This window comes from Brachybacterium sp. JB7 (assembly GCF_003335205.1).
Taxonomy (GTDB): domain Bacteria; phylum Actinomycetota; class Actinomycetes; order Actinomycetales; family Dermabacteraceae; genus Brachybacterium; species Brachybacterium alimentarium.
In genome coordinates this window covers 1-113,979 of record NZ_QPGN01000008.1, presented here as the reverse complement: position 1 = coordinate 113,979, position 113,979 = coordinate 1, and the positions used below count along the sequence as shown (strand labels likewise).

Annotated in this window: 101 protein-coding genes, 3 tRNA genes and 1 riboswitch; of the genes, 56 read left to right on the top strand and 48 right to left on the bottom strand. The window is 68.5% G+C overall.

Annotated features, from left to right (window positions below; translation table 11 throughout):
- Positions 1 to 206: 206 nt before the first annotated feature.
- Complete coding sequence (locus tag CIK81_RS11465) at positions 207 to 665, top strand: ImmA/IrrE family metallo-endopeptidase (protein ID WP_096166902.1); 459 nt, start codon at positions 207 to 209, stop codon at positions 663 to 665.
- A 143-nt stretch (positions 666 to 808) separates the two neighbouring features.
- Positions 809 to 1,588, top strand: coding sequence for a hypothetical protein (locus tag CIK81_RS11460; protein WP_096166903.1), 780 nt, complete (start codon positions 809 to 811; stop codon positions 1,586 to 1,588).
- Positions 1,589 to 2,300: 712 nt separating this feature from the next.
- Here CIK81_RS11460 and CIK81_RS11455 read toward each other — a convergent pair.
- Together CIK81_RS11455 and CIK81_RS11450 are read right to left on the bottom strand one after the other, a co-directional pair.
- Positions 2,301 to 3,665, bottom strand: coding sequence for a PepSY domain-containing protein (locus CIK81_RS11455; protein WP_114312390.1), 1,365 nt, complete (start codon positions 3,663 to 3,665; stop codon positions 2,301 to 2,303).
- Between the two features lie 45 nt (positions 3,666 to 3,710).
- Positions 3,711 to 4,415 carry a DUF5134 domain-containing protein gene (locus CIK81_RS11450; protein ID WP_158542009.1) on the bottom strand — a complete coding sequence of 235 codons (705 nt, stop codon included), beginning with the start codon at positions 4,413 to 4,415 and terminating at the stop codon, positions 3,711 to 3,713.
- On the opposite strand from CIK81_RS11450, the gene CIK81_RS11445 reads away from it, so the two are divergent.
- The 11 genes from CIK81_RS11445 to CIK81_RS11395 all read left to right on the top strand — a co-directional run bounded on the left by CIK81_RS11445 (position 4,380) and on the right by CIK81_RS11395 (position 16,566).
- Positions 4,380 to 4,835 carry a BlaI/MecI/CopY family transcriptional regulator gene (locus tag CIK81_RS11445; protein ID WP_346218057.1) on the top strand — a complete coding sequence of 152 codons (456 nt, stop codon included), beginning with the start codon at positions 4,380 to 4,382 and terminating at the stop codon, positions 4,833 to 4,835. The two genes, CIK81_RS11450 and CIK81_RS11445, sit on opposite strands and share 36 nt — an antisense overlap.
- Positions 4,835 to 5,680 carry a M48 family metalloprotease gene (locus CIK81_RS11440; protein WP_158542008.1) on the top strand — a complete coding sequence of 282 codons (846 nt, stop codon included), beginning with the start codon at positions 4,835 to 4,837 and terminating at the stop codon, positions 5,678 to 5,680. The genes CIK81_RS11445 and CIK81_RS11440 overlap by 1 nt, the downstream gene beginning before the upstream one ends.
- 78 nt (positions 5,681 to 5,758) lie before the next feature.
- Positions 5,759 to 7,687, top strand: a complete 1,929-nt coding sequence (locus tag CIK81_RS11435; protein WP_241964119.1) for a cytochrome c oxidase assembly protein — start codon at positions 5,759 to 5,761, stop codon at positions 7,685 to 7,687.
- Positions 7,684 to 10,023 (top strand): cation-translocating P-type ATPase, encoded by a 2,340-nt coding sequence (locus CIK81_RS11430; RefSeq protein ID WP_241964118.1) that lies wholly within the window; start codon positions 7,684 to 7,686, stop codon positions 10,021 to 10,023. Before CIK81_RS11435 ends, CIK81_RS11430 begins: the two co-directional genes overlap by 4 nt.
- A gap of 45 nt (positions 10,024 to 10,068) precedes the next feature.
- Positions 10,069 to 11,169, top strand: a complete 1,101-nt coding sequence (locus CIK81_RS11425; RefSeq protein WP_241964117.1) for a tyrosine-type recombinase/integrase — start codon at positions 10,069 to 10,071, stop codon at positions 11,167 to 11,169.
- Positions 11,147 to 11,497: a helix-turn-helix transcriptional regulator gene (locus CIK81_RS11420; protein ID WP_096166878.1), complete on the top strand. Its 351-nt coding sequence runs from the start codon at positions 11,147 to 11,149 to the stop codon at positions 11,495 to 11,497. Before CIK81_RS11425 ends, CIK81_RS11420 begins: the two co-directional genes overlap by 23 nt.
- A gap of 368 nt (positions 11,498 to 11,865) precedes the next feature.
- Complete coding sequence (locus CIK81_RS11415; RefSeq protein WP_147271634.1) at positions 11,866 to 12,960, top strand: hypothetical protein; 1,095 nt, start codon at positions 11,866 to 11,868, stop codon at positions 12,958 to 12,960.
- Positions 12,961 to 12,971: 11 nt separating this feature from the next.
- Entirely contained in the window at positions 12,972 to 13,676 is a 705-nt protein-coding gene (locus CIK81_RS11410; RefSeq protein ID WP_114355727.1) for an SOS response-associated peptidase, read from the top strand.
- A gap of 365 nt (positions 13,677 to 14,041) precedes the next feature.
- A complete protein-coding gene (locus tag CIK81_RS11405; protein ID WP_096197866.1) occupies positions 14,042 to 14,239 on the top strand; it encodes a hypothetical protein in 198 nt (65 codons plus the stop codon).
- Positions 14,240 to 14,483: 244 nt separating this feature from the next.
- The gene (locus tag CIK81_RS11400; RefSeq protein WP_096197865.1) at positions 14,484 to 14,969 is read left to right on the top strand and encodes a Fur family transcriptional regulator; all 486 of its coding nucleotides are present in this window, start codon (positions 14,484 to 14,486) and stop codon (positions 14,967 to 14,969) included.
- Positions 14,970 to 15,072: 103 nt separating this feature from the next.
- A complete protein-coding gene (locus CIK81_RS11395) occupies positions 15,073 to 16,566 on the top strand; it encodes a catalase (RefSeq protein ID WP_114355726.1) in 1,494 nt (497 codons plus the stop codon).
- A 293-nt stretch (positions 16,567 to 16,859) separates the two neighbouring features.
- Here the strand turns inward: CIK81_RS11395 and CIK81_RS11390 are convergent, their stop codons facing one another.
- On the bottom strand, positions 16,860 to 17,243 hold the full coding sequence (locus tag CIK81_RS11390) for a universal stress protein (protein ID WP_096166608.1): 384 nt from the start codon (positions 17,241 to 17,243) through the stop codon (positions 16,860 to 16,862).
- 107 nt (positions 17,244 to 17,350) lie between these two features.
- Entirely contained in the window at positions 17,351 to 18,025 is a 675-nt protein-coding gene (locus tag CIK81_RS11385; RefSeq protein WP_096166607.1) for a 1-acyl-sn-glycerol-3-phosphate acyltransferase, read from the bottom strand.
- 257 nt (positions 18,026 to 18,282) lie between these two features.
- On the opposite strand from CIK81_RS11385, the gene CIK81_RS11380 reads away from it, so the two are divergent.
- From CIK81_RS11380 to CIK81_RS11350, 7 genes are all read left to right on the top strand, one after another.
- Positions 18,283 to 19,740, top strand: coding sequence for a Gfo/Idh/MocA family protein (locus tag CIK81_RS11380; protein ID WP_114355725.1), 1,458 nt, complete (start codon positions 18,283 to 18,285; stop codon positions 19,738 to 19,740).
- A gap of 738 nt (positions 19,741 to 20,478) precedes the next feature.
- Entirely contained in the window at positions 20,479 to 20,736 is a 258-nt protein-coding gene (nrdH, locus tag CIK81_RS11375) for a glutaredoxin-like protein NrdH (protein ID WP_158542007.1), read from the top strand.
- Between the two features lie 31 nt (positions 20,737 to 20,767).
- Positions 20,768 to 21,166 (top strand): class Ib ribonucleoside-diphosphate reductase assembly flavoprotein NrdI, encoded by a 399-nt coding sequence (gene nrdI, locus CIK81_RS11370; RefSeq protein WP_096166605.1) that lies wholly within the window; start codon positions 20,768 to 20,770, stop codon positions 21,164 to 21,166.
- Between the two features lie 5 nt (positions 21,167 to 21,171).
- Entirely contained in the window at positions 21,172 to 23,304 is a 2,133-nt protein-coding gene (gene nrdE / locus CIK81_RS11365) for a class 1b ribonucleoside-diphosphate reductase subunit alpha (protein WP_096197868.1), read from the top strand.
- 241 nt (positions 23,305 to 23,545) lie between these two features.
- Positions 23,546 to 24,661: a D-2-hydroxyacid dehydrogenase gene (locus tag CIK81_RS11360; RefSeq protein WP_096197862.1), complete on the top strand. Its 1,116-nt coding sequence runs from the start codon at positions 23,546 to 23,548 to the stop codon at positions 24,659 to 24,661.
- A 225-nt stretch (positions 24,662 to 24,886) separates the two neighbouring features.
- On the top strand, positions 24,887 to 25,660 hold the full coding sequence (locus CIK81_RS11355) for an IclR family transcriptional regulator (protein ID WP_241964131.1): 774 nt from the start codon (positions 24,887 to 24,889) through the stop codon (positions 25,658 to 25,660).
- A 239-nt stretch (positions 25,661 to 25,899) separates the two neighbouring features.
- The gene (locus tag CIK81_RS11350) at positions 25,900 to 27,375 is read left to right on the top strand and encodes an MFS transporter (RefSeq protein WP_096166602.1); all 1,476 of its coding nucleotides are present in this window, start codon (positions 25,900 to 25,902) and stop codon (positions 27,373 to 27,375) included.
- 80 nt (positions 27,376 to 27,455) lie between these two features.
- On the opposite strand, the gene CIK81_RS11345 is transcribed toward CIK81_RS11350, so the two are convergent.
- Together CIK81_RS11345 and CIK81_RS11340 are read right to left on the bottom strand one after the other, a co-directional pair.
- Positions 27,456 to 28,907, bottom strand: coding sequence for a DUF418 domain-containing protein (locus CIK81_RS11345; protein WP_241964130.1), 1,452 nt, complete (start codon positions 28,905 to 28,907; stop codon positions 27,456 to 27,458).
- A gap of 91 nt (positions 28,908 to 28,998) precedes the next feature.
- A protein-coding gene (locus CIK81_RS11340) for an IS5 family transposase (RefSeq protein ID WP_241963980.1) occupies positions 28,999 to 29,887 on the bottom strand; the annotation gives its coding sequence in 2 pieces (ribosomal slippage) (positions 28,999 to 29,523 and positions 29,525 to 29,887; 888 coding nt in all).
- A gap of 372 nt (positions 29,888 to 30,259) precedes the next feature.
- Here CIK81_RS11340 and nrdF point away from each other — a divergent pair.
- Positions 30,260 to 31,228: a class 1b ribonucleoside-diphosphate reductase subunit beta gene (nrdF, locus tag CIK81_RS11335; RefSeq protein ID WP_096166601.1), complete on the top strand. Its 969-nt coding sequence runs from the start codon at positions 30,260 to 30,262 to the stop codon at positions 31,226 to 31,228.
- A 289-nt stretch (positions 31,229 to 31,517) separates the two neighbouring features.
- Positions 31,518 to 31,802, top strand: coding sequence for a GlsB/YeaQ/YmgE family stress response membrane protein (locus CIK81_RS11330; protein ID WP_096166600.1), 285 nt, complete (start codon positions 31,518 to 31,520; stop codon positions 31,800 to 31,802).
- A 91-nt stretch (positions 31,803 to 31,893) separates the two neighbouring features.
- Here the strand turns inward: CIK81_RS11330 and CIK81_RS11325 are convergent, their stop codons facing one another.
- A complete protein-coding gene (locus tag CIK81_RS11325; protein ID WP_096166599.1) occupies positions 31,894 to 32,547 on the bottom strand; it encodes a YigZ family protein in 654 nt (217 codons plus the stop codon).
- Between the two features lie 316 nt (positions 32,548 to 32,863).
- Here CIK81_RS11325 and CIK81_RS11320 point away from each other — a divergent pair, with 316 nt between their 5' ends.
- Positions 32,864 to 33,352 (top strand): hypothetical protein, encoded by a 489-nt coding sequence (locus tag CIK81_RS11320; RefSeq protein ID WP_096166598.1) that lies wholly within the window; start codon positions 32,864 to 32,866, stop codon positions 33,350 to 33,352.
- A gap of 310 nt (positions 33,353 to 33,662) precedes the next feature.
- Here the strand turns inward: CIK81_RS11320 and CIK81_RS11315 are convergent, their stop codons facing one another.
- The 3 genes from CIK81_RS11315 to ectA form a co-directional block, all read right to left on the bottom strand.
- Positions 33,663 to 34,055, bottom strand: a complete 393-nt coding sequence (locus CIK81_RS11315) for an ectoine synthase (RefSeq protein ID WP_114355724.1) — start codon at positions 34,053 to 34,055, stop codon at positions 33,663 to 33,665.
- Positions 34,056 to 34,160: 105 nt separating this feature from the next.
- On the bottom strand, positions 34,161 to 35,432 hold the full coding sequence (gene ectB / locus CIK81_RS11310) for a diaminobutyrate--2-oxoglutarate transaminase (RefSeq protein ID WP_096166596.1): 1,272 nt from the start codon (positions 35,430 to 35,432) through the stop codon (positions 34,161 to 34,163).
- An 88-nt stretch (positions 35,433 to 35,520) separates the two neighbouring features.
- Complete coding sequence (gene ectA / locus CIK81_RS11305; protein ID WP_096166595.1) at positions 35,521 to 36,078, bottom strand: diaminobutyrate acetyltransferase; 558 nt, start codon at positions 36,076 to 36,078, stop codon at positions 35,521 to 35,523.
- A 331-nt stretch (positions 36,079 to 36,409) separates the two neighbouring features.
- Here ectA and CIK81_RS11300 point away from each other — a divergent pair, with 331 nt between their 5' ends.
- From CIK81_RS11300 to CIK81_RS11285, 4 genes are all read left to right on the top strand, one after another.
- Positions 36,410 to 37,933: a sodium:alanine symporter family protein gene (locus tag CIK81_RS11300; protein ID WP_096166614.1), complete on the top strand. Its 1,524-nt coding sequence runs from the start codon at positions 36,410 to 36,412 to the stop codon at positions 37,931 to 37,933.
- A 61-nt stretch (positions 37,934 to 37,994) separates the two neighbouring features.
- Positions 37,995 to 39,029, top strand: a complete 1,035-nt coding sequence (locus CIK81_RS11295) for an acyltransferase (RefSeq protein WP_096166594.1) — start codon at positions 37,995 to 37,997, stop codon at positions 39,027 to 39,029.
- Between the two features lie 21 nt (positions 39,030 to 39,050).
- Positions 39,051 to 39,123: transfer RNA gene (locus tag CIK81_RS11290), tRNA-Lys, on the top strand.
- A 351-nt stretch (positions 39,124 to 39,474) separates the two neighbouring features.
- The gene (locus CIK81_RS11285) at positions 39,475 to 40,377 is read left to right on the top strand and encodes an FRG domain-containing protein (protein WP_158542006.1); all 903 of its coding nucleotides are present in this window, start codon (positions 39,475 to 39,477) and stop codon (positions 40,375 to 40,377) included.
- 61 nt (positions 40,378 to 40,438) lie between these two features.
- On the opposite strand, the gene CIK81_RS11280 is transcribed toward CIK81_RS11285, so the two are convergent.
- From CIK81_RS11280 to CIK81_RS11260, 5 genes are all read right to left on the bottom strand, one after another.
- Positions 40,439 to 41,116, bottom strand: a complete 678-nt coding sequence (locus CIK81_RS11280; RefSeq protein ID WP_114355722.1) for a metallophosphoesterase family protein — start codon at positions 41,114 to 41,116, stop codon at positions 40,439 to 40,441.
- The gene (locus CIK81_RS11275; RefSeq protein WP_114355721.1) at positions 41,106 to 41,858 is read right to left on the bottom strand and encodes a hypothetical protein; all 753 of its coding nucleotides are present in this window, start codon (positions 41,856 to 41,858) and stop codon (positions 41,106 to 41,108) included. Before CIK81_RS11275 ends, CIK81_RS11280 begins: the two co-directional genes overlap by 11 nt.
- A gap of 2 nt (positions 41,859 to 41,860) precedes the next feature.
- Complete coding sequence (locus CIK81_RS11270; RefSeq protein WP_114355720.1) at positions 41,861 to 42,310, bottom strand: HD domain-containing protein; 450 nt, start codon at positions 42,308 to 42,310, stop codon at positions 41,861 to 41,863.
- Positions 42,311 to 42,328: 18 nt separating this feature from the next.
- Positions 42,329 to 42,826, bottom strand: a complete 498-nt coding sequence (locus tag CIK81_RS11265) for a hypothetical protein (RefSeq protein ID WP_114355719.1) — start codon at positions 42,824 to 42,826, stop codon at positions 42,329 to 42,331.
- A gap of 95 nt (positions 42,827 to 42,921) precedes the next feature.
- The gene (locus CIK81_RS11260; protein ID WP_241964136.1) at positions 42,922 to 43,596 is read right to left on the bottom strand and encodes a site-specific integrase; all 675 of its coding nucleotides are present in this window, start codon (positions 43,594 to 43,596) and stop codon (positions 42,922 to 42,924) included.
- Between CIK81_RS11260 and CIK81_RS11255 the strand changes: the two genes are divergently transcribed.
- Positions 43,591 to 44,592 (top strand): IS481 family transposase, encoded by a 1,002-nt coding sequence (locus CIK81_RS11255; RefSeq protein ID WP_114355717.1) that lies wholly within the window; start codon positions 43,591 to 43,593, stop codon positions 44,590 to 44,592. The two genes, CIK81_RS11260 and CIK81_RS11255, sit on opposite strands and share 6 nt — an antisense overlap.
- Here the strand turns inward: CIK81_RS11255 and xerC are convergent.
- The 5 genes from xerC to CIK81_RS11235 form a co-directional block, all read right to left on the bottom strand.
- Positions 44,545 to 45,189, bottom strand: coding sequence for a tyrosine recombinase XerC (xerC, locus tag CIK81_RS11250; protein WP_114355716.1), 645 nt, complete (start codon positions 45,187 to 45,189; stop codon positions 44,545 to 44,547). The two genes, CIK81_RS11255 and xerC, sit on opposite strands and share 48 nt — an antisense overlap.
- A complete protein-coding gene (locus CIK81_RS18205) occupies positions 45,186 to 45,371 on the bottom strand; it encodes a helix-turn-helix domain-containing protein (protein ID WP_053917083.1) in 186 nt (61 codons plus the stop codon). The genes xerC and CIK81_RS18205 overlap by 4 nt, the downstream gene beginning before the upstream one ends.
- Complete coding sequence (locus tag CIK81_RS18200) at positions 45,346 to 46,821, bottom strand: replication initiator (RefSeq protein ID WP_158542004.1); 1,476 nt, start codon at positions 46,819 to 46,821, stop codon at positions 45,346 to 45,348. Before CIK81_RS18200 ends, CIK81_RS18205 begins: the two co-directional genes overlap by 26 nt.
- Positions 46,818 to 48,257: a hypothetical protein gene (locus CIK81_RS11240; protein ID WP_114355715.1), complete on the bottom strand. Its 1,440-nt coding sequence runs from the start codon at positions 48,255 to 48,257 to the stop codon at positions 46,818 to 46,820. Before CIK81_RS11240 ends, CIK81_RS18200 begins: the two co-directional genes overlap by 4 nt.
- Positions 48,258 to 48,364: 107 nt before the next feature.
- The gene (locus CIK81_RS11235) at positions 48,365 to 48,784 is read right to left on the bottom strand and encodes a plasmid replication, integration and excision activator (protein ID WP_114355714.1); all 420 of its coding nucleotides are present in this window, start codon (positions 48,782 to 48,784) and stop codon (positions 48,365 to 48,367) included.
- 67 nt (positions 48,785 to 48,851) lie between these two features.
- On the opposite strand from CIK81_RS11235, the gene CIK81_RS11230 reads away from it, so the two are divergent.
- Together CIK81_RS11230 and CIK81_RS11225 are read left to right on the top strand one after the other, a co-directional pair.
- Positions 48,852 to 49,685 (top strand): GntR family transcriptional regulator, encoded by an 834-nt coding sequence (locus tag CIK81_RS11230; RefSeq protein WP_114355713.1) that lies wholly within the window; start codon positions 48,852 to 48,854, stop codon positions 49,683 to 49,685.
- A 211-nt stretch (positions 49,686 to 49,896) separates the two neighbouring features.
- Positions 49,897 to 51,588, top strand: a complete 1,692-nt coding sequence (locus tag CIK81_RS11225) for a DNA methyltransferase (RefSeq protein ID WP_147272355.1) — start codon at positions 49,897 to 49,899, stop codon at positions 51,586 to 51,588.
- Positions 51,589 to 51,822: 234 nt separating this feature from the next.
- Here CIK81_RS11225 and CIK81_RS11220 read toward each other — a convergent pair whose 3' ends face one another.
- Positions 51,823 to 53,721 carry an ATP-dependent endonuclease gene (locus tag CIK81_RS11220; RefSeq protein ID WP_114355711.1) on the bottom strand — a complete coding sequence of 633 codons (1,899 nt, stop codon included), beginning with the start codon at positions 53,719 to 53,721 and terminating at the stop codon, positions 51,823 to 51,825.
- 163 nt (positions 53,722 to 53,884) lie between these two features.
- Between CIK81_RS11220 and CIK81_RS18195 the strand changes: the two genes are divergently transcribed.
- Positions 53,885 to 53,994: transfer RNA gene (locus CIK81_RS18195), tRNA-OTHER, on the top strand.
- A 145-nt stretch (positions 53,995 to 54,139) separates the two neighbouring features.
- On the opposite strand, the gene CIK81_RS11215 is transcribed toward CIK81_RS18195, so the two are convergent.
- The 3 genes from CIK81_RS11215 to CIK81_RS11205 are packed head-to-tail and all read right to left on the bottom strand — an operon-like array spanning position 54,140 to position 57,112.
- Positions 54,140 to 55,123, bottom strand: a complete 984-nt coding sequence (locus CIK81_RS11215; protein ID WP_096166593.1) for a GlxA family transcriptional regulator — start codon at positions 55,121 to 55,123, stop codon at positions 54,140 to 54,142.
- Positions 55,124 to 55,133: 10 nt separating this feature from the next.
- Positions 55,134 to 56,285 (bottom strand): MFS transporter, encoded by a 1,152-nt coding sequence (locus CIK81_RS11210; protein ID WP_158542002.1) that lies wholly within the window; start codon positions 56,283 to 56,285, stop codon positions 55,134 to 55,136.
- A 29-nt stretch (positions 56,286 to 56,314) separates the two neighbouring features.
- Positions 56,315 to 57,112: a class I SAM-dependent methyltransferase gene (locus CIK81_RS11205; protein WP_096166613.1), complete on the bottom strand. Its 798-nt coding sequence runs from the start codon at positions 57,110 to 57,112 to the stop codon at positions 56,315 to 56,317.
- A 236-nt stretch (positions 57,113 to 57,348) separates the two neighbouring features.
- Between CIK81_RS11205 and CIK81_RS11200 the strand changes: the two genes are divergently transcribed.
- Together CIK81_RS11200 and CIK81_RS11195 are read left to right on the top strand one after the other, a co-directional pair.
- Positions 57,349 to 59,334, top strand: a complete 1,986-nt coding sequence (locus tag CIK81_RS11200; RefSeq protein WP_114355709.1) for a glycosyltransferase — start codon at positions 57,349 to 57,351, stop codon at positions 59,332 to 59,334.
- 661 nt (positions 59,335 to 59,995) lie between these two features.
- Positions 59,996 to 60,874: a hydrolase gene (locus tag CIK81_RS11195; protein WP_241964129.1), complete on the top strand. Its 879-nt coding sequence runs from the start codon at positions 59,996 to 59,998 to the stop codon at positions 60,872 to 60,874.
- 87 nt (positions 60,875 to 60,961) lie between these two features.
- Here CIK81_RS11195 and CIK81_RS11190 read toward each other — a convergent pair whose 3' ends face one another.
- The gene (locus CIK81_RS11190; protein WP_096163375.1) at positions 60,962 to 62,026 is read right to left on the bottom strand and encodes a hypothetical protein; all 1,065 of its coding nucleotides are present in this window, start codon (positions 62,024 to 62,026) and stop codon (positions 60,962 to 60,964) included.
- Positions 62,027 to 62,399: 373 nt separating this feature from the next.
- On the opposite strand from CIK81_RS11190, the gene CIK81_RS11185 reads away from it, so the two are divergent.
- Positions 62,400 to 62,621 (top strand): hypothetical protein, encoded by a 222-nt coding sequence (locus tag CIK81_RS11185; protein ID WP_096163374.1) that lies wholly within the window; start codon positions 62,400 to 62,402, stop codon positions 62,619 to 62,621.
- A gap of 198 nt (positions 62,622 to 62,819) precedes the next feature.
- On the opposite strand, the gene CIK81_RS11180 is transcribed toward CIK81_RS11185, so the two are convergent.
- Entirely contained in the window at positions 62,820 to 63,443 is a 624-nt protein-coding gene (locus CIK81_RS11180) for a TetR/AcrR family transcriptional regulator (protein WP_096163373.1), read from the bottom strand.
- A 177-nt stretch (positions 63,444 to 63,620) separates the two neighbouring features.
- On the opposite strand from CIK81_RS11180, the gene CIK81_RS11175 reads away from it, so the two are divergent.
- Positions 63,621 to 63,986: an MmcQ/YjbR family DNA-binding protein gene (locus CIK81_RS11175; protein ID WP_096163372.1), complete on the top strand. Its 366-nt coding sequence runs from the start codon at positions 63,621 to 63,623 to the stop codon at positions 63,984 to 63,986.
- A gap of 54 nt (positions 63,987 to 64,040) precedes the next feature.
- Positions 64,041 to 65,366: a replication-associated recombination protein A gene (locus tag CIK81_RS11170; protein ID WP_114355708.1), complete on the top strand. Its 1,326-nt coding sequence runs from the start codon at positions 64,041 to 64,043 to the stop codon at positions 65,364 to 65,366.
- 144 nt (positions 65,367 to 65,510) lie between these two features.
- Here CIK81_RS11170 and CIK81_RS11165 read toward each other — a convergent pair whose 3' ends face one another.
- Positions 65,511 to 65,777 carry a GNAT family N-acetyltransferase gene (locus CIK81_RS11165; RefSeq protein WP_147272354.1) on the bottom strand — a complete coding sequence of 89 codons (267 nt, stop codon included), beginning with the start codon at positions 65,775 to 65,777 and terminating at the stop codon, positions 65,511 to 65,513.
- 49 nt (positions 65,778 to 65,826) lie between these two features.
- Here CIK81_RS11165 and CIK81_RS11160 point away from each other — a divergent pair, with 49 nt between their 5' ends.
- Positions 65,827 to 67,275: an acyltransferase gene (locus tag CIK81_RS11160; RefSeq protein ID WP_114355706.1), complete on the top strand. Its 1,449-nt coding sequence runs from the start codon at positions 65,827 to 65,829 to the stop codon at positions 67,273 to 67,275.
- 75 nt (positions 67,276 to 67,350) lie between these two features.
- Here the strand turns inward: CIK81_RS11160 and CIK81_RS18190 are convergent, their stop codons facing one another.
- From CIK81_RS18190 to CIK81_RS11150, 3 genes are all read right to left on the bottom strand, one after another.
- The gene (locus CIK81_RS18190; protein ID WP_158542001.1) at positions 67,351 to 67,488 is read right to left on the bottom strand and encodes a hypothetical protein; all 138 of its coding nucleotides are present in this window, start codon (positions 67,486 to 67,488) and stop codon (positions 67,351 to 67,353) included.
- 117 nt (positions 67,489 to 67,605) lie between these two features.
- Positions 67,606 to 68,028 carry a hypothetical protein gene (locus tag CIK81_RS11155; RefSeq protein WP_096163368.1) on the bottom strand — a complete coding sequence of 141 codons (423 nt, stop codon included), beginning with the start codon at positions 68,026 to 68,028 and terminating at the stop codon, positions 67,606 to 67,608.
- A 65-nt stretch (positions 68,029 to 68,093) separates the two neighbouring features.
- Positions 68,094 to 68,555 carry a VOC family protein gene (locus CIK81_RS11150; protein ID WP_096163367.1) on the bottom strand — a complete coding sequence of 154 codons (462 nt, stop codon included), beginning with the start codon at positions 68,553 to 68,555 and terminating at the stop codon, positions 68,094 to 68,096.
- A 136-nt stretch (positions 68,556 to 68,691) separates the two neighbouring features.
- Between CIK81_RS11150 and CIK81_RS11145 the strand changes: the two genes are divergently transcribed.
- Positions 68,692 to 70,392: an FGGY family carbohydrate kinase gene (locus CIK81_RS11145; protein WP_114311115.1), complete on the top strand. Its 1,701-nt coding sequence runs from the start codon at positions 68,692 to 68,694 to the stop codon at positions 70,390 to 70,392.
- 181 nt (positions 70,393 to 70,573) lie between these two features.
- On the opposite strand, the gene CIK81_RS11140 is transcribed toward CIK81_RS11145, so the two are convergent.
- A complete protein-coding gene (locus CIK81_RS11140; RefSeq protein ID WP_241964128.1) occupies positions 70,574 to 71,302 on the bottom strand; it encodes a ubiquinone/menaquinone biosynthesis methyltransferase in 729 nt (242 codons plus the stop codon).
- 376 nt (positions 71,303 to 71,678) lie between these two features.
- Between CIK81_RS11140 and CIK81_RS11135 the strand changes: the two genes are divergently transcribed.
- Both CIK81_RS11135 and CIK81_RS11130 read left to right on the top strand, forming a co-directional pair.
- Complete coding sequence (locus CIK81_RS11135) at positions 71,679 to 73,421, top strand: HNH endonuclease (protein WP_241964127.1); 1,743 nt, start codon at positions 71,679 to 71,681, stop codon at positions 73,419 to 73,421.
- A gap of 70 nt (positions 73,422 to 73,491) precedes the next feature.
- Positions 73,492 to 73,788 carry a Dabb family protein gene (locus CIK81_RS11130; protein WP_114305739.1) on the top strand — a complete coding sequence of 99 codons (297 nt, stop codon included), beginning with the start codon at positions 73,492 to 73,494 and terminating at the stop codon, positions 73,786 to 73,788.
- A 257-nt stretch (positions 73,789 to 74,045) separates the two neighbouring features.
- Here CIK81_RS11130 and CIK81_RS11125 read toward each other — a convergent pair whose 3' ends face one another.
- From CIK81_RS11125 to CIK81_RS11115, 3 genes are read right to left on the bottom strand one after another with little or no spacing between them, the layout of a single operon-like run.
- On the bottom strand, positions 74,046 to 74,957 hold the full coding sequence (locus CIK81_RS11125) for a carbohydrate ABC transporter permease (protein WP_114305738.1): 912 nt from the start codon (positions 74,955 to 74,957) through the stop codon (positions 74,046 to 74,048).
- A complete protein-coding gene (locus CIK81_RS11120; RefSeq protein WP_114311116.1) occupies positions 74,954 to 75,913 on the bottom strand; it encodes a carbohydrate ABC transporter permease in 960 nt (319 codons plus the stop codon). Before CIK81_RS11120 ends, CIK81_RS11125 begins: the two co-directional genes overlap by 4 nt.
- Before the next feature lie 35 nt (positions 75,914 to 75,948).
- Positions 75,949 to 77,229, bottom strand: a complete 1,281-nt coding sequence (locus CIK81_RS11115) for an ABC transporter substrate-binding protein (RefSeq protein ID WP_114311117.1) — start codon at positions 77,227 to 77,229, stop codon at positions 75,949 to 75,951.
- A gap of 166 nt (positions 77,230 to 77,395) precedes the next feature.
- On the opposite strand from CIK81_RS11115, the gene CIK81_RS11110 reads away from it, so the two are divergent.
- Both CIK81_RS11110 and CIK81_RS11105 read left to right on the top strand, forming a co-directional pair.
- Positions 77,396 to 78,634, top strand: coding sequence for an ROK family protein (locus CIK81_RS11110; protein WP_158542000.1), 1,239 nt, complete (start codon positions 77,396 to 77,398; stop codon positions 78,632 to 78,634).
- A 14-nt stretch (positions 78,635 to 78,648) separates the two neighbouring features.
- A complete protein-coding gene (locus tag CIK81_RS11105) occupies positions 78,649 to 79,743 on the top strand; it encodes a Gfo/Idh/MocA family protein (protein ID WP_114311118.1) in 1,095 nt (364 codons plus the stop codon).
- A 167-nt stretch (positions 79,744 to 79,910) separates the two neighbouring features.
- Here the strand turns inward: CIK81_RS11105 and CIK81_RS11100 are convergent, their stop codons facing one another.
- From CIK81_RS11100 to CIK81_RS11075, 6 genes are all read right to left on the bottom strand, one after another.
- Entirely contained in the window at positions 79,911 to 80,843 is a 933-nt protein-coding gene (locus tag CIK81_RS11100) for a glycine betaine ABC transporter substrate-binding protein (protein ID WP_096163358.1), read from the bottom strand.
- Positions 80,844 to 80,941: 98 nt separating this feature from the next.
- Complete coding sequence (locus tag CIK81_RS11095; protein ID WP_096163357.1) at positions 80,942 to 81,838, bottom strand: proline/glycine betaine ABC transporter permease; 897 nt, start codon at positions 81,836 to 81,838, stop codon at positions 80,942 to 80,944.
- Complete coding sequence (locus CIK81_RS11090) at positions 81,835 to 83,121, bottom strand: glycine betaine/L-proline ABC transporter ATP-binding protein (protein WP_096163356.1); 1,287 nt, start codon at positions 83,119 to 83,121, stop codon at positions 81,835 to 81,837. Before CIK81_RS11090 ends, CIK81_RS11095 begins: the two co-directional genes overlap by 4 nt.
- Positions 83,122 to 83,428: 307 nt before the next feature.
- Positions 83,429 to 84,193: a dienelactone hydrolase family protein gene (locus CIK81_RS11085; RefSeq protein ID WP_114355705.1), complete on the bottom strand. Its 765-nt coding sequence runs from the start codon at positions 84,191 to 84,193 to the stop codon at positions 83,429 to 83,431.
- Between the two features lie 85 nt (positions 84,194 to 84,278).
- A complete protein-coding gene (locus CIK81_RS11080) occupies positions 84,279 to 85,529 on the bottom strand; it encodes a calcium:proton antiporter (protein WP_158541999.1) in 1,251 nt (416 codons plus the stop codon).
- A gap of 311 nt (positions 85,530 to 85,840) precedes the next feature.
- The gene (locus CIK81_RS11075; protein WP_114355703.1) at positions 85,841 to 86,875 is read right to left on the bottom strand and encodes a hypothetical protein; all 1,035 of its coding nucleotides are present in this window, start codon (positions 86,873 to 86,875) and stop codon (positions 85,841 to 85,843) included.
- Between the two features lie 227 nt (positions 86,876 to 87,102).
- A riboswitch (TPP riboswitch) is annotated at positions 87,103 to 87,202 on the top strand.
- Here CIK81_RS11075 and thiM point away from each other — a divergent pair.
- The 3 genes from thiM (at position 87,194) to thiD (ending at position 89,804) form a co-directional block, all read left to right on the top strand.
- Positions 87,194 to 88,066, top strand: coding sequence for a hydroxyethylthiazole kinase (gene thiM, locus CIK81_RS11070; protein ID WP_114355702.1), 873 nt, complete (start codon positions 87,194 to 87,196; stop codon positions 88,064 to 88,066). Its footprint overlaps the riboswitch before it by 9 nt.
- Positions 88,063 to 88,860, top strand: coding sequence for a thiamine phosphate synthase (gene thiE, locus CIK81_RS11065; RefSeq protein ID WP_114355701.1), 798 nt, complete (start codon positions 88,063 to 88,065; stop codon positions 88,858 to 88,860). Before thiM ends, thiE begins: the two co-directional genes overlap by 4 nt.
- Positions 88,857 to 89,804: a bifunctional hydroxymethylpyrimidine kinase/phosphomethylpyrimidine kinase gene (gene thiD, locus CIK81_RS11060; RefSeq protein ID WP_114355700.1), complete on the top strand. Its 948-nt coding sequence runs from the start codon at positions 88,857 to 88,859 to the stop codon at positions 89,802 to 89,804. Before thiE ends, thiD begins: the two co-directional genes overlap by 4 nt.
- Before the next feature lie 14 nt (positions 89,805 to 89,818).
- Here thiD and CIK81_RS11055 read toward each other — a convergent pair whose 3' ends face one another.
- Positions 89,819 to 90,088, bottom strand: coding sequence for a hypothetical protein (locus CIK81_RS11055; RefSeq protein WP_114355699.1), 270 nt, complete (start codon positions 90,086 to 90,088; stop codon positions 89,819 to 89,821).
- 152 nt (positions 90,089 to 90,240) lie between these two features.
- On the opposite strand from CIK81_RS11055, the gene CIK81_RS11050 reads away from it, so the two are divergent.
- On the top strand, positions 90,241 to 91,704 hold the full coding sequence (locus CIK81_RS11050) for a SulP family inorganic anion transporter (RefSeq protein WP_114307124.1): 1,464 nt from the start codon (positions 90,241 to 90,243) through the stop codon (positions 91,702 to 91,704).
- Positions 91,705 to 91,735: 31 nt separating this feature from the next.
- Here CIK81_RS11050 and CIK81_RS11045 read toward each other — a convergent pair whose 3' ends face one another.
- The 3 genes from CIK81_RS11045 to CIK81_RS11035 all read right to left on the bottom strand — a co-directional run bounded on the left by CIK81_RS11045 (position 91,736) and on the right by CIK81_RS11035 (position 95,297).
- Positions 91,736 to 93,826: a prolyl oligopeptidase family serine peptidase gene (locus CIK81_RS11045; RefSeq protein WP_199586359.1), complete on the bottom strand. Its 2,091-nt coding sequence runs from the start codon at positions 93,824 to 93,826 to the stop codon at positions 91,736 to 91,738.
- An 82-nt stretch (positions 93,827 to 93,908) separates the two neighbouring features.
- Entirely contained in the window at positions 93,909 to 95,138 is a 1,230-nt protein-coding gene (locus CIK81_RS11040) for a YibE/F family protein (protein ID WP_114355698.1), read from the bottom strand.
- Between the two features lie 86 nt (positions 95,139 to 95,224).
- A tRNA-Arg gene (locus CIK81_RS11035) sits at positions 95,225 to 95,297 on the bottom strand.
- Positions 95,298 to 95,373: 76 nt separating this feature from the next.
- Here CIK81_RS11035 and CIK81_RS11030 point away from each other — a divergent pair.
- Together CIK81_RS11030 and CIK81_RS11025 are read left to right on the top strand one after the other, a co-directional pair.
- Positions 95,374 to 96,810, top strand: a complete 1,437-nt coding sequence (locus tag CIK81_RS11030; RefSeq protein WP_114355697.1) for a nitrilase-related carbon-nitrogen hydrolase — start codon at positions 95,374 to 95,376, stop codon at positions 96,808 to 96,810.
- Between the two features lie 108 nt (positions 96,811 to 96,918).
- Positions 96,919 to 97,524: a copper resistance CopC family protein gene (locus tag CIK81_RS11025; protein WP_241964135.1), complete on the top strand. Its 606-nt coding sequence runs from the start codon at positions 96,919 to 96,921 to the stop codon at positions 97,522 to 97,524.
- A 218-nt stretch (positions 97,525 to 97,742) separates the two neighbouring features.
- Here the strand turns inward: CIK81_RS11025 and CIK81_RS11020 are convergent, their stop codons facing one another.
- A complete protein-coding gene (locus CIK81_RS11020; RefSeq protein ID WP_096163344.1) occupies positions 97,743 to 97,958 on the bottom strand; it encodes an antitoxin in 216 nt (71 codons plus the stop codon).
- Between the two features lie 164 nt (positions 97,959 to 98,122).
- On the opposite strand from CIK81_RS11020, the gene CIK81_RS11015 reads away from it, so the two are divergent.
- The 3 genes from CIK81_RS11015 to CIK81_RS11000 all read left to right on the top strand — a co-directional run bounded on the left by CIK81_RS11015 (position 98,123) and on the right by CIK81_RS11000 (position 104,677).
- Positions 98,123 to 99,166, top strand: a complete 1,044-nt coding sequence (locus CIK81_RS11015; protein ID WP_241964126.1) for a DeoR/GlpR family DNA-binding transcription regulator — start codon at positions 98,123 to 98,125, stop codon at positions 99,164 to 99,166.
- Positions 99,167 to 99,425: 259 nt separating this feature from the next.
- Positions 99,426 to 104,420 (top strand): DUF4011 domain-containing protein, encoded by a 4,995-nt coding sequence (locus CIK81_RS18560; protein ID WP_241964125.1) that lies wholly within the window; start codon positions 99,426 to 99,428, stop codon positions 104,418 to 104,420.
- Entirely contained in the window at positions 104,417 to 104,677 is a 261-nt protein-coding gene (locus CIK81_RS11000) for a hypothetical protein (protein WP_096163343.1), read from the top strand. The genes CIK81_RS18560 and CIK81_RS11000 overlap by 4 nt, the downstream gene beginning before the upstream one ends.
- Positions 104,678 to 104,795: 118 nt before the next feature.
- On the opposite strand, the gene CIK81_RS10995 is transcribed toward CIK81_RS11000, so the two are convergent.
- Entirely contained in the window at positions 104,796 to 105,275 is a 480-nt protein-coding gene (locus CIK81_RS10995) for an ATP-binding protein (RefSeq protein WP_158541998.1), read from the bottom strand.
- Positions 105,276 to 105,323: 48 nt separating this feature from the next.
- On the opposite strand from CIK81_RS10995, the gene CIK81_RS10990 reads away from it, so the two are divergent.
- Both CIK81_RS10990 and proC read left to right on the top strand, forming a co-directional pair.
- Positions 105,324 to 106,349 (top strand): DUF368 domain-containing protein, encoded by a 1,026-nt coding sequence (locus CIK81_RS10990; protein WP_096163342.1) that lies wholly within the window; start codon positions 105,324 to 105,326, stop codon positions 106,347 to 106,349.
- A gap of 25 nt (positions 106,350 to 106,374) precedes the next feature.
- Positions 106,375 to 107,265: a pyrroline-5-carboxylate reductase gene (proC, locus tag CIK81_RS10985; RefSeq protein WP_096163341.1), complete on the top strand. Its 891-nt coding sequence runs from the start codon at positions 106,375 to 106,377 to the stop codon at positions 107,263 to 107,265.
- 93 nt (positions 107,266 to 107,358) lie between these two features.
- Here the strand turns inward: proC and CIK81_RS10980 are convergent, their stop codons facing one another.
- Complete coding sequence (locus CIK81_RS10980; protein WP_096163340.1) at positions 107,359 to 108,024, bottom strand: TrkA family potassium uptake protein; 666 nt, start codon at positions 108,022 to 108,024, stop codon at positions 107,359 to 107,361.
- A 175-nt stretch (positions 108,025 to 108,199) separates the two neighbouring features.
- On the bottom strand, positions 108,200 to 109,603 hold the full coding sequence (locus tag CIK81_RS10975) for a TrkH family potassium uptake protein (protein WP_158541997.1): 1,404 nt from the start codon (positions 109,601 to 109,603) through the stop codon (positions 108,200 to 108,202).
- A gap of 120 nt (positions 109,604 to 109,723) precedes the next feature.
- On the opposite strand from CIK81_RS10975, the gene CIK81_RS10970 reads away from it, so the two are divergent.
- From CIK81_RS10970 to CIK81_RS10960, 3 genes are all read left to right on the top strand, one after another.
- The gene (locus CIK81_RS10970; protein WP_096163338.1) at positions 109,724 to 111,016 is read left to right on the top strand and encodes an acetoin utilization protein AcuC; all 1,293 of its coding nucleotides are present in this window, start codon (positions 109,724 to 109,726) and stop codon (positions 111,014 to 111,016) included.
- 266 nt (positions 111,017 to 111,282) lie between these two features.
- The gene (locus tag CIK81_RS10965) at positions 111,283 to 113,037 is read left to right on the top strand and encodes a dynamin family protein (protein ID WP_114355695.1); all 1,755 of its coding nucleotides are present in this window, start codon (positions 111,283 to 111,285) and stop codon (positions 113,035 to 113,037) included.
- Positions 113,034 to 113,979: dynamin family protein (locus CIK81_RS10960; protein WP_199586357.1), on the top strand; the 946-nt coding region annotated here is incomplete at its 3' end. The genes CIK81_RS10965 and CIK81_RS10960, both read left to right, overlap by 4 nt.

Here is a 113,979-nt window from a genome sequence, read left to right as displayed (position 1 = left end):
GCGGCGGGCAAATTGGGTCCGTCGCGATTGCGCTCACTCTGGGAAGGCATTTCCTAACTGTGCGGCGCAGGATGCACGTACTGGTGGCTGCCTTTGGGTGCTACATGAACTCAAGCCCATCGACAAGCGCCACGAAACTGCGCGGGCGCGCTCAAGGCGTGGGTAAGAGGCTCTGATCTGTCTCTGCGAGTGGCTATGGTCCGGACATGAAGCATGGCCACGCCACGGCCTCGACCTACCACCCGTGGCGGATGCTCCGCACCGACTGGGCTCATGTAGAGCTCGAGCACACCGACGACATCCCGTGCGGCCGCCTCGCGGACACCAACGGCATTGATCACATCCGTATGCGGCGCCGGCTGTACCAGGTCGAGCGTCGGTGCGCGCTCGCCCATGAGCTGATCCATCTCGAGCGTGGAAACACGGGGGAGTGCTCGCCCGCGCTGCAGGCCGAGGCGAGCCGCGAAGCGGCCCGATGGCTCATTCCCTGGGAGCAGTTGCTTGCTGCAGTGCGATGGTCTCGAGGTGAGTCTGAACTGGCGGACGAGCTGTGGGTGACCGTGCCCATCCTGCGAGCCCGTACAGGAGCACTCCGGGCCGTCGAGCTCATGGAGATCGCGTTCGCCGTCCACGACGCGCACTACATCATGCCGGGCGACGAATAGGGCTGTGGAGCGGGCGACCTCCATTTTTCGCTGAGGGGACTGCGCCACACCGCTGGTCACGGATCGGTCTCGCCGGGAACGAACGTCGGACACGTGTGCGAATCTTCAATCATCCGCACCTGAGCCTCGAAAGGACTCCCGCCATGAAGTGCACCATCAGACTGCTCGTTGTACCTGCCGCCACGATGCTCCTCCTTGCGAGCTGTGGTGCCAACGACGAGGCGGTGCCCGCTGAGGGCACTGCTGCACAGGAAGCCTCCCAGGTCGAAGACGAGGCCTTCGACGTAGAGCAGGCTGACGAGTCCGAATCCTGGCCCATCGTTGAGGACGAAGATGGCAGCGTTGTTGATCCCGATGATCAGCTCCTGAACGATGGCGGGGACGAAGCGGGCCAGGGGAACGTGACCAGTCTGGAGTTCGGTGATGAGAACTTCGAGATAGACATGGATGCTCTCACCGCCGGTGTCTACCCGTCCACGGGGAGCTACTTCCTTGAAGGGTCGACGGGGGTTCAGGCCATTGCCGAGATCGGCGCGGAGGCCCCGAGTGAGTTGGAGGCCATGCGCGAGAGCCTCGGGGCCGATCCTGTCACCTATGTCCGCTTCGACGTCGACAATCGGAACGGCACCGAGGAGATCGGTATGTACGAGCTGACGATGTACGACGCAGCTGGTGAGGAGTATAGATTCTCCCCGATTACGGACACGTTTAATGACTGGGGCGAGGGTATTGACGGTTACAGCAACGAGCAGATGGATCTCTCCGATGCAGTCGACGACGCCGGTCTGGGCGGAAATGCTTCGGTCGGCCAGCGCAACGAGCAGTGGCTGATTGGCCCCAGTGAGTTGCCTGACGAGGTTTCCGTCATGCATACCCAGGCGGAAGGTTTTGCCGACGAGTTCTACCCCCTGCCCCTGCTCTGAATACCGAGCAGCCTGACCTCAACGCATTCAGCCTGGATGCTCCTGCAGCTATCGAAGCATGAGAGAAGCCCCCGACGCCGTTATGGCGTCGGGGGCTTCGTGGTGCGGGCATCTGGGTGACGTGCACCAGCAAAGCTCTCGAAGTCACCGTCGGCCCGTTGAGCAGCGGCCTGCTCCTGGATTGGCTCGCTGCGTTGTCGCCGAGCTGATCAGAAACGCAGGAAGCGCCCCGCCCTCCTGGAGGGCCGGGGCGCTTCCTGCGCGGAGAACTTCGTGTGTGCTCCGCCCGACACAGCGTGCGTTCTCCGCCCGACACAGCGAGCGGGCTCCACCCGACAGAACGACGTGCACCGAGTCCTGCGGGTGGGAATGAGCGGGTGGAGGGGAGCGGCCCGAGCGGACGACGAGAACGGAAGGAAGGGCCCGGAGGCCGACGGTGAGTACGATCGTCGACACGATGCCGAGGGAGGCTCATCATGTGCGGACGGTATGTGCTCGAGGTCGGTCTGAGCATTGTCCGTCAGGTGCAACGTGGGCGAGTCTAGGCAGTCGCAGGTTGCCACGTGTAGTGCCCCCTGCGCCTCAGGGGTCCGATTTCAGCGGATCCGGCGTCCGCATCAGATCTCACTGTTTTCACGTCGCTACTGCGATGCTGGCGGTCTCCGCTCGTAGCCGAGGGCAGTGATGCGGTGTGTTGACCTCTAGCTCATGTCTACTCGTGCCGAGCGGTTGCGCTCCGGATGATGGTTCTGGCGAGGTCGAAGGCTACGAAGGCGACGAGGGTGACTCCGAGCAGGGGGAGTGCGAGGCCGAAGACTGCGGCGATCGCGATGAGGATGCCGTAGGCCGCGGTGGTGTCGACCCGGCGCCCGGGAGCGGTAGGAAGCCCGGTACGCGGTGGCTTGGGGCGGCGTCGCCACCACATGCGGTACCCGATGACGATGAGCGTGATGACGGCTCCTGCGATGGCGATGAGCAGGAGCTGGTTGAGCCAGCCGAAGAGGATGCCCATGTGGAAGGAGATGCCGGCTTCGGCGAGCTTCCCGGCGACGGGCCAGTCGGCGAAGCGCACGGTCTCGACGACTGTTCCTGAGGCGGGGTCGATCGCCATGGAGTCCTGCTTCAAGGGCCAGGACCTCTGCACCTGGGAGACCACCCACGCCCCTCCGTCGTTGCTCGGGGTGATCGCCACCGGGTCCGTCAGGCCCTCGGCACGGGCCACGTCGAGCACGCTCTGCGCGGTGGCAGGGACCTCCGCTTCGGCGACCGGGGTGGTGGTCGCCGCCTCGGAGGAGAGGTAGGGCGTTGACCAGCTCAGGCTCTGACGCAGCGCGCTGAAGTTGCCGCCCGCGAACTGGGACCAGGTCAGTCCGGTGGCGGAAAGGAAGAACAGTCCGATCGCGGCCCAGACGCCGATGGTGGCGTGCAGGCTCATGGAGCGCTGGCGCTGCGGTCCTTTCCGCTGGGGAAGGAGGTATGCGCGGGCGGTGCGGGCGCGGACCTTGCGGGTGACCCAGATGATGAGTCCGCTGAGGGCGAGGACCCACAGCCAGCTGGCGGCGACTTCGCTGTACCAACGGCCGGCGTCACCGAGATGGAGGTTGCGGTGGAGATCGTCGAACCAGGTCCGCAGCGGCAGCCACTCCCCGAAGGTGTTCAGCACGCCAGTCACCTCCCCGGTGTAGGGGTCGACGAAAGCGGTGAGCTGCCGATCCTCGCGAGCGGAGGGGGAATCAAACGTGACACGAGTGGTGGACTCGGAGTCCTTGGGCGGGCGGATCTGCGTGATCGTGCCGTCGGTGACCTCGCTCTGCGCGGCCTCGATCTGCTGCGCCAGTGGCACCATCTCTGTGCCCGCTGGGGCGCTGGCGTGGAGTTCCTTGTCGTAGACGACCTGTTCGATCTGCGGGGTCAGCGCATAGAGGATGCCGGTCGCGGCGGCGACGAGGAGGAACGGAGCGATGAACAGCCCGACGTAGAAGTGCAGGCGGAGGGTGAGCTCTCGCAGCTCGTCGCGCAGCCGGCGCGGACGGGAGGTGTTGCCTCCGGTGGGGCGGGGCGGGGCTTGGGTGGCCATCAGGTCGGGCCTTTCGCGGTGACGGGGAGGTGGCGTGAGCTGAGCTCACATGAGGGCGAGCATGAGCGCCATGCCTGCGGCCATGAGGAGGTGGCAGGCTGAGTGGGCGCGGTGCGCCGGATCGCGGAGAAGGCGCACGAGCCACCACACGGCGATCACGGCGCTGAGCACGACGGCCCCCCAATTGACTGCCTCCGCCCAGACGGGGGTCGGGGTCATCTCCATCGCCATCTCGTCCCCGGTACCGCCGCCGTGGTGTCCGGCGTGCGCATCGGCGGACCCGCCCATGTCGTGGCCCATCAGCAGCGGCATCGCCAGCAGCATCCAGATCATCGCGGCGTTAAGAATCACGTGGCTGACCACTGCGACACGCTCACCCACGGCGTGGACAGCGGGTAGGCCGAGCAGCATCACAACACCAAAGAGCGCGAAGAGGGCGACCTGAATCCACGTCCCGGCCGTGCCGACTGGCCGCCACACCATCAGCAGCATCGCCAGGCTCATCACGAGGTGGTTCACGTGCACTGCCGTCGCTATCGGCCCATTGTGGGAGGCGTGCACGGACCCGGTAGTCACTGCGGCGGACGTGCGATGGCTCTGCGCGAGGTGCAGTGCGCAGAGTACGGCCGTTGCGAGGAAGATGGCGGTCAGCACGAAGGACCAGGGAGACTCAATCACGATCCCGAACTCTACACGCAGTAGAGCTCGCGAGGTGTGGCGCATCGACCGGGCTGCGATACCGTGTGGCACGCTGCAGGCATACAGAGAACGGGAAGCGGTGGGGTCGTGGCGGGTGTGAGATCTCGGTCTGCCGGCGCACTGGAGGCTCTGGTGATGCGCGCCTTGTGGACCGCCGCCGCACCACTTAGTGCCAGCGCGATCCAGGCGACCTTCGATGACCCCGCACCCGCCCAGACCACGGTACTCACAGTGCTGTCCCGACTCGAGACGAAGGGGATGGTCACCCGACGAGCCCTCTCGCCCCGGCGAGTGACGTTCGAAGCAGCCGTCAGCAGTGCGCAGGCGCACGCCGCAGACATGGTCGAGGTGCTCGAGGATGCACAGGACCGCGAGGATGCGCTGATGGCCTTCACTGACAACCTCTCCGAGGCAGACCTCGATCTGGTGATGGATGCGATCACCTCACGGCGCTCTCACCGGGAACGATGATGATCGGGGCGATCGTCGGGACGTTGGTGGCAGGACTCGCCGCCGTCCCGCTCTCGGCGTGTCTTCTCACTCGTGGGGGGTGGCAGGTTCGTCGTCCACGTCGCGCGCTGATGGCGTGGGCTCTGGCCGGCGCGCTGGGGTTGGTCGTGACGATCGTGGCCGTTCTCGTTGCGGCCGCGCTGTCGCTGTCGACGAGCTCTGCTGGCGCCCCGATCGAGGGGCTGGCCCTGACGCTCATCGCCTGGGCCGGGCTCGGAGGTCTTGGTATCGCGGGGTCCCTTACCCAGCTGCGCCGGGTCGATCTCGGCGAGGAAGATGACGATCGGCCAAGCATCACCGAACTGCTCTCCCGCCGGCGGACAGACTCCTGGCAGATGGGCACCATCACCGTCGTGGAGATCGAGGACCCGCGCTATGTGGCCGTGGCTATACCGGGCACGCCGTCAACGATTTTCGTCTCGCGCGCTGTCCAGCACGCACTGCCGCCCTCCTACCTATCCGCTGTTCTCGCCCATGAGGCAGCGCATCTCAGACAGCACCACACACTACTGAGGAGGCTTGGAGCGTGGCACACGGCGTGCTTGCCCAAACGTTCCGGCCTGCGAAGAGAGCTCGCTTCACGGATCACGCTGCTCACCGAGCTGGCCGCGGATGACGCTGCAGCCTCGAAGGTAGGTCCGGCCCACCTGCGGGCGGCCCTGGCCGCTCTCAACCGCCTCACCCCCTCCCGCGAGCTCGGAGTTCGCGCCGCTCGAGTCAGCGCACTCCACCCACAGCACTGCGCGCCGGACGCCTTGCCGTCTTCGCGCACCCCAAGCGGACATCTGCGCCCCGAGCATCGCTGAGTGGCGCACGGGAGACGTCCGCGACATCGCGACCTGTCGCCCCGAGACCAGTATTCGACATCTTGTAGAGTCGGCGTGGTGAAGCAGAGAGCAGTGGCCTTCGCGCTCAGCGCGCTCTTCCTCGCGGCGCTGCCCGCGGTGGCGGCGAACCTGCTCGGCGGCCCCTCCCTGTACGAGGACATCCACCGAGGTTTCCCCGGGACGGGGACGGCCGTGACAGCTGCTGCGCTGCGCGGTGCCGCCGATCTCGCGGCAGTGGTCTCCCTGGGCGCCGTCGTCGCGGTGCTGTTCCTGCATCCGCGCGGGAAGAGCGAGGCAGGCCGGCTGCGATTCGGCCCGGACCTGCGCCTCCTCACTTGGGCGTCGGGCGCCTGGACCGTGCTGGCGGCGGCGAACCTGATCGTCGCTGCACCCGAGTCCAACGGCGTCGAGCTGGGCCGCCTTCTGGAGCCAGGTGCGTTCGGACCGCTCTACACGTTCGGCTACATGCCCCGGGCGTGGACCGTGACTCTGGTCGGGGCGCTGGTCCTGTGGCTGTGCTCCTACTGGGGCACGCGCTGGACGACGCTGCTGCCGGGGCTGTGGGCGGGGATCATCGGCGCGCTGGCGCCGGTGGTGGTGGGGCAGATCCTCGTCGGTCCGAACCATGACATCGGCGGGGATGCCGGCGCGCTCCAGACCATCGCGGCAGGAGTCCTCCTCGGACCGGTCCTGGTCACCGCCGCGGTGCGGCTGATCCGCAGCGGGGAACGGGGCCCTCTCGACGAGGGGCTCGTCCTCCGCGTCGGCCTGGTCGGGGCGGTCGCCGTGCTCGCGGCGGAGCTCGTGGTGACGTGGTTCAAACTTGCCGGGAGCGATCCGTGGGCGAGCGTGACCGGCGTTCTCACCCTGGTGCGTCTTGCTCTTCTGGCAGCGCTCGTGGTCTCTCTCGTGGTGATGCGGCGCAGGGGCTCTCACCGGATGGCGGTCCCGGCCCTGCTGATCACCGTGTGGGTGGCGATCGGTGCGGCGATGACTCGCATTCCGCCACCGCAGTACTTCGTGCCCACGAGCATCCCTGAGGTGTTCATGGGGTTCGAGGTGCCGGATGCGCCGACCTTCGCGACGCTGATGAGCACGGGGAGGCTCAACCTGCTGTTCGCCGTCCTCGCCGTCGTCGGCATCGCGTCCTATCTCGCGATGGTGATCGTCCTGCGCCGCCGGGGCACGAGATGGCCCATCAGCCGCGTACTGCTGTGGTGTGGCGGCTGGCTGGTCGTTCTCGCGGCCACGAGCTCCGGGTTCGGAAAGTACTCCGCCCCCGACTTCGGCGTGCACATGGTGGTGCACATGAGCCTGTCGATGCTCGCTCCGATCCTCCTGGTCCAGGGCGGGGTGATCACGTTGATCCTGCGCACCGCACGCGCGGATCGACACCGAGCGGGCGTGCACTCATGGGTGACGCAGATCCTGCACTGGCGGCTGCTGCGGACCCTCTACCACCCGGCGGTCGTGTTCATCATCTTCATCGGCTCCTACTACGGCCTGTACTTCACTCCGCTGTTCGGCACGATGATGCGCTTCCACTGGGCGCACCAGCTGATGAACCTCCACTTCCTGGCCACGGGGTACGCGTACTACAGCCTGATCATCGGTGTGGACCGTCCGCCGCGCCCGCTGCCCCATATCGGGAAGCTCGGCTACACCTTCGCCGCGATGCCCTTCCACGCCTTCTTCGGAGTGGCCATCTACTCCTCGCCCACGCTGTTCGCCCAGACCTACTACGACTACCTCGCACTGCCGTGGGCGAACCTGTGGGAGTCCCAGAAGATGGCCGGCGCGGTGGCCTGGGCGGGTGGGGAGATCCCGCTGATCATCGCGATCGTCGCACTGTGCATCCAATGGGCGCGCCAGGACGACAAGGAGGCCCGTCGCCGGGATCGGCACCTCGACCGCGGCCTGGACACCGAGTTCGACGCCTACAACGACATGCTCAAGAAACTCTCGGACAGGGAACGCACCCGATGAACCACACCCCCACCGCACAGGCCGCCCCACCAGCCCTCTCCCTGGAGGAGCGGTACACCTTCGACGTCTCCGGGATGACCTGCGCGGCATGCGCGAATCGCATCGAGCGGAAGCTGAACAAGCTCGACGGCGTCAGCGCCACCGTCAACTACGCCACCGAGCGCGCCGTCGTCACGGGCATCACCTCACCGGCGCACGCGATCGATGTCATCCGCGGCGCCGGGTATGACGCCGCCGAGCACGACGACCAGGACGACGAGTGGTCGCGCCGCGCCAACGAGAACCGCATCGTGAGCCTGCGGCGCAGACTCATCACCGCAGCACTGCTCACCGTCCCCCTGATGGACCTCACCATCGCCCTCGCACTCATCGAGCAATGGCGGTTCCCCGGCTGGGAACTGCTGTGCGTCCTCCTCGCGGTCCCCGTCATCACGTGGGCGGCATGGCCCTTCCACCGGGCTGCCTGGAGGAACCTGCAGAACCGCTCCGTCAGCATGGACACTCTCGTCTCCATCGGCATCCTCACCTCGTTCGGCTGGGCCCTGGTCTCGATGCTCGCGGGCATCGACGCCGCCGACGGCGTGTGGCTCGGCATCGGCGAGGTCCCCGAGGGCGCCAACGCCCTGTACCTCGATGTCGCCGCGGGACTGACGACCTTCCAGCTCGCGGGCCGCTACTTCGAGACCCGCAGCCGGCGCCGCGCCGGCGACGTGCTCGGCGCGCTGTCCGCCCTCGGGGCACGGGAGGCCCGCCGTCGACGTGACGGGGTCGAGACGATGGTGCCGGTCGAGGAGCTCCGCACCGGGGACGTCGTGCTCGTGCGCCCCGGCGAGACGATCGCCGTCGACGGCCGGGTCATCGAGGGCACCGCCTCCCTCGACACCGGTGCGATGACTGGGGAATCCCTGCACCGCACCGTCGGACCGGGCGACGAGGTCATAGGCGGCACCGTCTCCGCGGACGGGATCCTCGCCCTCGAGGCGACCCGGGTCGGTGCCCACACCCAGCTCGCACAGATGGCCGCCATCGCCGAGCAGGCGCAGATCCGCAAGGCCCAGGTCCAGCACCTCGTCGACGCCGTGGTGCGCGTCTTCGTGCCCGTCGTCCTCGTCCTCACCGTGCTCGTCGCGTCTGCCTGGCTCCTCTCCGGTGCAGACCTGCCCACTGCGGTGACCAACGGGATCAGCGTGCTGATCATCGCCTGCCCCTGCGCCCTCGGCCTCGCCACCCCCACCGCGCTGATGGTCGGCGTCGGACGCGGCGCGCTGCTCGGGGTCCTGGTCAAGGGACAAGACGCTCTCGAAGCCAGCGGCAAGGTCACCACCGTCGTCCTGGACAAGACCGGAACCCTCACGCTCGGCGCCCCGCGCGTCATCGACATCCACCCCCACGGAGTCACCGCTGAGCAGCTGATGCGCCTGGCCGCGGGGGTCGAAGCATCCTCCGAGCACGCCGTCGCCGAAGCACTCCGCACCCACGCCGCGACCATGGTCGCCGACATCCCTGCCGCCACTGGGCACATCGTCTCCCCCGGTCACGGGATCAGCGCAACGATCAATGGTGAGAGCATCGCAGTCGGAAGCCCCGCCTTCATGCACGAATTGGGCGCCCACCTCAGCGGGCCGATGGAGGAAGCCGTCAGCGAGGCCGAGCAGGCAGGTCGCTCCACAGCGCTGGTCGCACGAGACGCAGAGGTCATCGGAGTAGTCACCCTCTCCGATGCGGTCAAGGAGGACGCCGCGGAGGCCGTCGCCGCACTGCACGGGCTCGGACTGCGGACGGTGCTGCTCACAGGGGACGCCCCGGCCGCTGCCGAGCGCGTCGCAGGCTCCCTCGGCATCCCGGACGTCCGTGCCGGCGTCCTGCCCACCGAGAAGGTCGCCGTGATCGAACAACTCCAGGACGAGGGACACCGAGTCGCCATGGTCGGCGACGGCATCAACGACGCCCCCGCCCTCGCAGCCGCCGACCTAGGACTCGGAATCGTCACCGGCACCGACGTCGCCCTCAAGACTGCCGACATCATCCTCGTCCGGGATGACCTCTACGCGATCGCCGACGCCATCACCCTCGCCCGCGCCACCAACCGCACCATCCGCACCAACCTCATCTGGGCCTTCGCCTACAACATCGCCGCCATCCCGATCGCCGCGATCGGACTACTCAACCCCCTCATCGCAGCCGCCGCGATGTCCCTCTCCTCCGTCTTCGTCGTCCACAACAGCCTCCGCCTCCAAAACATCCAAACGCTCCGCCCTTCCGCAGGCCCGGCACCTCGGGGGCAAGGAGCTAGGTCGGAGACGACCACGAACGCGCGAGCCGAGATGCATCAATGATGCAATAGATGCAATACTGGAGTGGTGGACATGGGCATCCGTGGAGTGTCTCCGCTTCGACAGCTCCGCAACGTGCGGGCGCTGGATGAGCATCGCTTCGTGTTCGAGGCGATGCTCTCGGGCTGGGCTGATCAGCAGATCAGTCGAGGCCTGACTGAGCGGACGATCGGCGGTCGCGAGCTGGTCGTTAGGAGGTTTGAAGAGTTTGTTGGCCGCTACCCGTGGGAGTGGTCGCCGGGGGACTTGGAGGACTTCACGACCCGGGCGAAGTCTGGGCAGAGTCCGGCGACTCCCTCGACGATCCGGGGGTATCACTCCATCATCCGCCTGTTCTGCGACTACCTCACCGATCCTCGGTACCGGTGGGCGGCGGACTGTGAAGAACGTTTCGGAACCGCGCCACAGCAGATCTGCCACGAGTGGAACACGCTCGCACACCTGGTCGATTACGAAGGCCGCCCACAGCGGCGAGCACTCACCTACGACGAGCTCGAGCAGCTCTTCGCGGTGGCCGACCACCGCGTCGAGACAATCCTTCGGCAGGGTCGAAAGGGTGCCCTCGCCGCGCTGCGTGACTCCCAGATCTTCAAGACCATCTACGCCTACGGACTACGCAGGGCCGAGGCCGTCGGTCTGGATGTAGCTGATCTGCGGCCCAACGGTGCTGCCCCGCGGTTCGGACGCTTCGGGGCGGTCGACGTGCGCTGGGGCAAGGGCTCTCACGGCTCAGGCCCGCGTCGACGTTCGGTGCTCACGCTCCCTGAGCTGGACTGGATCACGGAAGGTTTGGCCCAATGGGTCGACCAGGCCCGGTCCCGGTTCACTGCGGACTTGTCGGGACCGCTGTGGCCGACCGAGCGAGGCACGCGCGTCTCTCTGCGCTACATCGACCTGCGTTTCGCGCAGCTCCGCGACGAAGCGGGGCTGCCGCCGGAGCTCAGTGTCCATGCCCTGCGCCACACGTACGTCACCAACCTCATCGAATGGGGATACGCCGAGAAGTTCGTGCAGGACCAGGTCGGGCACGCCTACGCCTCGACAACCGCCATCTACACGTCCGTCGGTGACGACTTCAAGAACCGCATGATCAACCAAGCCCTCTCCCGGATCTATGGAGGACCCGATGCCGACGACTCCCGACTCTGACATCCCGATCACCTGGAATCTACGCCCGATGATGGCTGCGGCTGGGATGTTCCAGACGACAGATCTGATCGCACCGTTGCGCGCCCAGGGAGTGCAGCTCTCGCGCGAGCAAGTGTTCCGGTTGGTGACGAAGACGCCCGAGAGGCTGAACGTCGAAGTGTTCGCCGCCCTCTGCCGGATCCTCGAGTGCACACCCAACGATCTCATCGAGATCCCGAAGGTCCAGAGCGTGCGTCCTCGCCGAGTTGCTGGCGCTCCAGAGGCCTCCGGGCCTGCGATTGGCGAGCTTCGCCCCATCCCCGCCAAGCTGCACCGCCCGCACGAATGACCCCGCCTGGGAGCACACGTGGTCACCAGGTCGGCTGCGACGAATGTGCTCGCCATGTCGCAGCCCGTTACTCGATTCTCGAGCAGCGAATCTGCAACGCCTGCTACTCAAGACTCCGCCGACATCCCGGATCCTGTCCCGGGTGCGCTCAGGTCAAGGTCCTGGCCTTCTACGACTCGGAGCGACGCATCGTCTGCGCGCCCTGTGCTGGCGAACCTCCGCGGTTCGCGTGCATCACTTGCGGAAGCGAGGAACAGCTCACTGGATCTCAGTGCGGCACCTGTCGACTGGCCGAACGCCTCCGCGAGGTCCTCGCTGACGAGAACGGCGATATCCATCCTGGCCTCGCTAGCCTCTACGGCCACCTCATGGCTGCACGTGACCCGCGCGCGGTGGTGCGATGGCTGCGAAGATCGCCGATCGGAAAGACTCTGCGTGCCATGGCTACTGGCGAGGTGCAGATCAGTCACGACACACTCGACGCCCTCCCACTCTCGCCTCGCGTGCGGTATCTGCGCCACATGCTCATCAGTGCCGAAACCCTCCCCACGATCGACGTCCGGCTCAACGACCTCGAGATACTTGCTGAGCATCTCGTCAACGACCTCCCCTCCCACCACGCGCAGATCATCAACCAGTACTTCCGTTGGCAAGTCCTCCGCCAGACCAGGCAGCGGCGCGCGCAAAAGCCCCTGACCGTCGGCATGTTCAACGCTCGATGGTCCGCGTTGCGCAAGATCGCCTCCTTCCTGGTCTGGCTGGATGATCAGGGAGTTCAGATGGGGACGTTGGACCAGCGCTCCGTAGATCGATTCTTCACCCATCACCGCTCCCAGGGAGCGGTCGCCACCTTCCTCAATTGGGCGATCCGGCAGAAGCTGACCAGACCCCTCATGCCGCCTCATCGCCCGCAAGCTCGGCCCGCCCCCTCTGTCCCGGAGGACACCATCTGGCGGAAAGTCGATGAGCTTCTCGATGACACGTCCATCCCGTCCGCAAGCCGCATCATCGGCTTGCTGGTGCTCGTCTTCGCGCAACGGATCAGCGACTGCGTCCGCCTCCGCCAATCAGACGTCTCAGGTCACGAGACGACTTTGAGCATCACCTTCGGGCGCACGCCTCTCGCTCTGCCCGAGCCGATCGCCGAACTCCTCCGCCGCTACGTTAGCGAGCTCGAGGAACAACGGACCTTCGTCGGTGGAGGCCCCGATTGGCTCTTCCCTGGAACAACGCCCCATCTCCATGTCAGCGAAGCGATCGTCACGCTCCATCTCGCACCGCACAAAATCGATGCTCGCAGGACGCAGAACGCCCGTATCGATCAGCTCGTCCAGACCGTGCCCGCCAGCGTCGTCGCAGACACCCTCGGGATCAACATTGGAACCGCTATCAGGCACGCCGCCCGCACCGGCTCGAGATGGGGTAACTACCCCGAACTGCGAGCATCTCTCTCGGATGAATAGTGCAGCGGCGAATGATTCCTTCCCCCGGCAATGCCCACGGGCTGATGCGGGCCTACGCGGCCCAGCCCTCCAAGGAGTTCGACTGGGACCCGGTGTTCAGCGTCGCGCCCCGCACGAAGGCACCGGTGGTGCGCGAGCACGTCGATGAGGACGGCGAGCTGCAGCGGACCCTCGAGTTCGCCCGATGGGGATTCCAGCCGGCCTGGGCGAAGGACAAGGGGCCACGGCCGATCAACGCCCGCTTCGAGACCGCCGCGACCAACGGCATGTTCCGGGCAGCGTTCGCCTCGTCCCGCGCCGTGGTGCCGATGTCCGGCTACTACGAATGGGTCGACACCGAATCCGGGAAACAGCCCTACTACGTGCACGCCACCGATGAGCACCAGCTGCACGCCGCCGGCCTCACCACCGCCCTGAAGGCGGACGAAGGCGGCTGGGACGTCACGTTCACGATCATCACCCGGGAGGCGAAGGACGCAGCCGGCGACGTCCATGACCGCATGCCCGCCTTCCTCGACGAGGACCTCATGACGGAATGGCTCGCCCCGGGGAAGCTCGACGCCGACGACCGCGAGCGGCTGCACGGCGCACTGGGGGACGTGTCCGAGCGCCTCGCTGCCGAGCTGATCACGCATCCCGTCGACCGGGCCGTGAACAACGTCCGCACCCTCGACCGCACCGATCCCAGCCTGATCGCGCCCCTCATGCTCGGCTGAGGGAGGCAGGGAAGCAGTGGGTCCGGGCGGCGAGGACGGTGCAGTGCCGGCCCGCGAACGGAGGAAGCGCCCCTCCTGACCGTGAGGCCAGGAGGGACGCTTCTGCGTGTCCGGTCGTGTCGCTCCTGTGCTCCCTTGACCGGACGAACTGCCGGAGGCAGATGCCCGCTCCCGCCGTAGAAGGAGGAGGGCGTCCCTTCCCAGGGGTCGCCTCGCCAAGGGTTTCGAGGACACCGCGAGGCGACCGCGACAGAGTACAAGCGTCAGGGCCGTGAGCGCCGAACACTCGGTCGGCCATGAATACGGCGGCGCCGGGAGCGCGCCGCTAGGGTCGCTGGATCGCCCACCTGACGAAGGAGTCGCAGATGGAACACGACAAGCTGCTCGAGACGATCAGAAGTGTCATCGAGCACCGCCCGGACTCGGACGTCTCGCACCGGCCGGAGGATTACGACCTCGAGGCCATCGTTGCCGAGGTCAACCAGGTCACCGGGGGAGCGGACGCGAGCGGCCTCGATCCTGAGCAGTACTGGCGGATCGTGGAGAAGCACCGCAGGCCATGAGGCGAACGCGCCGCAGCCCGACGAAGGGCGGGAGGCCAGCAGGCAGCCCCAGAGCTCTGTGCAAGGGTTCGTCGGTCGTCGGTCGTCGGTCGTCGGTCGCGCGCCCTCCACCCTCCACCCTGCGCCCTCTGGCTGCCGGTCGGTGACCAGGACGACGTCGGCGTCGTGCTGGCGCTGAGCCCCGTCCCAGCGCTCCCCGCCTCCTTTTCTTGAATTAGTCCAGAGAGCGCGCTAGAGTAGAGGCATGCCGACGATCGACCACACCTCAGCCCTGCGTGGGGCTGGGCTGCGCGTGACCGCTCCGCGGCTCGCGACGCTGTCGGCGGTCGCTGAGCATCCCCATGCCGATGCGGAGCTGATCGCCCAGGCGGTCCGCGAGCGTTTGGGAACCGTGTCCCGGCAGGCTGTCTACGACGTGCTCAACGCGTTGTCCGATGCGGAGCTGCTGCGCCGCGTCTCCGTCGGCGGCCGCAGCATGCAGTACGAGTTGCATCGCCACGACAACCACCACCATCTGGTGTGTACGGAGTGCGGTCGCCTCGAGGACGTCGCCTGCTCCGTCGGGCACGCACCCTGCCTGACCCCGGGAGACGACCACGGCTTCGAGATCGAGGTCGCTGACGTGGTCTACCGCGGCGTCTGCTCCGATTGCCGGGCCGCGAAGGGTTCCGTCGGCGCGCTCGGCGACGCAGCGCCCGCAGCCGTTCCCGCCGCCCCCGGCACCCCCTAGAACTCCCTGGCCCGTCCTGGGCTCAGGTGCTCCTGTACCTACCACCCTTGTCAGTACTTTTCGTTACGGTTCGTCAGAAAACCATCACCATCTGAGGAGAAGAATGAACGACTTCGATCCGACCATCCCCAGCACCACCGAGTCCGGTGCTCCCCGTGAGTCCGACGCGCACTCGCTGAGCGTCGGCGCCGACGGTCCGCTGATGCTCCACGACGTCGCCCTGGTCGAGAAGCTCGCCCGCTTCGACCGCGAGCGGGTCCCGGAGCGCAGCCCCCACGCGAAGGGCTCCGGCGCCTTCGGTGAGCTCGAGGTGACCGAGGACGTCTCGAAGTACACCAAGGCCGACCTGTTCCAGCCCGGTCGCAAGACCCCGATGCTGCTGCGCTTCTCCACCGTCGCCGGTGAGCTCGGCTCGCCCGACACCTGGCGCGACGTGCGCGGCTTCTCGATGAAGTTCTACACCCAGCAGGGCAACTACGACCTGGTCGGCAACAACACCCCGGTGTTCTTCGTGCGCGACCCGATCAAGTTCCCCGACTTCATCCACTCCCAGAAGCGCACCCCGGATTCCGGCCTGCGCGACAACACCATGCAGTGGGATTTCTGGACCAACTCTCCCGAGAGCGCTCACCAGGTCACGTACCTGATGGGTGATCGTGGCCTGCCCAAGACCTGGCGTCACATGAACGGCTACGGCTCGCACACCTACATGTGGGTCAACGAGTCCGGCGAGAAGTTCTGGGTGAAGTACCACTTCCACACCAACCAGGGCATGGAGTACCTCTCCAACGAGGAGGCGGACCGTCTCGCCGGTGTCGACGGCGACTACCACCGTCGTGACCTCTTCGACTCGATCGCCGAGGGCAACTTCCCCAGCTGGGACCTCTCCGTCCAGGTGATCCCGTACGAGGACGCGAAGAACTACCGGTTCAACATCTTCGACCTCACCAAGACGGTGTCCAAGAAGGACTACCCGCTGATCAAGGTCGGCACCATCACGCTGAACCGCAACCCGCAGAACCACTTCGCGCAGATCGAGCAGGCCGCCTTCAGCCCGTCCAACACGGTGCCCGGCATCGGCCTGTCCCCGGACAAGATGCTGCTGGGCCGCTCGTTCTCCTACCCGGACGCGCAGCGCCACCGCATCGGCACCAACTTCAACCAGCTGCCGGTGAACCAGCCGATCGTGCCCACGAACTCCTACGACAAGGAGGGGTTCATGCAGTTCCTGCACTCCGGCGACGCGCCGGTGTACGCACCGAACTCCTACGGTCGCGCCTACCAGGACGAGCAGGGGCCGGTCGACAACGGCTGGGAGGCCGATGGTGAGCTGGTCCGCGCGGCGTACACCCTGCATGCCGAGGACGGCGACTTCGTCCAGCCCGGCATCCTGGTGCGCGAGGTCTTCGACGACGGCGACCGCGATCGCCTGGTCCAGACGGTCTCCGGCGGCCTGAGCACCGTCAAGGAGCCGGTGCTGTCCAACGCGATCCAGTACTGGAAGAACATCGACCAGACTATCGGCGAGCGCATCGAGAATGCCATCGGCACCGCCGCAGCCGACGATCAGCCCGGCGGCGACCCGCTGGACGCCTGATCCGCGAGATCCGCTCGGCCTGACCGATCCGTCGGGTCAGGCAGGGCGGTCGCCGATCTCGGCGGCCGCCCGCGGTCCCTCCGGCGCATACAGGAGCGCGGCCCGTCCCCCAGGGGATAGGCCGCGCTCTTGTGTGTCGGTGCGGTGCGGTGTGCGGTGCGGTGAGCGCGAGGGCGCTTGTCCTGCAGATCACGTCCGTCAGGCCACGACGGTCGGGCCGCCGTAGCCGGATCACGCAGTCAGGCTTCCGGAGCCGGATCACGCAGCTGGGCCTCCGGAGTAGGGCCACGCAGTCAGACCACCAGGACTTCGCTGGGGGAGGAGAGGAGCAGCTTCTGCACCGTCAGCCCGAGCAGATGCCGGGCGAGGTCGTTCTGACGGCGGATGCCCAGCACGAGCAGCTCCGCGTGCTCCTCCTCGACCACGCGCAGCAGGACATCGGAGATGTCGTCCTCGGTGTTCTCCTGGCGTATCTCGACGCGCATCGTGGCCTGGCGGAGCTCATCGCGTGCGATCTCGAGCTGCTGGTCATCAGCGTGCCGCGGATCGGAGGCCACTCCCACGCGCACCACGTTCACGACGATCAGCGGCCCACCGCGCTTCTCGGCCTGCTCGCGAGCGGCCGCCAGCGCCTTGAAACCCACGTCGGTGGGGATGAATCCGACGACGACTGCCATCTGCTCTCCTCGGGTGCGGTCCGGACGTCGGCCGCGCCCGGGGTCCGGGCGTGGCCTTCCCCGATCCTACGGGCTAGGGGCCGGTGACTGCTGGTGTCAGTGGGGGTTCAGAACTGCGAACTGGACGAGGAGCTGGACACGTCGGAGCGCTGCTGCCCCGAGAGCTGCTGGATCTCGTCCATGATCCGCGCCGTCATGAGGCGCCGCTTGACGCCCTTGGAGGCTGCGGGATCGATGTCGCTGAAATCGATGGGAGCGCCGATGCGCACGGTCACCGCGCCGCGCTCGGGCAGCTTCTTCTTCATCAGCTCCGGGGTTCCCTTGAGGCCGACGGGCAGCACGGGACGCCCCGATTCGAGCGCCAGCCAGGCTGCGCCCTGCTTGCCGGTATGCAGCAGGCCGTCCTTGGAGCGGGAGCCCTCGGGGTAGATGCCGAATCCGGCGCCGTCACGCAGGATCTCCTGGGCCGCCTGCAGGGCGCCCTTCCCGGAGGCGAGCGCCTCACGGTCCACGGGCACCGCGTCCACGGCGGTGAAGAACCACCTCAGGAGCCGGCCACGAGGGCCCTTCTGGGTCCACAGGCTCTGCTTGGCCACGAAGCGGATCTGGCGCGGCACCGCGACCGGCAGCACGAAGCTGTCGATGTTGGAGAGATGGTTGGAGGCCAGGATGAACCCGCCCTCACGGGGAACGTTCTCCAGACCGACGACTCGCGGCTTCCAGATGAGCGATACGAAAGGACGCACGAAGGTGCGCACCCCCATATAGAAGCGTTGTGACACGTGGTCCTCCTGAGTCGCCGACAATGCGCACCACGATAACCCCGCCGGGGCGGTGCGCTGCACGGCGGCTCCAGGGGCATTCTCCGACGACCCCCAGGTCGCGCCGGTGAAGCGGCCCGAATGGGGTCGGCCGGGTGTGGTAGAACAGGCGTGCGTCCCGCGCCGAATCCGAGGTGCGGAAGCCGGGGATCGCCCGGGCGCCCGCTGCGCGCCCGCGGTGCCGCCGCCGATCCCCGTCGAGCCCGAGGAGCCTGTCGATGCCGAAGACCCTGAACATCGCCGTGATCGGCGCCGGAACCATGGCTCAGGCCGTGCATCTGCCGGTGCTGCGCAGGCGCTGGGACCGGTTCGTGGTCACCGCGCTGGTCGACCACTCTCCCCGCCGCCGCCGGGAGTCCTCCGAGGTGTGGGGGATCCAGGAGGAGCAGCGCTTCGAATCGCTCGCCGATCTCCTCGCGGCCGTGCGCGCGAAGACGGTGAGCGTCGATGCCGCCGTGCTGTCCACCGACGGTCTGCACGTGGACGACCTGCTGCAGCTCCTGCGCCGCGGGATCCCGGTCCTGGTGGAGCCGCCCCTGGGCTTCTCCGCGGAGGAGATCGCGAAGGTCACCGACTTCGAGCGGATGACGGGACGACGCCTGCTGATGATGGCCTACCCTCAGCAGTACGACGCCTCCGTGGCCGCGATGGCCGAGCAGATCGCGCTCAAGGACCTGCGGATGATCGACCACGAGGTGCTGATGCCCGCGAGCCAGCCGCTGTTCGGCGGCGCGCACGTGACCACCTCCTCCTACGACCTGCCCTCCGAGAAGCGCGCCGAGCGGCGCACCGCTCTGCAGGCCGCCGTCGTCGCGGGCACCGGTGACGGAGCCACCCAGCGCGACCGCGACCTCTATGTCAAGGGTCTGCTGACCGGCGTCGCCCACCAGCTGGCCGTCACCGAGGCGGTCTACGGCCCGGTGGCGCGACTGCGCGCGGTGCGTCACTGGCCCAAGGGCGTGATCCCCGGTTCGATCGAGCTGCTGGGCGAGCTCGAGGGGGGTGCGCAGGTGCGCCTGGTGTGGCATTACCTCCCGTTCGCTCCCGAGTACTCGGAGTCCCTCCAGGTGCTCTCCGCGCGGCGGCGCATGCAGGTCGAGCTGCACGCCCCCTCGCACGGCGACCGGCGCTCGACGCTCTCGCTGCGGGAGAAGAAGTCCGGCGTCGTCCAGGAGACCTCGACCACCGCGACCAAGGGCTCTGCGGAGGCGATGTGGGAGGCCTTCCATGCCTTCGTGGACAAGGGCACCGCGCCGCTGTCGGGTGCCGCTGAATCGCTGGCCCAGGTCGAGCTCCTGCGCGAAGTGCTCGAGACGATCGTGGTGGCCGACGGTCGCAGTCTCGAGGCGGAGGCCACGGACCCCGCTGACCCGGCCGACGACCCCGCTGGCCCGGCCGACGGCGCAGCCCCCGTCGTCGAGGCCGGCTCCGCCCAGGAGGCCGCCGTGGCTGACGGCGGCGATCCCGTGGCCCCCGGCGACGGCGATCCCCGCATGGTGGTCAGCGCGCCCGCCCACGTGGTGGATCCCGAGCAGGAGGAGGACCCGGCGTCGGCCGTCGAGCCGGGCTCGGCCGCCGAGCCCGCACCTGATGCCCTCGTGGATCCGGAGCCGGGGGAGGACCCCGTGGTCGACGCCTGGTCCGCACCGAAGACGGACGGCCCCTCCCGGAGCTGAGCGCCCCGGCCTCGCCCGCGGAGCCGCCTGCAGGCCAGGTATCCCGACGACGCGACCCCCACAGCTCCGGCTGTGGGGGTCGCCTCGTTCTGGCCTCACGGGGCTCGCCCGACCCATCGCCAGCGACACGCCGACTCTCCGTCACGGGTGCGCTCACCCCTGTGCCGCGAGCGACACGCCGCCCTCCGAGAGGACCCGCTAGCGACACGCCGGACCCGCTTGTGAGGACGCGCGGACGACACTCCGGACCCGCTCGAGGAGACACGCCGACGACACGCCGGGGCGTCGGCCGGACACGCCGGGGATCCTCCTCACGTCCGGGCAGTTTTCGGCCTCTTCGCGGCTCCCGTGAGCAGCCGTCGTCCACCGTCGATGCCGTCTGTCGGAGCCCTCGTCCACACTGCTTGGTGGGCGCATCCTCGGGTTTCGTGCGTGGGGCCGGTCCGTCGTCCCCACTGCTCCCGATCCATCCACAATCTGTCAACATGCGATTGTGGATGACAGTGTTGTAAGTCAGTACATCTTGTGGTTGTTCCGTCGAGGCACCACTAGGTGTAGTGTTGGGGACGTTGCAGCGATCCGGTCCTCCCGGGGATCTGCCGCCGGTCCAGGAGCCCTGGAACGGGGGCAGCAGGGGTGGTCCGAAGCTGGGCACCACGGTCTTCGGACCAACCGCATCACCTGCATGAACCCACCTCTTCGCGCCGCTGGCGCGGCGCTCGAGAAAGGCCCCTTCCCTTGGACATCACCGTGTACTCCAAGCCCCTCTGCGTGCAGTGCGACGCGACCAAGCGTGCACTCAACAAGGCGGGCGTGGCCTACGACGTCGTCGACATCACCGAGGACGCCGACGCCCTCGCCCGCATCAAGTCGATGGGCTACGTCCAGGCGCCCGTCGTCATCACCGAGCAGGACCACTGGTCCGGCTTCCGCCCCGACAAGATCAAGGCCGTCGTGGCCACCGCCGGCGCTGAGCGCAGCGCGACCGCGATCTGATCTGCTGCCGGAGTTCCAGGGACGTATCGGCGTGACGAAGCTCGTCTACTTCTCCTCGGTCTCGGGCAACACCCACCGCTTCGTCGAGAAGCTGGGGATGCCGGCCTCGCGCATCCCTCTGTATCCCCGGGAGGAGCACCTCGTCACCGACGAGGAGTTCGTTCTGGTGGTTCCGACCTATGGCGGGGGCAACGGCCGCGGTGCCGTGCCCAAGCAGGTCATCAAGTTCCTCAATGACGAACGCAATCGGATGAACATCCGGGGCGTGATCGGAGCGGGGAACACCAACTTCGGGGAGGCGTTCTGCTTGGCAGGAGACATCATCTCCGCCAAGTGCCGCGTCCCGCACATGTACAAGTTCGAGCTGTTCGGCACCCCCCGCGATGTGCAGCGGGTGCACGACGGATTGGAAGAGTTTTGGCGACCCTGACCGAGATGCCCCCGGTCGAGCACAACAAGCAGCTCGACTACCACGCCCTCAACGCGATGCTGAACCTCTACGGAGCGGACGGCTCGATCCAGTTCGACAAGGATCGCCTGGCGGCGCGTGAATACTTCCTGCAGCACGTGAACCCCAACACGGTGTTCTTCCACTCGCTGCGCGAGAAGCTCGACTACCTGGTCGAGAACAAGTACTACGAGCCCGAGGTGCTCGAGCAGTACGACTTCTCCTTCATCGAGTCGCTGTCGGAGCGCGCCTTCGAGAAGAAGTTCCGCTTCCCGACGTTCCTCGGCGCCTTCAAGTACTACACCTCGTACACGCTGAAGACGTTCGACGGCAAGCGGTACCTGGAGCGCTTCGAGGACCGCGTGGTGATGGTCGCGCTGACGCTCGCCGAGGGCGACGAGCAGCTCGCCCGCAACCTCGTCGAGGAGATCCTGGACGGCCGCTTCCAGCCGGCCACGCCCACCTTCCTCAACGCCGGCAAGGCTCAGCGCGGAGAGCTCGTCTCCTGCTTCCTGCTGCGCATCGAGGACAACATGGAGTCCATCGGTCGCTCCATCAACTCCGCGCTGCAGCTGTCCAAGCGCGGCGGCGGCGTCGCGCTGCTGCTGTCGAACCTGCGTGAGTACGGTGCGCCGATCAAGCACATCGAGAACCAGTCCAGCGGCGTCATCCCCGTCATGAAGCTGCTCGAGGACTCCTTCTCCTACGCGAACCAGCTCGGTGCACGTCAGGGCGCGGGCGCGGTGTACCTCAACGCCCACCACCCGGACATCCTGCGGTTCCTCGACACCAAGCGCGAGAACGCGGATGAGAAGATCCGCATCAAGACGCTCTCGCTCGGTGTGGTCATCCCCGACATCACCTTCGAGCTCGCCAAGAAGAACGAGCCGATGTACCTGTTCTCCCCGTACGACGTGGAGCGCGAGTACGGCAAGCCCTTCGCCGAGGTCAACGTCTCGGACACGTACCACGAGATGGTCGACAACCCCCGGATCTCCAAGAAGAAGATCAAGGCGCGCGACTTCTTCCAGATCCTCGCCGAGATCCAGTTCGAGTCCGGCTACCCGTACATCATGTTCGAGGACACGGTGAACCGGGCCAACCCGATCCCCGGCAAGGTCACCCACTCGAACCTGTGCTCCGAGATCCTGCAGGTCTCGACCCCCTCGTCGATGAACGTGGACCTCACGTACGACGAGCTGGGCCGCGACATCTCCTGCAACCTCGGCTCGATGAACATCGCCAAGGCGATGGACTCCGAGGACTTCGGGCTCACCATCGAGACCGCGATCCGTGGCCTGACCTCTGTGTCGGACCACTCGGACATCGAGTCCGTGCCGACGATCGCCGAGGGCAACCGCAAGTCGCATGCCATCGGTCTGGGCCAGATGAACCTCCACGGCTACCTCGCCCGCGAGTCCATCTTCTACGGCTCCGACGAGGGCCTGGACTTCACGAACATGTACTTCTACGCGGTGACGTTCAACGCCATCAAGGCGTCGAACAAGATCGCCAAGGAGCGCGGCGAGGTCTTCCACGACTTCGAGAACTCCGCCTACGGCACCGGTGAGTACTTCGACAAGTACATCGACAAGGTCTGGGAGCCCCGCACCGACAAGGTCCGCGGCCTGTTCGAGAGCTCCAGCGTGCACCTGCCCACCCAGGAGGACTGGAAGCAGCTGCGCGAGGAGGTCCGGGCCCACGGCATGTACAACGCGTACCTGCAGGCCGTGCCGCCGACCGGGTCGATCTCGTACATCAACCACTCGACGAGCTCGATCCACCCGATCGTCTCCAAGATCGAGATCCGCAAGGAAGGCAAGATCGGCCGGGTGTACTACCCCGCGCCGTACATGACCGACGACAACCTCGAGTACTACGAGGATGCGTACGAGATCGGCTACGAGAAGATCGTCGACACCTACGCCGAGGCCACGCAGCACGTGGACCAGGGCCTGTCGCTGACGCTGTTCTTCCCGGACACCGCCACCACGCGCGACATCAACAAGGCGCAGATCTACGCATGGCGCAAGGGCATCAAGACGCTCTACTACATCCGCCTTCGCCAGATGGCGATCGAGGGCACCGAGGTCGAGGGCTGCGTCAGCTGCATGCTGTGAGTCTCTGACCCGACGACGAGGGCGGGCATCCGGATCACCGGATGCCCGCCCTCGTCGTCGTTGCGGGTGCCGCTTGGAATGCTCGCCGTCGCCGTCGCCGTCGCCGTCGCCGTCGCTGTCGTCGCGTTCGTCCCCGCCCCCATTGCCTCGACTGCCCAGACCAAAGTGTCGGACGCAGTTCAGCAGGTTGGATCCACTGGGTATGGTGGTGCCGACAGCCCACCGGAGCGAAGGAGCTCGCATGTCCACGACACGACCTGCCATCCCCCAGACCGCACGTCCCGTTTCCGTCGAAGGCTCCGGGGAGGCAGGCGGACGGCCCCGCGTCGTCATCGCCGTGGACCTGCCCGAGGAGCTCTGTCGGACGATCGAGGAGGCCGAGCCGCGCGTCGACGTGATCCGCGACCATCGTCTCTACCGCCCCCGCCGTGGCCCCGCGGACTGGGCCGGCGACCCCGAGCACGTGCGCGGCCCCGAGGAGCAGGCGGCCTACGACGACATGGTCGATTCCGCTGACGTCCTGTTCTCCCTGCCCGACGTCGACCCGTCGGCCCTGCGTCGCACCGCCGACGCCAATCCCCGTCTGCGCTGGGTGCAGGCCATGGCCGCAGGGGGCGGCTCGCAGGTGAAGGCCGCCGGCCTCGATGCGGCCGCGCTGAAGCGGATCACGGTCACCACCACCGCCGGGGTCCATGGCCGCCCGCTCGCCGAATTCGCCCTCTTCGGAGTTCTTGCCGGCGCCAAGACCCTCCCGCAACTCACCGCCCAGCAGCGGGAGCACGAGTGGAGCGACCGCTGGGAGATGCGGCATCTCGACGAGATGACCGTGCTCGTCGTGGGCCTCGGCGGCATCGGTGCCGCCTGCGCCGCGCTGTTCTCCGCCGCCGGCGCCCACGTGCTCGGCACCACCCGCAGCGGAACGCCCGTCGAGGGCGTGGACGAGCTCATCCCCGCTGACGAGCTCGCCCTCGCCGCGGCTCGGGCGGATGCGATCGTGGTGACCCTTCCCGGCACGGCCGCGACCGACGGGCTCGTCGGCGCCGACGTGCTCGCCGCCGCGAAGCCCGGGGTGATCGTCGTGAACGTCGGGCGCGGCACCGTGATCGATGAGCCGGCCCTGGTGGACGCGCTGACGAGCGGTCAGGTCGGCTTCGCCGCGCTGGACGTCTTCGCGACCGAACCGCTGCCGACGACGAGCCCGCTGTGGGATCATCCTCGTGTCCTGGTCAGCCCTCACACCGCCGCGCTGTCCTCCCGCGAGGAGGAGCGGATCGTACGGCTCTTCGTCGACAACCTGGGCCGCTTCCTCGATGGCGGTGAGCTCCGCAATGTGGTGGATACCGTCGAGTTCTACTGACCATCACTGCATCACTGCATCACTGCATCACTGCATCACCGCATCACCGCGCAGCCTCATGACTGCACGACCGCACAGCCGCACGACAGCAGGATCGTACGAGCGCACAGCCGCACGACTGCGCGGTGCACGGGCGACCCGGACGCCTCCGGGATCGCTACGGGGGCAGCCCGGCCTGCTCTGGCCCGCTGCGGGCCGCCCATGCTTCCGAAGGAGGGACCTACCGTGACCAGCCCTGAGACCCGAGACCCATCGCCTGCGGTGTCCCGAGCGATGGGGATCCTGCGCGCCCTCGAAACGGCCGGCGCTCCCCTCACGCTCTCCGAGATCGCGCGGGACATCGGGATCGCCAAGTCCTCGGCATCGAACATCTGCCAGGCCCTCGAGCACGAGGGAATGATCCAGCGGGCGGAGAACGGGTACCGCCTGGGTCTGCGCACGGCAGAGATCGGTGCGGCCTTCGCCGCACAGTTCAACCAGGTGCGCGAGTTCTTCGCCGTCGTCGAGTCGGATCCGCTGCTGCGCGACCAGGTCGTGCAGATCGCCATGCTCGACGCTCCGGATGCAATCTACCTCGCGCGCCACGAGGGTCGTGCAGAACGGCTGGGCACGCCGCTCGGCTCCCGGCTGCCGCTGATCTACTGCGCCGTGGGCAACGCGATGCTGCTCGCGATGGGGGAGGGCGAGCTCGACTCCACGCTCACCGCATCATCCTTCACGCCGAAGACCGAGCGTTCCGTGACGACGTCCGCGCAGGTCCGCGCGAAGGTCCTGGAGGGCCGTGAACGCGGCTACGCGATCGATCGCGGCGAGTCCTTCGCCGGAGTCCACGGCGTCGCGGTGCCGCTGGATCCATGGCAGCCCGGGGATCCGCGCATGGCCCTCGGCGTCGCCCTGGGCGCCTCCGAGGCCGACGACGAGACGGTCGCCGCGATCGGCACGGCGCTCCTGGCGGCCGCAGAACGGCTCACCAACCCGTTGTCGCGCCGACCCGACTGATCGTTTCCGCCCGATCACGGCCCTGCGATCACCGCGTCCCGCGGCCCCGGCGCCTCGGGGCTGCCGCCTCTGCGTGGGCCCGGTCGCCCCCGAGATCGCCGCGTCCTCGCACGCGGTGAGCGCCCGCGACCCGCCCAGTGTTCAACTGGTTGCACTGCGTTCGCAAACGAGTACAGTGGGCGACGCCCCGCGGCCCTCGCTGCGGCCCGGCACACAACCGTCGCATCGAAGGAGATGCCATGACCTCGACGACGAGCAGCCCCCGACCGGCGGGCGCACAGCACCTGTCCGACAAGGAATACGCCGACAACCTCCGTCGTGCCACGCTCTCCTCGAGCATCGGCAGCGCGATGGAGTACTTCGACTTCGCGATGTACGGCCTGATGACCGCGCTGGTCTTCAACACCCTCTTCTTCCCCGAGGGCGACCCGGCGATGAACACCGTCGCAGCGTTCGGGATCTACGGCGTCGGCTTCGTCGCACGCCCCTTCGGGGGGTTCCTCTTCGGCTCCCTCGGGGACCGGGTGGGCCGCAAGTGGGTCCTCGTGGTGACCGTACTGCTCATGGGCGGCGCCTCCACCCTCATCGGCGTGCTGCCCACCTTCCACCAGGCCGGCTACCTCGCCCCGATCCTGCTGGTGATCCTGCGTCTGCTGCAGGGACTGGGGGCGGGCGCCGAGCAGGCCGGTGCCACCGTGCTGATGGCCGAGTACGCCCCGGTGCGCCGCCGCGGCTTCTTCTCCGCGCTGCCGTTCATCGGGATCCAGGGCGGCACCCTGCTCGCAGCGCTCGTGTTCTCGCTGCTCACCCTCATGCCGGAGGCGGCATTCCTCTCCTGGGGCTGGCGCCTGCCGTTCCTCGCCTCGTCGGTGCTGATCCTCGTGGCTCTGCTGATCCGCTCTCACCTGCGCGAGACCCCCACCTTCGTGGAGCTGGAGAAGCACGAGCAGGTCAGCGAGCGTCCGCTGCGCGAGATCTTCACTCGCGGCCGCGCCGGCGTGGTGGTGGGCATCGGGCTGCGCATGGCCGAGAACGGCGGCAGCTACATGTTCCAGTCCCTCGCGCTCGCCTTCGTCACCTCCGCCGCGATCGGTCTGGACCGCGGGATCGTCACCTGGGGCGTCACCCTCGGCTCGCTCATCGGAATGATCACCGTGCCGCTCAGCGGTCATCTCTCGGACCGCTTCGGCCGCGTGCCCGTCTACCGGGCAGGTGCGGTGTTCATGCTGGCCTACACCTTCCCGGCCTGGTACCTGCTGTCCGTCGGCGGCGAGCTGGTCGCCGTCGCCATCATCGCCATCGGGATCGGCATCGCCGTGAACACCATGCTCGGCCCGCAGTGCGCGATGCTGCCGGAGCTGTTCGGCGCCCGTCACCGCTACCTCGGCGTCGCCATGGCCCGCGAGATCTCCGCCGTCCTCGCCGGCGGTCTGGCCGGCGTGCTCGGCGCGGCCCTGCTCGCCTGGACCGGTGGGAACTGGATCGTGCTCGCCGTCTACATGGGCACCCTCGCCTCGATCACCGTCGGTGCGACGTTCCTGGTCCCCGAGACCCGTGGCCGGAACCTGCTCGCCATCGAGGACGCCCTGCGCATCTCGCAGGACGAGTGGAGCGACAACGGCGACAACGCCGACGACGCGGACGGCCCGACGGGGCGCGAGCAGGCGCCCGCATCGGACCTGGTGCCGGAGAGCCTCGGCGCCGCACACCGCTGACCATTCGTCCTGGGCTCCTGGGCTCCTGGGCTCCTGGGCTCCTGGGCTCCTGGGGCCGCTGGCCGGCGTCCCGGATGGCGTCAGCTCCGCCCGGCTGCCTGCGGATCGTGCCGGCCGTAGGTCAGTCGCCGCAGCAGCAGCTCCGCCGGGCCGCGCAGCTTCTGTGCATCCATCCAGGCCGCGATGGGCAGGGAGATCAGCCAGACGCCGATCGCGATCCCCACGGCCGACGCGGTGCTCAGGCGCACGCCCAGTCCCAGCCCCCATTCCGCCATCAGCGGCGCCAGCATCAGGGACTGGAACAGGTAGAAGGTCAGCGAGCGCTGCCCGACCGCGCTCAGCGCGCGAGTCAGCGCACGCGGCTCAGCGGCGGTCGTCGTGACCACTGCGGAGGCCGACGCGCCGTAGGCCCGGTGGGCCGGTGTCAGCGCGGCCTCGGCAGCCGCTGCTTCTCGACGTCGTACCTTCCGTGACGCTCTGTCCGTGGGGGCGGCGGCCTGGTCCGGGCCCGCGGTCGGCTCCGTGGTCGCGGTGCTCCGGACACGCCCCTCGGCGTGCGCTGCGAGCAGACCGAATGCCGCCGCATAGCCGACGCCGCAGGCCACGCCGGCCAGGGAGTTCAGACCGCTGAAGGCCCAGCCCACCGACTCCGGCAGACCGATGGCACCCGTGATGAGGAGGGCGTCGGGCACTCCGCCGAGCCAGCCGATGGTGATGCCGACGATCGCCGTCCGCGTGAGCAGGTGTGTGTGCCGCCAGGGTTCGTCCAGCACGCGGTGGCGAGCGGCGACCCATCCCAGCAGGACGGCCAGCGGGGTCAGGAGCAGCGCGCCCGGCAGGAGTCCCATGGCCCAGACCGCCAGGCGAGCGAGGATCGAGACCAGGTACGGCTGCCCGTAGGCGTAGTCCCGCACGAGTCCCATCCCGAAGGATCCGGACTCCATGGAGGCGATGACCTCGGGCGGTGCGAAGTAGACCAGCGAGATCGCGCTGACGATGCTGAACAGGGCGAACAGGACCATCAGCGCGATGAGCACGCCGATCCAGATCATCAGGGTGCGTGTTCGTCGGCCGAAGAAGATCCACACCAGCAGCAGTCCGGCGACGGCGTACGCCCCCAGGATGTCGCCGTAGAACAGCAGAGCGGCGTGCAGCAGCCCCAGCAGCAGCATCGCCCAGTGGCGTCGGCGCATCATCACGCGCACGATGCGAGGTGCCATGCCGCGATCGAGACGAGAACGGTAGAACTGCACCATCCCGTAGCCGAAGAGGAACGCGAACAGGGGCATCGCCCGGTGGTCGACCGCGACCGTCATGAGGACCTGCACAGCCCAGTCGACGGAGCTCTGAGCGGGGACGTGCGGGGTCATCCCCACGGATCCCTCGTGACCCCAGAGGTACCAGGAGACGTTCGCGATCGCGATCAGCGCGAGCATGAGGCCACGGGCGATGTCCGGTGCCAGGGAGCGGCGCGGGGCGACCCGCGGAGCGGTCGGGAGCGGGTCGGTGGCCGGGGTGGGCACGGCGGTCACGTCGGGGCCTTCCTCTGCGACGGCGCGCCCGGATGCCCAGCGCTGCTCGCTGACGGGGCGCCGCGTCGTCCTCCGAACCTAGGGCATGTCTCTAAAATAGGTGGTTGAGCCACTGGATGATCGCGCGGAGGACGGCTCCGGCGCGGTAGGTCAGGCCGAGTTTGTCGTAGCGCGTGGCCAGGCCGCGCCATTGCTTCACGTCGCTGTAGCCACGCTCGATGACGTTGCGGCCGCGGTAGGCCTCGGCGTCCAGTCCGACAGGGCGACCGCCGCGTGACCCGCGGTTGCGGCGGTGTTGCTGCTGGTCGCGAGGTTCGGGAATGACTGCCTTGATGCCTCGACGCCGAAGTGTCTGGCGGGTAGCGCGGGAGGAGTAGGCCTTGTCGCCGCGCAGCATGTTCGGTCTCGTGCGTGGCCGCCCGGGTCCCTTGCGGGCGACGGAGAGGGCATCGAGCAGTGGGGCGAGCATCGGTGAGTCCCCGCCCTGCCCGGGCCCGCACAGGATCACCAGCGGCAGGCCGTGGCCGTCGACGAGCTGATGAATCTTCGTCGAGAGCCCGCCACGGGAACGACCCAGCGCGTGATCAGCCGGCTCGACGCGGAGATTCTTGTGGTTCCACAGCGCCCCCCGTGGTGCGCTCGAGGTTCGTGCCGTGCTGGTGAGCGCGGCAGATCGTGGAGTCGACCGCGACCGACCAGTCCAGCTCACCATCCGCGTCGGCACGGACCAGGAGCGCGTCGAGGACCTGGTCCCAGGTGCCGTCGGCGGCCCAGGCGCGGTGGCGCTTCCACACCGTCTGCCAGGGCCCGAAGTCGGCCGGGAGGTCCCGCCAGGCAATCCCGCACCGGTAGCGGTAGATGATTCCCTCGACCACCTGCCGATGATCCCTCCTCGGCCTTCCCGACCAGGGGCGCTGAGCGGGGAGCAAAGGCTGGATCGTCTCCCACTGGGCGTCGGACAACACGCTTCGTCGGCTCATCCACCCACCATCACACCCCGAACTCCCACAAACTTAGGAGACACGCCCTAGTGCTGCACCGGAAGCTTGTCGCGCGACGAAAGTCGGGTGACTGTCACGGATCGCCGTGACAGCTCTCAGCGACGTGCGGGTCCGTTCTGGGTGCCGGGACTCGCCCGCGACGCGCCGGGGTGGGCCGCGGGGCACCGAAATCGGTCCGAAGGAGCACCGCTCCTCGGCCCCCGTGCAGGTCGCGGGCACGCGGGGGAGTGTGGGCGGACGTGGTGTCCAGAGACACCCGCGCGGGGTGAGCGGGGTGGGCCCTTCCGGGGTCGCCACTGCCTAGACTGGCGGGGAGCTATACCCCCGATTCTTTGCGACAGTGAGGCTGCGGTGAACGACCACCTGAAGACGACGGTCCAGGCGATCAACTGGAACCGGATCCCGGATCCGAAGGACCAGGAGGTATGGGACCGCCTCACCGGCAACTTCTGGCTGCCGGAGAAGGTCCCGCTGTCCAACGACGTCCAGTCGTGGAACCGGCTGACCGAGCAGGAGCAGAACCTGGTGATGCGTGTGTTCACCGGGCTCACCCTGCTGGACACGGTGCAGGGCACCGTGGGCGCTGTCTCGCTCATCCCGGACGCGATCACCCAGCATGAGGAGGCCGTGTACACCAACATCGCCTTCATGGAGTCGGTGCACGCGAAGTCCTACAGCCAGATCTTCTCCACGCTGGCGAACACCAAGCAGATCGACGAGGCCTTCCGCTGGAGCGAGTTCAACGAGCCGCTGCAGAAGAAGGCGAGGATCGTCATGGACTACTACACGGGCGATGATCCGGAGAAGCGCAAGGTCGCCTCCACGCTGCTCGAGTCGTTCCTGTTCTACTCCGGCTTCTACCTGCCGATGCACTACTCCAGCCGCGGCGAGCTCACGAATACGGCGGACATCATCCGCCTGATCATCCGTGACGAGGCGGTGCACGGCTACTACATCGGCTACAAGTTCCAGAAGGCCGTGGAGAAGGCCAGCCCGGCGCGCCAGGAAGAGCTCAAGGACTACACCTACTCGCTGCTCATGGAGCTGTACGAGAACGAGGAGGAGTACACCGAGGATCTCTACGATCCGGTGGGCTGGACCGAGGAGGTCAAGACCTTCCTGCGCTACAACGCCAACAAGGCGCTGATGAACCTGGGCTACGACGGCCTGTTCCCGCAGGACCAGGTCGAGGTCAACCCGGCGATCCTCGCCTCGCTCTCGCCGAACGCCGACGAGAACCACGACTTCTTCTCGGGCTCCGGGTCGAGCTACGTCATGGGCAAGGCCGTCGAGACCGAGGACGACGACTGGGACTTCTGAGTCCACGGGGCTGATGCCTCCGGGATCCGGTCACGACCGCTCCCCGCGCGACGCCGACGGCGCCGGACGATATCGTCCGGCGCCGTCGTTCGTCGTCCGGGACTGAGGGGTAAGGGAGCTCCGCAGATCGCGCCGATGACCGTCTCAGTTCGTGCTGCAGGTCTCGTCTAACCGTGCGGTCAAACGTCTGACCTGCATAAACAATCGCATCCCGGACATCTGGGAACTCCTGGAGCACAATGGCGGGTGCAACATCCTTTCTCTTCCCCTCGTAGAACGGACTGTGACCATGGGACTCATCGGCGCAATCATTTCCTGGATCATCATCGGCGGCATCATCGGCCTCATCGCCCGGGCGCTCATGCCCGGCAAGCAGGCCATGGGCCTCGGCCTGACGATCGTGCTCGGTGTCATCGGCGCGATCGTCGGCGGCTTCATCGGCGGACTCCTCGGTGGGTCCGGCGTCAGCGGCATCATGAGCAACCCGTGGAGCATCGGGACCATCGTGCTCGCCGTCGTCGGCGCGCTGATCGTCATGGTCATCTACGGCCTCGCGACCAAGAACCGCGTGTGAACTGACATGCTCCACGACCGTTCGCGGTCGTGACGCCACGGCGTCGTCCCGGTTCTCCGGGGCGGCGCCGTCGTCGTGCGCCCGGTGGCCGTCAGAGGGGACGGTCCGCGATCCGGCGGCCGGCTTCGTGCACCGCGACCCGCCCGGAGGACCAACGGGCGGTGTCCGCAGCGAGGTCCTCGACCTGCTCGGGGTCGACCAGCACCGTCAAGGTCGCGGCCCGGGAGGAGTAGGTCGTCGGCTCCACCTGTCCTCCGTGGGCAGCGGCCCAGATCCGCACCGCGTTCTCCGCGATGCCGATCTCGGCGAGCGAGACCTCGAGCTCGGCGACGACCAGCTCGGTGCGGCGCAGCACCGTCGCCGCCGCGACCGCCTGCTCGACGCCGGCGGTATAGGCACGCACCAGGCCTCCGGCCCCCAGCTTCACCCCGCCGAAGTAGCGGATGACGATCGCGAGGGTGTCGACGAGGCCGGCGTGCAGCAGCGACTGCAGCATCGGCATCCCGGCGGTCCCGGACGGCTCGCCGTCATCGCTCGAGCGATTCACCTCGGCATGCTCGGCCGTCTCGCCGATGACGAGCGCGGTGCAGTGGTGACGGGCATCGGGATGCTCGCGCCGAGCCGCTCGGACCAGGGCGTCGACCTCGTCGACCGCGCTCACCCGATGCAGGCGGGTCAGGAAGCGTGACCGCTTCTCGACCAGTTCCGTCTCGACATCGGCAGCGAGGACGAGGGGAGCGGACATGGTTTGGAGTCTAAGGCTGGTCGCCGCTCCGGGGCGATAATGTGGCTGTGGCTGTGGCTGTGGCTGTGGCTGTGGCTGTGGCTGTGGCTGTGGCTGTGGCTGTGGCTGTGGCTGTGGCTGTGGCTGTATCGAGGCATCGACATGATCCGCTCTGGAGGACCCCGTGACCGTTCCGCACTCTTCACCCGGCCCGCAGCAGGGCCCGCAGTCGGGGCAGTCAGGCCCCTACCAGGACCCGCGGCCGGGTGTGCAGCAAGGACAGGCCCCGGCTCCCGGCCCGCGGCCCCGGGGGACGGGCAAGGCCCCGACGATCCTGATGATCATCGGCAGCGTCGTCCTCGTGCTCTCCCTGGCCATCGGCATCACCCTCGCGGTGATCGGCATCAGCACCACGTCCGGCGGGATCAAGACCATCGAGGTGTTCGACAGCGGCAGCGGCGGCGTCGCCGCCGAGGAGGGGGACGTGCTGCAGCTCTACAAGGAGGCGGGTACCTCGGATCCCAGCTGCCGGATCACGGGACCGTCCGAGGGAGCCGTCGGCGAGGGCACCATCCAGACCAGCGCGACCACGGTGGACGGCGAGCAGTGGCAGTCCTTCGACTCGGTCACCGCGCACGAAGCCGGCGTGTACCGCGTGGACTGCGCGGGCACCCCAGTCGCGGTGGGTCCGCCCGTCTCCCTCGTCGGCATCTTCGGCGCCGTCGGCGGCATCCTGCTCGGCCTGGGCGGTGGGTTCCTCGGCCTCGTGCTCCTCGGCCTCGGTGTGCTGTTGCTGGTGCTGCGGAAGCGGGAGGTGCGGGAGTGAGCCATCCGGTGCCCGGGTCGAGCGCGACCCGGGGGAGCGGCTCGGGGAGCACCGCGGGCTCGGTGAGTTCGGGGTGACCCCGTGATCGGCGGGTTGATCGGTAGCCACGGCGTCAGCGGTATCGACGTGACCAGTGGGATGCGCGGGGCCGCCGCGGTCGACCGCACGCGCTGCCGTGGATTCCGGGCGCGCTGAGCGCACCTTCACGACCCCTCGGCACGCGAGAGGGGCCCGCCCGGAGCTGATCAGCTCCGCACGGGCCCCTTCTGCGCGACATCACCGGGCCGCGGGGAGCGGCCTCGGCAAGGACTCAGGCGTCCTCGGTCACCAGCGGGTACACGCCGTTCTCGTCGTGCACCTCGCGGCCGGTCACCGGCGGGTTGAACACGCACACGCACTTGATCTCGGTGCGCGGGCGCACGATGTGCTTGTCGTGGTCGTTGAGCAGGTAGAGGCTGCCGGGGGCGAGCTCGTGGATCTCGCCGGTGGCCAGGTCCTCGATGGTGCCCTCGCCCTGGGTGATGAACACGGCCTCGATGTGGTTCGCGTACCAGAAGTAGCTCTCGGTCCCGGCGTACAGCGTGGTCTCGTGGACGGAGAAGCCCACGCCCTCCTTCGCCAGGATGATGCGCTTGGAGCGCCAGTTCTCCGACTTGATGTCGGCGTCGGTGTCTTCAACATCTGCGAGAGTGCGAATGAGCATGGGGGAGGTGTCCTTCCGTGGAGGGTCTGTGGTCGTGCGGCTGAGCAGGCGCTCAGGGCGTCGGCCCGCACCCCGGGAGGGGAACGGGCCGACGTGACTGGGGGATCAGGCGCTGAGGGCCTCGTCGACGGCGCTCTCGATGATGTCCAGCCCGTTGCTGAGCTGGTCATCGGGGATCGTGAGCGCGGGCAGCAGCTTGACGACCTCGTCGGACGGACCGGAGGTCTCCACCAGCAGGCCCTCCTCGAAGGCGCGCGAGGTGACCTTGCCGGCGAGCTCGCCGGTGGGCAGCTGGAGACCGCGGGCGAGGCCGCGACCCTTGACGATCAGCTCGTGCTGATCGGCGTGGCGGGCGGCGATCTGGTTGAAGCGGCCCTCGATGTAGGCGCCCTTGGCGATCGTGGACTTCTCCAGCTCGTCATCGCTCCAGAACAGCTCGAAGGCCTTGGTGCCGGAGGCGAAGGCGGGGCCGAAGCCGCGGAAGGTGCCGTTGTGCTCGCCGGGCTCCCAGATGTCCAGCTCGGGCTTGAGCAGGGTGAGGGCGAGGGGCATGCCGTAGCCGCTGATGGACTTCGACAGGGTGATCATGTCGGGCTTGATGCCGGCCTCTTCGAAGCTGAAGAACCCGCCGGTGCGGCCGCAGCCCATCTGGATGTCGTCGATGATCAGCAGGATGTCGTGCTTGGTGCACAGCTCGGAGAGCCCGCGCAGCCACTCGGCGCGGGCGGCGTTGATGCCGCCCTCGCCCTGGACCGTCTCGACGATCACGGCGGCGGGCTTGTTCAGTCCGCTGCCGCCGTCGGTGAGCAGGCGCTCGAGGTACATGAAGTCCGGGACGACCTGGCCGAAGTAGTCGTCGAACGGCATCGGGGTGGCGTGGACCAGCGGGATGCCGGCACCGCCGCGCTTGAGCGAGTTGCCCGTGACGGACAGCGCGCCGAGGGTCATGCCGTGGAAGGCGTTGGTGAAGTTCACGACCGACTCGCGGCCGGTGACTTTACGGGCCAGTTTCAGCGCGGCCTCGACGGCGTTGGCGCCGCCCGGGCCGGGGAAGGCGACCTTGTAGTCGAGATCGCGGGGCTCGAGGATGAGCTCGTTGAAGGTCTCGAGGAACTGGCGACGCACGTCGGTGAACATGTCCAGGCCGTGCACGATGCGGTCCTCGAGGAAGTGGTCGATGACGACCTTCTTCAGCTCCGGGTGGTTGTGGCCGTAGTTCAGGGTGCCGGCGCCGGCGAAGAAGTCGGTGTACTCCCGACCGTCGTCGTCGACCAGCGTGGAGCCCTTGGCGTGCGTGAACGTGGTGGGCCAGCTGCGCGAATAGCTGCGGACGTCGGACTCGAGATCGGTGGCTGCGTTGGCTGCTGCAATCGTCATGATGTCTCCTCGGGGTGGCGGTCGGTGGTCAGGGGTGTCGGGGCGCGCAGAAGCGCCCGCGTCGACGGGTCGTGCGGTTCGTGGCGGCTCAGGAGCCGGGGGTGAGGCCTTCGATCACGTGGAGCAGCTCCGCGTCGTGGCCGGTATCGGGGAAGTCGGATTCCTCGAAGAGAGGCTCGATGCGGTGCTGGGCGTCGTGGCGCTCGGCGAAGGAGGCGAACAGCCGCTGGGACGCGGCGTTGTCCTCGGTGATGGTGGTCTCGAGGGTGCGTACACCGGGGAGCCCGGTGAGCAGGTCGTCGAGCATCCGGGCGGCGACGCGGCGGCCGCGCGCTGATTCATCGACGGCGATCTGCCAGATGAACAGGCATCCCGGATCGGTGGGGCGCAGGTAGCCGACCACGAAGCCGGCGACCTCGCCGTCCAGCATCGCGATGCGGGAGGTCTGTGCGAAGTCCCGTGCGAGCAGGAGGTAGGCGTAGGAGGTGTTCAGGTCCAGCGTCCCGCTGTCGCGGGCCACGCGCCACATCTGGGCGCCGTCCCGGTGGACGGGGGTGATGATCTCCAGATCGGAGCTCTCGGCAGTGGATCGGGTCGTACCTCGAGGTGAAGGGTGGTCGTCGGATCGTGTCGTCAGCTGGCCCATAACGGTCCCCAACGCTATCGAGAGTCGCGACGAATGTGGACCCGGGTCCCCGGTTCAGGGGGTCCGCCTCGGAGTGTCGTAACGAAAACGTGATCGTCGGGGGTCCGACGGTCGGATTGTCCGACAACCCGGTTCCATTCAGCCTGAGCTGGGGTTTTGCTGGTGGTGCCGGGGTGCTTCCGGGTGGTCGGAGTGGTGGGGTGTGCAGTGCGTCACGCGTTCGGTTGGCGAGACGATCGCTACGCGTGCGCGGGTACGTAGGGGAGCCGGGGTCGACGCGGAGCCGAGTCGGTCGCGGGGCGGGCGTCCCACTGTCGATACCGTCATGCCCATGACACCTCTCGAATCGCTCAACGAGTTCCTCGGAAATGCCGAGGGCTGGCTCTGGACCTGGGCAGGGATGCCCGTGGTCATCGTGCTGGGCCTCTACTTCACGATCCGGTCCAAAGGCGTCCAGTTCCGGATGATCCCCGCCATGTTCGGCGCGATCGCGCAGAAGGCGCAGCGGGAGGAGGTCGACGACGGCGCGAAGGGCGAAGGGCGCACGCAGCGCACCAAGTCCCTCAGCGCGTTCCAGGCGTTCTCCATCTCCGCCGCAGCGCGCGTGGGCACCGGGAACATCTCCGGCGTGGCCGGGGCGATCTTCCTCGGCGGCCCGGGCGCGGTGCTGTGGATGTGGGTGATGTGCCTGCTCACGGGCGCCGCCAGCTTCATCGAATCGACGCTCGCCCAGCTCTGGAAGACCCGGGCCGACGACACCTACAAGGGCGGCCCGGCGTTCTACATCGCCCGAGGCCTCGGCAGCCGCAAGTTCGGCCTGTTCTTCGCAGTGCTGTTCATCTTCTGCTTCGCCTTCGCCTTCACCTCGCTGCAGGCCAACACCATCGTCGACGCCTTCACCGGCGCTGTCGCGGTCTACACCGATCCCGAGGGCCTGCCGTGGCTGCCGATCGTGCTCGGCGTGCTGCTGGCGCTCCTCACCGGCGTGATCGTCTTCGGCGGCATGCGCCGCGTGGCCACCGTGGCCCAGAACATGGTGCCGATCATGGCCGCGATCTACCTGCTGGTGGGCATCATCATCGTGGGCATGAACATCGGCGAGCTGCCCCGCGTGGTCAGCCAGATCGTCACCGAGGCCTTCAGCCCGCAGGCGTTCATCGGCGGCGGATTCGGCGCCGCTCTCGTCAACGGTGTGCAGCGCGGCATGCTCTCCAACGAGGCCGGCATGGGCTCGGTCCCCAACGTCGCCGCCACCGCCTCGGTGAGCCACCCGGTCAAGCAGGGCCTCGTGCAGACCCTCGGCGTCTACTTCGACACGATCCTGATCTGCTCGATCACCGCGTTCATCGTGCTGGTCGCCTTCCCGGACATCTCCGTCGGCGGCGAGGGCCTGGTGATGGTGCAGCAGTCGCTCTCCGACAACCTCGGCGCCTGGGCGGCGATCCTGCTGGCCGCGATCATGTTCCTGCTCGCGTTCACCTCCGTGCTGGGTAACTTCTCCTACGGCGAGGCGAACATGCACTTCATCACCTCCAAGCGCGGTTGGCACCTCGCCTTCGGCGCCGCGGTGACCGTCCTGGTGTTCATCGGCTCGGTGATCGCCGTGGACCTCGCCTGGACGATCGCGGGTGTGAGCATGGTGTTCATCGCCCTCATCAACCTCGTGGTCATCGCGATCCTCGCGCCGACCGCGTTCAAGCTGCTGCGCCACTACAACGCGCAGCGCGCTCAGGGCCTCGACCCGATCTTCCTGGCTTCGGACCTGCCCGAGATCAAGAACGTCGAGGTGTGGGTCGACGAGGACGTCTGCGACTACCAGGACGCCCGACGAGAGGATCAGGCGGCGGCCAGATGATCGCCGCAGCGGCCCCGAGGACGGTCTTCGACGATTCGACCGGCCCCTACCCTGGACGGCGATGAGACGAGTCGCGCCCTGTGCGCCCCAGGGTCGCCAGCACTGGATGGACCTGCTGCGAGGCGGGGCGATCCTGCTGGTGATCGCGCACCACCTGCGGCTGGTGCAGCAGATCTGGGACGGATCCGCGCCGCACGCGATGGTCGTGCTGTCCGAGGCGACAGCGCCGTTCCGGATGCCGGTGCTGCTGTTCGCCTCCGGACTCCTGCTGGCGCGATCGCTCGAGAAGCCGACCGGCCGCTTCCTGGCCGGGAAAGCCCGGGCACTGCTGTGGCCGTGGCTGATCTGGTCGGCGATGATGCTGCCGATCATGGGCTGGGAGTTCGGCCGGGACCCGCTGTGGTGGGTCAACGGGACCTACACGTGGTTCCTGCTGGTGCTGTTCCTGTACTACGCGGTGGGCCTGCTGACACGGTGGATCCATCCCGGGTGGCTCGCGCTCGCGAGCGTCGCGGGGTGGACCCTGCCGCCGCAGTTCGGTGTCGAGTACGACGTCGCCGGGAACCGGCCGGACAAGTTCCTCTTCTACGCAGTGTTCTTCTTCGCCGGAGCAGCGCTGCGACGCACCCTGGCGGCGGGCGCTGTCCCGGTCGCTGTCCTCGTCCCCGCGCTGCTGATCGCCGCGGGATGGGCTGGCTACGCAGCGCGGATCGACATGGAGCCGGCGATCCCTGTCCTCACCCAGGTCGTCGTGCTGATCGGGGTGCTCGGCGCCGTCGGGGCCGCACAGAGGATCCCGCGTGCGGGTCCCGTCCGCCTGCTCGAGCGGCTGGGCCGGAACTCGATCGTCCCCTACCTCGTGCACCTGCCCGTGATCGAACTCATCTGCCGCAACGTCGACCTGTCGCCGAGCGGGGCCACGTTCGCGCTCTACGCCCTGGTGACGCTCGCGATCTGCGTGCTCGCGATCCGGCTGCGCCCAATGACCGGATTTCTCTATGCCCTCCCCGCGCGGCGACGCTCCGCGGGAGAGCCGGATCCGGCTCCGAGGAGCGGGATCGACGTTCACGAGAGCGAGCCCGCGCCGGTAGGATGAGCTGGCCCGCTCGGCGGGCACGGGCCTGTAGCTCAGTCGGCAGAGCATCGGACTTTTAATCCGCGGGTCGAGGGTTCGATCCCCTCCGGGCCCACCGCAGGTCAGGCCGGAGAAGTTTCCCCTAGGGGAAGGGCTCCGAACCGGGTTTGACAGCAGCTTTGACAGCAACGCGGCTGTGCGGGCAACGGTCTGGCGGTAACGCGATCATCGAAGCGGGAGCCAACGGGCGGTTCCGACTACACGTCGGTTGTACGTCTGAGAAGCTACCGGTATGACCCAACTCTTGCTCCGTATCGTTGCGACTCCGCTAACTCACTTGGAGCTGGCGAGGGGTCGCGGCTTGCCTAATAGGCACTGATTCGGTCGAACAAGATTCACGAATCATCGATTGCGTGTATCGCCAATATCGCCCCAGGCGATCTTACGGGAGGGTTTGATTGTGGTAGTGAAGGCGACTGACCATTACGAGCGCACAGAGTCGATACTCTACAAGACGAGCGAGTTGGCAAATTACATCGCGAAGATTGAGGAGTTGGCGGAAGGGCAGGATTGTGACGTTTATTGGCGCGGGCAATCGAATCATACCTGGCCCATCACTTCCTCACTGGTTCGCCGCGTGCAGAAGGATGATTTGACTGATCGCGACTTGAGTAACAAGGAGAAGGCGATCCTTGCTGACGCGAAGAATTGGATTACTGCAGAAACGACCCCTGATCTTCGAACTGATCTTGAGTGGCTCGCGTATCTTCAGCATTACTGGGTGCCGACGCGACTCATAGACTTCACTCCGGATGCATTTACGGCAATCTTCTTTGCGAGTGATTCTCATGACGAGATCGACGGTAGGCTCTTTGCGGTGCTGGTCAAGAAGGATGACCCAGTACTAGAGGGTGATACGGAATACAAAATCGAGTCTACGCCAAGTGATTCTGTAAGGGTCTTCAAGCCAAAGCCTAGCGTTTCGCCACGGTTGGCGGCGCAGAAGGGTGTCTTCCTATTGGGGAAGCTCCCTTCGACTCATGTCGTCCGGTGGGTGAAGGATGATCTCCTTGGCGCGACTAGACCTATGCTCAAAGACGAAGTTGCCAGCGTTATGTCGCTCCCATTCAGCTTCAGGCCCCTTGAGCAGAAGTTTCGAGGAACGTCGCGCGCAGTCCACTCTTACACTGCCAGAATCCATATCAATAAGCCGTCAGTTCGTCGAGAGCTACGCAAGAATGGGGCCGGGAGGAATAGCCTCCGACCTGACCTTCCAGTTAATCACGCCTTTTGTTACCCGGACGTTGAAGGCATGCGAAGATATTCGCCGATCTGGTCAGATGTGTTTCCGGGGGTGACGTCGATCTAGGGTCAAACTGGATGAGGTGCTGATTGATAATGGTGGAACAGTGTCATGTCCAGCAGCTCGCTCAGTATTGTTGTGGCGCAGGGATCGGTAAAGGGTATTGAGAATGCGGTCTATCTCGTATGAGGCTGAGTAGCTCGGCCTCGCTCACCGGCCTCTGCCAGGCGTCCCACCCCACATGGACCTGTCGAGGGAGATCGGCGTTCATCGCCGTGCGCGCGTGGGTGTGCCCGTGAAGGAGCCAGTGGTCGGATTCTTCCAGTTGCCACGCGCGGAATCGTTGGTCGTCCTGGCTGGCTGTTCTGTAGGGGAAGTGGGAGAGCATCATCGGGAGCCGGCCTGAGCTGCCTCCGGGGATCGTGACCCGTGCTGCAGTGCAAACGTACTCGATCCCGTTGCGGAGCAGCTCTTGCGGAGCGGAGATGGCCCGTTCGCGGAAGTAGGGGTGCGCCCGGTCGTGGTTCCCCAGGACGAGCCGAATGCGCCCGTTGAGACGACGGAGGGTGTCCGCGATCTCGGCGCTGTGCTTAAGGGTGAGGTCGCCTAGGTGCCAGACGACGTCCTCAGCGCTCACCACGCTGTTCCACGAGGCGACGACGTTTTCGTCATGAGCGCGCAGCTGCTCGAGGGTGACGTCGTCCCGGGTGTCCGCGCCAGGGGCATGCCCGCGCTGAAGTGCCATCAGACGGTGGCCGAAGTGGGTGTCGGCGGTGAAGAACGTCCGGACGCTGTCAGTGCTCATCGTGACCTTCCCTCATATTCGCGCGTTCCTCGTCAGGGCAGCCGTCCCAGCGGTCGCTGAAGTCCTTGGCGATGGCGAGGGCGACGGGGAGCTCGTAGCTGGCGTCGACGGTCACGTTGACTCGAAGCGCGGCCGTTTCGAGAGCCATCCGGAAGTAGTGGCAGACCGACCGCAGGCCCCACAGCTCCTTCAGGATGGCGGCGACGTCGCTGTGTCTGAGGTGCTGGGGCACTGGCACTGCGACGACCTCTTCGGCGATTGCCATCAGCAGCTCGACGGTGAGCGGGCGATGGCCGCAGTCGGACCATTCGAGGCCCTCGGACTCCTGCTCCCAGATGTCGGCGACACACACGTGCTCCGGTGAGGGGTCATCATCGACCAGCGGGAGACGGCGCCACGCGTCGTCGGCGAGGGGAGGGACCCGGGCAGGATCGAGACCGAGCTCGGCGCTGGTCCGCTTCTCGGCATCGGGCTGGAGTCGTCGTGAGCGGAGCACCTTCGCTCCGAAGCCCTGGTTCCAGATCGGTCGACACTGACCGATGTGTTCGTACACTTCCTCTGATCCGATGCGAACGCGGTCGTAGTGCTCGTCTCCGAAGAGGACGATGCGCCCTGCGATCGGCTCCCGGTGCCACACTCCCGTGTTCGCCAGGTACGCATGCTCCGACATGCCGTCGTCGGCGACGATGATGCCGTTGTCGTCGGGGTGGTGGTCGTGGAAGACGCGGTAGAAGTCGACCATCGTCAAGCGTCGCCGAGCAGCAGCGTCCAGGATTCTGCGTACTTCTCCGCGAGCCGGCTCCTGGTCGTGCCGTCGAGTAGTGCGGCGCGCTCCGGATCGGTGTTGTCGATGAGGTCTGCAGTCTTTACGACTCGAGCCACTGCATGGGCGCGGATGGCCGCGAAGTAGTCGGTTCGTGTGACGCCGGGCTTCTTCGTCAGCCGGTCCACCGCGTCGAGGACGAGCTGGGGGAATCCCTGCTCGCGCAGATCCACGAGGGTCACGTCTGTGTCTTCGACGACGTCATGGAGCCAGGCTGCCGCGATGCATTCGGTCCGAAGATCGGCCGGAGCGATGAGCGCTGCGCGCTCCGCGACGCGACGGGGATGGTCGATGTAGTCCAGGCCAGACTTGTCGGTCTGTCCGGCATGGGCTCGGTGCGCGATGGCTTCGGCGCTTTCGATGGGATCCAAGGCGAACCTCCTGAGGGTCTATAGGCGGGTAACGGGGTCGACGCGCCAGGGGATGTGCCACTCGGGCGCGCCGTCGGATCGTTCATTGTGAAGCTGAGCATCGACGACGAGGGAGTGCTGGTCCGTACCAGTGCGAGCATTGAACTTGGTGATCGATGCTGCGCGGAAGATGAATGATCCGCGAGTGTGAATGCCCCGTCGGGCGCGACGGACGAACTCCCGGGCTTCATCGACCGTCCGGAGGAAAACTCCCTGCGACGCTCCGTTCTGGGAGCGCCACGCGGCGATGTAACCCACCTCGATCTGGCAGTCGTCAGCGTGACGCCGTCTCGGCATCCGGTCGACGTACAGGATCTGTTCCGTTAGCGAGGAGGCCGAACTCGACAGGTACGAAGGGCTGTGCGGCGCGGCGTGGTCCTCACTCTTCGGATTGCTGCCGAAGAACGAGTGCGCGGACAGGTCGCCCACGGCGATGGCTCCGAGCACCTCGAGGGACGGAACGAGCGGGTGTCGCATGGAGATTCTCCTCGTCATTTCGGTTGGCAAAGAACGTAGGTGGATGCACTCAAAAACGCAAGACGACCTGCAGATTCGTACTTTCGGGTTTCCGTTTACTCAGTCTCTCGTAGTTTCGTATTTTCGTCTCCGAAGAGCGCGTCCATGCGCTTCGCGGACTCGTCCTGGAGGGCCGGGATCACGTGCGAGTAGGTGTTCATCGTGACTGCGATGGCGGAGTGCCCGAGCAGCTCCATCACCACGCGAGGGGCGACGCCTTCCGCGAGCAGCAGTGAGGCGCAGGTGTGGCGAAGGTCGTGCAGTTTGACCCGGCGCAGCTTGGCCTTCTTCAGCAGCGCCTCGAAGGCGCGGTTCACGTTGCGGGGCTCGATCGCGGTGCCGGCCTGGGAGGTGAACGCGAGCGTCGCCTGGTCAATGGGCAGCCCGAGCGAAGCAAACTTCTCTCGCTCGGAGGCGCGGTGCCGGATGAGTGCGTCGATGCAGAACCCGGGCAGCACGACACGACGCCGGGAGGTGTCGGTCTTGGGACTCTTCAGACGCAGCTCGCCCCGCGACCGCTGAAGGGACTGGACGACGTTGAGGTAGCCGTTCTCGAGGTCGATGTCTCCCCAGCGGAGGCCCAGCGCCTCGCCGCGACGGAGGCCGAGACCTAGGTGTTGCGGGTCATGACGTTGTGGACACCGCGTAGGGGATGAAGGAACGGGCCCCTGGACTGCACGATGGGTGGTGTCTAGACAGCCATCTCGCAGCAGGAGGCCCGTTCCATGCACCACCGTAATGCCCCATTGACCGTCGTCGGAAGACAGCGAGCAGTCGCCCAGGTCGTCGACTCCGGCCGCCCGATCGCGCACGTCGCAGCCGAGTTCCGCATCGCCCGCACCACGCTCTCGAAATGGGTCGGCCGCTTCCGCGAGCACGGTGAGGCTGGGCTCGAGGACCACTCCAGCGCGCCAGCGAACCGCCCCACCCGCCTCCCGATCTGGGCGCTCGAGTTGATCGAGTCCTGGCGGCGGAAGAAGAAATGGTCCGCGCGCCGGATCACTCGCGAGCTCGCCGACGGGCATGGCTTCGCATGCTGCGTGCGGACCGTGACGCGGTGGCTGGACCGCCTGGGATTGAACCGGATCCGCGACATCACCCCGGACGGTGAAAACCTCCGCTCACCAGGGAAGATCATCGCCCGCTATCCCGGCCACATGGTCCACATGGACGTCAAGAAGGTCGGCAAGCTCCGAGACGGCGGCGGGTGGTGGGCCCATGGCCGAGGCTCCGTCCAGGACAAGAAGAAGCATGGCCAGAGAGTCGGCTACGCCTACCTCCACTCGATCATCGACGGGTTCTCCCGCCTCGCCTACACCGAAGCGCTCGAGGACGAAAAAGCCTCTACGAGCATCGGTTTCTTCCACCGCGCCCGAGTGTTCTTCGCTGCCCACGGCATCACGAGGATCTCCCGCCTGGTCACCGACAACGGCGCGAACTACACCTCGAAGGCATTCCGCCGCTCGACCCGCGCGTTCATCGGCCGTCACCAGCGCACGAAGATCTACACGCCCCGCCACAACGGGAAGATCGAGCGCTACCAGCGGATCCTGGCCGACGAGTGTCTCTACGCCCGCCCCTACGCCTCCGAGAACGAACGGCGAGAGGCCATCGCGGTCTGGGTCCATCACTATGACTACCATCGCCCCCACACCGCCTGCGGCGACCAACCCCCGGCCTCACGCCTCCACACCGGCGTCGACAACGTCATGACCAACTACACCTAGGTACAGCGTCCACAGCGCTTCCCAAGAAGTCCCCTGCGCTGTCTTGAGAAGGGTGCGGGCTTCCTCAGGGGTCAGCGGCTCGACGTCCTGCTTCGGAGGCGTGGGCACCACGACGAGCTTCGCGACATTGCGGGGGACGAGATCCTCGCGCACCGCATGCTGAAGCGCTGACCGCAGGATGGCGTGCATCTGCTTGACGGTGGCAGCGCCCTTGCCTTCGCGGGTCTTGATCGTGAGGAACGCGCGGACATCCGCCGCTGTGAGCTGTCCGAGCCGCTTCGCACCCAGCAGAGGGACCAGATGATTGCGGATGTACCCCTCGTAGGTCTGGAACGTCGCGGGACTGAGCCGTGCCTCCTGCACATCGCGCATCCAGGTCTCGAAGAGCTCCCTGACCGTCAGCCGGCCGGGCGTGGCGGCGATCCCCGCGCGAGACTTCTCCTGGAGCGCGGCGAGCTTGTCGAAGGCCTCTTTACGCGTCTTCCCGTAGACGGCCTTGCGCTTGCGAGTGCCGTCAGGGGCGAGGACGTAGGCAGCACCCGTCCACCGCCCGTCCTGGCGACGGTAGACGGTGCCTTCCCCGTTCGAGCGGCTCATGCCACGACGGGGGCCGGCTCGAGGTTCTCGACGTACGCGAGAAGATCGGCAGCCTTGATCAGTCGGGAGCGACCGAGCTTGACGCTGGGCAGTTCACCGCAGCGCATCAGGTCGTACACCCTGGTCTTCGAGACGCTGAGCCGATCAGCGACCTCCTCAGCGGTGAAGCAGAGCTTGTCCATGGTTCTTTCCTTTCTCGTGGGGTTGGCGTGCAGCGCGACGGGCTTCCTTCCACTCGCGTGCTGCATCAGCGGCGGAGCGGGCGAGTTCGGCATCACCGGGAGTGAGCCACCCCTGTCCGACGAAGCGGTATTCGTTGAGCACGACGATGTGCTCGGCGGCAGCGACGAGATCGTCCGTCGATGCAGGGTCCGCGTGAGCCTCGAGCTGCTCGCGGTCGCGGTGGTACTTGCGCCGTGCATCGCGCAGCGTGCCGAGGGTGGTCGAGAACCGCCGGGACTTGCTGGCGAAGTGTCCCCGGAAGCCGAGGGCGTCGGACCACTTTCCGAGCAGTGCGTAGGGGCTCGAGAACCCCCCGTGCAGGAGCGCGCGGCCGCACAGCTCGAGGCAGGTCTCTCGGAGCTGCTTCAGGTGGCGATTCGGAGTGCCGTCGACAGCGACATCCCCGGCGGCCTTCGTGGCGTACTTGGCGAGGTAGGCCGACACCATCTCGGGGGAGACGTCGCCGCCATCGTCGGAGTGGCGCTGGACGGGTCGGGCATCGGCCTGGCGACCGAAGCGGAGCACCCGGGCGGTGTCGGAGCCATCGGCCGGAGGAGCATCGACCTCGATGTCGCGTGCGGCCTCCAGACAGCGCTCGGCGAGCCACGAAGCGGGCACGTCGACAGCGGGGGAGGGGAAGGGATCGTCGTCCGACGGGGCACCGTCGAGGCGCACGAGCGCGTGCAGATGGATCGCGCCGCGCTTCTGATACTCGCCGACCTTGGCGAACTGCACGCGCAGGAGGTCCCTCGAGGCCTTCTCGCTCATCCCGAGGTGCGCGGCGACGAGGCGGCGCAGGCGGATCGTGAAGCGTCTCCAGAGTTCGGGGCAGTGCCACTGCCAGACGGTCTGCCACTCGTAGTCGTAGCAGTCCGGGCACAGCGGCTGCCCGATCCGGGCGTCGTCGGCGTCGTGGCGTTCAGTGCAGCGGCGAGGGCGACCGTGCTCGCACAGCCCCGGCGCAGCGTTGGCAGTGCACGGCCGAGGCTTCGCGCCCGGGCGAGTCGACGAGTGGACTGCGCCGAACGAGGGGGCGGTCAGCGTGAGGAACACCAGCGGGTGCGTGGCGACGCTCTCCGGGACCCCCTTGTCCCCGCCGGAGACCCCTGCGGAGAGGAGGTGCCACATGTCGCCCTGGTACTCATGGGAGCACGAAGGGCAACGGGAGGCACGGCGATTGCCGCAGCGGACGTAGAGGACGCTGTCGGGCAGTTCGCGGCTGTCGAATGTGCTCAGGTGCTGCCCGGACCGGCGATCGAAGGTGCGTGCCTGCCCGAAGAGGCGGACGGGGCGGGAGCAGAATCCCGTCGAGGTGACTTGCTTGGACCAGTCCTCGAAGCCGTCAGAGAGCATCCGCGTGAGGGCGGTCGGTTCTTCCACGTCGAGGGAGTAGAGATCGCTGGCGCTCACGATGCCGTTCCTTCCGTGTCGGGCTTGGTCCGAGTGCGTGCCCGAGAACTGCGCGGCTTCTCCGTCGGCTCCGGGAGCACCACGGGGACCGTCGACGGGGCAGGGAACCGCTCGGCCGCAGCCCGGATCAGGTCGTCATTGACGAAAGCGGCGCGCACGCGGACCGGTTCCGAGCCGTCCTCGGGAACCACATAGCCGATGCCCGGCGAGGCGAGCGGGATCTTGTGGCAGAGAGCCCCGGAGGCGATAGCGCCGTCGCCGAGGACCATCGAGGTCTCCTCACGGTCCCGCAGCCGAAGCCCGACCATCTGGGTGAACAGTCCGCGGTTGGGGATCGTCTCCTTCCGGGGATCCTGGAGGCAGGCGACCACGGTGTAGCCGACGGCGCGGCCCTGGGAGCAGAGCAGTGACATCGCGGTGCGGGCGCGGTTCTTGAGATCGCGGTCCTCGATGTACGACGTGAGCGCGGCGACCTCGTCGATCAGGACGACGACCAGCGGCTCATCGACACTCGCGGTGTGCTGGCGGGTGTTCCCGGCCATTCGTTCGAGGCGAGCGCTCATCGCCTCGACGGCGTCCTCGAGGACCACCACGGCTTCCGCAGGTGTCACGGCGTAGCGGGTGAACAGGCTCTTGCCCATGCCCAGCTCCACGCCACCCTTGAGGTCGATCCCGTGGACCTGTGCTTCACCTCGAGCGATGGCGGGACCGAGGCCGATGGTGACGCCCCAGACGAGCGATGCCTTGCCGGAGCCGGAGGAGCCGGCGACGAGGGTGTGGGTACCCGCGATGCGGAGCCACCAGTCATCGTCCGTCGTGTCGACGCCCATCCACACCGAGTGGCCATCCCACGGCTCTCCAGCATCGGGGAGGCCACGGTTCACGGTCTCGGCGAGGGCATCGCCGAAGGTGAAGCTGAGCGTGGGGGAGAGGTCTCCGGTCACCCGGATGTGAGTCGCGCCCACAGTGGTCCGCAGCCGATCAGCGACCGCCTGAAAGTCTTCGACAGTCTGTCCGGTGAGGAGACCGGGAGCGAGAACGAGCTCGTTGTGACGCCAGTGCTTGCTGGCGATCGAGGGAACGCGCAGGTGCTTCTCTCCCGCCCGGTCGATCACGACCGAGGTGAGCCCGCACTCCTCCATGAGCAGCGGCCAGGTCTCGATCAGATCCAGCCAGAGTTCCCGGCGCCAGAGAGGGCGAGAGATGGCTCGGTAGTAGGTCTCGGGGTAGAACCGGGCCCAGAGCGCGAAGTACAGCGTGATGGCTCCGACGACGGCGAAGGGCTTCCAGCTGCCCAGCAGGTCGGCCGCGAGCCAGGTGAACATCACGACGACGAACCAGAACCGGTGGAACCATCGCACGTGGCCCCAAAGGCCAGCGATGATCCATCGCCGCTCGGCGAGGCCGAAGCGGAAGGCGAGGGAGGCGGTGTGCATCGCTCACGCACCCCCGAACGCCAGCTGCCAGCCGAGCGGGATGACCTGCCAGAGCAGGATCCCGATCGCTGCGACGTTGAGCAGACGCATCGCCTTCCGCTCCATGATCACGCCGCCTCGGTGCTCGAGGTGCGGGAGGAGGTCTTGGCCTCGGCGAAGCCCGTGGCCCTCAGCGAGTACGCGATCTTGGGGAAGTTCCCGTTGGTGTCGACGTACGGCGTGAGGGTGAGCCCCTCGAAGGCGACAGCGCGGAAGGGGCCGGTGGTCGGTCCCTTGGGCGGCACCGGTTGGTGGTCGGAGGAGACCTTCACGGTCACCTCGGCCTGCCCCTTCCGGCTCTCCGGGTCGGGATCGAGCACCCGCACCTGCCAGACACGCTGGCCAGAAATCTTGTCTCGCAGCTGAGGGTCGACCTCGCCGGCCCTCTTCTTGTCGAAGTCATCGGCCGCGATGACCTCGCCGATCATGTACGCACCCTGCGGGAACACGTCCTCCATCTGGACGGGGAACCGGGTCTGGACAGCCATGTCTACTCCTAGTGGTTGAGCAAGTACAGCACTTATCCCTAGTGATAACTACTGATCCGAGACTGGCATGCCGAGCGCCCGCTGTCAACTAGGGATAGGATTAAGGCCTCCGTTATCCCTAGGTGAGGTCCGTATGGTCGCCAAGTTCGTGCAGATCGCCGACGAGCTGCGTGCTCGCGTGCGCGATGCGCAGTACGCCGAAGGCACTGTGCTGCCCCGCCAGTCGGAGCTGGCCACTGAGTTCGACGTCAACGTCAACACCGTGTCTGCTGCGCTGAAGCTGCTCGAGCGCGAGGGGCTCGTGCAGTCGAGGCGCAGTCAGGGCACGGTGGTGCTCCCACAGATCCCACTGCGCAAGGTGGGCATGGACCGATACTCGCGACGTCAGTGGGAGAGCCCCCCGGGCGACGAGGACGGAGCGCTCTACCTTGACGAGCGAGGGTGGCAGCCGGCAGCGCAGTCCACCGAGATCTCGATCGAGCCCGCCACTGAGGAGATGGCTCGTCGGCTAGAGATCGGCGAAGGGGAAGACGTTGTGAGGAGAGCCAGGGTGATCCGGGACGCGCGCGGCACGGTCACGCACACTCTGGTGAGCTACTACCCCTACCGCATCGCGAAGGGCACACTGCTCATGAGTGAGGAGCAGGGGCCGGCAGGGCGCGGAGGAGCATTCCGAGTCCTGACTGACCTAGGGCACGAGCCGCACAGCATCAACGAGAGGCTGCACGCGCGCTTGCCCGACGGCGACGAGGCTCAGTCGCTCGAGATGGGCATCGGCGAACCGGTCGTCGAGATGCGTCGGCGCACGTACGACGGCAGTGGCGTCCCCATCGAGTACGCGATCGGCCTGCACCGCGCGAGCCGGTTCCAGTGGAATTACACCTTCGATGTTCCGGAATGACATATTACGAAGCTGTGACGGTTCGTTCGGCCCCTGAGGTCGAGTGTGTAGCGGGGGGACTCCGGTCGTACCGCCCGGCCCCGTTCGGCGGTGCCGATGCTGGGACAACAGCCGGTAGCCCGGGGTAAGCTCGGGCGAGGTCCGGCAATGATGTAGAGGGGTGTGGGAAACCGTGCAGAATACGCTTCACTTTGGAGACTGCCTCGGGGTCATGAAGAAAATGGACTCTGAGTCAATTGACGTCATCTACCTCGATCCGCCTTTCAACTCTAATGCGGTCTATAACGTCGGATTCGCATCAGCAGGTGATGCGAGCGCCCAAATTCACGCTTTCGATGACACCTGGAAATGGACACACGAAACATCAGTCAATTTCGACTTCCTTGTAAGTGAGGGTGGCCTTCCCGACCTTGCCGCAGAAGCGCTTTCGGCGGTCCGGACGCTCGCGAAAGAGTCGCCGCTTACGGCCTACATGACCATGATGGCCCCTCGCCTTGTAGAAATACACCGATTGGTTAAGAGAACTGGTTCGGTATACCTGCACTGCGACCCAACAGCATCCCACTATCTCAAAGTGATGATGGACGCGATCTTCGGGCCGAAATCATTTCGCAATGAGATCATCTGGAAGCGCACCGGCGGTCACGCTCCACGAAAATCTTACGGCCCGATTCACGACACAATACTCTTCTATACCAAGAGCGAGTCTGGCTACTATTTTAAGCCCCTAAAGAGTCCATACACTCGAGACCACGTGAAGTCGCGCTACAGGCAGCTTCCCGACGGGCGCTTGAAGTTCACCTCTGGCGGAAACGTTCTGACTGGTGCAAATGTCAGTCGCGGTGAGTCGGGGAAGCCATGGCGTGGAGTCGACCCCTCTAAGAAAAATAGACACTGGGCTGTGCCAGGATTCATTGCTGACCAGATGCCGGATGGGTTCCGCGATCTAGGAACAATTGAGCAACTTGAGGCTGCATATCAGGCCGGGCTGATAGAATTCATTCCGGGTCGAGCTTGGCCCGAGCCGGTAAGATTCCTCGAAGATGACGCGGGCACTGCGCTCGGCGATATCTGGGCGTATCAGCCCGGAACCGCTGGTAGCCTGCACGGGACCGAGGACGAGATCGATTCCGATGTCGCCTATCTTGGCCCAACAAGTCCCGAGCGCCTGGGGTACCCAACTCAGAAGCCAACCGGACTTCTCGAAAGAATTCTTCGAGCATCGTGCCCTCCGGGCGGTGTCGTGATGGACCCATTCTGTGGTTGCGGTACAACAATCGCAGCCGCGCAGAATCTCGGTCTATCTTGGATCGGAATCGATATAACGTTCATCGCCGTCGATCTAATTATCAATCGGATCCGAACTGCATACGGTGACGACGTGGCAGATGCCATCGACGTTCGAGGCATCCCAGAAGATCTTGCTGGCGCACGGAAGCTGTTCGAGAGGGATCCTTTTGAGTTTGAGAGGTGGGCTGTGAGTCTCGTTAAGGGAACTCCGAACCAGAAGCAGGTTGGCGATAAAGGCAGGGATGGCATCATTCGATACTACAAGGGTCGAAAAACTAAGCCGGGGCAGATAGTCGTCTCGGTTAAAGGTGGAAAGCAGCTCAACCCTGCGATGGTCCGCGACCTCCAGGGCACCGTCGCCAATAATGCAAAGTTCGACGGCGGTATCCTTATCACGATGTGGGACCCGACGAGAGGGATGCGGGAGGCTGCCAATGGTGCGGGGGTATGGCTTGACCCCGCTGGCGCGGCGCACGCAAAGATCCAACTGATTACAGTCCCTGAACTGCTTTCAGGAAAGAGAATTGACGTCCCACTTATTGTGCCCCCATACACGGAAGCGCGTCCAATTTCCGAGACTTCGGAGCAGATGCTCATAGACTTCGATGCCTAGGTATCTGGACGTAACCCTCAAGCTTTCAGTTCCTAGCCTATCGTTCTTACGTACCTGCGCCATGTCTTCGAGTGCAGCGCGGAGGGTCTAACTGTGCCTCCGAACAGGCTCTGCATATCCGTGAGAACTTTCTCTACTCCTTCAAGGGGCGGCTGCGCCGCCGCATGCGACGGAGGGGCCCGTTGTCCTCGCTGCGCTGCGGGCCCGGCCCCTCCGTCGCATGCGTATCTGGCGCTAGAGACCGTCGACGCTCTCGACCTGCGTAACCTCTACACCGCACTTGCGAAAAAGCTCTGAAAAGAACTCAGGCGCTTTGCCGTTGGCCTGGCTTGTCACAAGCCTGTAAGAGTCTGCATGCTTATGCCGCTGGACGCCGTTATCGCTTTCCCACTTCGTGAAGGCAGTGTCCCACTCCGGCCATTCGGCCTTCAGGTAGGTCTCCAAGATGTCCTCAAAGACCGCAAAGGTGTCATGCAGTCCCGTCTTCGGAAAGTCCACAGGCGCTCCACCGAAGTGTTCGATTAGTTGGCGATTTAGCTTGGCATTCTCGGCGAGTTGCTTCTGCAATTGAGAGGGGTCTTTTATGCGATCGCCAACGTTGGCGTCTCCGTCAAAAAGTACGTAGTTGGGGATCCCGAGCTCAGTAAGGATCGCGGAGAACAGCACCACGTCACGTTTCGTCGTGGCCGGGACTACGGCCAATCCCGCAACTTCGATTGCCGTCTTGGAAAGACGGTCGCCTACGCCAAGTACGACGGCTGCGTCTGTCGTCCCTTCCACTACCAGCACCCGCTCTGCGAAGAGAGCTACGGGCAGTCGATCGCTAATTACGCGAGAGACCTGGCTGGCAAATACCTTTGGGGCAATAATCTTCGCAACCTTGTCGCGAATACTATTCATTTTGCTCGACGTTACTGTCGGACTCGAGGAAGTGCCGCTTGCCTGGGTAACCCGACGAATCTCATGAAAATTCTGAGGGTCGACGAAAGTTGGGCTATGTGTAGCGTATGTTACCTGGACTTGACTGTCCCTAGCGGTGCTTAGCTCCCGAAGAACTCTTGCGAACGCCTTCTCTTGTAATGGATGCTGAAAAAGTTCAGGCTCCTCGATGGCGAGGCATATCGTCCCATCGCTCCCCGCTGGGCCAGTGCTGGCCAGTACTTGAAGCGCGGCCACCAGGAGTGTGCGCTGGAATCCATGCCCCTGACCTTCGACGTCAGTCCTGGTATCTCCCTTGGTAACCTCGACTGCGAACGTCGTGCGTGGAGCCTTCAAGTCAAACTCTGCCGGTTCTACGTTTACGCTGTGCCCCTGGGAGTATCGTGCGATCTCGGCGTTGAGTGAATCGGCGACGCTCTGCAACTGATCGCCGAAGGCGTCCTTGTATGCGTCTTTCTGTTTTTGTCTAAGGTCTTCCGTTAGGTCTACGAGTGACTTATCTGCCGCGCTACGATCGACCGCTTGCTCCAGAATTCGTCCGATGATGCTTGACTTGGCGTCAATCGACTCCTCACTGGCGCGCAAGTCTGCGCCAACAAATATGTAATCAAATACGCCTCGAAGCCTTCCTCGCGAATTGAAACCGAAGAAGTTGGTTTCGAGCTGCTCGGAGACTTTCGACAGGAGTCCGGGATTTTTTGCCTCCCAGACTGTCATTGCGTCCGCAATAGCCCCCGCCGTTTTCGCATCATCAAGATTTAAGTCGGGCCGACTGTCGCGAAGCTCCTTGTACAGTCGCTTCTTTTCTGTCGCGGCCGTGGCGAGACTTATCGGGCCGAACAGGTCGAACCCCTTAGAGTTGGCTGACCGAATGTCTGCCCCGTTTGCGTCATGAGTTCGCCAACAGGTAAACGTGTCAGCATCTTCTGGGGCGTATTTGCCTAGAGCCTGGCGATCTGCGGGGGTCAATTTGTCGAATGTAACCTCGACCTGAATTGGGTTGCTCGAGTCTTGGTGATGAAAGTCGCGCTCAGTGAGGCTACTCTGCGCACCATTGAAGAACCAGTCTAGGGCTCGAAGAATATTTGACTTCCCGGCCCCATTTGGCCCAATGAATGCGGTTATATCCGAAAAGTTAATGCATACTTCTTTGAATGCACGGAAGTTCCGTATTTCAATGGTCTTGATTCGCACCTAGTTCACTCCCGATGTATCGAAGGGCCTCGCCGCTCCCTGGGGTAGTGGCTCCCCAGCCGATGCTGCTGATTCGGTAGCCTAGCTCGGTGTGACTAGATCAAGGCCGCGTCTGCGGGAGTAGCTTGACAGCAACGCTGACAGCAACGCGAAGGCGTCTGTCGGGCTTGAGCTGACCGAGAGGGTGCTCTGGCCTGCCAGAATCTGCTCGGCCACATGTGCGCTGACGGACTTTTAATCCGCGGGTCGAGGGTTCGATCCCCTCCAGGCCCACCCTGGTCAGAGCAAAGATCGTAGATCTGAGTACCGCCCCGGATGGGGCAATGCCAGCGACGCGGCTACGTGTGCTGTGCCGGACGAGGAGTGACGGCAGCCGCGCAAAGGCGACGCAGAAGATTCTGTAGGGACCGGTGCACGGTTAGGTGAAGATCACGCCTAATCGCGATTCAGTCCCCTCCTGAAAGGCTGCCCGATAGGCGGTCGGCGAGGTTCCGACGATGGATCCGAAGTGTCGGCGGAGGTTCGTGTCGGAGCGCAACCCGCTTGCATCGGCGATCTGGGTGACGGTGAGGTCGGTTCGCTCAAGGAGTTCGCGGGCATGGTCGATGCGGGCGCGGAGCACCCATTGCATAGGGGTGATGCCGGTGTCGGCGGTGAATCGTCGTGAGAACGTGCGGGGTGAGACGTTGGCTTGCCGCGCGAGCGCCGTGAGTGAGAGGTCGCCGTGGAGATGGGCGAGTGCCCAGGCGCGGGTTGCTGCGAAGACGTCGCCGAGGGGTTCAGGAATGCTGCGGGGGACGTACTGCGCTTGGCCGCCGCTGCGGTACGGGGCGCTGACGAGGCGCCGTGCGACGCGGTTCGCGAGCGCGACGCCGTGGTCCCGCCTGATGAGGTGCAGACAGAGGTCGATACCGCTGGCGGCGCCGGCGCTGGTGAGGACCTGACCGGCGTCGACGAAGAGCACGTTCTCATCCACGTCGATCGTCGGGTACTGCTCGTGGAGGATGTGCGTGTAGTGCCAGTGTGTGGTTGCGAGGTGACCATCGAGCAGCCCCGCAGCGGCGAGGGTGAATGCGCCGGTAGAGATGGCCGCGATGCGGGTGCCGCGTTCGTGTGCTGCTCGGAGGGCGGCGATCACCGTGGATGGGGTGGTGGTGTCGGCCGGGTTCCGGTAGCCGGGCACGAGGACGGTGTCCGCCCATGCGAGGGCCTCGAGGTCGTGGCTGACGGCGTAGCCCAGTCCGTTCCATCCTTCGACCGTGCCGACCTGTTCGCCGCAGACCCGTACTTCGTAGGGCATGCTCGGCCGTTTCGCGAAGACATGCGCCGCGATTCCGACGTCGAGCGCCTTCGCTCCGTCGAGGATGAGCACTGCTACGCGGTGGTCCCGAACGGCATTCATAGACGTGAATCTAGCGCGCATCGAGCCACCGCCGGGTACGGGCCTGCGCAACTACGACTACGCTCCCGAAGACGACAAGCAACACGATGACGGCCGCGGCCCCATACACAGCACGATACGGATCAGGAAAGACCCCGAGCCCAGCGATGAGGAGACCCGCCAGGACGGCGCCCACTCGGCGCGTGTTCGTGAACAGTCCCGACGCCAGTCCCGGGTTGGGGAAGACGTCCTGGAAGACGGTCAGGCCGACGCCTGCAACCACGGCGAAGAACCAGGCGTTCAGCGGCTGCAGGGCCAACAGCTGCCACGGCTCGTGAACAAGCGTAGCGAGCCCGTAGTAGAGGACTCCAGCGGCCCAACCGGTACCAAGGAGTCGTCGGGCCCGGGTTCGCTCGTGGAGGCGGCCAATGATCATCAGCCCGGGGACTTCCATGAAGGCGGCAGCCCCGAGGACGACGCCCGCCCAGACAATCGGGGCGTGCAGGTCATGAGTGACGAACAGCGTCGCCACAGTGACGGTGGCGATGTTCGACGCCTGCAGGAGGATGAAGGCCGTGACGACTGCGCAACGAGACCATCCGCGCAATTGCTTGAGCAGGCTCGGACGAGGCGCGTCGTCATACCTGGGGTTCGGGGTGCGTCGGCGCAGGAGCAGCAGCGCCGTAACAACGTTGACCAAGCCGATCCCGGCAAGTAGCAGCAGCACAGCAGGTGTTCCGGATGCGCCCGCGATCAGGGTCGCGAGCGGTGGACCGATCACCCAGGCGAGCGAGACGATCGCGCGGGTCCGGATGACCTGAGCGGGCGGTGCGCCCTCGTGACGCAGCTGCGCGAAGAGCAGAGTCGATCCCACCCCGGTCGGCCCGCCGAGAACGATCAGTGCGATCACCGCGATCGGCAACGACGTCGTCACCGCAAGGACTACGACCAGGCCAACCCCGCCGAGCGCACAGAACACGAGCGGGCGAAGGTAGTCGCCCGACCGGTCGGCCAATGTTGGGATGACCAGCGACGCGATGAAACCACCGAGGTTGTAGAGGCCGAGCGCCCAGCCGACCTGTGACGGTGTTGCACCGTAGAGAGTGACGAGGAGAACCGCGAGGAGGGGGTTGAGAACTGCGAACTGGAGTGCCCAGAACCATGCGGCTACCGGCCAGAGCACTCGCCCTTGTCGCTGGAGACAGCTACCCGTCACCGGTGCCCCACGACGAGCCGGAGAGAGCCGTCGAACGTCGGCTGAGTACGTAGATGCCCATAACGGTCATCCCAAGCCCCGGACGCGAGATCCGCGCGAAGAGCCCTGTCGAAACGGTCTTCGGTCTTATGGCTCACGAAGCTCCACGCCGAGTTCGCGCGTCGCGCGCCGGGATCGAGGAGCGCTTCCGGGCGGCCATAGTAGGCCTCGGAGAACCCGTCGACGCACGCTAAAGGAATCGGTAGGTGCTCGACCTTGACCGTCCCACCCAGACCCGAACGCACATCGGTGATCGTGGGATAGCGGCTGGCTTCTGTAGCGATCACTTCGGGCGCGTAGTCGTTGATCCAAGAACGCTCGAGCGCGGCAGGGTCGCACGTGAGGATCACCACCGGCCCGCGGGTCACTCGCCGCACCTCGCGGAGCCCACCGTGCAGGTCACGCCACTGGTGCACGGTGAACGACGCCAATGCAGCGTCGAAGGTGCGATCGGAGAACGGCAGATCCTCCGCGACGGCGTCCACCACTTGGGCTGCTCCAACCGGTCGTTGCGCCCGCATCGCGGCACTGGGCTCGACCGCCGTCACCGTGAGGTGATCCGGTTCGTATGAGCCAGCGCCAGCACCGACATTCACCAGAGTCTGCGCGCCGTTGAGGGCCGCGTGGATGGCGTCGACGAAGACTGGCTCGGGTTGCCGGTACCGCGAGTAGCCTGATCCGATCGACCCGTAGTCCGCGTCTCCAGCGCTTCCGTCCCCGCCTTCGTGGTCAGCGGCTGATCGTTTTTCTGTCATGCCGCCACCCAACTGCGAACCCTCACTTAGCACCAGTCGCAGCCCAGTCACCGGTCGTACAGATCGCGCCAACCCTAATCAGCGCAAGATCCGTAACGGTCGCGACTACTCGATCGATTCCACGAGCAGCGGGACTGCTGCACGTTTAGGTCAGGTCAATATGTCACCTATCGACGCGGCAGCCCCCATGCTCGAGGCGGCGACGCGTCACAGGGCCCAGGCTGGAAGGAACCAGCGTGAGCGACCGCGACGACCCGACTCCGATCGCACCTCTCCTGATCGGCCGAGTCATGCTCCGTCGAGCGCCGTCAGAACTCGTATACCGTGAGCACTTGGCGCTGGTGCCACAGCCCGGGTTGCGCCATGCCTGCGTCGTGATCGGGCTTCTCGTCCCCAAAGGTGGCCTTGTGCGTTCCCGCAGAACTCTTCTTCCTCGAGTCCCCATCTACATTCTCGTGAGCATCATCCCTGAGACCTTCGGAGGGATGATCACCGTCGCACTGCAACGTGCCTCTGCCTTCGCGGATCTCGACCACCGCAAGATCGAAGTGCTTACGAAGTCACCGAACATGGTCGACCAGGACGTTCGTACACAGCAGCTGCGCAGTTCAGGGCAGATTAGCGACAATGTTCGGATCCGCAACGTCTGGTCGGACCTCGAGACCCGTTCAGACGAAGCCCTTGCCGGGTTTCCGTCTCGTGTCGACCCATTGATGCCAACGGCGGATGAGCTTCCTCTGCCTGAGGAAACGAACCAGTCGCGGAGGCTCAGCGAAGACGGGGCCGTGCTTCAGATCGACCGATTCCGCTCGGACGGGACGAGGGCGATCTGCGACGAACGGGACGTGGAGCACCGCGGCGAAGCCGGCGATCGCCTCATCACGCTCTTCACGCGAGATGGCCGGCCACGAGCTCAGTGGCGCAGTGAACGCCAGCTCTACCACGCGTGGCTTGACTGGGTGATCGGCGCCGACGAATCGATCGTGATCGTCGACTCTGCGACGGCCGGGAACGTCTTCTTCGACTACCAGCGCGACAACGTGACTACTGTCCAAGCGATCCATAACCACCACCTCCTCCAGATGCGTTCCAACGAACGCGGTGGCGTGGCCCCTAGCGTCATGCGCATGCTCACCCACCTGGACTGGTTCGATGCAGTCGCGATTCTGACAGCCCGTCAACAGGCCGGATTCCTCGAAGCCGGCTTAGTCAGCGAGAACAGCTTCGTCGCGCCCAACATGTTGGCCCATCCGGCCGCGAAACCGTCGGCCGAGCGAGAACGGTCTGGCGGTGTCATCGTGGCTCGTCAGGTGACTCAGAAGCGACTCGACCACGCACTCGATGCTCTGGCACGTGCACGTGCCGAAGGTATACATACCCAGGTCGACATTTTTGGTCTCGGGCCGCTGACCCGTCGCCTCACCAGGCAAGCGGCAAAGCTCGGGCTTAGCGAGGTCGTCGACTGGAAGGGGTACGACTCCAACGCCAAGGCGAGCTTCGGCACGGCATCCTTCACACTGATGAGCAGTCGCTATGAAGGCCATCCGGTCGCCCTTCTGGAAGCCATGTCAGCAGGATGCATCCCGATCGTCTACGACATCGAGTTCGGCCCCAGCGACGTCGTCACCGATGGGGTAGACGGCTTCCTCGTGCCGCCGGGGGACATCGAGGGGATGGCAGAGGCGCTTATCAAGCTCCATGGCATGACGAACCGGCAACGAGCCCGGATGCGGAAGGCCGCGATCCGACGTTCGCGCGACTTCTCGCCGGCGAACGTCACCAAGGTCTGGGGAGAACAGCTCGCGAAGGCCCAGAAACGCAAGACGACTCTTCGGGCACGGAAGCTCGACGCGGAACTGATCGCGGTCTCCTTGACCGCAAAAGGCCTGCACCTCCGACTCAAGGTGACCTCGGAGATGGGTGGCGATATGCGTGACGTGATGCTCGGCTGGATCGGTCGAGGACGGGATGCGTACGGTCGCGTTCCCGCTCAGGCAAAAAAGACCCGTGGTGGTCTCGTCATCGAGGGGACCGTCACCGCTGCCGAGCTCAAGGCCATTGAAGGGAATTCCGCCCTAGATCTCTACGCGTTCGTCCGTGGCTCTGCGACATGGGGACGTACGCGGATCGCGAGTTCGGGTGTGCAGATGCCCAAGGCGAGGGACGGATTGCTTCCGTACACCACAGCGGCGGGAAACCTCAGCGTGCGCCGCGAGGCGTAAGCGCAGCGTTCGGCAAGCGTGACCATGGAGTAGTCCGAGGTACGACGAGATAAGGGCATGACGAAAGCTCCCCGACTCTCCCGTACAAGGATGGGGCGCGTCCTGTAAGGACCACTCTGGAGGGCTTCGATCGCCTGAACAACCACGCTCACAGTACGGCCGCCGCAGGCGATACTCACGCACGTCGGCCCGTACGGTCGTTCTCAGCGACTGCGCACGGGTTGAGGGTGGCAGGCCGAGGGCAGAGTGCCGGTCTCGCTCTGGAAAGAGGGGACCGCCGCACGAATGGCTGACAGTCCAGACGTGGCCGAGGATGCTTCGCGCCGGCCATCTCTGTACCAACCCAGCCGGCCGACGCCACGCTGCCGCACCGCGTCGGCGCCACGTGGAGACCAGCGTTCTCACCAGTGGACCACCGCAGGTCGGAGTCATGTTCTAGGTTCCGCGGACCATGCCGGTGGAGGGCCCGTCATGGACACTCGACCGTAGGGCGGGCAGGCAGTCGAAGGATCGCGCAACGCTCCATGCGGTACATGGCGTCTGCCCGCGTCGACGTCCGAGCAGGTCGCGCCGGAGCCGCCCGGACGCGTCCACCGCTCACCGGTTGACCTCAAGGGCGCTCGAGGGTGGAGGATCACCTCATCCATCTGAGGAGATGACCATGACCGATCCACTCATCACGAACGAGTCGCTCCCCGTCATGCTGCGGGGCATCACCCAGTGTGCGACCTGCGGCGTCGAGTACGACGCGGAGACGTTGCCCTCCGTGTGCCCCGTCTGCGCCGACGAGAGGCAGTACCTTCCACCCGACGGCGTGCAGCGCTGGCATCAACCCGCAGAGGCGGGCGCCGGCATCAGCGTCGTCGAGGTCGAGGAACGCCTCTTCGCGCTGCGGGTCGATGGCGGGGTCGGCATCGGTCAGGAGGCGAAGGTGCTGGTCACGGACCACGGCAGCGTGATGGTCGATGTGCCGGCCGCGATCACCGCCGCGGCCGTCGAAGAGGTCGCGAAGCTCGGACCGATGCGAGCGATCATCCCGAGCCATCCGCACATGTTCGGCCTGCAGACGGCATGGTCCGCAGCCCTCGGCGACGTGCCGGTCTGGATCGCTCGGGCCGACGCCGGCTGGCTCGGGCGCACGCCCGCGCATCGTCATCTCTGGGACGGCGAGGAGGAGGTGCTCCCCGGCGTCGTCGCAGCGCAGCTCGGAGGGCACTTCCCCGGCAGCGCCGTCGTCCACTGGGGCGGTGCCGACGGCCGGGGCGTCCTGTTGTCGGGCGACACGATCGCTCCGAACCCCGACGGACGCACCACCACGTTCATGTATTCCTACCCGAACCGGATCCCTCTCTCCGGTGCGGTCGCCCTTCGAGTCGCAGACGGCGCCGCACGCTTCGCCTTCGATCGTCTCTACGGCAACTTCGCGGGCGCGATCCTCGGGGGAGCGCGGAACGCGGTGCTGACCTCCGCCGCTCGGCACGCCGCGTGGACCGGCGGGGAGCACGACGATCGCACCGGACCTGCCGGAATGCCCGGCTGAGTTCGGGGCTGACCGCGAGAGAAGTGCGGGATCCTGCTGAGGCTGCTCACCAGCGGCCCGCCGTCATCGGAACTCGCCGTCGCCTCCTCACGAATCGTTCTCGGCGTACTTGCGCTGGCGCTCACGCTGGCCGTGGGTGAGAGTGCGGAGGTTCGTGCGTTGATCGAAGCTGGAGCCGAGCGCGCCGGCGACGACGCCCATGGCGGCGCTCAGCCACGCCACATCGAGATAGCGAGCGAACACGGGGGCTTCGTCGATGACCGATTCCATGTATTCGGGGGCGATCACGATCATGCCGCCGGCAAGGATCAGCAGCACCAGCGCTCCGTAGAGCGCGAGGACGCAGAGCAGCAGGGTGACGACGGTGGAGAGGTTGTAGAGGAGGACGACCCGAGCGAGATTGTCGCGCTTCGGGGAGTCCCACAGTCCGTTGCTCATGATCAGCCATGCCGTCATCGCGACGATCGCGAGAGCGCCGACGCCGAGCAGCCGGGGTGTCGACAGGTAGGTGGACATGACCCAGATCGAGTTGTAGAAGATGCCGAACGCGCCCGTGGCCGAGGCGGCAGCGAGGGCGCTGGAGAGGCGGGGCGCCGTCTTCAGGGGTTCGTTCCCAGCGACCATGCCGAGGATCGTGCGGGCGCCGCCGGATACTCGGTGCGCTCGGAGCGTTGAGTGGTCGGTGCCGTCCGAGCTCTGTGCCCAGTGCAGCCAGGACCGGTCGAAACGTGAGGAGTCGCGAGGTGCGCTGGTGGGCTTCAGCCGCAGGGTGCAGGCCATCAGGGTGTCGAGGATGCGGCGCTTGCTGGTGAACGCGCCGAGCGTCGGGCAGGAGATCACGGCGATCTGTTCCTCCGGGAAGATCTCGGCGATCAGTGGGTGTCCGTCGTTGAGTCGGGGGATCTCGGTGAGGAGGAGCACGGCGTCGGGCGACGAGTACTCGCCGGCGAGGTCGATCGCGTCGGAGAGGTCGAGAGAATCGTCGGGTCGAAGACGCAGCATCGCGGTCTGGACGTCCAGCGTGATCGGTGGGCTGAACGCTTCGTCCAGCAGCTGCTGCAGCTCGTCCTCGATGGACCGTGCGCGTGCGGTCGGCAGACCGGGGTCAGCGACCAGGAGGACGTTCACTCCGGTCATCGGGTCGTCGGCCATTCGGTGTCCTTCCTCGGTGGTGTCGGCCAGCAGGCTACGGTTTCGAGAGAGGCGGAAGGCCGCCTCCGACCACTTGGTGGGGTCCGTGACCGCGCGTTGTCTGCGGTCAGGGTCGCGGAAGCAGCAGCGGGGGCCACGGGGCACGGAGGGAGACCGGGCGAGCGCTAGAGTTGCGCTATCTCTCGACGAGGAGAACAGCTGCAGCAGAGCTCGCGGCATCAGAACCTCGAGGGCGCCGGTCCGCCCGTGGTCCGGGCGGGCGTCGACGAGTCTCGTCGCCACTCGTGGCGGACCGTGCTGAACCGAGGTCGGTGGCACCACTCATGCTCAGCGGAACAGTACGGGCCCTCGGACGGCTCGGGATGGAGGCGGCATGCGCATCGAAGACATTCAGGCCTTCTGCGGCCAGCAGGTCAGCGTGTGGCAGGGCGGACGGCTGGTGGCCGAGGGACTGCTCGACAGCGTGGACGTGATCTCGGCACCGGAACCGCAGGCCGAAGGGGAGGGGTGGCGGCTCGAGCAGGTCCTCGTGCTGGTCGTGGACGATGAGGCCCACCGCGTGGACTTCGGGGTCTCCGTCGTCCCGCGTGACTAGCGTGAGCCGCGTGATGCGTTCTGGCATCGTCCGCGCCGGCGACGATGCGCGTTCACTCCGACGACATGCGGCGCCGGCGGACGTGCCGAATGGCGCCGATCATGCTCGCCCGCCGGCTCGCCGTGCTCATCGGACGCGGTGACCGTCGATCCATACGCCGACGATGTCGCGCGTGCTCGTGATGTCCGTCCGGGCAGGTCACTGACCAGCGTCGTGCTCTTCGGGTTCGTCAAGTTCGTCGTGTTCGTCGAGTTTTTCGTGGTCGTCGGGCCCGTCGAATTCCCGGGCCAGGCTGGTGAAGGCTCGGCGCACCATGTCGGGATCCAGCGGTGCGCGGTTCCAGGACTGGTGGACCCACCAGCCCTCCACGAGGGCGTCGAGAGCGCGGGCCGCCGGTTCGGTGAAGTGGGTTCGCAGGGCGTCGATGGCCTCGGCCTCCAGGGAGGCGATCTGGGCCGCGACCGTCGGGCTGCGGCTTCCGCAGCGGTGCATCTCGCGGCCGAGGCGAAGCTGCTCCGGGGTGGCCCGGGTGCTGCCGCAGGTGGCCTCGACGAGCACCTCGATCGCCGCTTGCCTGTCGACGGCCTCCCTGAGCGGCGTGTCGTAGCGAGGGCGGAGCTGTTCGCCCAGGAGCTCGAACGCGCTCGTGATCAGGTCCGTGAGTTTCGGGAAGTAGTACGTCATCGATCCCAGCGGCACCTCGGCGTGTGCGGCGACGCGCCGGTACGTGGCCGCCTCGACGCCCTCCTCGGCGATCACGGCGGCCGCAGCGTCCCGGATCCGCTGCCGACGACCGGGGTCGTTGGCTATCCCTTTGCGCATGACGCCTCCTGCCTAGCCGCCTCGCCGCCTCGCCGCCTCGCCGCCTCGCGGATCGGCGGCCTCACCTATACGAGCGTACGCACTCTCGTTATGCTGAGGAGACTCGGCCGCGACGAGACGGGGAGGCACGCTGATGCAGAGCACCACGGTGCAGCCGCACGCCACGGAGAGCGCGGTATGAGCCTGCGCGGCGAAGACCTCCAGGAGGTCGCGCGAGAGACCGCCGACGGACTGCCGGGCACGAGCAGCGGGTATCCGTTCACCAAGCATCTGCGGGTGTGGAAGGTCGCGGGGAAGGTGTTCCTGATCGTGACCGAGGACGACCCGGACCTGGAGATCATCACGCTCAAGGCCGAGCCCGACGACGGGGACGCGCTGCGTCGCGAGCATGCGTCGATCCGCCGCGGGCACTACCTCGACAAGGAGCACTGGATCTCCGTCGGGGCCGGGGAAGGGGTCTCGCGGTCCCTGGTCGAGGATCTCGTGGACGAGTCCTACCGGCTCGCCGCACGAGGGGCGCCGGCCAAGGATCGTCCCGAGTAGGGCGAGCGCATCCGCTGCACACGAGGCGCCGCAGGGCGCGAGGACGGAGAACGGGTGGACCACGACGCACCAGCACTGTTCGAGGCCGACGAGTCATCGCGGCCGCTGGCGGACCGACTGCGCCCGCAGACTCTCGCCGAGGTGGTCGGGCAGGATCATCTGCTCGCCCCCGAGGGCCCGATCGGGCGAATGGTCGCCGAGCGTCGGCTGGTGTCCATGGTGCTGTGGGGCCCGCCGGGCTGTGGGAAGACGACGATCGCCCGGCTCCTCGCCGAGGGCACCGGTCTGGCGTTCGAGCCGCTGTCGGCCACGTTCTCCGGCGTCGCCGATCTGCGGAAGGTGTTCCTGGCGGCGCAGAAGCGGCGCGAGATCGGGCAGGGCACGCTGCTGTTCGTCGACGAGGTCCACCGGTTCAACCGGGCCCAGCAGGATTCGTTTCTTCCGTACGTCGAGGACGGCACGATCGTACTCGTCGGCGCGACGACCGAGAATCCCAGCTTCGAGCTCAACGGCGCGCTGCTCTCACGCAGCCAGGTGTTCGTCCTCAGACGGCTCGATGACGCCGCTCTCACGACACTCGTCGAGCGGGCCGAGCGCGCGATGGGAGAACCTCTGCCGGTGGACGCGGAGGCACGGCAGGCGCTCGTGGCGATGGCCGATGGCGACGGACGCTATCTGCTCAATCTCATCGAGCAGGTGCAGCCCGTGCGCCAGCCGTTGGACGCCGCGGGCCTGGCCCAGCTCGTCCAGCAGCGCGCTCCGCTGTACGACAAGTCCCAGGAAGGGCACTACAACCTCATCTCGGCCCTGCACAAGGCGATGCGCGGCTCCGACCCCGACGCCTCCCTGTATTGGCTGGCCCGGATGCTCGACGGCGGCGAGGACCCGCTCTACATCGCACGGCGGCTCGTGCGCTTCGCCAACGAGGACATCGCCATGGCCGATCCGCAGGCGATCCACCAGGCGCTCGCCGCATGGGACGTCTACGAGCGGCTCGGTTCCCCCGAGGGTGAGCTTGCGATCGCCCAGGCCGTCGTCTATCTCGCGACGGCTCCGAAATCCATCGCGGTCTACCGCGGGATGACTCGCGCGATGCGCGCCGCCAAGCAGTCCGGCTCGCTCATGCCACCGGCGCACCTCCTCAACGCCCCGACGCAGCTGATGAAGACGCTCGGATACGGCGAGGGCTACGACTACGACCCCGACACCGAGACGGGGTTCTCCGGCCAGCGCTACTTCCCCGATGCCATGCCCCGCCAGACGTTCTACGAGCCCACCGAGCACGGTGACGAACGCGCCGTCGCCGAGCGGATGCGTCACTGGGCCCGGCTCCGGGACGACCGCGCCCACGGCGACCCCGGCTCCCCGCCCGACGGGTGATCCTTCGCGACACGCTCCCGCGAGGGCTGATCCGGGGCCCCAAGTGTTCGCCGCAGCCGGACTCGTCCGGGTGAGCAGTGCTCCTGGGGCAGGCGGTCCGTCAGTGTGTTCCGGGCTGTTCAGTGCGTCTCCCGGCCGGACCGATCAGCCCCTCTCGGACACGTCGTCGATCCGGAGCTGCTTGAGGAGCAGCTGATCGCGCTCCCTGGCGTGGTGGAGCGTCCCGTCGTCGGCGGTCCAGTCGTACTCCGTGACGTCGAAGATGCCGGTCGTGCGATACCCGAGCCGCTCGTACAGCCGCTGGGCACGAGCGTTGTCGTCGCCCACGGCCATGGCTGCCACGCGATGCCCGCGGGTCAGGGCCTCCCTCGGTCGTAGGGGGCCGGATTCGCCCGCAGGAGTGATGTGCACGCCGGCGTCTCGTCCCTACCTTCCTGCTCAGGACCAGAGGAGGGACCCCATGCACACCACGGCCAGCATCCCGGCGGCGCGACGTCCTGACGGTGTCACCGCGATCACCGCCACCGCCACCGTCACCCGCGCCGACCTCGCCGACCTCGCCGACCCCGCCTGCGCCAGTGCCACCGATTCCGGCACCGAACGCGCGAGCACCGACCCGGCAGCCGCGTCGGCTGCTGCCGGCCGTCGCGATCCCGCCATCGACCTCGTGCGCGCACTGTGCGTCCTCGCCGTCGTGGTGCTGCACGGCATCCAGGTCGGGGTCACGGTGACGGGCCCGGCGCCCGTGCTCGAATACACCACGGTGAACGCGCCCTGGTACCCGCCGCTGACGTGGATCCTGCAGGTGATGCCGATCTTCTTCGTGATCGGCGGCTTCGCCGGGGCACTGGCCCTGCGCCGGCTGCTCGCGCGCGGCGGCACCTCGACGGACTTCGTCGTCGGGCGCGTGCACCGCCTGCTGCTGCCGGCGATCGTCACGGTCTTGGCCGTCGGGATGGTGCTCGCCTGGCTCGGGATCCTGGGGGTTCCCGCGGAACTGCTCGGGCTGGCGGGCGTCCGCTACGGCCAGCCCCTGTGGTTCCTGGGCGTCTTCCTGGCGTGCCAAGCACTCCTTCCCGCTCTGCTGCGCGCGCACGACCGCGCGGCGGTGCGCACGCTCGTCATGCTCGTGATCGCGGCGGTCACCGTCGATGCGCTGCGCGGTCTCACCAGCATCGACGCCCTCGGATACACCAACATCGCCTTCGTCTGGCTCGCCCTCCAGCAGCTGGGCTTCTTCCTGGTCGACGGGCCGCTCGACGCACTGTCACCGGCGGTGCGCCGGAGTGCGGGAGCGGCCGCGGTCGCCGTGCTGATCGGGGGAGTGGTCGCCGGGATCTGGACCCCGGATCTCATCGCGCACCTCAACCCGCCCACCATTGCGCTGCTGCTGGTCGGTGCGGCGCAGACCGCCGCGCTCTCGCTGCTGCGCCCGGCGCTCGCCGAGCTCAGCGCGCATCCGTGGATCGAGGCGTGCACGCGCTTCGTCACCGCTCGCACCATGACGATCTACCTGTGGAACCTGCCGGTCCTGCTCGCGATGGCGGGGGTCTCCGCGGTGCTCGCGCTGCGCGACGGGATGCCGCTGCCGGAGCCGTCGGGCCTGATGTGGTGGACGACCCGGCCATGGTGGCTGGTGCTCTCGATCGTGCTGACCTTCGCCCTCGCCGCAGTGCTCGGGAGCATCGAACGACGCCGACCGGCACGCCCGACCCGCTTGTCCCGGCGAGCGCTGCAGGCCGTGCTGCTCGGCCTGATCGGAGTGCTGATCCTGTTGCTGGCCGGCACCACCGTGCTCACCGCGGGAGCCGCCGTCGGCCTGTTCCTGGCGGCGCTGTCGAGAATCCGCGCCAGGGTTCCTCGTGAGGACAGCGCGTCTCCTCCACGTGTGCGCACGGTCGGCAGGTGAGACGCCCCCGCCCTCGTGACGGAGGGCGGGGGCGCGTCGTGACGGCGGGGGCGCGTCGTGACCCTCATTCGAAGGTCAGGACCGCCGGGCCATCTCATCGATCTGTGCATCGCGGATCCCGCCCGCGACTGCCTTGCGGATCACCCAGTACAGGGTCAGCAGAATGACGACGAACAGCAGTCCATAGAGCACGAGCCCGACAAGAATTTCCATGCGCTCACGGTACGGGCACTGATCGTCCGCGAGCGACCTGGTCCGCTGCTGCGCGCGGTGGACGGCTCTGCTCGCCGCCGCACATCCGACCGCCGGCAGAGCCCCTGACGGAGTCGGCTATCGCTGGGTGACCAGGGAGCTGATCACCGAGAGCGCACGATCCCGCTCCACCCGTCGGCCGAAGGGATGCACGTCGGCCTCGACCACGCCGCGATGCTCGGCGACGACGGTGCGCACCGTCGCCTCGAGCGCGGGGGCCGACGGGGCATGCACCGACAGGGGCGGGTCGAGCACCGCACCGACGAGCGACGGCCCCTCCGCGTAGTAGACGTAGAGCGCACGCTGCACGTCCGGGCCGAACAGCTCCTCGGCTGCTGCGTCCGGCAGGCTCCCCAGGTGGGTGACGAGCATCGCGTGCCCCTCGGCGCGATCGGGCGCGCCGGGACGGTCACCGCCGTCCAGGACGGTGAGCTCTTCGCCCGTGGTGCGCCGGGTGAGCGCGGTGGGCCGGGCGTCGGGGAGGGGATCGTCGTCGACCATGGCTGCCTCCTGGCGGGTGCGGTGCCTCCGGTATCGGGGCCTCCAGTATCGGTGCCGATGCGGGATCAGTCGAGGCAGAACTCGTTGCCCTCGGGATCCGCCAGGACGATGAATCCGATGCTCAGCGGTTCCTCCGGCTCATGGCGGGCGATCCTGCGGGCGCCGAGGGCCACAAGCCGTGCGCATTCCGACTCGAGCGCATCCATCCGTTCCTCGCCGCGGAGGCCAGGTGCCGTGCGCACATCCAGGTGGACCCGGTTCTTGGCGATCTTCCCCTCCGGGACGCGCTGGAAGAAGATCCGGGGACCGGAGCCGTCCGGGTCCTCGAGCGCCGAGGCGGAGTTGCGCTGCTCCTCGGGCACTCCGCTGCGCTCCAGGAACTCGTCCCACGCTTCCAGCGGATCCTTTCCGTCGGGCAGCTCGACACCGGGCGGGGCCGGATGCACGTACCCGAGCACCTCCCGCCAGAAGGCGGAGAGGGTGCGCGGGTCCTTCGCATCGATGGTGATCTGGATGGTGCTGCTCATGGGGTCCTCCGTCGGCGGGTCGTTGTGGCGGACGGGCCGCCGCGTGGTGACAATGATCCTTCCCCGGGGGAAGGACAGGTGCTGTCCGCGAAGAGCAGGTGTCGAAGTACCGGCACCGGCGGCCTACGCTCATTCCATGCCCTCCTTGCTGTGCCTCGACCTCGGCACGTCCGCCGCGAAAGCCGTCCTCATCGCTCTGGACGGTACGGCTGGTCCGCAGGCCAGCAGCGGCTATCCGACGCGCACCACGGCGGGCGGGGGAGCGGAGCAGGACCCGCGGGACTGGTTGCGCGCCGCCCGCGCGGCCCTCGCCGGAGCCCTGCGGGGCAGCGAGGAGCGGCCGCTCGCGCTCAGCATCACCGGGCAGATGCAGGACCTCGTGCTCCTGACCGACGGAGAAGCAGCACCCGCGATCCTCTACAGCGACACCCGCGCCGCCGACGAGGCCGGCGAGCTGCGGAAGGCCCTCCACGCCGAGGGCATCGACTGGGACGATCTGGTCGGCAACGAGCAGGACGCGACCAGCTGCGCCGCGATGTTCCTGCGCCTGACCCGCACCGATCCTGGTCTGGTGCAGCGAGCGCGGGGCATCGTGTTCGGCCCCGCCGGGCATCTCGTGCACGAGCTCGGGCTGGGGGCCTGGTGCGATGTCACCACGGCGTCGGCCACGGGACTGCTCGAGCACCGCACCGGCCGGTGGTCGCAGGACGTCGCCAAGGCTGCCGGGATCGCGGAACAGCTGCTGCCCCGGTTGACGACGGAGACCGGGCAGATCGTCGGCCGGACCGGCGCCGACGCCGGCGCACTGCTGGGGCTTCCAGCTGATCTGCCCGTGGTGCTCGCGCCCGGGGACGCCGGGGCGACCACGCTCGGGATCGTCGGCCTCGAGCCGGGCGACGACTACGCCTACCTGGGCACGAGCGGCTGGCTCGCCACGGTGGTCTCGGAGGATGCCTCCGCCAGCAGTGCGCAGGACACGGATCTGCGTGCCTCCGGGCAGGGAGGCGAGGAGTTCTCTGCCGGCACTTCGCACCGCCTCGCCCTCGGGGCCGGGGCCTCGAGGCGCAGCCTGCGGATCTCCGCTCTGCTCGCTGCCGGAGCGGCGGCGGACTGGGCGCGCGATGCGTTCCTCGGCGGTGCCGCACCTGAGGAGGCAGACCTCCTGCTCGAGAAGCGCGAGGCCGAGCACGGGCGCGGCCCCACCGGTCTGCTCGCCCTGCCCTCGATCCAGGGCGAGCGTTACCCGGTGCGCGATGCGAACCTGCGGGCTGCGGTGGTCGGCATGGATGGGCAGACGCGGAGCATCGACCTGTACGCCGCGGTGCTCGAAGGAGTTGCTCAGGCCATCGCCCATGCCATCAAGGAGGGTGAGAGTGAGAGTGAGAGCGCGGCTCCGGCACGGTCCGACGCTGCGAGCGCGCGCCGTCCGCTCGCCGTCGTCGGGGGCGGAGCCCGCTCGGAGCCCTGGATGAGGATCCTGGCGGACGTCACCGGAAGGCCCGTGCACACGGTCCCGGTCGCCGACGCCGCCCTCGTCGGCTGCGCGCTCGCCGCGGCAGATGCCCTGGGCCTCGAACATCACCTCTGCCCGCTGGCGGACCAGGCCGGCGAGCACATCGTCGACCCTGCCCCGTCGGCCGGTCCCATCGTCGACCCCGACCTGTCGGCCGGTCCCATCGTCGATCCGGACCCGTCGGCCGCGCGCATCGTCGGCCAGGACCCGTCGGCCGGACGCATCGTCGCCCCTGACCCGTCGGCCGTTCGCGGGCATTCCGCTCTGCGGCCGTCCCACCGCGCCCTCTATGCAGCTCTCGCCGGTCTGCGAGCGGCGCGCTGAGGCACCCGCAACGCAGCTCGGACCCCCACCACCGTCCGTGCCGGTCGGCGGCGCGTCCTCAGCGCTAAGGGGTGGCCGGGCCGAATGCTGGAGCGAGCTGATCTGGCCGGCCCGAGGGCTGAAGCGGGCTGATCTGGCCGGGCCGAATGGCGAGGCCGGCTGATCAGGTCAAGCCGACTGGTCAGGCAGGTTTGGTGGCCCAGTGGATCGCGAGGGTGCCGAAGAGGTGCAGCTCATGACCTACGCCCACGAAGCCGGCCTCCTCGAGGAGCCCCTGGACCTGGCTCGGCGTGCGGAAGCCGCGCGTCGTGGAGGAGAGGTACTCGTAGGCCTCGGGGTTCTTCGTGATCAGGTGCGACAGCCGCGGGACCACGTGCTTGATGTAGAGAGTGGAGAACGGCCTGATGATGTTCTTCGGCGGCGGCGAGGTCTCCAGCGCGACCATCCTGCCGCCGGGCTTCAGCACTCGGAACTGCTCGGCCAGGGTGGTGGGGATGTCGGCGACGTTGCGCAGCAGGTAGCCGTGGGAGACCGCATCGAAGCTCTCGTCCGCGAAGGGGAGGTCCATCGCGTCGGCCTCGACCCAGGCGATCTTGTCGCCGCCGGGCCGGTCCTTACCCACCGCCATCATCTCCGGGGAGAAGTCGGCGCCGGTGACCTGCGCCCCCTCATGGGATCGCAGGATCTCGAACGCGATGTCGCCCGTCCCGGTCGCGAGGTCCAGCACGGCCGGGGTGCCGGACAGCTCCGCCCGACGCACCGTGCGGCGCACCAGGCGAGGCTCCTGGCCCCAGGTCATGACGAGGTTCATGAGGTCATAACGACCGGCGATCCCGTCGAACATGGAGGAGACGCGGCTGGCGTGGTCCTCGGAAGAGGCGCCGTGGGGCGCAGGCTGGCTCGTGCTCACCCGGCCCACGGTAGTCGGTGCGTCCTGACACCGAGCCGTGCGGGCGCGGGGTCCGGGTGAGGCGGAGGGACGTTACAGCGGCGGCGTGGAGGAGGCAGCCCGCACCGGGCGTGCTGCGCCGACGCGGCGGGCGGACGGGCGTCGCCGCGAGGGCCCTGACGCCGTCCGGAGCCGCCGGACGTCACCTATCCTCCACATTCTTCGTGATTCTCCCTGTGGAGGAGAGGTGGGGTTGTCCACAATGCCCTGATGGGAGCCTGATCCCGGCTGACGTGCGTAGACGGCGGGAAGCTGGTGCGCCATGGATGACCCGGAGAGTTATCCACATCGTGCGAACGGGGTTTCGAATTCGCACCCATCGGCGGACGATGGATGCATGCTGATGTCGACGCCTCCATCCCCTGCCGACGGGCCTGACGGCCCGTCGCAGGAGGTTGCAGCGCTGCATGCCTCGGGGCCTGCCGCCGTGGCCGAGCTGCTCGGGGACGCGGGCTTCCTCCTCCGCTCGATCGCGGTGGAACCCGAGGTGATGTTCGACGCGGAGAGCCGCGCACGCGAGGAGTACGTCAACCTTCTGCACAAGGCGCAGGAGATGCGCGGGATTCTCGACGCGCTCGAGGCTCGCACGCTCGTCGCGCTCAGCGAGGCCACTCGTCTCGAACGGGTCCGCGAAGCGCAGGCTCAGGTCGGCCCCGAGCTCTCTGCGATGCCGTCGCTGGAGAAGCTGCACCAGCGCGCCGACGCGCGATCACGCCGGGATGTCTCCCACATGACCAGGCGTTCCCCGTCGGACGCAGGGCGCACCATGGCGTCAGCGCGCCGTCTCGTGACCTCGATGCCCCACCTCCTGACCGCGATGGCCACAGGGAAGGCGGCCGCGGCGTCGATCTACGCCGCGGCCGATGGGGCAGCCGTGCTCGATGCCGCTCAGCGTTCGCAGGTCGACGACGCCCTGCACGCGCGCCTGCCCGACCTCGACGGAGCGGGCACCCGACGCTGGCGTCAGGCCGTCGCCCTCGCGGTCCACGGCCTCGACCCCGAGGGCGAGACCGTCCGGCACCGCCGCTCCCGGACGCAGCGCCATGTCACCTTCACGCCGGGGAGCCACGGCATGGCGACGATCAGCGCCTACATGCCGGCGATCGATGCCCGCCTGATGCACAAGCGGATCTCCCTGGAGGCCGAGCGTCGCCAGGCCGGCGGGGAGAAGGGTCCCCACGGAGCGCTGATGGCCGACATCCTGCGGGACGCAGTGCTCACACGCGATGAGTCAGGCGGCTCAGCGCCCCCGGTCACCGTGGATCTCGGTGTGATCATCACCGACCGTGCCCTGTTCCATCCCGGCAGCGGTGACGTCGCCCATCTCGAGGGTTACGGGCCGGTTCCGGCAGAAGCCGTCCGCGAGCAGCTGCGCGCCATCACCGCGACGCCCGGCCCGTCCCAGCGTGATCCCTTCGGAGCCGACGGACCGGACGTCCGCGCGGTGATGCGGAGGCTGTACACGCACCCCACCACCGGCGAGCTGGTGAGCATGGATTCACAGGCGCGCGCCTTCCCACCCGCCATGGGCAGGTTCCTGACCTGGCGGGACACGTCCTGTCGGGGCCCGTTCTGCAACGCGTCGGTGCGGCACCACGACCACATCACGCCCTTCTCGCGAGGCGGGCCGACGAGCCTGGACAACGGGCAGGATCTCTGCGCGCACTGCAATCAGAAGGAGGACGACGCACTCGCTGTGGAGCGGGCCGGCGACCCCGAACACCCGGGACACCGCGTCGCATGGACGAGCTGGTCGGGGACCACTCGCGTCACGGCTCCGCCGCCACTGATCGGGCAGACGCCACCTGCCGAGCCTGATGACCCGGACGGGTTCGCTGTGGCCGGGCCGGACGAATTCTCTGGGGCCAGCACCGACGAAGGGACCCAGGCCAGCTCCGACGAAGGGACCCAGGCTGGCGCCGACGACGAGGCCCCGGCCCGGACGGCCGAGGCGGAGAAAGCCAGTGTGCGAGAAGTCGGCACGCAGGAAAGCGGCAAGCGCGAAACCGATCAGAGGGACACGAACAGGCGCGAAGGGGAGGGGCCAGAGCCTGATGGGTCGGTTCCCTCTCCACCATGATCGACTCCCGGGGCTGCCCAGCAGACGGCCCGTCGACGGGGCAGAGCGCCCGTGTCCGTACTGTGAGCCGATGATCCGACACACCGTCTCGTTCACCCTCGTCCACGCCGCCGATTCCCCGGAGGAGCAGGAGTTCCTCACCAGGGCGCCGGAGCTCCTGCGCGCGATCGACGGGGTCCGCGACTTCACCGTCTCCCGCCAGGTCAGCCCCAAGAGCAGCTTCCGGTTCCAGTTCGCGATGAGCTTCGAGGACCAGGCGGCCTTCGAGGCCTACGACGCCCATCCCGATCACCAGAACTTCGTCGCGACCCGTTGGGCCACGGAGATCGCGGAGTTCCAGGAGCTGGACTTCGTCGCCTACGCCTGAGTGCCCTCTGGTTCGAGGATCAATGGACTCGTGGACTCGTGGACTCGTGGACTCGTGGACTCGTGGACTCGTGGACGCGTGGGCTCGTGGGTTCGTGAACCCGTGTGGACCCATGGGCTCACGGCTCCACGGGCTCACTGACCTAAGGCTCTGCAGAACCACGGACCCGTGAAACGCACTGCGCTCCTCCCCGCGCGGGGAGGAGGGCAGTGCACTGCCGGCCGACGACGGACTCGCTCAGGAAGCAGTCATAGTTGTCACGACTTCACCGCACCCTGCGTCAGGCCGGAGATGACCCACTTCTGGGTGAGGATGTAGACCACGACCGCCGGGGCCATCGCCATCAGGTACGAGGCGAAGGCGATGTTGTAGTTGTTGCTGAACTGCGTCTGGAACATCTGCTGCAGCACCGGGAGGGTCTGCAGCTCCGGGTTCGTGGTGATCAGGCTCGGCATCATGAAGTCGTTCCACGAGCCCAGGAACGCGAAGATCCCCACCGTGGCGGACATCGGGGCGAGCAGCGGGAAGATCAGCCGGGCGAACACCTGCCAGGTGGTCGCGCCATCGACCCGCATCGACTCCTCGAGCGAGAGCGGGATCGAGCGCAGGAACGCTGTGAACAGCAGCGTGTTGAAGGCCAGCGCGAACACGATGTGCAGGATCGCCACGCCGAGCGGGTTGTCCAGCCCCACGATGCCCGTGAGCTTCACCTGCGGCAGGGCCACCACCGGGAACGGGATGAACATCGCGGCCAGTAGGTAGAAGAACGACCAGCGGAACAGGCGACGGTCCCAGTTGCGCACGATCGCGAACGCGGCGAGCGAGGAGATGATGATCTCCCCGGCCACTGCCACCGCTGTGATGAACGCGGAGATCGCCAGGCCCCGCGGGAAATCGGTCAGGTGCCAGGCCTCGGAGAAGCCCTCCATCGAGAACGGGGCCGGCAGCGAGAAGGCCGAGCCGTCAACGGCCTGCGCGGTGGTCTTCAGCGACATGTTCACGGTGACCAGCAGCGGAACCAGTACAGCCAGCGAGCACACCAGCAGGATCGCGGTGATCGGCCAGTTGAAGCGGTCGGTGCCGATGCCGCTGCGGCGGCCGGAGCGACGCCGGGGCGTCTCCTGGGCGATGGGGCGGGGGCGGGTGTCCGTGGACGGTGTGGTGCTCATGCTCCGAAGCTCGCTTTCCCGGCGGTGAGCCGCAGCTGGAGGCCGGCGAGGATGACGGTGATCAGGAAGAACACCGCGGCGTTCGCCATCTGGTAGCCGTAGTCACCGGCGCCGAACCCCTTGAAGATCGACATCGCGATGGAGGTGGTGGCGGTGCCCGGGCCGCCATCGGTGAGGCCCACGATGACGTCGTAGGCGTTGAGGAATCCCTTGAAGCCGAGGATGGTGTTGATGAGGATGAATCCGGAGACCATCGGCAGGGTGATGCGGCGCAGGCGCTGCCCTCCGGACGCGCCGTCGATCGCGGCTGCCTCGTACAGCTCTGCGGGAATCGTGACCAGACCCGCGATGTAGATGAGCATCGCGCCGGGGATCGAGGACCACGCGGTGACCAGCACGATGCCGAGCCAGGCGAGGTTCTCGTCGGCGAGGATCGACTCCGAGAGCACGCCCAGGCCCAGTGCCTGGCCGAGGGCGGGCAGTGAGTTCGACAGCAGGAACTTGAACACGAACGCGATGATGATCCCGGAGATGACCATGGGGATCACGAAGATGGTGCGCAGGGCGGTCTGGAAGCGGATCTTCGAGGTCAGCATGACGGCGAGGGCGAAGGCGATCACGTTGACCACGATCACGGTGACCAGCGCGAACCCCAGGGTGAACAGGTAGGCGCTGAGAATGTTCGGATCCTGGAACAGCGCGATGTAGTTGCGCAGGCCGATGAACTCGTAGTCGCCGAAGCCGACGGAGTTGGTGAAGCTGTAGAAGAACCCGACGACGGCCGGCAGCGTGATCACGAGAGTGAAGATCGCCAGGGCCGGGAACAGGAAGAGGTAGTAGATCGGATCCACCCGACGTCGGCGGTGCGCCGGGGCGGGGGAGGAGCCGGCCGGGCCGGTGCGGGAGGCGGGCTCGCTCGCGCGGGCCCTCGAAGCGGTGGATGTCTGCGCTGACATGGTGGGGTCCTTGGGGTCGACGGCGGAGGGGCCGCTCAGGCGCGGTAGGCGAGCCGGGCGAAGTCTGAGTCGATCTGGGCGAGGATCGGTTTCGGGTCCGCGCCGAGAACGATCGACTGGAGGTAGTTGGGGAAGGGGATCGTGGGCGGGATGAACTGCGAGGCGCCCATGTAGAAGCGGCCGTCGTCGTAGTACGGCTGCATCTCGGCGATCCGTGGGTCGCTCACCGCCGGGGCGTCGTCCGTAGTGGAGAACGCGAGAGCCAGTTCGTTGTAGGGGAACTGGATCTCCGGGGTCATCAGGTGCTGGAGGAACTTCCGGGCCCCGTCCTTCTCGTCGGCCTGCTCCGGGATCCACAGCGACAGGTCGATGTTCACGCGGATCTTCAGGTCCTCGGGGTCATCGGTCACGGGCAGCGGGAACGAACCCAGCTCCACGTCGGTCGCGGCCTTCTCGATCTCCACCAGTGCCCAGGGGCCCTGGAAGTACATCGCGGCCTTGCCCTGCGCCATTGCTGTGTTGCCGTCCCCGTAGCTGCGGCTGGAGGCGTCCTCGTTGAGGTACGGCAGCAGCTCGAGCATCTGCTCGACGGGCTCCAGCAGTGTGTTCTGGAAGGAGACCTCGGAGTCGGGGCCGACGTCCTCGCCGATCTCGTTCAGGCGGGTGATGAAGTCGCGCACGTCGACCCGGCCGCCGATGACGTAGTCGAACAGGCCCTGCGTCGTGGTCCAGAGGTCCGGGAAGGTCGCGTAGATCGGCGTGGTCCCGGCACCGAGGAAGGTCTCGCACGCGCTCAGCAGCTCATCCCAGGTGGTGGGGACCTCGACGCCGTTCTCCTCGAAGAGCTGTTTGTTGTAGATGACCGAGGAGGCGGCCACGGAGAAGGGGATCACGCTCGTGCGGCCCTCGTAGCCGGGGTACCAGTCCACCAGCGCGAGCACGTCATCGCGGATCCGGCCGGCCTCGGGCAGGTCCGCGAGGTCGGACAGGGCGCCGCGTTCCATGAAGCGGGCCATGTCCAGGTTGTAGTTCTGCAGGGCGAGGTCCGGCGGGTTGGAGCGCACGAACCCTGCCTGCAGGTTCGTGGCCACGTCCTGGATGTAGGTGAAGTCGGACTGCTCGGTGTTGAACTCGTCGACGAGCTCGCGGAAGTGCGCGATCACCTCGCGCTTGGATTGGTAGAAGGTGACGCGCGAGCGGTCTGATGAGCTGCATCCGGACAGCCCGCCCGCAGCGACGAGGCCGGCGGCGCCGGCACCGGCGGACAGCAGGGAGCGACGGGTCGGGCGACCGGTTCTGAAGGGTGTGGGTGACAACGGTGTCTCCTCGGCGGCGTAGCAACCGATATATTCAGTTGCTAGATTTAATGCGTGGAGAAAGTATGGGTGGCGTCACAACCCACGTCAAGAACCCACGTCAAGAGTCCACGTCAAGAACCCACGTCAAGAGTCCACGTCAAGAACGCACGCCGAGGAGGTGTCGATGCGGGTGTCCACGAGTGTGCTGCGCCGGATGAACATCGAGGCGCTGCTGCGCCATGCCGTCGTCGCCGAGAACTTCACCGCCGCCGAGGCGATGCAGGCCACGGGCCTCACCCGGGCCACCGTTCTCGGGCTGTGCGACGAGCTGACCGCAGCGGGCTGGCTGGAGGAGATCGAGGACAGCCGGGTCGCGGGCCTCTCGCGCCGCGGCCGCCCCGCGCGTCGTCACCGTCTCAGGGGCGGGGCCGGCCTGCTGATCGGGGTCGATGCCGGGCGCAGCGGTTATCGCGCGATGGCGGCGGACCTCCGCGGCACCGAACTGGCCACCGCTCGCCGCGAGCTCGACCCGGCGACCGTGGACCGCACGCTGCGCATCGCCACCGTCCAGGGGCTGGTGCGGGAGGTGCGCGAGGCCGCCGGCTCGAGCGCGCCGCTGCTGGCCACCGTCGTCGGGATCCCGGCCCCCGTGGACACCCGGGGCGCTTCCCCGATCGACATCGGCACGTTCTGGCGACTGATGAACGCGGATTTCCCCGACCATCTCGAGGGCCCGGTGGTGGTCGAGAACGACGCGAACCTGAGCGCGCTGGCCGAGCACGCGCAGCAGCCCGGCGACAACATGGCCGCCCTGCTCGTGGGGGAGAGGGTCGGTGCCGGGCTCATCATCGACGGACGTCTGCTGCACGGAGCCCAGGGCGGTGCCGGCGAGATGCGTTTCCTGGACGCCATCCTCCAGGACGACCTCGGCGCCGAGGGCGTCGCCTCCCTCGCGCGCCGATGGGCGCTCGAGGAGCTCGCCACCGGTCGCGACTCGCCCGCGCTCGCCGCCGTCCCGGCCCGTTCGCTCAGCGCCGTCGACGTCTTCGCCGCCGCAGCCGACGGCGATGCCGTGGCCCGCGAGGTGCTGGACCGGATCGGCGAGCGCATCGCGCGGATCGCCGCGATCCTCGTCAGCCTGCTCGGCGTGGAGCGGATCGTGGTGGCCGGCGCCGTCGCAGCGGCCATGGAGCCGGTCCTGGCGCGTACCCGCGCGGTGCTCCCGGACATCGCCCAGGCCCCGTTCGCCGAGCTGGTCGCCAGCGGACTGGGACGCGATGTCGTCGTCCGCGGAGCGATCGAGCTCGCCATGACCCGCCTGAAGGCGGACCCCCTGAAACTCCTCGACACCCCTGCAGGACGGGTGCGAGGGACCGACGTGCCCGAGCCGGATCAGCCGGCTCGAGTGCAGACCCACCGATGAGAGGACTCAGCACGATGACAGCAGCAGCACAGGAGAGCACGCGCCGACTGCGTGCCGGAGTGATCGGCCTGGGATGGGCCGGCCAGCAGCACGTGGCCGCCTACGCCGCCGATCCCACGGTGGACCTGGTCGCGATCTCGGCGATGGAGGAGCACCTCCTGGCCGAGTTCGGCGACCGCCATCAGGTCGAGGGCCGCTACCCGGACTGGAAGCAGATGCTCGCCGAGGCCGAGATCGACGTGGTCTCGATCGCCACGCCGACCTTCCTGCACGCCCCGATGGCGATCGCCGCGCTCGAGGCCGGGCTGCACGTGATCACCGAGAAGCCCATGGCCGAGAACGCGGAGGCGGCCGGACGCATGGTCGAGGCCGCGAACACCGCGGGCCGTGTGCTGGACGTGTCCTTCAACCACCGCCAGCGCGGGGACGTGCGCGCCCTCAAGGAGGTCGTCGACTCCGGTGTGCTCGGGGAGCTCTACTACGCCAAGACCGGGTGGATCCGTCGACAGGGCATCCCGGGCCTGGGCACCTGGTTCACCAAGTCCGCGAGCGCGGGCGGCGGCGCCATGATGGACATCGGCATCCACATGCTCGACATGGCTCTGCACCTCATGGACGAACCGGCCGTCACCGCGGCGTCGGCCTCCACCCACGCCGAGTTCGGTCCGCTGGGCCGCGGCGGCTCCGGCTTCGGGATCTCCGCAGTCGAGGAGGGCGTGCCCTTCGAGGTCGAGGACCTCGCCACCGCCTTCCTGCGCCTCGAAGGCGGCGGCACGCTGCTGCTCGAGTCGAGCTGGGCGCAGTGGATCGCGCACGATCTCTGCTACGTCACCCTCTACGGGGCCGACGGAGGCGCCACCATCGAGTGGGGCGGGCCCGAGGAGCCGCGCATCACCGTGTGGACCGAGGTCGCCGGCATTCCCGCCGAGCTGCATCCGGCGGCCGGCGAGGACGGCCGCCACGCCGCAGCGGTCGCGAACTTCCTGCAGAAGGTCCGCTCTGACGACTGGGCCGCGCACAACGGGGCTCTGGCCCTGCGACGCGCCGAGGTCATCGACGCCTGCTACGCCTCCGCGAAGGCCGGTGCCGAGGTGACCATCGGGGGCTGACGCAGGGCTGGTGATGGCGTCGGCGACCCCCGGCGCCGCAGGACGCTCGGGGTTGCCGGGAAGCATCGCCGGGGCATCCGACACAGAAGACGGCACGGACCGGTCGCGAGTGATCGCGACCGGCCCGTGCCGTCTGGTCCGGTACTGGTGACCGGGCGAGGGGAGGGTCAGCCCTCCTCGACCTCCGGCAGCACGTCCGGGTTCTCCTCGAGCCACTTGTCGATGGCCTCGGGCTCCTTGCCGTCGTCGTACTCGTTGACGACGAGGTCCTCGAGGGAGTTGTACTGCTCGTCGTCCAACTCGATGCCGCTGATGAACTCCGCGGCGTCCGCGAAGTCGTCGGCGAAGCCCTTGCGAGCCAGGAAGTGCAGACCCTCGGTCTCGCCCATCCCGCCCTCGGGGTCCTCGAGGTCCCGCACCGGGAAGGCCGAGTTCGCCCAGAACGGACGCCACAGGGTGACCACGATGTCCTTCTCGGAATCGGTCGCCTTCTTCAGCTCGCTGAGCATGGCGGTCGTGGACGACGTGACGAGCTCGTACTCGTCCTCGAGATCGTAGGTGGGCATCATCGAGTCCTTGGTGACGCCGGTGAGACCGGCGCCGGGCTCGATGCCGATGATCTGCCCGCCGAACATGTCGGCGTTGCCCTTGAGCTCGTCGATCGACGTGATGTCGGTGTACTCCGGCACGGCGATGGTCAGCTTCGCGTTGCCGTAGTACGTGACGAGGTCGTCGATGTCGTCGCCGTACTCCTTCATGTACTCCGCGTGCGTGACCTCGGGCCATGCCGAGGGGTACACGTCGATGTCGCCCTTGGCGAGCGCTGCGTACAGGGCGCCGGGCTCGCTGATGTCCTGGTGCTCGACGTTGTAGCCCATGGCCTGCAGGCGGTTGTCCAGCAGGTAGGCGGTGCTCAGACCGTCGGTCCAGGAGCTGACGTAGCCGAGGGTGATGGTCTCTCCGCCGCCGCCGGCGCCGCCGGTGGAGGCGTTGTCGGAGCAGGCTGCGAGGCCGAGCCCGACGAGGCCGGCGCCGCCGAGCAGTGCGGAGCGGCGGGTGAGCGCGGAGGTGCGGAGGCGGTTGTCCTTCAGGGGATCCATGATGAATTCTCTCCTTCGGTAGTGGTGCGGTGGCTGGAGGGGCGCGGCCGGACGATCGCCGTCCGGCGGCGTGACGCCCGGAGGGGCGCTCGCTGGGGTCACAAGGCGCCGGTCGCCCGTCGGGCGCGCGCCTTCTGGACCAGGGCGAGGGCGGATTTGGTGTACGTGGCGCTGTCGCCGAGGGCGGCCGTGATGCGGTCGAGGTAGACGGCCAGGATGACGACGCCGAGACCGGCTTCGACACCGAGCGCCAGGTCGAGACTCGAGATCGCTGCGACGACCTCCTTGCCCAGTCCGGGTGCGCCGATCATGCCCGCGATGACGCCCATGGACAGTGCCAGCATGATGACCTGGTTGACGCCGGCCATGATCGTCGGGACGGCCAGCGGCAGCTGGATCCCGCGGAGGATCTGCCAGGAGCTCGCGCCGAAGGCCTCGCCCGCCTCGACGGTCTCGCCGTCGACCTGACGGATGCCGAGCTCCGTCATGCGCACGCCGGGAGGCAGCGCGAAGATGATCGTGGCGACCATGCCGGGCACGACGCCGATCGAGAAGAAGGTGACCGCCGGGATCAGGTAGACGAACGCCGGCATCGTCTGCATGAAGTCCATGATCGGGCGCACCACGCTGCTCACCGCTCGGTTGCTCGCGGCGAGGATGCCGACGGGCACCGCGATCACCACGGCGACCACCGTGGCGACGAGCACGAGCGCCATCGTCTCCATCATGTGCACCCACTGCTCCATGGACAGCACGATCAGGAAGGTGATGGCGGTGCCGATGGCGAGCTGCCAGGAGCGAACGACCCATGCGATCAGCGCGAGGATCACGATCATCACCAGCGGCTCGAGGGCGGTGAGCCCGTAGGTCAGGTTCCCGACCAGGAAGTTGAAGATCGCGCTGATGACATCGAACAGGCCGGCGACGTTGTCGGTCAGCCAGTCGATGCCCGACTCGGCCCACTCGCCGATGGGAATGCGGGGGATGAAGTTCATCGGGCCTCGCTCCCTTCCTGATCGATGGTGACGGTGCTCGAACCCGTCGCAGAGACGGTGTCCCCCGGCGCACCGGGAGAGGACGGGGACGACGGCGATCCTTCATGGGCGACGCCGGCTGCGGTCAGCAGCGTCACCCGGGGCACGACGCCGAGGAACTTCCCGTCGTCGTCGACCACGACGAGGGGGTTGCGGTGCTGGGCCGACGGGGCGAAGAGATCTGCGATCGGGGTGTCATGGCGGACCACGTGCATCTCATGCGGTGGCGACCAGGGAAGGTCGCTGCGTCCGGCCTGCACGGCCTCGGCGACGTCGTCCTCCAGGAGCATCCCGGCGGGGGTGTGGTCCCGGTGGAGCACGACGAGCCAGGAGTTCTGGGTCTCGCGCAGCAGCTTGTGCGCGGTGCGCGGCCCCTGCCCGGAGCCGAGCACCTCAGGGGGCTGCTCCATGATGGCGGAGGCGGTCAGCACGCGGCTGCGATCGACGTCCTGGATGAACTTCGCGACGTAGTCGTTGGCCGGCTCGTTGAGGATCTCCTCGGAGGTGCCGATCTGCACGATGCGGCCGTCGCGCATCATGGCGATCCGGTCGCCGATGCGCATGGCCTCGTTGAGGTCGTGAGTGATGAACAGGATCGTCTTCTCCAGACGCTGCTGGAGCTCGATCAGCTGATCCTGCATGTCACGGCGGATCAGCGGATCCAGGGCGCTGAATGCCTCGTCCATGAGCAGGATGTCGGTTCCCGCCGCGAGCGCACGGGCGAGGCCGACACGCTGCTGCATGCCGCCGGACAGAGCCGAGGGCTTGTAGCCCTCCCATCCCTTCAGGCCCACCATCTCGAGGGCGGTGCTGGCCTTCTGCTCGCGATCGGAGCGGTTCAGCCCCGAGATCTCGAGACCGTACGCCGCGTTCTCGCCCACCGTGCGGTGGGGGAGGAGGGCGAAGTGCTGGAAGACCATGGAGATGCGCTTGCGGCGCACCTCGCGCACCTTCGCCGGCGACATCGAGAAGAGGTTCTGGCCGCCGATGTCGAGCGTTCCAGCGGTCGCGGGGAGCAGACCGTTGACCATCCGGATCAGGGTGGACTTGCCGGAGCCGGACAGGCCCATCACGACGAACATCTCTCCGGGATCCACGCTGAAGCTCGCGTCGATCACCGCGGCCGTGAGGCCGTCTTCGCGGAGGTCGTCGCGGGTGCTGCCCCGGCGGAGTGCCTCCACCCCGCGGGCAGGGCGTCTCCCGAAGACCTTGTACAGACCTTCGGCGCTGATGACTGGCGGCACGTGGGCTCCTTCATGGGTGGACAGAGATCGTGGGCGGGCAAGCCACAGCGTCGTCTCCCCCGTCGCGCAGGGCGCCTACCCGATGAGCCATCTTCACAAGCCCTTCGCGTCTCGGCAAACCGCTGACGTCCAGGTCCAGCCGATTCGCCTCAGGGAGCACGCCGAAGGCCGCTGCCGCGCTCGACCAGGGATCCTCGTAGTGGCCTGGAGCAATGCCGGCCCGACACGGAGTGTGGGGCCTACGTCCGGACTGTCCGACAATCCGGAGATAACTATTCGGTCACGCGACCGCGATCTGTCTGAATCGTCACCCGTGAGCGCCGCGAGCGGATGCTGGCAGCCGCTTGCCCAGGAAATCGGCGGTCTGCCGCCAGGCGGCGTCGGACGCCCCGGCGTGGTGCAGGAACGCGTGAGGATTGTCGAAGGCGTGGCCCGCCCCCTCGTGCAGCTCGAAGCGCACCTGCGGCCTGCTGCCCGCGCCGGTGACGGCGTCGCGGATCTGCTCGACGGTGGGCAGCGGGATGAAGGCGTCGGCCGTGCCGAAGTGGTGCAGGCTCGGCATCGTCACCTGGTCGGAGCGGTCCAGCAGCGCAGGCAGGGCGGAGCCGTAGTAGCTGACGAGGACCGCCGGCGGGCGGTCCTCGTCGGTGGCGGCCGCCGCGGTGGAGAAGGCGAGCCCGCCGCCGTAGCAGAAACCCACCAGGCCCACGCGCTCGGAGTCCACCGCGCCGTGCGCACGCAGGGCGTTCAGGGCGGCGAGGGCGTCGGCCTCGGCACGCTCCCACGGCAGCTGCTGGGTGAGCTCCATGCCCTCGGCGAGCCAGGCCTCGGCGTCGGCCCCGTCCTCGAGGCCGACGACCGGCGGATCCAGCCGGGCGAACAGCTGCGGGGCGAGCACCGCGTAGCCGAGCGCGGCGAGGTCCGCGCAGCGCTGCTGCATGTAGTCGGACAGGCCGAAGATCTCCTGGAGCACCACGAGGCCAGGGGCGGGCCGGTCGAGATTCTCGGGCAGCCAGAGCAGTCCGGGCAGGTCGCCGTCGTCGGTCGGGATCGAAAGCATCGTCGCGTTCACGCCGCGACTGTACCCCGGGGTTGCGGCCGCGCTTCCGCCTCGGTGCTCGTCAGAGAACGCCCCCTGGGCGCAGCCAGGACGGTGCTCAGAGGAACAGCGCGACCGCGTAGACCGCGAAGAGCGCCAGGTGGACGACGCCCTGCAGTGCGGTGGAACGGCCGACGGCCGTGAACAGGGCGGAGGCCCCGAGGGTCACCGCGAGCAGAACGAGGTTCACGGGGGATTCGGCGAGCACCACCTGCTGGCCCGTGAGCTGCCCGATCACCAGGACTGTGGGGATGGTGAGCCCGAAGGTCGAGACCAGGGCCCCGTGGCAGAGGTTCACCACCCGCTGGATCTCCCCGCCCAGCGCGGCTCTCACCGCGGTGATCGACTCGGGCGTGAACACGATCATCGCGATGAGCACGCCGCCCAGTGCTGCGGGGGCACCGAGCCGGGCGAGGCCGTCGTCGAGCAGGTCGGCCATGTCATGGGAGAGCAGCACGATCGGCAGCACGGTGATGATCAGCAGCGCAGCGCGAGCCAGCAGCTCCGCACGGTGGACGCGGAAGGTGGCGCTGATCGGTGCGGTGTCGGAGACCGTGCTGTCGTCGGTGGTCGTGCTCTCGTCGGTGTCGGTGGGTCCCGCCGGACGCAGTCCGACTTCCTGGAAGTCCGCGGCGCGGGCACCCGTCTGCCGCCACAGGAACACCCCGTAGACCAGGACGGTGACCGCGGCGATCACGACGGCCTGGACCGGGGCGAAGGAGCCGTCGGTCCCGATCAGGTGGGGCAGGGCGAAGGCCAGGCCGCCGAGCACGGTCAGCAGCACCAGGTAGATCGCGGTGCCGGAACGGTTGGGCCGCAGCAGCCCGTGGCGGAGCCCGCCTGCGACCAGACAGATCCCGAGCGCGAGGTTCAGGATGATCATCGAGACCGCCATCACCGAGTCCCGCGCGATGGTCAGATGATCGCCCGGTCCGAGCATGACTGCGGCGATCAGCACCACCTCGATCACGACGATCGACAACGTGAGCACCAGCGTGCCGTAGGGGTCGCCGAGGCGATGGGCGAGCGCCTCGGCCTGCTGCACCACGCCGCCGGCCGCGATCACGATGACCGCGACGATCGCTGCGAGCACGAGCACCAAGGCGATCCCCGGAAGCGGGCCTGCGAGCCACGGGGCGGCCACCGCGAGAGCGCCGACCCCGAGCCAGCCCAGGGCGAGGCGTCCGAGAGCGGAACGGGTGAGCACGGCGCGTCGCAAGGAGCGGCCGGTCAGAGCGCGAGAGTCCTCCGGCTGCTGCGCGGAGTCCGCAGAGCCCGTGGAGGGCGTCGAGGAGGGGAGAGGCGGCATGGACGGCATGATCCAGATCCTGTTCCGAGGCCGTCCTCATCGGGTTCTCGTGGGTCGGGTCGTCCCGGCCAAGGCGCCTGCGTGACCTGTGCGGCGCACCGCCCACGGTAGCGGAACGTGCAGGCGACGGGGAGGGGTGGGGCGGAGCTGGTGAGCGATCTGACCAGCAGAGGGACCAGAGCGCCCCGGAGGCGCGGCGGCGTCCGGGGCGGATCACGCAACGCAGCACGAGGTGCACCGAGCGGCGACCAGCGCGGCGGGCAGCGCGCCGGGCGGCGAGCGTCGGGGTAGCTCGGTCGGAGTCGTCGGGCTCAGCCGGCGTCGCTGCGCGCGATGCCCACGAGCAGACCCTGGTCGTTGTCGACGTAGGTGCCCGGGGCGACGTGGAGCGGGTAGGTCTCGCCGTCGGCCGTTTCGCCGGTGCACGGCGACGGCTCGAAGGCCTCGAAGCTCAGCCCGTCCTCACAGGTCACGGACTCCCAGTCCGCCTCGGCGACCGGCACGTATGCGTTCTCCGAGGTGAGCGTCTGCAGGGTGCTCTCCTCGAGCTCCTGGGCGCTGAGGTCCTCCGAGCCGAACATGGAGCCGAAGCCCAGCCCGGTGAGCTCGGTGCCCTCGTCCAGCAGCACGTCTGCGGGGCCGGTCAGGCCGTCTCCCGTCGTGAACAGCACCGCCACGGCGCCGCCCTCGCCGAGCTCCCCGGTTACGGGGACCCGCGCTGCCTGGGCGGTCCACTCCTGCTCCGGCTCGGTCATGTCCATGCTCGCCGGGCCCGTGCACGTGGCGCTCCGGCCGGGCGCGAGCTCCAGCTCCTCCTCACAGGTCGCCGTGCCGTCGAACGGCTCGGCGAGCGTCGTGGCGAGCTCGTCCGGTGAGAGCACGGGCCAGCCGTCGCCGGTCTGGTCGTCGCCCGGCAGATCCGTCACGAGCATGATCTGCGTGCGGCCGTCCGCGGCATCGTCCCCCTCGCTGCCGCTCCCGTCGCCGGTTCCCTCTTCACCCTCCTGCCCGCTTCCGTCCGCGTCGGCCGGATCCCCGGCCCCCGCACCCACCCCATCGTCCTGAGCGGAGCCGCCGTCTGAACTGCCCGTACTGCCCGAGCTGCCCGCGTCGTCGGCCTCCGTCGTGTCCTCGGAATCCTCGTCGGACCCGTCGCCGTTTCCCCCGTCGGAGGCCTCCATCGGCTGCTCCTGGGCGTCACCGCCACCGTCGTCCGCGCTGCCGTCGTCGTCGGCGCTGCCCCCGCAGGCCGACACGCTCAGCAGAGCGGCTCCGGCCAGGACGGCCAGCGCGGTGCGAGTGCCGGTGCGAGCGCGAGCGCGACGCGCTGTGCTGTTCGCGGTCATGGTGTTCCCCCTCGTGTCAGCGGATGGCTGGCCCCGTCCGAGCCTTCTGGTGATGCGTCTGGTGACGCGCTTGGCGCAGCGTCTCGCGATGCATCTGGCAGTACGCCGACTCGAAGGGATCCGCGTCACACCGTGCCAAAAGGTCAAGGGTCGGTCAAGGTTTACCCAAGAGTCTTTGGTGACCTGTCTGTGGAGATCCTGTGTGCGGGCCCCTGCTAGAGTCGCCGACCAGTGACACGGGGTGCCGTCGGGACGCGACGGCTGAGATCAGACCCGTCGAACCTGCTCGGGCCCACACCTGCGAAGGGATCGTCATCCATGGAGAACTCCACGCCGTCCGCTGAGGCGGCGCGCCCCGCTGCGGCGGTGCGCCTCGAACGCGCCCTGACCGCGCTGCGCGACCGGGGGCCGCTGGTCCAGTGCCTCACCAACACCGTCGTCCAGCAGATCACGGCCGACGTGCTGCTCGCGATCCGCGCGGCACCCGCGATGGTGGACCACCCGCAGGAGGCGCCCGTCTTCGCCGCAGTGGCCGACGGGATCCTCGTGAACACCGGCACCGTCTCTCCCGCCCAGGTCGAGGCCATGCCCGCCGCCGCCCGAGCCGCGCGCGACGCCGGGCGGCCCTGGGTGCTCGACCCGGTCGCCATCGGGTCGCTGCCGGTGCGGACCCCGCTCGCCCACGAGCTGCTCGAACTCGGCCCCACCGCCATCCGCGGCAACGCCTCGGAGATCGCTGCGCTCGCCGGCACCGGCCGCGGAGGCCGCGGCGTGGACTCCACCGACTCGGTCGACGCCGTGCTCGAGGCGGCCCACGACCTCGCCGAACGCAGCGGTGCCGTGGTGGCCGTCTCCGGGGAGCGCGACGCGATCGTCTCCCGCCACCGGACCACACTGCTGACCAGCGGTGATCCGCTGATGACCCGCGTGATCGGCACCGGATGCTCGCTCGGCGCCAGCTGCGCGGCAGTGCTCGGCGCGACCCGGGACACCGACCTCACCGCGCATGACGCCGTGCTCGCGGCCCACGCCCTGCTCGGCGCGGCCGGAACCCGCGCGGCGCGGACGGCCGAGGGCGTCGGCTCCTTCGCGGTCGCCTGGCTCGACGCGCTGGACGCCCTGACCCCGGCCGACGTGCTGGGCATCGTGCAGCTCGACGAGCGCGGGATCTCCCCGGCGGCCGGCGCATGACCCGCCCGTCCCTGCGCGCAGCGCACGAGTGCGACCTGCGGCTCTACCACGTCACCGACTCCGCGCTCTCCGGCGGCATCGGAGCCGTGCCCGCCGTGGTCCTCGCCGCCGTGCGCGGCGGGGCCGGCATGATCCAGCTGCGGGACAAGGACGCCACGGACGCCGACCTCGTCGAGCTCGTGGAGGAGTGCCGACGAGTGCTCGGAGCGCAGCTCGGAGCCCGCGCCGCGCAGATCCCGCTGGTGGTCGACGACCGCCTCGCGGTGGCCGAGCAGACGCGCTGCCACCTCCACGTGGGCCAGGACGACGCCACGCCGGCGCATGCCCGTGAGGTGCTCGGCCCGGACCTCATGATCGGGCTGTCCACCGGAACCCCTGCTCAGGTGCGCGAGGCGCTCGCAGCAGGTGAGGCCGACCTCCTCGGCATCGGACCGATCCACTCGACCGCCACCAAGACCGATGCCGCAGCGCCGCTGGGCATCGACGGGCTGACCGCCTGCCTCGCGCCCTGGCACGAGGCGGCCCGGACGGAGGGATCCCCGCTGCCGCGCACCGTCGCGATCGGCGGGATCGACGAGACCGCTGCCGCGCCCATCGCGGCGACCGGCGTCGAGGGGATCTGCGTCGTCTCGCAGATCGCCGGCGCGGCGGACCCGCAGGCGGCATCCGCCCGGCTGCTGGCCGCCTTCACCCGCGGAGCCGGGCAGGCCAGCAACTCCGGACACGGACCAGCAGGCGGGCCGAGAATCGGACACAGAATCGGACACGGAATCGGGCAGGAGGATCAGGCATGACGGCATGGCGACCGCCCACCGCGCTGACCATCGCGGGCTCGGACTCCGGAGGCGGGGCCGGGATCCAGGCCGATCTGAAGACCTTCTCCGCGCTCGGCGTCTTCGGCACGACGGCCCTCACCGCGCTCACCGCGCAGAACACCCTGGGCGTGCAGGCCGTGATCCCCGTCGGCGGGGAGGCCGTGGGGCAGCAGATCACGAGCGTCCTGGACGACATCCCGGTCGACGCCACGAAGATCGGCATGCTCGCCTCCGCCGACGTGGTCGCCGCGGTGATCTCCGCGATCGAGGCCAGGCCCGAGCAGTTCGGCCGCATCGTGCTGGACCCCGTCATGATCGCCACCAGCGGGGACGCCCTGCTGGAAAACGAATCCACCACGCTCCTGCGCGAGAGGCTGCTGCCGCTGGCCCACGTGCTCACCCCGAACCTGCCCGAGGCCGCCCGCCTGCTGGACGAGGGCGAGGCGGAGAGCATCGAGCAGATGCAGGACCAGGCCATGAGGCTCCGGGACCTGGGCACGGACGTCGTGATGCTCAAGGGCGGACATCGCGCCGGGGAGGAGATGGTCGACGTCATCGCCCACGGCGACGGGGTGGACCTGCTGCGCGGCGAGCGGGTGCGCACCCGCTCGACCCACGGCACCGGCTGCACCCTGTCCTCGGCGATCGCCGGTCAGTATGCGCGGATCGCCCGGGCCCGCGCGCTGTGCGAGGCCGGGCGGGACGGGGAGCTCACCCTGCTGACGCGGACGACGGACGCCGCTGCCGCGTACCTGGAGCGGCCGGGCGTGGGGGAGGACCTGCTCGCCCTCCGGTCCGGCCGGGACTACCTGCAGCGGGCGCTGATCTCCGGCGCCGAGCAGGAGCTGTCGCGCACCCCGCACAAGGGCCACGGCCCCGTCGACCATCTGGTGACGCTGGACCGCATCGCGCGCGAGGGCTGATCGCCGCGTCGGGCTCAGTGGTCGTCGTCGCGCCGTGGTGCGGGGTCGCCGTGGGTCGCGCGGTAGCGGTCGTCCGCGGCATCCTCGTCGGCCGAGCTCGAGCCCCGCTTGCGGCGGAAGCCCAGCGCGACCCCCATGATCCCGCCGGCGAGGAAACCGATGCCTCCGGCGATCAGCAGGTTGGAGGTCATCGTCAGCGCGACCCCCATCCCCAGGATGAAGCCGATGAGCATCCCGAAGGGGAGCCAGGTGGCGTCGAAGGATCGGCGCGTGCGGTCGGTCATGCGTCCTCCGTCCAGGCGGCCCCGCGCCATGGTGCGCACGGGGAAAGTTCCCTCGAGCCTAGTCGTGGTGGCGCTGGCCTGCCGTCGCGGGCCGGCCGGGCGGAGGCGGATGCCACGTCGGCCGACCATCCGGGGTCCCGTACGATCCGTGCGTGACACCTTCTCCCCGACTCTCCGAGGCACTGCGTCGACCCCGCCTGCTGACCACCGAGGTGCTGGCCGGAGCGGTCACCACGCTCGCCCTGATCCCCGAGGTCATCTCCTTCTCCGTGATCGCCGGCGTGGACCCGAAGGTCAGCCTGATCGCCTCCGTGGTGCTCGCGATCTCGATGTCGATCCTCGGCGGCCGGCCCGCCATGATCACCGCGGCCGCCGGAGCCGTCGCCCTCGTGGTCGCCCCGCTCGTGCACACCCACGGCGTGGAGTACCTGCTGCCCACCGTGATCCTCGCGGGACTCGTCCAGATCCTCTTCGGGGTCACCGGCCTCGCGCGGATCATGCGCTTCATCCCGCGCTCGGTGATGATCGGATTCGTCAACTCGCTGGGCATCCTCATCTTCACCGCCCAGCTGCAGCACGTGCTCGACGTGCCGCTCAGCGTCTACCCGCTGTTCGCGCTCACCCTCGTCATCGTGCTGGTGCTGCCACGGCTCACCAAGGCCGTGCCCGCACCGCTGGTGGCGATCGTGGTGGTCACCGCGGTCGCGATGATCGCCCACCTCGCAGTCCCGAACGTCGGCGACCAGGGGGAGATCGCCGGCGGCCTGCCCGGCCTCACCCAGCTCCAGGTGCCGCTCGATCTCGAGACCCTGAAGATCATCGGGCCGACGGCGCTCAGCGTCGCGTTCGTGGGCCTCATGGAGACGCTCCTGACCGCCAAGCTCGTCGACGACATCACCGACACGAAGTCCTCCAAGAGCCGCGAGTCCTGGGCGCTGGGCACCGCGAACATCCTCGCGGGCTTCTGGGGAGGCATCGCCGGCTGCGCGATGATCGGCCAGACCGTGGTGAACGTGAAGCTCGGCCGGGCCCGCACCCGCATCTCCACCTTCGTTGCCGGCGTGCTGCTGCTGGTGCTGGTCACCGTGCTCTCGGACCTCATGGCCCAGATCCCGATGGCCGCGCTCGCCGCGGTGATGATGGTGGTGGCGCTGTCCACCGTCGACGTCCACAGCGTGCGGCCCGCGACCCTGAAGCGGATGCCGCTGTCGGAGACCTGCGTGATGGTCGTGACCGTGGCGGTCGTGGTGATCACCCACAACCTCGCGATCGGCGTCGCCGCCGGCACGGTGCTCGCGATCGTGCTCTTCGCCCGACGCGTCGCGCACGTGACCACCGTGCGCCGGGTGCTCCGCGACGGGGTCGCTGCGTACACCGTTCGCGGGCCGCTGTTCTTCGGCAGCAGCAACGACCTCGTCGAGCAGTTCTCCTACGCCGAGGATCCCGCGCAGGTCACCGTCGACTTCTCCGCCGCGCAGATCTGGGACGCCTCGACGGTCGCCGTGCTCGACTCCGTGCAGGCGAAGTACGCGGAGCACGACATCGAGGTGCGCTTCACGGGGCTCGACGAGCACTCCACCAGCTTCCACGGCCGTCTCACCGGCACGCTCAACTGAGGCGGTCGCCCGACCCCGACCGGCGCCCGTCTCACCAGGGCAGGACGTCCGGCACGGGATTTACGCCGAGCACGTGCTGGTCGCAGAACGCGAGCACCGTCTGGTTCCAGGCCAGAGCGTTGGACGGGGTGAGCACCCAATGGTTCTCGCTGGTCAGCTGCAGGAAGCGGTGCGGCATCGTCTCGGGCGGGCCGTCCCAGGCGGAGACCAGATCCCACCACAGGCGCAGCGCCTCGCTGACGGGAACGCGGTAGTCGCGGTTGCCGTGGGTGACCAGCATCGGGGTGCTGATCGACGCGGCCGCGCGGTGCGGAGAGTACTGGCGGTACCACTCGGGCACGTCGTCCTCATGCTGATGCACCCGCATCTTCGAGGCCGCGGCATCGGTGGTGCGGTGCTGCTGCTCGAGGGCCCACAGCCCGGCGTGGGTGACGATCGCGTCGAAGCGGTCCGTGTGCCCGGCGATCCAGTTCGCGATGAACCCGCCGAAGGAGGCCCCGAGCATCGCGGTGCGCGTGGCGTCGAGCTCCGGGCGGAGCAGCACGGAATCGAACAGCGTCTCGCACTCGCGGAACACCACGTCGGGCAGGCGCGGCCATCCGCGGTTCAGCCCGGCGTCCCCGTAGCCGGTGCTCATCGCGGGGTCCGGCAGGAGCACCGCGTAGCCGCGCTCCACCGCGAGCCACGGGCACCAGCGCCAGCTCCAGGCGTTGTACGACCCGTGCGGGCCGCCGTGGATCCACAGCATGACCGGGGCGGGCATCGCGGCCGAGGCGGAATCCGGCACGCACAGCCAGCCGCCCACGTTGATCCCGTCCACGTCGGTCTCCACCCACTCCAGGGTGCCCGGTAGCGCGCCGACCGCGCCCGGGGCAGGCAGCTCACGAGGAGCGCTCTCTGCCGAGATCCGCACCGGACGCGACGGCGTCGCGACGTCACTGCGCAGGGCGACGACAGACCCGTCGGCCGCCGGAGCGAGCGAGGAGAAGACGCCGTGCTCGGCCACGGTGCGCGAGGCGCCGGTCGCCGGGTCGACGGCGAGGATCGCGCCGGAGGAGTGCAGATCGCCGGCCACGAGGAGGGTGCCGTCATCGGCCCACGCGACGTCACCGATGCTCAGATCGCCGAGCTGGGCCGTCACCGGCTCGCCGCCGCCGATCGGATGGATCTCCAGGCGGCTGTAGCTGGTGTCGGTCGGGCTCGAGGCGGTCGAGCGGATCACGGCCAGGCGGTTGCCGTCCTGGGAAAACAGAGGGTCCCCGTACTGGGCGTCATCGTCTGCGGTGAGCAGGGCGACGCGTCGCAGGGTGGCGGTGTCGATCAGCACGATCGAGCTGCGGGTCTCTCCGCCGCGCACCCGCTGGGTCCAGGAGGACGCGACGGTGGCGCCGTCGGGGGAGAGGTCCGCCGAGGCGGCGTAGAGGGTCACGGTGCCGACGTCCGGAGTGAGATCGGTGAGGTCGCCGTCGGCGGAGACCAGCACGAGGCGTCGGCTCTCGTCGCCGATCTCGTGGTCCCACTGCCGGATCGGCATCCCGGTGTGCCAGATCGTGGTCTGCTTCGCGTCCTTGCGCGCGGTCCGGCGCTCGCCGTCGGTTTCGAGGGTTCCCCCGGGGAGCACGCTGGTCGCGCCGAGCATGGTGCCGTCGTCGGCGACCGCCAGCAATGACAGCCCGCCGGGAGCAGAGGCGATCACCCGGGCCTCGCCGGTGCGGGGCAGGCGCCAGATTGCTGCGGTGTCGTCCTCGGCCCCGCCCTCGGGATCGGGGCGGGCGGAGCTGAACAGCAGCGAGCCGTCCGGCGCGAACCGGGGCGCGCTCTCTCCCTTGGCCGAGACCGTGAGCCGACGGGCCGGCTCCTCACCGGTCGCATCCAGCTCCCACAGGGACGAGACCATCCTCGCGCCCTTCTCGTCGGCCTCCTGGATCGCCGCGACCACGCGACCGTCAGGGCTCGTGGCCAGGGACGAGAGGCGGGGGATGCGCAGGAAGCCGTCGACGTCGGAGAAGTCGGCGAACGACGGGGAACAGGGGGCCTCGGCGGAGGCGCCGACCGAGGTGGACGGGTCAGGGGCGGAGGAGTCTGGAGTGGAGGGGCCAGGAGTCGAGGTGGTGGGAGTCACCCGATCACGCTACCCGCGCAGACGCTCGACCGGGACGGCCGGCTCACACCGGGACGGGCGGTTCAGACCCGGACGGGCGGGCTCACAGGTCGCCGAGGCGCTCCTCGAGCATCTGGCGACGGGACCTCCGCACCGGCTTGCCCGTCTTCTCGGCGGGGGAGGCCTGGCTGGACGCGAGGAGCGCGGCGATCCCCGTGGTGAGCGGGATCGCGAGCACCAGGCCGATCGAAGCGATCAGGGTGCGGAAGACCTCGGCCGCGACCTCCCCGGCAGTGAGCGTTCCCAGGAACGAGCGCTCCAGCATCGAGGCGAACAGGAGGGTGGGCAGCGCCGACCCGATATAGGCGTAGGCGAGGGTGTAGACGGTCGAGGCGATGTGGTCGCGCCCGATCCGCATCGCCGAGGAGAACACCTTCCAGCGGGACGCCGACGGCATCGCGGCGCGCAGCTCCCACACCGAGGACGCCTGCGTGATGGTCACGTCGTTCAGAGCACCCAGACCCGAGATGATCACGCCGGCCAGGAAGACGGCCGAGAGCGACACCTCCGGAAAGCTTCCCGCGAGCAGCTGGGCTGCCTCGCCCTCCGTGCCCGTCATCCCGGCCGGGCGGCCGGCGACGAGAGCTGCGACGACCGTGATCGTGATGCCCCCGAACGTGCCGAGCACCGCCGTGGTGGTGCGGATCGAGATGCCATGGGCGAAGTAGACGCAGGGGAAGATCATCGCGGAGCTGCCGACCAGCGCGACCAGCACGGCATTCTCGCCGGCGAGGATCGCCGGCAGCATGAACAGCACGACGATCGCCACGCCGGCGGCCAGCCCGAGGACCGCGCGCAGACCGCTGCCCCGCGCCACCAGGGCGACCACCAGCAGGTACAGCACGAAAAGTGCGCCCAGCGGGACGCCGCGCTCGTGGTCGAAGTAGAAATAGGGCGCGCCCTCGCCCGCCTCGTCGATCGAGAGGATACGGATCCGATCGCCCGGGTGGATGCCATCAGCGGCGACCTCGGGCGTGACCTCCACCTGCACGCTCTCGTCCCGTATGTCGCCGGAGCGCCCGGTCGCCTCGACGACCATCGACTCCTGCGGCTGTGCATCCGGCGGAAGCTTCGTGACCTCTGCGGAGAGGATCTCGACGCCAGGAGCCAGGAGCGCGGCCCTCTCGGGCCGGGCATCCGCCGCCGGCCATAGCCCGACCAGCCCGATCACGGTCAACAGCAGCAGAGCCGTCGTGAGGGAGACGAGGATCGTGCGCGACCGACGGGTAGCGGGGGCACGTCCGCGATGAGAGTGGGAGTGTCCCGAAGCCATGGGCGAAGCCTATGCGGAGTCCTGCGGTTGTCGTGACCGCTGTTCACGGGCCGTACGGCGACGGCTATCCGTGCTGGTCTGCTCAGTGCCCCCGAGACGATTCGAACGTCCGACACCCGCTTTAGGAGAGCGGTGCTCTATCCCCTGAGCTACGGGGGCGATCCTCCGCGTCGGTCGTCGTCATGCCACGACGCGCGAAGCGTCGTCATCCTAGCGCCCATGGCAGGATCGAGGCATGTCGAGTCAGCTCCACGAGACCTCCGCCACCGCTGCCGCCGTCGTGCTCGCCGGCGGCGCCTCCTCCCGACTCGGCGGTCGGGACAAGACGCGGGTCCCGATCGCCGGGGCGACGACCCTGGAGCGGGTGCTGCGCACGGCGCCCGTCGGCCACCGGGTCGTGGTGGGACCTGACGGCGACGACGGCCGGGAACTCGCACAGCGACACGATGCCCGCTTCGTGCTCGAGGATCCGCCCCGCTCCGGCCCGCTCGCCGCACTGGCGCGGGGTGTCGCGGAGGTGCCGGGAAGCGTCTCAGCAGTGCTGGTGCTCGGCGGCGACATGCCGCTGCTGCGTCCGGAGACGCTCACCGCTCTGCTGGAGACGAGCACGGCGGAGCAGAAGGTCGCCGCTCTCGCCGGTGAGGACGGCCGGATCCAGTTCCTCTGCGCCGCCTGGCCGCTGAACCGCCTGCGCGACGCCGTGACCGCCGTCGAGCGCAACGAAGGCGGATGGGCCGATCTCAGCCTGCGCCGCCTGTACGCCCAGCTCGGCGAGGACGAGCTGACCACCCGCGCCCCGAACGGCGCAGAAGGAGCAGACATCGACACCCCGGACGCTCTCGAGGAGGCGCAGCGTGCCGCCGGCCCCCGCATCGCCCTCGCCCAGATCGAGGTCGACGAGGCCTTCGAGGTCACCGAGTGCGCGGTGCGCTCCGCGGTCGCCTCGGCCGCCGAGGCCGGAGCGCAGCTGGTGCTCCTGCCCGAGGCCACGCTCGCCCCCTTCGGCACCGATCTGCGCGCGGCGGCCGATGCCTCCCACGAGGCCTTCGACCGCCTGGTGAGCGAGCTCGCCCAGGAGCACGGACTCATCGTGGTCGCCGGTTCCTTCACACCGGCCGACGGGGGTCGCGTGCACAACACGGTGATCCTCCGGGGACCCGCTGACGACGGCTCGCGGCTCGAGCTCGAATACCGCAAGATCCATCTCTTCGACGCCTACGGGGCGAAGGAGTCCGAGACCGTCGCACCGGGCACCGAGCTCGTGACGCTCGATCTCGGCGGCGCCCGGCTCGGGATCGCCACCTGCTACGACGTGCGCTTCCCGGAGCAGTTCACCGCTCTCGCCCGGCGCGGGGCCCACGCCGTGCTGCTGCCCCTGGCCTGGGCCGATGGGTCCGGCAAGAGCGAGCAGCTGCGCCTGCTGCTGCAGGCCCGCGCCCTGGACTCCACGTGCGTGGTGCTCGCGGCGGATCAGGCTCCGCCGGCCGACTACGAGGGCAGGGCGGCGCGAGGGATCGGACAGAGCGCCGTGATCGGGCCCCTGGGACAGATCCGTCAGGAGCTCGGCCGAGCTCCGGGACTGCTGCTGGTGGACCTGGATCTCGCCGAAGTGCGCGCCGCCCGGAAGGCTCTGCCGGTCCTCGAGCACGCGGTGCCGTTGCCGCAGGCCTGATCCGGCAGACGGTGACACCGAGCCGTACCTCGCCCAGATCCGCGCCCTCGTAGACCGGGCCGAACGTCCCGGCCATGCGCACACGCGCTGGCGTAACCTGCTCGCGTGATGCCAATGACCTTCCGCCGTGCCTCCCTCCGACCTCTCACCCTGCTCGCGCTGTGCGCCGCGATGATGGTCGCGGTCGTCACGATGCTGCCCGCACCCGCACTCGCCCACGACACCCTGATCTCCTCGGATCCGGCCGATGGCGACACCCTCGAGACCTCTCCGGAGGCCATCACGCTGACCTACTCCGACAACGTGCTCGAAGTGAGCCCGGTGGTGCGGATCGTCGACGAGTCCGGCGAGACCATCGCGGACATCGAGCCGACGGTCGAGGGGCCGGATGTCACCGCCACCCTCGAGGAGCCCCTGCCCGCCGGTGACTACACCGTGCAGTGGCGCGTGGTCTCGAGCGACGGTCACCCGATCGAGGGCAACCTCGTGATCTCCGTCGAGCAGGACAGCACCGATCAGGCCGCCGCGCCGAGCGACAACGGGGGAGAGGACGCCGCCGCGAGCGACGCGGGCGGCGAGCAGTCCTCCGCGCCGTCCGCCGACGAGGCTCCGGAGCAGGAGAGCTCCTCGATGCCGATCCTGCTGGGCGTGGTGGGCGGCGTCGTGGTCATCGCCGCGCTCGTCGCGTTCTTCGTGCTCCGCAAGCGCAGCTGACCTTCCGTCGGGCTGCCCGGTGCCGATCCCGCACTGGGCGCGGCACGCTGAACCCGCGAGACCGGCGGCGAGCCGGGTCCGCGAGAGCTGCCCGGGTCCGCGGCAAAGGCCAGGCTCCACGGGAGACGCGCGGATCCACGAGGAGCCACGAGTGACCCACGGAGAGGAAAGGCCCCGACGCAGCGTCGGGGCCTTTCTTCGTCGTCAGCGACGGGCGATCACTTCTTCTTGTCGCCCTTGCCGCCCTTGTCCTTGTCCCCGCCGAGTCCGAGCTGGTCGCGAGCGGCATCGCCGCCGCTGTCGACATGCTTGTCGAACTGGTCCGGGGTGCGATCCTTGACCTTGTCGGTCGCGGCGTCGATGCCCTGGTTCGCCTGGTCCGAATGCTTGCCAGCAACGTCCTTGGCCTTGTTCAGCGCGTCGTCGAAGCCCATGATGCGGTGTCCTTTCGTTCGCGGAACCGCCCCGAGCGGGGCGTTGCGATCAACATACGTCGGCCGATCGTCGTGTCTCAAACGTGACCTGCAGATCGTCCCGATCCTGACGACTTCTGACCATTTCCCGGGAGGGTCCGGTCAATCCGCGCAATACTGGCTGCGTGAATCTGCGTAATTCCTCTCGTGACCAGAAGCCGACAGGTGCCGGAGCCTCCCGGCCCGGCTCGCGCGCGGACCCCGCCGCGGCCCGTCGGACAGACCTCGGCGCGACACCCGGATCCGCCTCCTCGGCGCCGTCCGCCGGCTCTGCGTCCGGTGCCCGGTCGGCGTCGTCGGCGTCGTCTCCGACGCCCTTCGAGCAGGAGGCACCCGCTGGGCCGCGATCAGAGCGCAGCGCTCCGCGCGCCAAGCCGCCGACCGATCGCTCTTCGCGCTGGGACCACGTCCTCACGCTGCTGTCGAGCTCCAAGCGGCTGACGGTCGCAGAGGTGGCCGAGGAGCTCGGCATCAGTGAATCGACCGTGCGGCGGGACTTCCGGGAGATGGAGCGGGCGCAGCTGGCGCGGCGCACCCACGGCGGCATCGTCGCGGTGGACGTCGCCTACTCCCTGGCCACCGTTCCCCGCACGACCGACGAGCATTCCGCGCGGCGGGAACGGGTCGCCGATCGGGCCGCCGGGCTCGTCGAGCCGGGACAGATCATCGGCTTCAACGGTGGGCGCACCACCACCTCCACCGCGCGCCGTGCCGTCGCCCGGCCTGACATCGACTCCCGCGATGGGTCCCCGGGCCTGACCGTCGTGTGCGCGGCCCTGAACATCGCCACCGAAGCCGTGCTGCGGCCCTCCGTGCGCACGGTGGTGCTGGGAGGCGTGGCCGAGCCCTACTCCTTCGAGCTCACCGGTCCGCTCGCCACCGCCACGATGCGCGATCTCTGGTTGGACACGATGTTCGTGGGCACCGTGGGTCTGGACATCAGTGCCGGTCTGACCTGCAACTCCGATGCCGAGGCCGGGGTCACGCGGATCATGATCGGTCACTCGCGGCGAGTGGTGGGCCTGGCCACGGCGGACAAGGTCGGCCATCGTGCGCTCGCCGGCATCTGCCCGGTCTCGGTGCTCACCGACCTGATCATCGCCGGTCCCGTCCCCGAGGATCTGCGCGCGCACCTCGAGGAGACGTCGGTGCGATTGCACGAGGTCTGAACCTCGACCTCCGCGTCCTCCTCGATCCCTGAGCCTCGATCTCCGCGTCCTCCTCGACCCCTGAGCCTCGACCACTGCACCCCGACCTCTGAGCCCCAAGTCCGGGCGAGGGCCCTGAACCGGCCTGCTCGCCCTCTGGTCGCCCTCCCCGGGAGCGCCCCGCTGGGGCCCGCAGTGTGAGCAGGTTGTGCAGGGAGGGGTGGCATGCGACGGCACGCCTGCACGTGCTGACCGCGCCGCCCCGGTAGCGTGTTGCACCATGTGGAACCTCCTGCGCGGCAAGAAGCGCTCTGACCGACCGACTGCGGACGCGAGTCCTCGCGATGATGCCCTGTCGGCTCTGGCCAGCGAACACCGGGCCTCCGCGAAGAGGGCCTCCGAGGCCGACGCAGAGGCGCGCGGGGGCAGCGCCGCTGGGGCCGACGGCGATCACGCAGACGACGGGACGTCGGCGACGGCGTCGAGGTCCGTGGCGAGCACTGTCCGTACCGGAGGCTCTGCACGCTCAGGGGTGGGCGCATCCGGCACGGGCCGTTACGACGTGGTCGTGGACCGTCACCTCGACGAGGTGGGAGCCGGGATCGCCCCGGAGCAGGATGAGGACGACCTCCCCACCGTGCCCCGTGAGCACCGCCCCCTCAGCCGCGAGGACCTGGTCGCCGACGCCCTGGACCGGTGGGCGCAGCAGATCACCGGCGGCGTCACGGCCCCCTCGTTCCTCACCCAGCTCCGCGCCGGCGCGACCGTCCTGGACCTGACCCACTCGCACCCTTCCGGCCTCGCCCAGCTGCTCGCCGGCCGCGGCCCGACGCGACTGTCCTCCCTGGTGCGGGAGGTGGGGGCCCTGGCCGACGCGCGTGCTCACGCCCGCACCATCCGCGAGATCGCCGAGCGCCATGCGGAGGAGGTCGGCCTGACCACCTGCCATCTCGGCATCGGCGAGGCCACCTGGTACCCGGAGGACGGCTCCGCCCCGATCCACGCCCCCGTGCTGGTGCGTCCGATCACGCTGAGCCTGCGCGGCAATGCCCGCGAGGACGTCGACCTCGAGGTCGACACCACCGCCGATCTGAACCCCGTGCTGCTGCGCTCGCTGCGCGAAGCCGGTGTCGCGGTCGATGCCCGCGCGCTGCTCGCGACCACGGACAGCACCCACGGCTTCGACCCCACCCCCGTGCTCGACGCCTTCCGCTCCCTCGGACAGCCGCTGCCCGGTTTCCGTGTCACCCACGCCCTCGTGGTCGGCAACCTCATGGACGCCGCCGGCTCCGTGGCCGAGGATCTCGCGGCCGAGCGGACCGACTGGGTCGCCTCGCCCGTGGTCGCCGCCCTCGCGGGTGACGCCGAGGCGCAGGCCGTGGTGCGCAGCGACGAGACCGACGAGCAGGTGCCGGACGTCCCCGAGGACGAGCTGGTCGCCGCCGTCGATCCCGACCATCGCGGCGTGCTGGCCCGGGTCCTGGCCGGGCAGGACCTCGCGGTGGCCGCGCCGCCCGGCTCCGGAAGCCTCGACCTCGTGGTCGACCTCGCCGAGGAGCTCAACGCCCGCGGCCGCAGCGTCCTGATCGTCTCCCAGCGGCGGCGCAATCTCACCCAGCTGGTCGCGTCGGCGCAGAGTCGCCAGCTCGACGAGCTCGTCTTCGACCTGTCCCCGGACCCCTCGCTGCAGCGCAACGCCTCCGCGGCCCTGCTGCGCAGTCTGCGCCGCGCCGGCACCCACGGTCTGGGACCGGACGACGGATCCCCGGCCGAGCTCGGCGAGATGCGAGACATCCTGGTCGGTCATGTCGAGGCGATGCATCGTGTGCAGCAGCCCTGGGACGCCTCCGCCCACGACGCCATCTCCGCGCTCGCCGCCCTGACCCGGCTGCGCCCGTCGCCGCGCACCCGCGTGCGCCTCCGAGCCGATGTCGCCGCCCAGATGATCGGCACGGACCGTGAGCGCTTCGCCGAGGTCCTGCGTGAGGCCGCCGAGGTGGGCGTGCTCACCAGCGGCCCGGAGGAGACCACCTGGTACGGCGCCCCGATCAGCTCCGACACCCAGGCCGCTCGGGCCGAGGAGCTCATCGACCAGCTCCGCGAGGAGATCCTGCCCCAGCTGCGCACTGCCGCCGAGGAGACGGGCGGGAAGCTCGGCCTCGCCGCCCCGACGACGTTGCATCAGCTCATCGAGCGCCTGACCCTGTTGGACCGGGTGCGGTCGCTGCTGGCGACCTTCCAGTCCGCCGTGTTCAGCGCTCCGTTGGCCGATCTCGTGGCTGCGACCGCTGACAAGTCCTGGCGCGCAGAGCACGGCGTCGTGATGGGCTTCGGCCTGCGGCGCCGGCTCCGCAAGGAGGCCGCCGCCCTGCAGCGACCTGCGTCGCTGTCCCCGGATCTGCACCGCGAGCTCCACGAGGCGCGGCAGGTCGCGAGCGACTGGCGCCGCGTGGCCGTGACGCCGCAGGCGGACACGCCCGCCCGCGATGCCGGGGCCGGCGAGACCCCGTCCGCGTCCGGGACTGCTGCGAATGCCGAGACCGCCGCGAGCGCTGAGACCGCTGAGCCCGCTGAGACCGCAGACAGCACCTCGACCGGTTCGGTGGCGGCGACCGCCGCACCCACAGGCGATGCCGAATCGACGGCGGGTTCCACGACGACGTCCGCGTCCGCGTCGCCGGCCTCGGCCGAGTCGCCCACCGCGACGGCGAAGCGACCCTCGGGCCTGTCGACCCCGATGCTCCCCGCGGATCTCGACCGCGCCCACCGCACCGTCGAGCGCACCCAGAAGATCCTCGACGAGCTCTCCGTGCTGCTGGACGGCACCGAGGCCGGCGTCGACCTCGCCCGCACCGACTTCGACGAGCTCGAGCGGCGCGCCGAGGCCTTGGCCGCGGACCGCGACGACCTCGAGACGCTGCCGCGGCGCACCGAACTGCTGCGCCGCCTCTCGCTGGACGGACTGGGCGAGCTGGTCGAGGACCTCCGCGCCCGTCGCGTCCCGCTCGAGCAGGTCGGCGCCGAGCTCGAGCTGTGCTGGTGGCGCAGCGTCCTGGAGCTCATCGCCGGCGCCGAGCCCACGATCTCCCAGTACGACGGCACCTCCCTGTCGGAGGTGGCTGAGCGCTTCCGGCGCCTGGACTCCGAGGACCTCGCCGGTGCGTCGGCCCGGGTGCATGCCGCGGCCGACGAGACCCGTGTGCGCACGATGAAGTCCTACCCGGACACGTCCCGCGCCGCGATCGCCGAGCTGGCGCGCTCCTCGACGGTGTCGATCCGGGACCTCGCCGCGAAGTATGAGGACATCCTCTTCGCTGCCCGCCCCACCTGGATCGCCTCGCCCTACCTGGTGCCGCAGGTGATCCCGCGCGGGCGCCACTTCGACGTGCTGATCGTGGCGGACGGCGGGCGCCTGCCCACCGCGGCCGCGCTGCCGTCGATCGTGCGCGCCGAGCAGACCGTCGTGGTGGGCGACCCTCTCGAATACGGCGGGGACGCCGCCCCGAGCCTGCTGGACGACATGCTGCGGATCGCGCCGCACGTCGAGCTGCTGCGCGACGTGCATCCGGCCACCGAGGGCCTGCGCACCTTCGCCCAGCGTCGCGCGCTGGTGGGCGAGGTGCTCGCGGTGCCCAGCCCGGTCGTGCCCGAGCAGGACCGACTGGTGGTGGTCGAGAACGGTCGCGGCCCGGTCACCGAGGGCATGGAGTACGTCGAGAGCACCGAGGCCGAGCTGCGCCGCGTGACCGACCTCGTCATCGAGCATGCCCGGACCCGACCCGAGCGCTCCCTCGCGGTGCTGACCTTCACCGACGAGCACGCGCGTCGGCTCATGGACCGGATCATGAACACCGTCTCGGTGATCCCGGCGCTGCGCGATTACTTCGATCCGGCCGCCCGCGAGGTGTTCACCGTGCTCCCCGCGGCCCAGGCCACCTCGATCCTGCGCGACGACATCATCGTCTCGGTGGGCTTCGGGAAGACCCCGCACGGCCGTCTCCTGCACCGCTTCGGTCCGCTCTCCGAGGCCGGCGGACGCAAGGCGCTGGCCACGGTGATCACTCGAGCTCGGGGGCGCACCACGGTCGTCTCCTCGATCGACGTGCAGGACCTCGACCAAGCCCGGCTGCGCAGCGAAGGCGCCCACGACCTGCGGGCGATGCTGTGGGTGCTGCGGGGCGGGCCCGACGTCCCCGTCATCCCGCACGTCGCCGCGCTCACCGGGCGCGACGAGCCGATCGCTCCGCCGGATCCGGAGCAGCCGCGGCAGTCGCCGGTCCCCCCGCCCCACGCGGAGGAGGCGACGGCGTCCCCCGCCGAAGCAGAGGAGCAGACCGACCTCTCCGAGGACGACATGGACGCCGCGATCGAAGCGGCCCTGGCCCGGAAATCCGCCGGATCCCCGCAGAGCGCCGGCGAGGCGGCCGAGGGGCAGACCGACCCGGACGGTGCGTCCGACGAGCACGCCTCGGCGCAGGTACCGGCGCAGGGCGGCGAGGCGACCACGGCCGACGGATCCTCCGAGCACGGGGGAGAGGCTGCCGGGGGCACGGAGACGGCCTCCGGTGCGAGGACGGTCGACGGCGACCCTGCGGGCGTCGATGCCGAGGGCGTCACCGGTGGGGCCGGCGACGTCGCGCCCGGCGACACCGGCGAGCCCCACACACCGCGCGAGCTGGAGACCGACGCGCTGGTGCGGGATCTCGCCGATCGTCTGTGGCGGCTCGGCCTGCTGGTCGAGAGCGACTTCGGGCTCAACTCGGATCGCATCGAACTGGCTCTGGGCCATCCCGACCTGCCCGGGCGCCTGCTGCTCGCCGTGGACACCGACGGTGCCCGGTACGTCGGCACCGCGAGCCAGCGCGAGCGCGACCGTCTACGGGCCGAGCGGCTCGAAGCGGCCGGCTGGGCCGCTGAGCGGGTCTGGTCCTGGGCGCTGTTCATCGATCCCGACGGCGAGGCCGAGCGCATCCGCCGCGCCGTGGAGCGGGCGTTGCGCCTGGTCCAGACCGAGGAGCTCTCCGAGTCCCCACAGGGCGTGGGCACCGTACGCCACCGTCTGCCGCGACCGCAGATCCCTGCCGGCCACCAGCTCTCCTTCTACTCGAGCGAGGACTTCGACGCGGTGGTGGAGTACATCTGCTCCGACGGCCGTGCCCGCCTCGAGGAGCATCTGGCCACCGAGGTGCGCAGCTTCCTCGGCTTCGAGCAGCGCTCCGTGCTGCTGGACGTCTCCGTCTCCAGCGCGATCCGCCGCTACCAGGAGCGCCAATGAGCACCGGCGCCCCCAGGAGCGGTGGCCCCGGGGCCGGTGGGTCCGGGCACGGCGGCCGCGTGGTGATCTCCTCGGTGACCGGGAAGCCCATCGTCTGGGACGACGGTGAGCCCGCGGAGCGCGATGCGCGCACGTCGTCCCGCCGGCCGATCCTGCCGAACCGCGTGGACGCGGACGCTCCCGAACCGGGCGTGGACGAGTCCAACGACGCCCGCATCGCCGGGGACGTCCCGCCTCACTGGGGCACCGGCCGCTGACGACCACGGCTCGCCCCGGAGCGCAGCGACTGCCGCACCGCGGTCATGGCAGCACGCCACTCGTGGCGGTGCTCGGACGGCGTCACAGCGTTCGGCCGGTGTCAGCGTTCAGGCCGTGTCAGTGCTCGAGGATCCTGAGGCCCTCCTCAGCCGTCGGCTCCTCGAGCAGCCCCGCCAGGTGGTCGTTGCCCGCGCGGGTGATCCGGTGGGTGAAGGCTGCGCCGGAGGATTCGCGCTCCTGCGCACGACGCGTCGACTCCTCCAGTGACGTCGAGAGGCGATGCAGCACCACCTCGGCCCCGACGGCTGTCGCCCTCGTGCGAGCCCAGGCGCGACGCTCGACGGACCAGGCGTTCCAGTCCAGCACCGCATCGCTGCCCGTGCGCAGCGTCTGCTCGGCGACCGACCAGATCAGTTCGCGCACGGCAGCGGCGCGGCGTCCGTAGTCGTCGTCCTCGATCGTGAGCTCTGGGTACAGGCGGAGCATCCACTCATCGAGCGTGAAGCGCACAGCGGGCAGCTCGCGCTCCAGCTGCCGCGCGAGCGTGGACTTCCCGGACCCGGCAAACCCGTACAGCAGGTGAAGGCGCGCACTCATGGCGAAGACCATAACGCGCCTGCGGAGCGCGCCCCGTAGGCTCGGAGCATGACGGAAGCCGATCCCCTCCCCTCGTCGCCGGACGTGACCGTCGAGGGAGAACGCCCTCCGCTCCCGCGCCACCGCAACCCGCTCGGGAACCTGCTGCGAGGCGCCCTGATCGGGGTCGTCGAGACGGTGCCCGGAGTCAGCGGCGGCACGGTCGCCCTGGTCACCGGGATCTACGACGAGCTGATCGATGCCGGTCACCACCTGACCGCGGCAGCACGCCGGCTGGTCGTCGGCCCGGACCGCGCCGAGGGGATGCGCGAGCACCTCCGCGCGATCAACTGGGTCCTCGTGATCCCGCTGCTGATCGGGATGGCTGCCGCGGTGCTCACCGTCGCCGGGCCCGTCGCCGGCCTGGTCGAGATGCATCCGCAGACCATGCGCGGACTGTTCCTGGGGCTCGTGCTCGGTTCCGTCCTGGTGCCGGTGAAGCTCTCCGGCGGCGCGTGGCGAGGCCGCGAGCTGCTGCTGTTCGCCCTCGGCGCCGCAGGTGGCCTGGTCGTCACCTCCCTGCCGACCGCCTCGCTCGAGCCGAGCCCGTGGATCATCGCCCCCGCCGCCGCGGTCGCCATCTGCGCCCTCGTGCTGCCCGGTGTGTCCGGCTCGTTCATTCTGCTCAGCCTCGGGCTCTACCAGCCCACCCTGCAGGCCGTGGACGAGCGCGACCTCGGATACATCGCCTGGTTCGGCCTGTGGGCGTGCGTGGGCCTCATCGTGATCGTGCGGGCCATGCGGCACCTGCTCGTGCATCACCATCGCGGCACCATGATCGTCCTGGCTGGCGTGATGATCGGTGCGCTGCGCAGCCTGTGGCCCTGGCAGGACGCGGCGGGATCCCTGCAGGCGCCGGGAGCCGACTGGCCGCTGCTGCTGGGGCTCGCGGTGCTCGGGATCCTCGCCGTGCAGCTGCTCGTGCTCGTCGAGTCGAGGAAGGTGGCCCGGGCAGCGGACGCCGACAGCGCGCCCGTCGGCCCCGACGCGGGCCCAGACGCCGATCCCCGCACCGGCCGCGGCGCCCGAGGCTGAGCAGCTGCGCCGTACCCTGGTCGGCATGACCGACTCCACATCGCAGAGCACCGCATCAGCCTCGACCCCCACCTCCGACCGGGACGGCGCGGCCAGCCGGACGGATCTCTCCGCCGTGCGTGTCGCGCTGATCGGCGCGGGCAACATGGGCGGGCCCGTCGCCCGGACCTTCCTCGCCGCCGGGGTGCGCCCCGAGAACCTCCGGATCACCAACTCCACCGCGGCCAGCAGCGAGCGTGCGGCCCAGGAGCTGGGCGCGCGCGCCGCCGCCTCCCGCTCCGAGGCGCTCGAGGACGCCGACGTCGTCGTGCTCGGCGTGAAGCCGTACCAGCTCCTCGACCTGGCCTCCGCGATCCGTGACGAGGTCCCGGCCGGCGCGGTCGTGATCTCCCTGGCCGCCGGGATCACCCTCGCGCAGATCGAGGGAGCCCTGCCCAAGGGCCGGAGCGTCGAGCGCGCCATGCCCAACACACCGATCTCGGTGGGGGAGGGCGCCGTGGGCATGATGCGCGGCGGCTCGGTCACCGACGAGCAGCACCGCCTCGTGCACGACCTGTTCGCTCGTGCGGGCGTCGCGGTCGACATCACCGAGGAGCAGGTGCATGCCTTCATCGGCGCGGCCGGCTCGCTCTCGGCGTTCGTGTTCGCGCTCATCGAGGCGATGACCGATGAGGCGGTGCGCCTGGGCCTGAAGCGCGACCTCGCCGACTCCCTCGTGCAGCAGACCGTGCGGGGTGCGGCCACCATGCTGCTGGAGAGCGGGATGCACGCCGCGGTCGCGAAGAACGGGGTCTCCAGCCCCGGCGGCACCACCGTGCAGGGCCTCGCCGCTCTCGAGCGCGAGGGCGTGCGCTCAGGCGTCGCCGCGGCGATGGCCGCGGCGGCACAGACCTCGCGCGAGATGACCCAGGGCTGAGTCCGGCACCAGACTGAGTCCGGCATCAGGGCTGAGCCCGGCATCAGGGCCGAGCCCGGTACCAGGGGTGGAGGGCACCGGCTGGGGCCGTGCTCAGGACCGGTTGGAGAACTTCTCGATCAGGTGGGTGTGGCCGGAGACGATCACCAGGTCGTGCGAGGAGACCATGGTCTCGGGCACCGCGTAGGTGAAGTCCTTGCCCGGTGATTTCACGCCCACCACGGTGACCCCGAACTTCGCCCGGATGTCGGACTCCGCCAGCGTCATCCCCTGCACCTCGCGCGGGGGCCGCATCTTGACGATCGCGAAGCCGTCGTCGAACTCGATGAAGTCCATGAGGCGGCCGTTGAGGAGATGGGCGACGCGCTTGCCGGCGTCGGCCTCCGGGTAGACGACGTGATGGCAGCCGATGCGCTGCAGGATCCGCCCGTGCGCCGCGGAGATCGCCTTCGCCCAGATCACGGGCTTGTCGAGGTCCACGAGGTTCGCGGCGATGAGCACGCTGGACTCGATGGAGGTGCCCACGCCCACCACGGCGAGGGAGAAGTCCGCGGCACCGATCTGGTCGAGCACCTCGGGCTCGGTGGCGTCGGCCCGCACCACATGGGTGAGCTGGCCGGAGTACTTCTGGACCAGCTCCTCCTGGGAGTCGATGGCGAGCACCTGGGTGCCCAGCTTCTCGAGGGTCAGGGCGATCGAGGCGCCGAAGCGGCCCAGACCGATCACGAGCACTCCCTCGTCGCGAGCTCTGCGTGCCATGTCGTCTCTCCTTCTCGGGGCCTGCCGGCGGGTGACGAGGCACCCTGCGGCGGGCACAGTCTACGATCCGTCGTTCCTGCGCAGTCGGGTTCCTGCGCATTCGAGTTCCCGGCCCACCGGCCGTCGCCGCCGCCGTGGGTGGAGGACGTGGCGGCGGCCGGCGCCGTCCGGGCCCTCAGCCGACGATCGGACGATCCATCGGGAGCTGGACCATGCGGGAGCGCCGCCGCAGGGCGAGCGCGGCGCCGAGCGTCATCGGCCCCAGACGGCCGACGTACATCGACGCGATGACCACCCATTTCGCGTCAGCGGGCAGATGCGGGGTGATCCCCGTGGACAGCCCCACCGTGCCGAACGCGGAGAGCACCTCGAACAGGGACTGATCCAGCGAGAAGCTCGTCATCCGCAGCAGCAGGAACACCGCGAGGAACACCACGGTGGCGCTCATGACGAGCACGCCGATCGCCTGACGGATCGTCTCGTGGGGGATGCGACGCCCGAACACCTCCACATCCGGGTTGCCGCGGATCTCCGCCCAGATCGACAGCATCAGCAGCGCGAACGTGGTCACCTTGATGCCGCCGCTGGTGGATCCGGAGCCGCCGCCGATGAACATGAGCAGATCGGTGAGCAGTCGCGACTCGGGCGTCAGCGCGTTCACATCGAGGGTCGCGAAACCGCCGGATCTCGGCATCACGGCGGCGAAGCCGGAGGCCAGAAGCTTGGTGTGCCACGGCTGCTCGCCGAGGGTCGCCGGATTGGCCCACTCCAGCAGCAGGTACCCGAGCCAGGCGAGCGCGAGCAGCAGCGCCGTGGTGGTGAGGGTGAGCTTGGCGTGCAGGCTCCATCGGCGCGGGGTGCGCAGCTTCTTGACCAGTACGAGGACCACGGGGAATCCGAGGGAGCCCGCGAACACCGCGAGCGCGATCGGGATGGAGAAGAAGGGATCGCCGAGGTACTGCGCGACGCCCTGCGCCTCGGGGACGAAGCCGGCGTTGTTGAAGGCGCTGATCGCGTAGAAGAGGCCGAGGAACATCGAGCGCCCCACCCCGTGCTCGGTGATGATCATGTACGGCGTGAGGGCCACGAAGGTGACCGCCTCGAAGGCGGTCGAGGTGATGAGGATGATCCGCAGCACGCCGCCCACCTCGGCGAGCCGCTCCGCGCGGGTCTCGGTCGCGGTCAGCACCCGCTGGGCGAGGCCCAGCCGGTGCATCACCGACAGGCTCAGCAGCGAGGCCAGGGTCATCAGCCCCAGGCCGCCCAGCTTCATCGCGATCATGATGACGGTGAGGCCGAAGGTGGACCAATGGATCCCGGTATCGACGGTCGACAGGCCCGTCACGCAGATCGCGGAGACCGCGGTGAACGCTGCGTCGACGAGGGAGGTGCGCTCGCCGGAGGCGGTCGCCGAGGGCAGCATCAGCAGCATCGTGAACAGGACGATCATCAAGGTGAAGCCCGCCAGGGCGAGCCGTGCCGGGGTGACCTTCAGGAGGGACACGGCGATGCTGCGCAGCCGGTAGGTCGTCGGCCGCACCGGCGCTCGACGGAGCGCGGCCCTCGATTCGCGGTCCATCATCCCGTTCCCCCTAGTGTTCCGGCGACCGGTGGTCGTGTCCGCGGAAGTCTACGACCGCGGGAGAGCGGTCCGCGGCATCGTGAGCGGCGGCGCACGGCCCTGGGTACGCTTCCCCTCATGCCTGCCGATGCGTCCACCCCGGATCCCGCCCCCGCGCTGCCCGATGCCGCCGCCACCGTCGGCGCCGGCGCCGACGTCGCCGGGACCTGCGGGATCGTCTGGTCCGATGACCTGTGCGAGTACGACTTCGGTCCGTACCACCCGATGTCGCCGGTGCGACTCACCCTGACCCGGGAGCTCGCCCGCGCCTCCGGCGTGCTGGACCGCCCCGGGGTGCGAACGATCGAGCCGTTCGTCGCGAGCGACGAGCAGCTGGGCGGCGTGCACGATGCGGACTACATCGCCGCAGTGCGCCGCGCCTCCGCGCCGAGCGAGGGGCATGTCTTCGAGGACCTGATCCGCTTCGGCATCGGGGGCGATGACGTGCCCTCGTTCCCGGGCATGCACACCGCGTCGGCCCGGATCGCCGGCGGCTCCATCGCGGCGATCGACGCGATCCGCTCCGGCGAGGTGCGCCACGCCGTGAACATCGCCGGAGGCCTCCACCACGCACGGCCGGCCAGCGCCTCGGGCTTCTGCGTCTACAACGACGCAGCGGTCGCGATCCGGCATGCCCTGGACTCCGGGGAGGAGCGGGTGATGTACATCGACACCGATGTGCACCACGGGGACGGCGTGGAGCTCGCGCTGTGGGACGAGCCGCGCGCGATCACCCTGTCGGTGCACGAGACGGGGGAGCGGCTGTTCCCCGGCACCGGCTTCGTGCAGGACACCGGGGGAGCGAACGCCCAGGGTTCGGCCATCAACGTGCCGCTGCCGCCCCGGACCACGGCCGACGGCTGGGTGCGGGCACTGCGCGCCACAGTTCCCGCCCTGGTCCGCGCCGTGAGGCCGACGCTGCTGGTCACCCAGCACGGGGCCGACACCCACCGGGTGGACCCCCTCGCGGACTTCTCCGTCTCCCTGGAGGCTCACCGCGAGGTGATGATCATGCTGCGCGAGCTCGCCGACGAGGTGTGCGGCGGCCGCTGGCTCGCGCTCGGCGGGGGAGGCTACGCGGTGATCGACGTGGTGCCCCGTTCGTGGGCGCAGCTGCTCGCGGTCGCCACCGGCGAGGCGATCGACCCGACCGCGCCGCTGCCGGAGGCCTACCTCGAGGCGGAGGCCCGGGCGCGCGGTGAGCACGGCGTCTCCCCGGAACCCTCCATCCGCACCTACGGCGATGGGCGCCCGCTCGACGTGCGGGACTGGGAGCAGGGCTTCGATCCGGAGTCCGCGCTGGACCGGGCGATCCAGGCCGCACGTCGCGGAGCCTTCCCGGAATGGGGCCTGGACCCGTTCCTGGACTGACGCCCCCGGGCCGACGTTCGGGGGCCGCCGCCGGGCACAGGGCCGGCTTGCTGCGGGGCAGAGGGGCCGGCTTGCTGCAGGGCAGACGGGCCGGATCGCTGCGGGGCTCGGCACGAGCAGGCTGGCACACTGGGCTGCAGGGCAGGGCAGGGCAGGGCAGGACACGAGGTCACGGCGTCAGCGCCCCGTGACCGGCCGGTCCTGAGACAATGTGCTCCGCACGACCTTGACCGGGGGCCGCGCGCCCAGGACATCCGGGGGGACTGATGACCACACAGCCGACCACGGTGCTCGAGGAATTCGCCGAGCATCTGCGCGAGCTGGACCTGCCCTTGCCCGTCGACGGCGTCGATCGGGCGCGTGAGGAGGCCGCCGCCGCGCTCTCCCAGCTCGGGGACCACGTCATCCCGCGCCTGGAATCGCTCGACGCACCCCTGCTCGTGGTGATCGGCGGCTCGACCGGCGCCGGCAAATCCACCCTGGTCAACGCCCTGGTCGGGGACATGGTCAGCCGCTCCGGAGCGATCCGGCCCACCACCCGTCGGCCGGTGCTGCTGCACCACGGAGCCGACGAGCCCTGGTTCACGGGCAGCCGCATCCTGCCCGGCCTCGCCCGCGTCCATGCCGGCGGCGACCACGACCCCGAGGCGCCGCGCGTCGGCGACACCACGGGAGACGTCGATCCCGCCACCAGCCTCGAGCTGCGTGCCGACGACCGCATCCCGCAGGGGCTCGCCCTGCTCGACGCCCCGGACATCGACTCGGTCGCTCGCGGCAATCGTGAGCTCGCCCGGCAGCTCCTGCGCGCCGCCGACCTGTGGCTGTTCGTGACCACCGCGAACCGATACGCGGACGCCGTCCCGTGGGACGTGCTGCGCACGGCGGCAGAGCGTGAGGTCACCGTCGACGTCGTGATGAACCGCATCCCCGAGCGGCCCGGTGTCGCCGAGGAGCTCGCCGAGGACCTGCGCGGCATGCTCGAACGCAGCGGCATCGAGGTCTCCCGGCTGTTCCTGGTCCCCGAGACCCGGCTCGACGAACGCGGGATGCTGCCGGCGTCGGCCATCGGCGAGCTCCAGCAGCACTTCACGCATCTGGCGGCCGACGGCGAGGCCCGGGCGCGGATCGCCCGTCGAACCGTCGGCGGAGCCGTCGCGGGCCTGGCCGTCTCCGCCCGGGACCTCTCCGAACACGCCGCAGCGCAGGAACTGGAGCGAGCCCGCCTGCGGGGCGAGGCGCAGGAGGCCTTCTCCGGCTCCCGCGAGCGCATCGACGAGGCGCTCGGGGACGGCTCCCTGCTGCGCGGCGAGGTGCTCTCCCGCTGGCAGGACGTGGTCGGCACCGGCGAGTTCCTCCGCGGGGTCGAGAGCCTGTTCACGCGCGTCCGGGACCGGATCGGCCAAGCGGTCAGCGGCCGGCCCGCCCCGTCGGTCGCGGCCGAGCAGGCGCTGGGCACCGGACTGGTGCACGTCGTCCTCGACGAGACCGCCCGCGGCGCCGAACGCGCGGAGGCCGCCTGGCGCACCACGCCCGCCGGCCGCCAGCTCGCCGAGGGCGCCGACCTCTCCCGCCTCCCCGAGAGCTACCGCGAGGAGGTATCCGCGGCGATCCGTGCCTGGCAGGGCGACGTGCTCGAGCTGGTGCGCTCCGAGGGAGCGGACCGGCGCACCAAGGCGCGGGTGCTGTCCCTCGGCGTGAACGCGGTGGGTGTCGCGCTGATGATCGTCGTCTTCGCCTCGACCGCCTTCATCCCCACCGGTCTCGAGGTGGGCGCCGGCGCCGCCACCGCCGTGGTGGGCCAGAAGCTGCTGGAGACGATCTTCGGCGACGAAGCGGTGCGCCGCATGGCCCGCGTGGCCCGGGAGCGTCTCACCGAGCGCCTCGACGCCCTGGTGGCGGAGCGCTCCGAACCCTTCCTCGAGCGGCTCGACGCCCTGGCCGGGAACGCCTCCGCGGAGACGCTCGCCGAGGACGCCGCCGCGCTCGAAGAGATCGCCCGTGAGATCAGGGAGGACTCATGACCCCGCTGCTGAGCCGCCGAGCCGCCTCCGGCCCGGCCTCGCTGGCCGAGCGCATCGAGGCCCTGGACCGCGCCGCCGAGGAGCTCGACGGGATCGCCCCCGGTGCTGAGCTCGACGCCGCCCAGGAGCTGCTCGCGCGCCTGGACCGCCGCCGCGCGCTGTCCGCCGAGCACACGGTGATCGGCCTGTTCGGCGCCACCGGCTCCGGGAAGTCCTCACTCGTGAACGCCCTCGTCGGCGCCGACATCTCCCGCGCCGCCGTGCGTCGCCCCACCACCGCGGAGCCCGTGGCCGCCGTGCTCGGGGACACCGGGAGCGAGGCCCTGCTGGACTGGCTCGAGGTGGAGGAGCGCCACGCCCTGGACGGTACCGGCACCGCGCTCGAGATCGCGGCGACACCGGTGGCGGGACGCCGCGCCAAGCGCACCGAGCCCGCGGTGGCGCCGGGCATCGTGCTGCTGGATCTGCCGGATCTTGACTCCGTCGAGGCCGGCAACCGCGCCATCGCCGAGCGGATGACCGGCATGGTCGACGTGCTCGTGTGGGTGACCGATCCTCAGAAGTACGCCGATGCGGTGCTCCACCAGGAGTTCGTGCAGGCCTTCGCCGGTCACGACGCCGTCACCGTGCTGGTCCTGAACCAGATGGATCTGCTGCGGGAGGACGAACGCCCGCAGGTGCGGGGATCGCTCGAGGCCATCGCCCGCGCCGACGGACTCGAGCAGGCGCCGGTCCTCGCCACCTCCGCGAGCACGGGGGAGGGGATCGACGAGCTGCGCTGGCAGCTGGTCACCCTCGCCCGCGGCCGGGAGGCGGCCTCCCAGCGGCAGCGGGCCGACGTGCGCGCGGCGGCGGAGCGTCTGCGCGAGGCGGCGGATCCCGACGGACTCCCGGGCGAGGTCCTCGAGGAACAGATCGACGACCTGGTGGAGGACCTCGCCC

Bases quoted from the DNA above. Each gene is read 5' to 3' on its own strand.
- CIK81_RS11180 (WP_096163373.1), bottom strand. From the start codon at position 63,443: ATGCGCAAAGGGATAGCCAACGACCCCGGTCGTCGGCAGCGGATCCGG.
- CIK81_RS11020 (WP_096163344.1), bottom strand. From the start codon at position 97,958: ATGGGCTTCGACGACGCGCTGAACAAGGCCAAGGACGTTGCTGGCAAG.
- CIK81_RS11410 (WP_114355727.1), top strand. From the start codon at position 12,972: ATGATTCCTTCCCCCGGCAATGCCCACGGGCTGATGCGGGCCTACGCG.
- CIK81_RS11240 (WP_114355715.1), bottom strand. From the start codon at position 48,257: ATGCACACCGCCTCCCTCGCCTTCCGCTTCGGCCTCGCCGAGCGGCGA.
- CIK81_RS11225 (WP_147272355.1), top strand. From the start codon at position 49,897: ATGAAGAAAATGGACTCTGAGTCAATTGACGTCATCTACCTCGATCCG.
- thiD (WP_114355700.1), top strand. From the start codon at position 88,857: ATGACGGCATGGCGACCGCCCACCGCGCTGACCATCGCGGGCTCGGAC.
- CIK81_RS11215 (WP_096166593.1), bottom strand. From the start codon at position 55,123: ATGAATGCCGTTCGGGACCACCGCGTAGCAGTGCTCATCCTCGACGGA.
- CIK81_RS11040 (WP_114355698.1), bottom strand. From the start codon at position 95,138: ATGGCTTCGGGACACTCCCACTCTCATCGCGGACGTGCCCCCGCTACC.
- CIK81_RS11135 (WP_241964127.1), top strand. From the start codon at position 71,679: ATGCTGATGTCGACGCCTCCATCCCCTGCCGACGGGCCTGACGGCCCG.
- CIK81_RS11110 (WP_158542000.1), top strand. From the start codon at position 77,396: ATGCGGGTGTCCACGAGTGTGCTGCGCCGGATGAACATCGAGGCGCTG.
- CIK81_RS11125 (WP_114305738.1), bottom strand. From the start codon at position 74,957: ATGAGCACCACACCGTCCACGGACACCCGCCCCCGCCCCATCGCCCAG.
- CIK81_RS10990 (WP_096163342.1), top strand. From the start codon at position 105,324: ATGACGGAAGCCGATCCCCTCCCCTCGTCGCCGGACGTGACCGTCGAG.
- CIK81_RS11195 (WP_241964129.1), top strand. From the start codon at position 59,996: ATGACCGATCCACTCATCACGAACGAGTCGCTCCCCGTCATGCTGCGG.
- CIK81_RS11320 (WP_096166598.1), top strand. From the start codon at position 32,864: ATGATCATCGGCAGCGTCGTCCTCGTGCTCTCCCTGGCCATCGGCATC.
- CIK81_RS11175 (WP_096163372.1), top strand. From the start codon at position 63,621: ATGAGCCTGCGCGGCGAAGACCTCCAGGAGGTCGCGCGAGAGACCGCC.
- CIK81_RS11190 (WP_096163375.1), bottom strand. From the start codon at position 62,026: ATGGCCGACGACCCGATGACCGGAGTGAACGTCCTCCTGGTCGCTGAC.
- CIK81_RS10965 (WP_114355695.1), top strand. From the start codon at position 111,283: ATGACCACACAGCCGACCACGGTGCTCGAGGAATTCGCCGAGCATCTG.
- CIK81_RS11100 (WP_096163358.1), bottom strand. From the start codon at position 80,843: ATGGATCCCCTGAAGGACAACCGCCTCCGCACCTCCGCGCTCACCCGC.
- CIK81_RS11430 (WP_241964118.1), top strand. From the start codon at position 7,684: ATGAACCACACCCCCACCGCACAGGCCGCCCCACCAGCCCTCTCCCTG.
- CIK81_RS11000 (WP_096163343.1), top strand. From the start codon at position 104,417: ATGAGCACCGGCGCCCCCAGGAGCGGTGGCCCCGGGGCCGGTGGGTCC.
- CIK81_RS11030 (WP_114355697.1), top strand. From the start codon at position 95,374: ATGTCGAGTCAGCTCCACGAGACCTCCGCCACCGCTGCCGCCGTCGTG.
- CIK81_RS11150 (WP_096163367.1), bottom strand. From the start codon at position 68,555: ATGAGCAGCACCATCCAGATCACCATCGATGCGAAGGACCCGCGCACC.
- CIK81_RS11300 (WP_096166614.1), top strand. From the start codon at position 36,410: ATGACACCTCTCGAATCGCTCAACGAGTTCCTCGGAAATGCCGAGGGC.
- CIK81_RS11400 (WP_096197865.1), top strand. From the start codon at position 14,484: ATGCCGACGATCGACCACACCTCAGCCCTGCGTGGGGCTGGGCTGCGC.
- CIK81_RS11265 (WP_114355719.1), bottom strand. From the start codon at position 42,826: ATGCGACACCCGCTCGTTCCGTCCCTCGAGGTGCTCGGAGCCATCGCC.
- xerC (WP_114355716.1), bottom strand. From the start codon at position 45,189: ATGAGCCGCTCGAACGGGGAAGGCACCGTCTACCGTCGCCAGGACGGG.
- CIK81_RS11155 (WP_096163368.1), bottom strand. From the start codon at position 68,028: ATGGTCGACGACGATCCCCTCCCCGACGCCCGGCCCACCGCGCTCACC.
- CIK81_RS11330 (WP_096166600.1), top strand. From the start codon at position 31,518: ATGGGACTCATCGGCGCAATCATTTCCTGGATCATCATCGGCGGCATC.
- CIK81_RS10975 (WP_158541997.1), bottom strand. From the start codon at position 109,603: ATGGACCGCGAATCGAGGGCCGCGCTCCGTCGAGCGCCGGTGCGGCCG.
- CIK81_RS11280 (WP_114355722.1), bottom strand. From the start codon at position 41,116: ATGAGCACTGACAGCGTCCGGACGTTCTTCACCGCCGACACCCACTTC.
- CIK81_RS11415 (WP_147271634.1), top strand. From the start codon at position 11,866: ATGGCTGCACGTGACCCGCGCGCGGTGGTGCGATGGCTGCGAAGATCG.
- CIK81_RS11205 (WP_096166613.1), bottom strand. From the start codon at position 57,112: ATGACAGAAAAACGATCAGCCGCTGACCACGAAGGCGGGGACGGAAGC.
- CIK81_RS10970 (WP_096163338.1), top strand. From the start codon at position 109,724: ATGCCTGCCGATGCGTCCACCCCGGATCCCGCCCCCGCGCTGCCCGAT.
- CIK81_RS11145 (WP_114311115.1), top strand. From the start codon at position 68,692: ATGCCCTCCTTGCTGTGCCTCGACCTCGGCACGTCCGCCGCGAAAGCC.
- CIK81_RS11465 (WP_096166902.1), top strand. From the start codon at position 207: ATGAAGCATGGCCACGCCACGGCCTCGACCTACCACCCGTGGCGGATG.
- CIK81_RS11075 (WP_114355703.1), bottom strand. From the start codon at position 86,875: ATGACCGCGAACAGCACAGCGCGTCGCGCTCGCGCTCGCACCGGCACT.
- CIK81_RS11295 (WP_096166594.1), top strand. From the start codon at position 37,995: ATGAGACGAGTCGCGCCCTGTGCGCCCCAGGGTCGCCAGCACTGGATG.
- CIK81_RS11185 (WP_096163374.1), top strand. From the start codon at position 62,400: ATGCGCATCGAAGACATTCAGGCCTTCTGCGGCCAGCAGGTCAGCGTG.
- CIK81_RS18205 (WP_053917083.1), bottom strand. From the start codon at position 45,371: ATGGACAAGCTCTGCTTCACCGCTGAGGAGGTCGCTGATCGGCTCAGC.
- CIK81_RS11315 (WP_114355724.1), bottom strand. From the start codon at position 34,055: ATGCTCATTCGCACTCTCGCAGATGTTGAAGACACCGACGCCGACATC.
- thiM (WP_114355702.1), top strand. From the start codon at position 87,194: ATGGAGAACTCCACGCCGTCCGCTGAGGCGGCGCGCCCCGCTGCGGCG.
- CIK81_RS11255 (WP_114355717.1), top strand. From the start codon at position 43,591: ATGCACCACCGTAATGCCCCATTGACCGTCGTCGGAAGACAGCGAGCA.
- CIK81_RS11460 (WP_096166903.1), top strand. From the start codon at position 809: ATGAAGTGCACCATCAGACTGCTCGTTGTACCTGCCGCCACGATGCTC.
- CIK81_RS11380 (WP_114355725.1), top strand. From the start codon at position 18,283: ATGCCGAAGACCCTGAACATCGCCGTGATCGGCGCCGGAACCATGGCT.
- CIK81_RS11455 (WP_114312390.1), bottom strand. From the start codon at position 3,665: ATGGCCACCCAAGCCCCGCCCCGCCCCACCGGAGGCAACACCTCCCGT.
- CIK81_RS11390 (WP_096166608.1), bottom strand. From the start codon at position 17,243: ATGGCAGTCGTCGTCGGATTCATCCCCACCGACGTGGGTTTCAAGGCG.
- ectB (WP_096166596.1), bottom strand. From the start codon at position 35,432: ATGACGATTGCAGCAGCCAACGCAGCCACCGATCTCGAGTCCGACGTC.
- CIK81_RS11420 (WP_096166878.1), top strand. From the start codon at position 11,147: ATGCCGACGACTCCCGACTCTGACATCCCGATCACCTGGAATCTACGC.
- CIK81_RS18190 (WP_158542001.1), bottom strand. From the start codon at position 67,488: ATGGAAATTCTTGTCGGGCTCGTGCTCTATGGACTGCTGTTCGTCGTC.
- nrdE (WP_096197868.1), top strand. From the start codon at position 21,172: ATGCCCCCGGTCGAGCACAACAAGCAGCTCGACTACCACGCCCTCAAC.
- CIK81_RS11160 (WP_114355706.1), top strand. From the start codon at position 65,827: ATGCACACCACGGCCAGCATCCCGGCGGCGCGACGTCCTGACGGTGTC.
- CIK81_RS11440 (WP_158542008.1), top strand. From the start codon at position 4,835: ATGATCGGGGCGATCGTCGGGACGTTGGTGGCAGGACTCGCCGCCGTC.
- CIK81_RS11395 (WP_114355726.1), top strand. From the start codon at position 15,073: ATGAACGACTTCGATCCGACCATCCCCAGCACCACCGAGTCCGGTGCT.
- CIK81_RS18560 (WP_241964125.1), top strand. From the start codon at position 99,426: ATGTGGAACCTCCTGCGCGGCAAGAAGCGCTCTGACCGACCGACTGCG.
- CIK81_RS11275 (WP_114355721.1), bottom strand. From the start codon at position 41,858: ATGGTCGACTTCTACCGCGTCTTCCACGACCACCACCCCGACGACAAC.
- CIK81_RS11360 (WP_096197862.1), top strand. From the start codon at position 23,546: ATGTCCACGACACGACCTGCCATCCCCCAGACCGCACGTCCCGTTTCC.
- CIK81_RS11095 (WP_096163357.1), bottom strand. From the start codon at position 81,838: ATGAACTTCATCCCCCGCATTCCCATCGGCGAGTGGGCCGAGTCGGGC.
- CIK81_RS11405 (WP_096197866.1), top strand. From the start codon at position 14,042: ATGGAACACGACAAGCTGCTCGAGACGATCAGAAGTGTCATCGAGCAC.
- CIK81_RS10995 (WP_158541998.1), bottom strand. From the start codon at position 105,275: ATGAGTGCGCGCCTTCACCTGCTGTACGGGTTTGCCGGGTCCGGGAAG.
- CIK81_RS11230 (WP_114355713.1), top strand. From the start codon at position 48,852: ATGCCGAGCGCCCGCTGTCAACTAGGGATAGGATTAAGGCCTCCGTTA.
- CIK81_RS11325 (WP_096166599.1), bottom strand. From the start codon at position 32,547: ATGTCCGCTCCCCTCGTCCTCGCTGCCGATGTCGAGACGGAACTGGTC.
- CIK81_RS11105 (WP_114311118.1), top strand. From the start codon at position 78,649: ATGACAGCAGCAGCACAGGAGAGCACGCGCCGACTGCGTGCCGGAGTG.
- CIK81_RS11025 (WP_241964135.1), top strand. From the start codon at position 96,919: ATGCCAATGACCTTCCGCCGTGCCTCCCTCCGACCTCTCACCCTGCTC.
- ectA (WP_096166595.1), bottom strand. From the start codon at position 36,078: ATGGGCCAGCTGACGACACGATCCGACGACCACCCTTCACCTCGAGGT.
- CIK81_RS11055 (WP_114355699.1), bottom strand. From the start codon at position 90,088: ATGACCGACCGCACGCGCCGATCCTTCGACGCCACCTGGCTCCCCTTC.
- CIK81_RS11235 (WP_114355714.1), bottom strand. From the start codon at position 48,784: ATGGCTGTCCAGACCCGGTTCCCCGTCCAGATGGAGGACGTGTTCCCG.
- proC (WP_096163341.1), top strand. From the start codon at position 106,375: ATGACCGACTCCACATCGCAGAGCACCGCATCAGCCTCGACCCCCACC.
- CIK81_RS11350 (WP_096166602.1), top strand. From the start codon at position 25,900: ATGACCTCGACGACGAGCAGCCCCCGACCGGCGGGCGCACAGCACCTG.
- CIK81_RS10980 (WP_096163340.1), bottom strand. From the start codon at position 108,024: ATGGCACGCAGAGCTCGCGACGAGGGAGTGCTCGTGATCGGTCTGGGC.
- CIK81_RS11120 (WP_114311116.1), bottom strand. From the start codon at position 75,913: ATGTCAGCGCAGACATCCACCGCTTCGAGGGCCCGCGCGAGCGAGCCC.
- CIK81_RS11080 (WP_158541999.1), bottom strand. From the start codon at position 85,529: ATGCCGCCTCTCCCCTCCTCGACGCCCTCCACGGGCTCTGCGGACTCC.
- CIK81_RS11130 (WP_114305739.1), top strand. From the start codon at position 73,492: ATGATCCGACACACCGTCTCGTTCACCCTCGTCCACGCCGCCGATTCC.
- thiE (WP_114355701.1), top strand. From the start codon at position 88,063: ATGACCCGCCCGTCCCTGCGCGCAGCGCACGAGTGCGACCTGCGGCTC.